At 72.6% G+C, this 114319-nt stretch carries 96 protein-coding genes and 5 pseudogenes (1 of these 101 running past the window's edge); 46 read left to right on the top strand and 55 right to left on the bottom strand.

Annotation, left to right across the window (positions count from 1 at the left end; all coding sequences use genetic code 11):
* Window positions 1-704: 704 nt before the first annotated feature.
* Window positions 705-2783 carry a hypothetical protein gene (locus QA802_RS18750; RefSeq protein WP_334524011.1) on the top strand — a complete coding sequence of 693 codons (2079 nt, stop codon included), beginning with the start codon at window positions 705-707 and terminating at the stop codon, window positions 2781-2783.
* On the opposite strand, the gene QA802_RS18755 is transcribed toward QA802_RS18750, so the two are convergent.
* Complete coding sequence (locus QA802_RS18755) at window positions 2768-4063, bottom strand: ISAs1-like element IS1629 family transposase (RefSeq protein WP_006378747.1); 1296 nt, start codon at window positions 4061-4063, stop codon at window positions 2768-2770. The two genes, QA802_RS18750 and QA802_RS18755, sit on opposite strands and share 16 nt — an antisense overlap.
* A 216-nt stretch (window positions 4064-4279) precedes the next feature.
* Here QA802_RS18755 and QA802_RS41905 point away from each other — a divergent pair, with 216 nt between their 5' ends.
* Entirely contained in the window at window positions 4280-5185 is a 906-nt protein-coding gene (locus QA802_RS41905) for an FG-GAP repeat domain-containing protein (protein WP_503461618.1), read from the top strand.
* Between the two features lie 458 nt (window positions 5186-5643).
* On the opposite strand, the gene QA802_RS18765 is transcribed toward QA802_RS41905, so the two are convergent.
* Complete coding sequence (locus QA802_RS18765) at window positions 5644-5949, bottom strand: hypothetical protein (protein ID WP_334524016.1); 306 nt, start codon at window positions 5947-5949, stop codon at window positions 5644-5646.
* A gap of 165 nt (window positions 5950-6114) precedes the next feature.
* Here QA802_RS18765 and QA802_RS18770 point away from each other — a divergent pair, with 165 nt between their 5' ends.
* The 5 genes from QA802_RS18770 to QA802_RS18790 all read left to right on the top strand — a co-directional run bounded on the left by QA802_RS18770 (window position 6115) and on the right by QA802_RS18790 (window position 13261).
* Window positions 6115-7305, top strand: coding sequence for a flavin-containing monooxygenase (locus tag QA802_RS18770; protein WP_334524019.1), 1191 nt, complete (start codon window positions 6115-6117; stop codon window positions 7303-7305).
* Between the two features lie 225 nt (window positions 7306-7530).
* A complete protein-coding gene (locus QA802_RS18775) occupies window positions 7531-9036 on the top strand; it encodes a flavin monoamine oxidase family protein (protein ID WP_334534738.1) in 1506 nt (501 codons plus the stop codon).
* 333 nt (window positions 9037-9369) lie between these two features.
* Window positions 9370-11595 (top strand): acetate--CoA ligase family protein, encoded by a 2226-nt coding sequence (locus QA802_RS18780; protein ID WP_334524022.1) that lies wholly within the window; start codon window positions 9370-9372, stop codon window positions 11593-11595.
* A gap of 96 nt (window positions 11596-11691) precedes the next feature.
* Window positions 11692-12534, top strand: coding sequence for an enoyl-CoA hydratase/isomerase family protein (locus tag QA802_RS18785; RefSeq protein ID WP_334524025.1), 843 nt, complete (start codon window positions 11692-11694; stop codon window positions 12532-12534).
* A 91-nt stretch (window positions 12535-12625) separates the two neighbouring features.
* Window positions 12626-13261, top strand: coding sequence for a flavin reductase family protein (locus tag QA802_RS18790; RefSeq protein ID WP_334524028.1), 636 nt, complete (start codon window positions 12626-12628; stop codon window positions 13259-13261).
* Window positions 13262-13277: 16 nt separating this feature from the next.
* On the opposite strand, the gene QA802_RS18795 is transcribed toward QA802_RS18790, so the two are convergent.
* The 5 genes and pseudogenes from QA802_RS18795 to QA802_RS18815 form a co-directional block, all read right to left on the bottom strand.
* Window positions 13278-14852, bottom strand: a complete 1575-nt coding sequence (locus tag QA802_RS18795) for a multicopper oxidase family protein (protein WP_334524031.1) — start codon at window positions 14850-14852, stop codon at window positions 13278-13280.
* Between the two features lie 166 nt (window positions 14853-15018).
* Window positions 15019-15312 carry a hypothetical protein gene (locus QA802_RS18800; protein ID WP_334524034.1) on the bottom strand — a complete coding sequence of 98 codons (294 nt, stop codon included), beginning with the start codon at window positions 15310-15312 and terminating at the stop codon, window positions 15019-15021.
* Window positions 15313-15415: 103 nt separating this feature from the next.
* Window positions 15416-16464, bottom strand: a pseudogene (locus QA802_RS18805) (Zn-dependent alcohol dehydrogenase).
* Between the two features lie 19 nt (window positions 16465-16483).
* A complete protein-coding gene (locus QA802_RS18810) occupies window positions 16484-17632 on the bottom strand; it encodes an acyl-CoA dehydrogenase family protein (protein ID WP_334524037.1) in 1149 nt (382 codons plus the stop codon).
* 109 nt (window positions 17633-17741) lie between these two features.
* Window positions 17742-18659 (bottom strand): SDR family oxidoreductase, encoded by a 918-nt coding sequence (locus QA802_RS18815; RefSeq protein WP_334524039.1) that lies wholly within the window; start codon window positions 18657-18659, stop codon window positions 17742-17744.
* 102 nt (window positions 18660-18761) lie between these two features.
* Here QA802_RS18815 and QA802_RS18820 point away from each other — a divergent pair, with 102 nt between their 5' ends.
* The gene (locus QA802_RS18820) at window positions 18762-19688 is read left to right on the top strand and encodes a cyclase family protein (protein WP_334524040.1); all 927 of its coding nucleotides are present in this window, start codon (window positions 18762-18764) and stop codon (window positions 19686-19688) included.
* A gap of 573 nt (window positions 19689-20261) precedes the next feature.
* Here QA802_RS18820 and QA802_RS18825 read toward each other — a convergent pair.
* The 4 genes from QA802_RS18825 to QA802_RS18840 form a co-directional block, all read right to left on the bottom strand.
* Entirely contained in the window at window positions 20262-20774 is a 513-nt protein-coding gene (locus tag QA802_RS18825) for an ATP-binding protein (protein WP_334534740.1), read from the bottom strand.
* A gap of 551 nt (window positions 20775-21325) precedes the next feature.
* On the bottom strand, window positions 21326-22207 hold the full coding sequence (locus QA802_RS18830) for an acyl-CoA dehydrogenase family protein (RefSeq protein WP_334524042.1): 882 nt from the start codon (window positions 22205-22207) through the stop codon (window positions 21326-21328).
* A gap of 10 nt (window positions 22208-22217) precedes the next feature.
* Window positions 22218-23354, bottom strand: a complete 1137-nt coding sequence (locus QA802_RS18835; protein WP_334524044.1) for an acyl-CoA dehydrogenase family protein — start codon at window positions 23352-23354, stop codon at window positions 22218-22220.
* A 33-nt stretch (window positions 23355-23387) separates the two neighbouring features.
* Window positions 23388-24596: an amidohydrolase family protein gene (locus tag QA802_RS18840; RefSeq protein ID WP_334524047.1), complete on the bottom strand. Its 1209-nt coding sequence runs from the start codon at window positions 24594-24596 to the stop codon at window positions 23388-23390.
* A gap of 186 nt (window positions 24597-24782) precedes the next feature.
* Between QA802_RS18840 and QA802_RS18845 the strand changes: the two genes are divergently transcribed.
* Window positions 24783-26315 (top strand): class I adenylate-forming enzyme family protein, encoded by a 1533-nt coding sequence (locus tag QA802_RS18845; RefSeq protein ID WP_334524050.1) that lies wholly within the window; start codon window positions 24783-24785, stop codon window positions 26313-26315.
* Here QA802_RS18845 and QA802_RS18850 read toward each other — a convergent pair.
* Complete coding sequence (locus tag QA802_RS18850) at window positions 26294-26806, bottom strand: EF-hand domain-containing protein (protein WP_334524053.1); 513 nt, start codon at window positions 26804-26806, stop codon at window positions 26294-26296. The two genes, QA802_RS18845 and QA802_RS18850, sit on opposite strands and share 22 nt — an antisense overlap.
* Window positions 26807-27020: 214 nt before the next feature.
* Complete coding sequence (locus QA802_RS18855; RefSeq protein ID WP_319166466.1) at window positions 27021-27401, bottom strand: STAS domain-containing protein; 381 nt, start codon at window positions 27399-27401, stop codon at window positions 27021-27023.
* Window positions 27402-27774: 373 nt separating this feature from the next.
* Here QA802_RS18855 and QA802_RS18860 point away from each other — a divergent pair, with 373 nt between their 5' ends.
* The gene (locus QA802_RS18860) at window positions 27775-28365 is read left to right on the top strand and encodes an RNA polymerase sigma factor (RefSeq protein ID WP_334524055.1); all 591 of its coding nucleotides are present in this window, start codon (window positions 27775-27777) and stop codon (window positions 28363-28365) included.
* The gene (locus QA802_RS18865; protein ID WP_334524058.1) at window positions 28362-29990 is read left to right on the top strand and encodes an immediate early protein; all 1629 of its coding nucleotides are present in this window, start codon (window positions 28362-28364) and stop codon (window positions 29988-29990) included. Before QA802_RS18860 ends, QA802_RS18865 begins: the two co-directional genes overlap by 4 nt.
* A 31-nt stretch (window positions 29991-30021) precedes the next feature.
* Here QA802_RS18865 and purU read toward each other — a convergent pair whose 3' ends face one another.
* From purU to QA802_RS18885, 4 genes are all read right to left on the bottom strand, one after another.
* A complete protein-coding gene (purU, locus tag QA802_RS18870) occupies window positions 30022-30906 on the bottom strand; it encodes a formyltetrahydrofolate deformylase (RefSeq protein ID WP_334524060.1) in 885 nt (294 codons plus the stop codon).
* Window positions 30907-31036: 130 nt separating this feature from the next.
* Complete coding sequence (locus QA802_RS18875) at window positions 31037-31537, bottom strand: SCO4402 family protein (protein WP_079041271.1); 501 nt, start codon at window positions 31535-31537, stop codon at window positions 31037-31039.
* 124 nt (window positions 31538-31661) lie between these two features.
* Window positions 31662-33608 (bottom strand): hypothetical protein, encoded by a 1947-nt coding sequence (locus QA802_RS18880; RefSeq protein WP_334524062.1) that lies wholly within the window; start codon window positions 33606-33608, stop codon window positions 31662-31664.
* A 212-nt stretch (window positions 33609-33820) separates the two neighbouring features.
* Window positions 33821-35206 (bottom strand): NsdA family TPR-like regulatory protein, encoded by a 1386-nt coding sequence (locus tag QA802_RS18885; RefSeq protein ID WP_334524065.1) that lies wholly within the window; start codon window positions 35204-35206, stop codon window positions 33821-33823.
* Window positions 35207-35539: 333 nt separating this feature from the next.
* Between QA802_RS18885 and QA802_RS18890 the strand changes: the two genes are divergently transcribed.
* The 3 genes from QA802_RS18890 to QA802_RS18900 all read left to right on the top strand — a co-directional run bounded on the left by QA802_RS18890 (window position 35540) and on the right by QA802_RS18900 (window position 38810).
* Window positions 35540-36202: a bifunctional DNA primase/polymerase gene (locus QA802_RS18890; RefSeq protein ID WP_334534741.1), complete on the top strand. Its 663-nt coding sequence runs from the start codon at window positions 35540-35542 to the stop codon at window positions 36200-36202.
* Window positions 36203-36360: 158 nt separating this feature from the next.
* Entirely contained in the window at window positions 36361-37131 is a 771-nt protein-coding gene (locus QA802_RS18895; RefSeq protein ID WP_319166453.1) for an ABC transporter ATP-binding protein, read from the top strand.
* Window positions 37128-38810: a transporter gene (locus QA802_RS18900; protein WP_334524069.1), complete on the top strand. Its 1683-nt coding sequence runs from the start codon at window positions 37128-37130 to the stop codon at window positions 38808-38810. The genes QA802_RS18895 and QA802_RS18900 overlap by 4 nt, the downstream gene beginning before the upstream one ends.
* A gap of 80 nt (window positions 38811-38890) precedes the next feature.
* On the opposite strand, the gene QA802_RS18905 is transcribed toward QA802_RS18900, so the two are convergent.
* On the bottom strand, window positions 38891-39802 hold the full coding sequence (locus tag QA802_RS18905) for an alpha/beta fold hydrolase (protein ID WP_334524070.1): 912 nt from the start codon (window positions 39800-39802) through the stop codon (window positions 38891-38893).
* Between the two features lie 564 nt (window positions 39803-40366).
* Complete coding sequence (locus tag QA802_RS18910) at window positions 40367-41059, bottom strand: iron-dependent transcriptional repressor DtxR (RefSeq protein ID WP_057579021.1); 693 nt, start codon at window positions 41057-41059, stop codon at window positions 40367-40369.
* A gap of 329 nt (window positions 41060-41388) precedes the next feature.
* Between QA802_RS18910 and QA802_RS18915 the strand changes: the two genes are divergently transcribed.
* Window positions 41389-42135, top strand: a complete 747-nt coding sequence (locus QA802_RS18915; RefSeq protein ID WP_334524072.1) for an SIS domain-containing protein — start codon at window positions 41389-41391, stop codon at window positions 42133-42135.
* A 7-nt stretch (window positions 42136-42142) separates the two neighbouring features.
* Here QA802_RS18915 and QA802_RS18920 read toward each other — a convergent pair whose 3' ends face one another.
* Together QA802_RS18920 and QA802_RS18925 are read right to left on the bottom strand one after the other, a co-directional pair.
* Entirely contained in the window at window positions 42143-43681 is a 1539-nt protein-coding gene (locus tag QA802_RS18920) for a PAS domain-containing protein (protein WP_334524074.1), read from the bottom strand.
* 557 nt (window positions 43682-44238) lie between these two features.
* Window positions 44239-45339 carry a citrate synthase 2 gene (locus QA802_RS18925; RefSeq protein ID WP_319166442.1) on the bottom strand — a complete coding sequence of 367 codons (1101 nt, stop codon included), beginning with the start codon at window positions 45337-45339 and terminating at the stop codon, window positions 44239-44241.
* Window positions 45340-45584: 245 nt separating this feature from the next.
* On the opposite strand from QA802_RS18925, the gene pdxH reads away from it, so the two are divergent.
* Window positions 45585-46307 (top strand): pyridoxamine 5'-phosphate oxidase, encoded by a 723-nt coding sequence (pdxH, locus tag QA802_RS18930; protein ID WP_334524077.1) that lies wholly within the window; start codon window positions 45585-45587, stop codon window positions 46305-46307.
* Window positions 46308-46409: 102 nt separating this feature from the next.
* On the opposite strand, the gene QA802_RS18935 is transcribed toward pdxH, so the two are convergent.
* From QA802_RS18935 to QA802_RS18990, 12 genes are all read right to left on the bottom strand, one after another.
* A complete protein-coding gene (locus tag QA802_RS18935; RefSeq protein ID WP_334524079.1) occupies window positions 46410-46958 on the bottom strand; it encodes a hypothetical protein in 549 nt (182 codons plus the stop codon).
* A gap of 58 nt (window positions 46959-47016) precedes the next feature.
* Window positions 47017-47625 carry a TetR/AcrR family transcriptional regulator gene (locus tag QA802_RS18940; RefSeq protein WP_334524082.1) on the bottom strand — a complete coding sequence of 203 codons (609 nt, stop codon included), beginning with the start codon at window positions 47623-47625 and terminating at the stop codon, window positions 47017-47019.
* A complete protein-coding gene (locus tag QA802_RS18945; protein ID WP_334524085.1) occupies window positions 47613-48362 on the bottom strand; it encodes an enoyl-CoA hydratase family protein in 750 nt (249 codons plus the stop codon). Before QA802_RS18945 ends, QA802_RS18940 begins: the two co-directional genes overlap by 13 nt.
* Window positions 48359-49924 (bottom strand): 4-coumarate--CoA ligase family protein, encoded by a 1566-nt coding sequence (locus tag QA802_RS18950; RefSeq protein ID WP_334524088.1) that lies wholly within the window; start codon window positions 49922-49924, stop codon window positions 48359-48361. The genes QA802_RS18945 and QA802_RS18950 overlap by 4 nt, the downstream gene beginning before the upstream one ends.
* A 74-nt stretch (window positions 49925-49998) precedes the next feature.
* Window positions 49999-51168 (bottom strand): acyl-CoA dehydrogenase family protein, encoded by a 1170-nt coding sequence (locus QA802_RS18955; protein WP_334524090.1) that lies wholly within the window; start codon window positions 51166-51168, stop codon window positions 49999-50001.
* An 83-nt stretch (window positions 51169-51251) separates the two neighbouring features.
* Entirely contained in the window at window positions 51252-53099 is a 1848-nt protein-coding gene (locus QA802_RS18960) for an acetyl/propionyl/methylcrotonyl-CoA carboxylase subunit alpha (RefSeq protein ID WP_334524093.1), read from the bottom strand.
* A gap of 5 nt (window positions 53100-53104) precedes the next feature.
* Window positions 53105-54703, bottom strand: a complete 1599-nt coding sequence (locus QA802_RS18965) for an acyl-CoA carboxylase subunit beta (RefSeq protein WP_334524096.1) — start codon at window positions 54701-54703, stop codon at window positions 53105-53107.
* Window positions 54700-56436, bottom strand: coding sequence for an acyclic terpene utilization AtuA family protein (locus QA802_RS18970; protein ID WP_334524099.1), 1737 nt, complete (start codon window positions 56434-56436; stop codon window positions 54700-54702). The genes QA802_RS18965 and QA802_RS18970 overlap by 4 nt, the downstream gene beginning before the upstream one ends.
* The gene (locus tag QA802_RS18975; protein ID WP_334524101.1) at window positions 56433-57227 is read right to left on the bottom strand and encodes a TIGR03084 family metal-binding protein; all 795 of its coding nucleotides are present in this window, start codon (window positions 57225-57227) and stop codon (window positions 56433-56435) included. The genes QA802_RS18970 and QA802_RS18975 overlap by 4 nt, the downstream gene beginning before the upstream one ends.
* Before the next feature lie 136 nt (window positions 57228-57363).
* A complete protein-coding gene (locus tag QA802_RS18980) occupies window positions 57364-58347 on the bottom strand; it encodes an EamA family transporter (protein ID WP_334524103.1) in 984 nt (327 codons plus the stop codon).
* 195 nt (window positions 58348-58542) lie between these two features.
* On the bottom strand, window positions 58543-59667 hold the full coding sequence (locus tag QA802_RS18985; protein WP_334524106.1) for a lipid II:glycine glycyltransferase FemX: 1125 nt from the start codon (window positions 59665-59667) through the stop codon (window positions 58543-58545).
* 150 nt (window positions 59668-59817) lie between these two features.
* Window positions 59818-60081 (bottom strand): GntR family transcriptional regulator, encoded by a 264-nt coding sequence (locus QA802_RS18990; protein ID WP_334524109.1) that lies wholly within the window; start codon window positions 60079-60081, stop codon window positions 59818-59820.
* 409 nt (window positions 60082-60490) lie between these two features.
* Between QA802_RS18990 and QA802_RS18995 the strand changes: the two genes are divergently transcribed.
* Window positions 60491-60748, top strand: a complete 258-nt coding sequence (locus QA802_RS18995) for a hypothetical protein (RefSeq protein ID WP_334524112.1) — start codon at window positions 60491-60493, stop codon at window positions 60746-60748.
* A gap of 121 nt (window positions 60749-60869) precedes the next feature.
* Here QA802_RS18995 and QA802_RS19000 read toward each other — a convergent pair whose 3' ends face one another.
* Entirely contained in the window at window positions 60870-63809 is a 2940-nt protein-coding gene (locus QA802_RS19000; protein WP_334524114.1) for an FAD-binding and (Fe-S)-binding domain-containing protein, read from the bottom strand.
* A 94-nt stretch (window positions 63810-63903) separates the two neighbouring features.
* Here QA802_RS19000 and serC point away from each other — a divergent pair, with 94 nt between their 5' ends.
* Window positions 63904-65022 (top strand): phosphoserine transaminase, encoded by a 1119-nt coding sequence (serC, locus tag QA802_RS19005; protein ID WP_334524117.1) that lies wholly within the window; start codon window positions 63904-63906, stop codon window positions 65020-65022.
* A 102-nt stretch (window positions 65023-65124) separates the two neighbouring features.
* Here the strand turns inward: serC and QA802_RS19010 are convergent, their stop codons facing one another.
* From QA802_RS19010 to QA802_RS19020, 3 genes and pseudogenes are all read right to left on the bottom strand, one after another.
* The gene (locus QA802_RS19010; protein ID WP_334524119.1) at window positions 65125-66744 is read right to left on the bottom strand and encodes an alpha/beta hydrolase; all 1620 of its coding nucleotides are present in this window, start codon (window positions 66742-66744) and stop codon (window positions 65125-65127) included.
* A gap of 268 nt (window positions 66745-67012) precedes the next feature.
* Window positions 67013-68635 carry a cellulase family glycosylhydrolase gene (locus QA802_RS19015; protein ID WP_334524122.1) on the bottom strand — a complete coding sequence of 541 codons (1623 nt, stop codon included), beginning with the start codon at window positions 68633-68635 and terminating at the stop codon, window positions 67013-67015.
* A 334-nt stretch (window positions 68636-68969) separates the two neighbouring features.
* Window positions 68970-69371: pseudogene (locus tag QA802_RS19020) on the bottom strand (ABC transporter permease); the annotation flags it as partial.
* On the opposite strand from QA802_RS19020, the pseudogene QA802_RS19025 reads away from it, so the two are divergent.
* A pseudogene (locus QA802_RS19025) lies at window positions 69368-69613 on the top strand (TetR/AcrR family transcriptional regulator C-terminal domain-containing protein); the annotation flags it as partial. The pseudogenes QA802_RS19020 and QA802_RS19025 sit on opposite strands and share 4 nt — an antisense overlap.
* Window positions 69614-69651: 38 nt before the next feature.
* On the opposite strand, the gene QA802_RS19030 reads toward QA802_RS19025, so the two are convergent.
* The gene (locus QA802_RS19030) at window positions 69652-70668 is read right to left on the bottom strand and encodes a TolB-like translocation protein (RefSeq protein ID WP_334524125.1); all 1017 of its coding nucleotides are present in this window, start codon (window positions 70666-70668) and stop codon (window positions 69652-69654) included.
* 153 nt (window positions 70669-70821) lie between these two features.
* On the opposite strand from QA802_RS19030, the gene QA802_RS19035 reads away from it, so the two are divergent.
* From QA802_RS19035 to QA802_RS19045, 3 genes are all read left to right on the top strand, one after another.
* Window positions 70822-71496 carry an SGNH/GDSL hydrolase family protein gene (locus QA802_RS19035; protein WP_334534743.1) on the top strand — a complete coding sequence of 225 codons (675 nt, stop codon included), beginning with the start codon at window positions 70822-70824 and terminating at the stop codon, window positions 71494-71496.
* Window positions 71497-71610: 114 nt separating this feature from the next.
* Window positions 71611-72198 (top strand): Uma2 family endonuclease, encoded by a 588-nt coding sequence (locus QA802_RS19040; protein ID WP_334524128.1) that lies wholly within the window; start codon window positions 71611-71613, stop codon window positions 72196-72198.
* 59 nt (window positions 72199-72257) lie between these two features.
* Entirely contained in the window at window positions 72258-73250 is a 993-nt protein-coding gene (locus QA802_RS19045) for an aldo/keto reductase (RefSeq protein ID WP_334524131.1), read from the top strand.
* 186 nt (window positions 73251-73436) lie between these two features.
* Here the strand turns inward: QA802_RS19045 and thpR are convergent, their stop codons facing one another.
* The gene (gene thpR / locus QA802_RS19050; RefSeq protein ID WP_334524134.1) at window positions 73437-74009 is read right to left on the bottom strand and encodes an RNA 2',3'-cyclic phosphodiesterase; all 573 of its coding nucleotides are present in this window, start codon (window positions 74007-74009) and stop codon (window positions 73437-73439) included.
* Between the two features lie 51 nt (window positions 74010-74060).
* Between thpR and QA802_RS19055 the strand changes: the two genes are divergently transcribed.
* Window positions 74061-74615 (top strand): GNAT family N-acetyltransferase, encoded by a 555-nt coding sequence (locus QA802_RS19055; RefSeq protein ID WP_334524137.1) that lies wholly within the window; start codon window positions 74061-74063, stop codon window positions 74613-74615.
* 120 nt (window positions 74616-74735) lie between these two features.
* On the opposite strand, the gene QA802_RS19060 is transcribed toward QA802_RS19055, so the two are convergent.
* Together QA802_RS19060 and QA802_RS19065 are read right to left on the bottom strand one after the other, a co-directional pair.
* A complete protein-coding gene (locus QA802_RS19060) occupies window positions 74736-76007 on the bottom strand; it encodes an MFS transporter (protein ID WP_334524140.1) in 1272 nt (423 codons plus the stop codon).
* Window positions 76008-76146: 139 nt separating this feature from the next.
* The gene (locus QA802_RS19065; protein ID WP_306951199.1) at window positions 76147-76584 is read right to left on the bottom strand and encodes a MarR family winged helix-turn-helix transcriptional regulator; all 438 of its coding nucleotides are present in this window, start codon (window positions 76582-76584) and stop codon (window positions 76147-76149) included.
* A 151-nt stretch (window positions 76585-76735) separates the two neighbouring features.
* Between QA802_RS19065 and QA802_RS19070 the strand changes: the two genes are divergently transcribed.
* Complete coding sequence (locus QA802_RS19070) at window positions 76736-76918, top strand: CopG family antitoxin (protein WP_334524147.1); 183 nt, start codon at window positions 76736-76738, stop codon at window positions 76916-76918.
* A 53-nt stretch (window positions 76919-76971) separates the two neighbouring features.
* On the opposite strand, the gene QA802_RS19075 is transcribed toward QA802_RS19070, so the two are convergent.
* Window positions 76972-78429: an NCS2 family permease gene (locus QA802_RS19075; RefSeq protein ID WP_334524150.1), complete on the bottom strand. Its 1458-nt coding sequence runs from the start codon at window positions 78427-78429 to the stop codon at window positions 76972-76974.
* 117 nt (window positions 78430-78546) lie between these two features.
* Between QA802_RS19075 and QA802_RS19080 the strand changes: the two genes are divergently transcribed.
* On the top strand, window positions 78547-78819 hold the full coding sequence (locus QA802_RS19080) for a DUF2530 domain-containing protein (RefSeq protein ID WP_334524153.1): 273 nt from the start codon (window positions 78547-78549) through the stop codon (window positions 78817-78819).
* 228 nt (window positions 78820-79047) lie between these two features.
* Complete coding sequence (locus QA802_RS19085; RefSeq protein ID WP_334524156.1) at window positions 79048-81441, top strand: HAD-IC family P-type ATPase; 2394 nt, start codon at window positions 79048-79050, stop codon at window positions 81439-81441.
* Between the two features lie 67 nt (window positions 81442-81508).
* Here the strand turns inward: QA802_RS19085 and QA802_RS19090 are convergent, their stop codons facing one another.
* The 3 genes from QA802_RS19090 to QA802_RS19100 form a co-directional block, all read right to left on the bottom strand.
* The gene (locus QA802_RS19090) at window positions 81509-82435 is read right to left on the bottom strand and encodes a hypothetical protein (protein ID WP_334524159.1); all 927 of its coding nucleotides are present in this window, start codon (window positions 82433-82435) and stop codon (window positions 81509-81511) included.
* Window positions 82436-82648: 213 nt separating this feature from the next.
* Entirely contained in the window at window positions 82649-85876 is a 3228-nt protein-coding gene (locus QA802_RS19095) for a sacsin N-terminal ATP-binding-like domain-containing protein (protein ID WP_334524162.1), read from the bottom strand.
* A 187-nt stretch (window positions 85877-86063) separates the two neighbouring features.
* Window positions 86064-86990, bottom strand: coding sequence for a DUF3027 domain-containing protein (locus tag QA802_RS19100; protein WP_334524165.1), 927 nt, complete (start codon window positions 86988-86990; stop codon window positions 86064-86066).
* Between the two features lie 503 nt (window positions 86991-87493).
* On the opposite strand from QA802_RS19100, the gene QA802_RS19105 reads away from it, so the two are divergent.
* The 4 genes from QA802_RS19105 to QA802_RS19120 all read left to right on the top strand — a co-directional run bounded on the left by QA802_RS19105 (window position 87494) and on the right by QA802_RS19120 (window position 91149).
* Window positions 87494-88927: an MFS transporter gene (locus QA802_RS19105; protein WP_334524168.1), complete on the top strand. Its 1434-nt coding sequence runs from the start codon at window positions 87494-87496 to the stop codon at window positions 88925-88927.
* 74 nt (window positions 88928-89001) lie between these two features.
* Window positions 89002-89514 carry a DUF2771 domain-containing protein gene (locus QA802_RS19110; protein ID WP_334524171.1) on the top strand — a complete coding sequence of 171 codons (513 nt, stop codon included), beginning with the start codon at window positions 89002-89004 and terminating at the stop codon, window positions 89512-89514.
* Entirely contained in the window at window positions 89484-90266 is a 783-nt protein-coding gene (locus QA802_RS19115; protein ID WP_334524174.1) for a futalosine hydrolase, read from the top strand. Before QA802_RS19110 ends, QA802_RS19115 begins: the two co-directional genes overlap by 31 nt.
* Complete coding sequence (locus tag QA802_RS19120; RefSeq protein WP_334524177.1) at window positions 90253-91149, top strand: 1,4-dihydroxy-6-naphtoate synthase; 897 nt, start codon at window positions 90253-90255, stop codon at window positions 91147-91149. The genes QA802_RS19115 and QA802_RS19120 overlap by 14 nt, the downstream gene beginning before the upstream one ends.
* A 22-nt stretch (window positions 91150-91171) precedes the next feature.
* Here QA802_RS19120 and QA802_RS19125 read toward each other — a convergent pair whose 3' ends face one another.
* Window positions 91172-91555: a cold-shock protein gene (locus QA802_RS19125; protein ID WP_319170436.1), complete on the bottom strand. Its 384-nt coding sequence runs from the start codon at window positions 91553-91555 to the stop codon at window positions 91172-91174.
* Between the two features lie 437 nt (window positions 91556-91992).
* Between QA802_RS19125 and QA802_RS19130 the strand changes: the two genes are divergently transcribed.
* Together QA802_RS19130 and QA802_RS19135 are read left to right on the top strand one after the other, a co-directional pair.
* Entirely contained in the window at window positions 91993-92286 is a 294-nt protein-coding gene (locus tag QA802_RS19130) for a hypothetical protein (RefSeq protein ID WP_334524184.1), read from the top strand.
* A 204-nt stretch (window positions 92287-92490) separates the two neighbouring features.
* Window positions 92491-92742, top strand: a complete 252-nt coding sequence (locus QA802_RS19135) for a hypothetical protein (RefSeq protein ID WP_319170438.1) — start codon at window positions 92491-92493, stop codon at window positions 92740-92742.
* Here the strand turns inward: QA802_RS19135 and QA802_RS19140 are convergent.
* Window positions 92739-93398 (bottom strand): HAD family hydrolase, encoded by a 660-nt coding sequence (locus tag QA802_RS19140; protein WP_443042143.1) that lies wholly within the window; start codon window positions 93396-93398, stop codon window positions 92739-92741. The genes QA802_RS19135 and QA802_RS19140 overlap by 4 nt on opposite strands.
* 71 nt (window positions 93399-93469) lie before the next feature.
* Window positions 93470-94627, bottom strand: a complete 1158-nt coding sequence (locus QA802_RS19145) for a hypothetical protein (protein WP_334524188.1) — start codon at window positions 94625-94627, stop codon at window positions 93470-93472.
* A 79-nt stretch (window positions 94628-94706) separates the two neighbouring features.
* Here QA802_RS19145 and QA802_RS19150 point away from each other — a divergent pair, with 79 nt between their 5' ends.
* The gene (locus QA802_RS19150; RefSeq protein WP_334524190.1) at window positions 94707-97418 is read left to right on the top strand and encodes a helicase-associated domain-containing protein; all 2712 of its coding nucleotides are present in this window, start codon (window positions 94707-94709) and stop codon (window positions 97416-97418) included.
* A 48-nt stretch (window positions 97419-97466) separates the two neighbouring features.
* Here QA802_RS19150 and QA802_RS19155 read toward each other — a convergent pair whose 3' ends face one another.
* Window positions 97467-98021 (bottom strand): hypothetical protein, encoded by a 555-nt coding sequence (locus QA802_RS19155; protein ID WP_319170442.1) that lies wholly within the window; start codon window positions 98019-98021, stop codon window positions 97467-97469.
* A 208-nt stretch (window positions 98022-98229) separates the two neighbouring features.
* On the opposite strand from QA802_RS19155, the gene QA802_RS19160 reads away from it, so the two are divergent.
* Together QA802_RS19160 and QA802_RS19165 are read left to right on the top strand one after the other, a co-directional pair.
* Entirely contained in the window at window positions 98230-99873 is a 1644-nt protein-coding gene (locus QA802_RS19160; RefSeq protein ID WP_319170443.1) for a DNA repair helicase XPB, read from the top strand.
* Window positions 99874-100001: 128 nt separating this feature from the next.
* Entirely contained in the window at window positions 100002-100283 is a 282-nt protein-coding gene (locus QA802_RS19165; protein ID WP_334524194.1) for a hypothetical protein, read from the top strand.
* A 40-nt stretch (window positions 100284-100323) separates the two neighbouring features.
* Here the strand turns inward: QA802_RS19165 and QA802_RS19170 are convergent, their stop codons facing one another.
* Window positions 100324-100509 (bottom strand): hypothetical protein, encoded by a 186-nt coding sequence (locus QA802_RS19170; RefSeq protein ID WP_334524196.1) that lies wholly within the window; start codon window positions 100507-100509, stop codon window positions 100324-100326.
* 269 nt (window positions 100510-100778) lie between these two features.
* On the opposite strand from QA802_RS19170, the gene QA802_RS19175 reads away from it, so the two are divergent.
* The gene (locus QA802_RS19175) at window positions 100779-102839 is read left to right on the top strand and encodes a HelD family protein (RefSeq protein WP_334524198.1); all 2061 of its coding nucleotides are present in this window, start codon (window positions 100779-100781) and stop codon (window positions 102837-102839) included.
* A gap of 182 nt (window positions 102840-103021) precedes the next feature.
* On the opposite strand, the pseudogene QA802_RS19180 reads toward QA802_RS19175, so the two are convergent.
* Window positions 103022-103708 (bottom strand): annotated as a pseudogene (locus tag QA802_RS19180) (copper homeostasis protein CutC); the annotation flags it as partial.
* Window positions 103709-103809: 101 nt separating this feature from the next.
* Here QA802_RS19180 and QA802_RS19185 point away from each other — a divergent pair.
* From QA802_RS19185 to QA802_RS19195, 3 genes and pseudogenes are all read left to right on the top strand, one after another.
* Window positions 103810-104454 (top strand): HD domain-containing protein, encoded by a 645-nt coding sequence (locus QA802_RS19185; protein ID WP_334524201.1) that lies wholly within the window; start codon window positions 103810-103812, stop codon window positions 104452-104454.
* 32 nt (window positions 104455-104486) lie between these two features.
* Window positions 104487-104981, top strand: a pseudogene (locus QA802_RS19190) (GNAT family N-acetyltransferase); the annotation flags it as partial.
* Between the two features lie 112 nt (window positions 104982-105093).
* The gene (locus QA802_RS19195) at window positions 105094-105960 is read left to right on the top strand and encodes a hypothetical protein (protein WP_334524204.1); all 867 of its coding nucleotides are present in this window, start codon (window positions 105094-105096) and stop codon (window positions 105958-105960) included.
* Here QA802_RS19195 and QA802_RS19200 read toward each other — a convergent pair.
* A complete protein-coding gene (locus QA802_RS19200) occupies window positions 105950-106291 on the bottom strand; it encodes a DUF4031 domain-containing protein (protein ID WP_334524207.1) in 342 nt (113 codons plus the stop codon). The genes QA802_RS19195 and QA802_RS19200 overlap by 11 nt on opposite strands.
* A gap of 7 nt (window positions 106292-106298) precedes the next feature.
* Window positions 106299-106682: a DUF8819 family protein gene (locus QA802_RS19205; protein ID WP_319170447.1), complete on the bottom strand. Its 384-nt coding sequence runs from the start codon at window positions 106680-106682 to the stop codon at window positions 106299-106301.
* A gap of 162 nt (window positions 106683-106844) precedes the next feature.
* Here QA802_RS19205 and murQ point away from each other — a divergent pair, with 162 nt between their 5' ends.
* From murQ to QA802_RS19220, 3 genes are all read left to right on the top strand, one after another.
* Window positions 106845-107780 (top strand): N-acetylmuramic acid 6-phosphate etherase, encoded by a 936-nt coding sequence (murQ, locus tag QA802_RS19210; RefSeq protein WP_334524209.1) that lies wholly within the window; start codon window positions 106845-106847, stop codon window positions 107778-107780.
* Between the two features lie 16 nt (window positions 107781-107796).
* Window positions 107797-109305 (top strand): PTS transporter subunit EIIC, encoded by a 1509-nt coding sequence (locus tag QA802_RS19215; RefSeq protein WP_334524211.1) that lies wholly within the window; start codon window positions 107797-107799, stop codon window positions 109303-109305.
* Window positions 109306-109526: 221 nt separating this feature from the next.
* The gene (locus QA802_RS19220; protein WP_334524214.1) at window positions 109527-110096 is read left to right on the top strand and encodes a hypothetical protein; all 570 of its coding nucleotides are present in this window, start codon (window positions 109527-109529) and stop codon (window positions 110094-110096) included.
* A 55-nt stretch (window positions 110097-110151) separates the two neighbouring features.
* Here QA802_RS19220 and QA802_RS19225 read toward each other — a convergent pair whose 3' ends face one another.
* Window positions 110152-111279, bottom strand: coding sequence for an NADH:flavin oxidoreductase (locus QA802_RS19225; RefSeq protein WP_334524217.1), 1128 nt, complete (start codon window positions 111277-111279; stop codon window positions 110152-110154).
* A gap of 435 nt (window positions 111280-111714) precedes the next feature.
* Window positions 111715-111942, bottom strand: a complete 228-nt coding sequence (locus QA802_RS19235) for a hypothetical protein (RefSeq protein ID WP_334524220.1) — start codon at window positions 111940-111942, stop codon at window positions 111715-111717.
* A 113-nt stretch (window positions 111943-112055) separates the two neighbouring features.
* Here QA802_RS19235 and QA802_RS19240 point away from each other — a divergent pair, with 113 nt between their 5' ends.
* The 4 genes from QA802_RS19240 to QA802_RS19255 form a co-directional block, all read left to right on the top strand.
* Window positions 112056-112898, top strand: a complete 843-nt coding sequence (locus tag QA802_RS19240) for a helix-turn-helix domain-containing protein (RefSeq protein WP_334524223.1) — start codon at window positions 112056-112058, stop codon at window positions 112896-112898.
* Window positions 112879-113088 carry a DUF397 domain-containing protein gene (locus tag QA802_RS19245; protein WP_334524225.1) on the top strand — a complete coding sequence of 70 codons (210 nt, stop codon included), beginning with the start codon at window positions 112879-112881 and terminating at the stop codon, window positions 113086-113088. Before QA802_RS19240 ends, QA802_RS19245 begins: the two co-directional genes overlap by 20 nt.
* 278 nt (window positions 113089-113366) lie before the next feature.
* Window positions 113367-114197 carry a hypothetical protein gene (locus QA802_RS19250; protein ID WP_334534745.1) on the top strand — a complete coding sequence of 277 codons (831 nt, stop codon included), beginning with the start codon at window positions 113367-113369 and terminating at the stop codon, window positions 114195-114197.
* A gap of 59 nt (window positions 114198-114256) precedes the next feature.
* Window positions 114257-114319: the beginning of a Uma2 family endonuclease gene (locus QA802_RS19255; protein WP_334524227.1), read on the top strand. Its footprint extends 609 nt past the window's final position; 63 of the gene's 672 nt are visible here — the first part of the coding sequence; it begins with the start codon at window positions 114257-114259; its stop codon lies beyond the right edge, outside the window.

Raw genomic sequence — 114319 nt, forward strand, 5'->3', positions numbered from 1 at the left:
GTGGGGACTGATACGCAGCGGAAGAGTCCCCGCCTTGGTATGGGTATTTCCACGTGCAGGGACAGTGACCACGGCAGTACCCGGCTTCGGCCAGGACGGCTTCAGTACGCCCTTCCAGCGCTGGGCAGTCGTCTCATCTGGGTGGGAAATCCGATTCTGCTTCGCCGATGAGACAGGAACCGGGCGCGGGTTCGTCAGCTTGGCCAGTGACAGCTCCGCCGCCTCGGCCACCGGTCCGCCCAGCAGGCCGGCTGCCAGATAGACGACCAAGGATACGGCGATCCGGCGGACCCATTTCGCATGTCTCGTCACCATACGGCGGGGACGTCTCGTCCCCTTCACTCGTAAAGCAGACACATTTCCCCCACCGGAAGCCGCCTACATGAAGATCGAACGGAAGGTATCAACGTCTGGGGGTCGAGAAAAAAGATCCGATCGATGTTTGGCTGATTATCAATCATGCGCGAACCGCGACGCCGTGAAGCGGAATGCATTCCTCCAGAAATTCAACATTGCGGGCGCTCCGTGATTCACGTAGAACCATTGCGCCCCAGAAGGGCATGCAATAACCGAACGGCAGACGTCCAGTTCGCGAGAGGAAAGAAATGCCGACCTTGCATCAGAGGCGTCGCAGACGCCGGACCGCCGGGCAACGGCCCGCAACCGCGGCCGTCGCCGCCGCACTGGCGCTCACTGCCTCGCTGATGGCTGCCCAGACCACGGCCCACGCGACCACCGCGCCACTCGGCACGGCTGCGCGGGCCCAAACCACTGCGGATTCCCGCGCGCTGGCGAAGGCAATGACGTCGGGCGAGCCGGTGGAGGTGATGGCCCACCGGACCGAAACAGTGCAGGTATTCGCCAATCCGGACGGCTCCTTCACCCAGGACGCCTATGCCCTGCCCCAGTTCGTGCACAAAAATCAGAAACTGGTGCCGATCGACACCACACTCAAGGCGAACGCGGACGGAACTCTCTCCCCCGCCGCCACCGAGGTCGGGGTCAGGTTCTCCGGCGGGGGCGAGGGCCCGCTGGCGACCGTCACCCGGAACGGCCGGAGCCTGTCGATCGGCTGGCCCAAACCACTGCCCAAGCCGGTGGTCAACGGAGACACGATCACATACGCGAACGTGCTGAACGATGTCGACCTCAAACTGAAAGCGGGTTCGGCTGGATTCAGTGAGCTTCTGGTGGTCAAAAGCGCGGCGGCCGCCGCCGACCCGGCGCTCGCCACGATCAGCCTGCCGTTGAGCACCAAGGGGCTGACAGCAGCCGCAGACGAGCACGGCAACCTGCGAGCGACCAATCCGGCGGGGCAGGAGGTCTTCACCGCGCCCACCCCCCGTATGTGGGACAGCTCCACCACCCAAGCAGGCGCGCAGAAACTGGCCAGGTCCGCGCAGGAATCATCGACCCGACCGCAAGCGAGCGACGAGTTCGAGCCCCGCCCCGGCGCCCAGCAGGCGGCCGTACCGGTCGCCGTCAGCGACCGTGAGCTCAAGCTCACGCCCAACACTGACGTCCTGACCGGCCAGGACACCACCTACCCGGTTTACATCGACCCCTATGTCGAAGGTTCACGCTACTCCTGGGCCATCGCCTACAAGAAGTACCCCACCACCGCCTACTACAACGGCGCGGGCTTCAACGGCGGTACCACCACAGCCCGCGTGGGTTACGAGAACGAAACCAACGGTCTGGCCCGTTCGTACTTCCGCATGAACACCAAGAATCTGTGGAATACGAACAAGCAGGTCATCAAATCTACGTTCCGGATCAAGAACACCTGGTCCTGGTCCTGTACCGCCAAGCCCGTCGAGCTTTGGCGCACCGCCGCCGTCACCACCTCCACCACGTGGAAAAACCGCCCGGCCCGGCAGGAGAAGTTGGCCACCGTCACCGATGCCAAGGGCTGGAGTTCCAGCTGCCCGGCCGGCAACCTCGCCTTCAACGCGACCGGGGGCGCCCAGGATGCCGCAGCAGGCAAATGGGGTTCTATCAATTTCGAACTCGCGGCCTCCAACGAGTCCGACGTCTACGGATGGAAGAAGTTCGACGCCAAGTCAGCCGTGCTCTCCACCCAGTACAACACCATCCCCAATGCCCCCACCGGCCTGGACACCTCTCCCAGCGTCGGCGGCTGTGACACTGCCGCGCCATACTCCGCGATCGGTAACACCGACGTCTACCTGACCGCCAAGGTCTCAGACGCCGACGGCGGCACCATCAAAGCGGAATTCCGCTTGTGGGGCAGCAACAACCTCTCCGGCAGCTCCCAGATCTACGACCAGACCGTATCCGTCACCTCCGGCACCGTCGCCAGAGCCCGCATCCCCAAAGCCACGCTGGCAGCTAAGGAGACCGTCGCGCACGGTAACTTCGTCTGGAAGGTCCGTGCCTACGACGGCGCCGCCTACTCGGCCTGGGTGCCCACCTCCACCTGCGGGTTCAGCTTCGACTCCACGCGTCCCTCCAGCCCGCCGGGGGTGGCCTCCGCAGAGTTTCCCGACGGAAGCGACGGCTGGCCCGCCGTGACCGGCAGCGTGCGTACCAAGGGGACCTTCGCTCTGTCCGGCGGAGGCATTACCGACGTCACCAAGTACGAGTACTGGACGGATACAGACCCCACTGTGCGCTCCGCCACACCCGACACCGCGGGCGGCAGCGTCAACGTCACGTTCACTCCGACCACTGCCGGGAGCAACCACCTTTACGCCCGCAGCCTGGACAGCAGGGCCCCGGCGTTTGCCCGGGTCGTCCGGTTTGATCATGTGATGCCGTAGAGGCTGAGGACGAGGGTGCGTTCGGTGTGGGCTCGGCGGCCGGCGGCGGTGTTGACGTACCCGGCAAGCTTGAGCGCACCGCGGATCAGGTCGCGGACGGCGGCGAGGACTGAGGGCGTGTTGTGGGTCCTGACCTGGGACTTGTCCTCGTTGAAGGTCACATCCCGACACCAGTGGACGGTGTTCTCCACGGTCCAGTGCCCGCGAGCCCATGAAGCGATCTCGGCGGCACTCGCTTCCTCGGCGGGCAGGTCGGTGATGGCGTAGACGGTCTCGCTGGACCACTTCTTCGCTCCGTAGAGACGGCGTCTGCGCTGGATGCGCAGGACCTGGGCCGCGTGGGGAAAGAGCAGGCCGTTGACGGTGACGACCTGGACGAGACGCTGTTCGTGGCGGCCGTGGCCGCGGGCGTCGTCACGGTGGATGACGGGGATCTCCTTCCAGGGCAGGGCGTGGAGCTGACGGGCTTGGCCGCGCTGGTTGTTCTTGATGGTCAGCAGGTAGTGGGCGCCGCGTTCGTGCAGGTAGGTGGCGTGGTCGCGTTGGGCGTGGAGGGCGTCGGCGGTGACGACGGCCCCCTTGAGATCGGCGTCGTCGAGCTGGTCGAGCAGGGGTTGGAACTCGGGGATTTCGTTGGTCTTCGCGCCGATCTCGCGGGAGGCGAGGGTGATGCCGTCGCCGTGCCGGACGGCGGAGAGCACGAAGACGCGGCTGCCGTCCGGGCGCTTCGCACTGCGCAGGCACTTGCCGTCCACCGCGATGGCCCGGCGCCGGGAGCGCACCGGTTCGGCGCGGGCGGCCGCCCGGTGGGCGCGGCGCTGTTCGCGTTCGATGCCGCCGTCGGGCATGAGCGGCTCGGGAGAGTGGGACACCGTGGACAGCAGGGGCCGCAGGTGGTCGTAGCCGGCCGCGCTGACCTCACCGGGATCGAGCCGCCCCAGAACGGTGCGCAAGGTCTTCTCGCTCGGGATCCGGTAGCGGCCGCGCAACGGATGGTAGGGCAGACCGAAAGCGGCCAGTTCCTCAGGCGTCGCACGTCGGCACCACTCCGCCGCCGCGGTGATGGAGTCATGGCCCGCCGGGGTCATCGCACAGACCACCAGGGCCAGCAGCGAGGAGACCCGGTAGCGCACCCCGCACGCCCCGCGAGGATCGGTGACCGACTCGAACTCGGCAACCAGGCCGCGGACTTGGTCTCGCGCGGCATCCGAGCCGAGGGCCTCCAGGCGGGGCGCCGGAGAGACGGGAACGACGGCAGGGGATGATGGAGGAACGAACACGGCACCTTCGTGGATCTTGCAGCGTAGAGAACTCCATGATCCACAGGTGCCGTGTTCATCTGCTTCCGGGGCCCGCCAGCATGATCAACCGGCCCAGGCCGGGGCGATCCGGGCAAACGCCGGGGCCCTGGCCTGGACAGGGCCGGCAACAAGTCGGACACCACCGACTACCCGTTCTACGTCAACGGCCTCAAGGCAGCCGACAAGGCCGGAGACATCAACGGCGACGGCAACACCGATGTATACGGAATCAGCAAGGACGGCACCCTCAACCGCTTCTACGGAGCTGGAAACGGAGCTCTGACACAAGGCGCCGAGACCGCCGCCATCGGAAACTGGACAGGCACCAACATCACCCGGCGCGGCGACTGGACCGGCGACGGCTACGAAGACCTCATCGCCCTCGAGCACGATGCCACCGCCAACACCAACCGTCTACGGATCCACCCCAACGACGGCTCTGGCTTCGTCTGCACCGACTGCCCCGGCACCGACAACGACGAACGTGAACTCACCGTCTACGACAGCGCCAACAACCACTGGAGCAACGGCGTCAAGCAGATCCTCGCCGTAGGCGACGTCGACGGCCCTCTGGATGTCGATGCCGACGGCACCGCGGACACCCCCGGATACCCCGACCTCGTAGTCAACGACGGCACCTTCGTCTGGCTCTACTACGGCAACACCGACGACCGCCTCGACAGCGACCGCGATCCGGTCCTCTTGGGCGGCCCCGACGACCCCCTCGCCAATGGAGACTCAAAGATCAACGAGATCACCCTGGCTGCCCCCGGTGACTGGAACAACGACGGCCGAGCCGACCTCGTCGTCCGCTACGACCGCCCTGACGTCGGAGGACTCTGGGTCTTCCACGGCGGGCAAGACGACAACGGCTATGACATCGGCGTCACCAACCGCACGGAAATCGGCTTCAACTGGAGCACGAGCACTGTGCCCACGCTCACCGCAGCACCCGACGCCGACAACGACGGCAAACTCGACCTGTGGGCAACTACACCAAACTCCGGCCGAGTCCGTGCTTTTCGTGGCATAACCGCTAGCGGCACACAACAGGTCACCGTGGCATCCGAAGCCTTCACCGGCTACCAGACCATCAGTTAGCCGACATAGGACCAGCACCATCAGCGGGATGGCAGGGCCTTCCCCGCACCTTCACAGGTGAGGAAGGCCCTGTCTGGCGCTGGTGTGGCAGCGAAAGAGGCGTCGGGCGCCGAGCAGCCCCAGGTATGTTGGTGGGTTCGGACTTGAGGTCGACTACGTCCGCACCACTCACCCTGAGAGCCTCACCCTCGGCCCTGTGCGGGCCTGGCAAGTCGCCGTCTACGCGGTGCTGTTCCTGCTCAAGGCCGTGAGCACGTGGTCCAACTCGTTCGGCATCACCGAGACCAGAACGGCGCCTTCGGAGGAGGTGCACTCGATGATCCTGGAGCCTGGGTTCACCTTCCAAGCCGCTTCGCGCAGCGAAGGGGAACGTACGCCGACCTGGCGCAACCGTGCCGGAAGCGACACTGCCGCGCCGCCCCTGCCGCGGTTCTCCCAGGCCGTCGAGGTGGGACCGATCACCATCCGGCCGCGAAACCACCGGCCTTCGAACGCGGGGTGCCGGAGCAGACGGGAACCTTGATCACATCGTCCCGAGCAGCAGCCTCCTCACGTTGCCTGACCTTCCTCCAGAACAACCGGCCTATCAGTCCGGCCACGATCAGCATCGCCGCGAATTCGATCACCGTTGCATTCAAGCAGCCCGAAACGCGAGCGCACCAGACCCGGACGCGGCGCCCGCGCAGGGTGCCGCGTCCGCGCTGCATCTCATGCGCGAGCTGGTTCTCAGCGCACCGCAGCACTTCGGTCGGCTCGAAGAGCACGGGGGATCGGGCTCCTGATGTCGCGCCGTCTTCTTTGCCGTTCGCGCACAAGCGAGTGGTCTACGTCACCAGCCGCACCCACATCTCCCCGCACGTGATCGATCCGCAACCGATTCCCATCTTGACTGAGACCCATCAACGGCATGCGTGATTACGCTCGCGCTCATGGAAGACTCCGCACCGCGCCCGGCCCGCCAGGCGATCACTGCCGCGAACCCGGCCGACCGTCCCGTCTACGTCATCGGCGGCGGTCCCGGCGGACTGGCCACCGCGTACGCGCTGCGTGCCCAGGGCATACGGGCCGTCGTCGTGGAGAAGGCCGACGGGGTGGGCGCGTCCTGGCGGCGCCACTACGACCGGCTGCATCTGCACACCACCCGGCGTCTGTCGGCCCTGCCCGGGCTGGCGATACCGCGGCGTTTCGGGCGGTGGGTGGCCCGCGACGACCTGGTGCGCTACCTCGAGAAGTACGCCGAGTTCCATGAGCTGGAGATCGTCACCGGCGTCGAGGTCTCCCGCGTCGAGCGGACCCCCGACGGCAACGGCTGGCTGCTGCGCGCCACTGGCGGGCGTGAGCTCGTCGGGTCGGCGGTCGTCGTCGCGACCGGCTACAACCACACCCCGCGTCTGCCCCGGTGGCCCGGCCGTGAGGACTTCACGGGCGACCTGACGCACGCCGCCGACTACCGCAGCGGCAAGGAGTACGCCGGACGGGACGTCCTCGTCGTCGGCGTGGGCAACACCGGCGCGGAGATCGCCGTCGACCTGGTGGAGAACGGCGCGGGGCGGGTGCGGCTGGCGGTGCGCACGGTCCCGCACATCGTGCGCCGTTCGACCGCCGGCTGGGCCGCCCAGTACAGCGGCATCATGATCCGCCGGCTCCCGGTCGGCCTCGTCGACCGGATCTCCCGGGTGATGGCGAAGGCGAGCGTCCCCGACCTGTCCGCGCACGGACTGCCGCGCCCCGACACCGGCCTCTACACCCGGGCCCGGCAGGGCGCGATCCCAGTGCAGGACGTCGGTCTGATCGACGCCGTGCGCAGGGGCCGGGTGGAGATCGTCGCCGCCGTGGAGAGCTTCGGGGACGGCGGCGAGGTCGTCCTCGCCGACGGCTCCCGGATCTCCCCGGACGCCGTCGTCGCGGCCACCGGATACGTCCGCGCACTGGAGGGCCTGGTCGGCCACCTCGGCGTGCTCGACGACGAGGGCAGACCCGTGGCGCACGGCCCCCGAACCCCGAAGGACGCCCCCGGGCTGTACTTCACCGGCTACACCACCCCCATCAGCGGGACGCTCCGCGAGCTGGCGATGGACGCGGAGAAGATCGCCAAGGCGGTGCGCCGCCGGAGCCGGTGACTCCGCGCAATCGCTGCAACCGCCGGCGTAACCGCCGGTAACTCCCTTGAATCACCTGCTCGTTACACCTGTGCAAGATGTGGCGAGAACGTTGTCGCGCGCCCTCTCGCGGAGCCAGAATGTGAGACCTGTTCATCTTTCAGGTTCCACCCTCTTCCAGCCTCTCTCGCTCCCCAAGCTCGTCGGAGGACGCACGTGGCAAGTGAAAGCCAGCCGACCGCCAGAATGTCCCGCCGCTCCCTGCTCGGCCGCACCGCCGCCGTAGCCGCGGGCGCGACCGCCCTCACCGCGACCACCGGCGGCCCGGCCGCGGCCGCCACCACGGCCACCACGGCGACCGCGGCCACCCGGGACGTCGACGTCGCGATCGTCGGCGCCGGACTGGCCGGTCTCACCGCGGCCCGCGACCTGGTGGCCGCCGGCCGCACGGTCGTCGTCCTGGAGGCCCGCGACCGCGTGGGCGGCCGGGTGGTCAACCTGCCCCTGGCGAACGGCGGGGTGACCGAGGGCGGCGGCGAGTTCATCGGCCCGACCCAGGACCGCGTCAAGGCGCTCGCCGACTCCCTGGGCGTGGCCACCTTCCCCACCTACAACACCGGCAAGAACCTGCTCTACAAGGACGGCAAGAAGACCCCGTACGCCACGGACGGCCCGCTCGGCTCGGTCCCGCCGGTCGACGTCGCGGGCCTCGCCAACGCGGCGATCGTGCAGGCCTCGCTGGACGACATGGCCAAGACCGTCCCGGTCGACGCGCCCTGGACCGCGGCCAAGGCCGAGGAGTGGGACCGGCAGACCTTCGAGAGCTGGCTGCGCGCCAACGCCGTCGTGCCGTCCGCCAAGTTCCTGCTGGACGTGGCCTGCACGTCGATCTTCTCGGCCGAGCCCCGTGAACTCTCGCTGCTCTTCGTGCTGTTCTACATCGCCGCCGCCGGCAACGAGTCGACCCCCGGCACCCTCGAGCGCCTCACCGAGACCGCGAACGGCGCCCAGGAACTGCGCTTCGTCGGCGGCTCCCAGCTCGTGCCGGTCAAGCTCGCGGCGACGCTCGGCGACCGGGTGGTGCTGAACGCGCCGGTACGCACGATCAGCCGGTCCGGCGGGAACGGCAAGTACGTCGTCACGGCCGACGGCCTCACCGTCACCGCCAAGCGGGTCGTCGTCGCCGTGCCGCCGCCGCTCGCCGCGCGCATCACGTACGACCCGCTGCTGCCCGCCGACCGCGACCAGCTCACCCAGCGCCTCCCGATGGCCTCGGTGGGCAAGGCCATCGCGATCTACGACACCCCCTTCTGGCGGGCCGACGGCCTCAACGGCCAGGTGGTCAGCGACACCGGCGTGATCAGCTCGACCTTCGACAACTCCCCGCCGGACGCCTCGTACGGCGCGCTGATGGGCTTCATCGAGGCCGACGAGGCCCGCAAGCTGGACGCGGCGAGCGAGGCCGAGGTGAAGGCCGCGGTTCTGAAGGACTACGTGACGTACTTCGGCGCGAAAGCGGCCTCCCCCACGTCGTTCGTCCTGCAACGCTGGAACAACGAGGCGTACACACGCGGTGGTCCCGTCTCCATCGGCGCGCCCGGGGTGCTGACCCAGTACGGTCCGGCCCTGCGCCGGCCCGTCGGCGGCATCCACTGGGCCGGCACGGAGACCTCCGTCCACTGGATGGGCTTCATGGACGGAGCGGTGCGGTCGGGCGAGCGGGTGGCCAAGGAAGTGCTGGCCGTGCTGTAGGGGTGCCGTCGTGGCCACGCGGTACGGGGAGTGGCCACGGCACTGCACGACACGACGGAGGCGGCCCGGTCCGATCCCGGTCCGATCCCGGTCCGGCCGTCTCCGGCCGTCTCCGTTCGTTCCGGTGCGGACGACTGTGTGAACGACTGTTCCGGCAACAGTTCCGGCGACTGCTGCGGCAACGGTTCCCGCGACAGTTTCGGCAACAGTTCCGGCGCCTGTTTCGGCGACTGTGTGCACGACCGTTCCTGACGGTCCGTCAGGTATGTAACCTGACAGAGCGTCAGTTACTCGACAGTCACCCATGGCAGTCACACAGGAGCGGGCGGACCGATGCTTGGATCAACCCACGGCACCCTCACCACCGACTCCCGCCGGGCCCGGGTCCTCGCGTGCGGCGAGCAACCCGGACCGGCCGTCCACGGCCGGCCGGCCCAGCCGGACGACCTCGACGTCAGCGGCCGTCCGCTCTACGCGGACGTCCCCGACCTGGACCGGTTCTTCCGGCCGGAGTCGGTCGCGGTCGTCGGCGCCTCGGACGCCGAAGGCCGCCCGAACACCGGTGTCACCCGGCAACTGGTCGACTGGGCCGAGCGGGTGGGGGCGCGGCTGCATCCCGTGCACCCCACCCGTGCGACCGTCTTCGGCATCCCCTGCGTGCCCTCCGTCGCCGAGCTGCCCGAACAGGTCGACCTGGCCGTCCTGCTGGTCGCCGACCCGGTGCCGGTGATCGAGCAACTCGCCGGGACGAAGGTGAGGTTCGCCGTCGTCTTCGCCTCCGGCTTCGCGGAGACGGGCGAGGCGGGGGCCGCCGAGCAGGAGCGTCTGGCGGCGGCCGTGGAACGCTCGGGGGTCCGGCTCCTCGGCCCGAACACCAACCTCAACGCCTTCGAGCGGTTCCGCGACGATCTCACCGGGCCGTCGATCGCGCTCATCACCCAGTCCGGCCACCAGGGCCGCCCGGTCTTCGCGCTGCAGGAGCTCGGCGTCCGCCTCTCCCACTGGGCGCCGACCGGCAACGAGGCCGACCTGGAGACCGCGGACTTCCTGTCCTACTTCGCCGAACGCCCCGAGGTCGGCGCGATCGCCTGCTACGTGGAGGGCCTGAAGGACGGCCGCGCCTTCCTCCTCGCCGCCGACCGCGCGGCCCGGCGCGGGGTGCCGGTCGTCGCGGTCAAGGTGGGCCGCACCGAGTCCGGCGCCCGCACCGCCGCCACCCACACCGGCAAGCTGACCGGCGCGGACGAGGTCGTCGACGCGGCGATGCGGCAGTTCGGCGTGATCCGCGTCGACGGCCTGGACGAACTGCAGGACACGGCGGCCCTGTTGGCGCGCGCCCGGCCGCCGCGGGCGTCCGGCGTGGTGATCTACTCCATCTCGGGCGGCACCGGCGCCCACGCCGCCGACCTGGCCACCGCGGCCGGCCTCGAACTGCCGGCCCTGTCGGCCGCGAAGCAGGCCGAGCTGCACCAGTGGATCCCCGAGTACCTGAACGTCGCCAACCCGGTCGACAACGGCGGCCATCCGGTCGGTGACGCCCGTGGCCGGAAGATCATCGACGCGATCCTCGCCGACCCCGGGGTGGGCGTCCTGATCTGTCCGATCACCGGCCCGTTCCCGCCGCTGAGCGACCGTCTCGTACGCGACCTGGTGGACGCGGCCGAGCAGACCGACAAGCTGGTGTGCGTGGTCTGGGGGTCCCCGGTGGGCACCGAACCGGCCTACCGCGACGTGCTGTTGGGCTCCTCCCGGGTGGCGACCTTCCGCACCCTCGCCAACTGCGTCACGGCGGTCCGCGCCCATCTGCGGCACCACCGCTTCGTCAGCGACTACCGCTCGCCCTTCGACGAGGCCCCGCGCACCCTGTCCCCGTCCTACCGCAAGGCGCAGCTGCTGATGCGGCCCGGGCAGCAGCTGAGCGAGCACGCGGCGAAGCAGCTGCTGCGCGCGTACGGCATCCGCGTCCCGCGCGAGCAGCTGGTGACCAGCGCGGCGGCGGCGGTGCGGGCAGCGGGTCTGGTCGGCTACCCGGTGGTGATGAAGGCGTCCGGCGCGCAGATCGCCCACAAGACGGAGCTGGGCCTGGTGAAGATCGGCCTGACCTCGGCGAGCCAGGTCCGCGACGCCTACCGCGAGCTGACCGACATCGCCCGCTACGAGGGCGTCGCGCTGGACGGCGTCCTGGTGTGCCAGATGGTCGAGCGGGGCGTGGAGACGGTGGTCGGCGTGACCCACGACGAGCTGTTCGGGCCGACGGTGACGGTCGGCCTGGGCGGGGTGCTGGTGGAGGTCCTGCGGGACGCCGCCGTGCGGGTGCCGCCGTTCGGCGAGGACCAGGCCCGCGCGATGCTCGACGACCTGCGCGGACGGGCCCTGCTGGACGGCGTCCGCGGCCGTCCCCCGGCGGATGTGGACGCGCTGGTCGAGGTCGTGCTGCGGGTCCAGCGCATGGCCCTGGAGCTGGGCGGCGACCTCGCGGAGCTCGACATCAACCCGCTGGTGGTGCTGCCGTGCGGGCAGGGCGCGGTGGCGCTGGACGCGCTGGCGGTATGCCGGTGAGATCCGCAGCGCGGCCGATGCCGGGCGGTGGACGAGACGAGGGGCGGGGCCGTCCCCGATAGCCCTGGCCCACCCCTGCCGAAACGGAGGACACGCATGCCCGCCCCCTCGATCCTTACCACGACGGACGACCACGTCACCCGCCTCACCCTCAACCGCCCCGAGGCGCTCAACGCCCTCACCCCCGACCAGCGCGACCACCTGATCGCCCTCCTCGCGGAAGCGTCCGCCGACCCACAGGTGCGGGCGGTCGTCCTCACCGGCACCGGCCGCGGCTTCTGCGCGGGCGCGGACCTGCGGGGCGGGACGGCGGCGGCAACGGCGACGGCTGCGACGGCTGCGACGGCACCGGCGGCGACGACGGCGGGCGAGCGGATCGCCGGGGACGTGGCCCGCACCCTCCGAGTCGGCGCCCAACGCCTGATCGCCGCCGTCCTCGACTGCGAGAAGCCGGTCGTCGCCGCCGTGAACGGCACGGCGGCCGGCCTCGGCGCGCACCTCGCGCTCGCCTGCGATCTGGTGCTGGCGGCCGAGTCGGCCCGCTTCATCGAGGTGTTCGTCCGCCGCGGCCTGGTCCCCGACGGCGGCGGCGCGTATCTGCTCCCCCGCCTGGTGGGCCCCCAGCGCGCCAAGGAGCTGATGTTCTTCGGCGACACGCTGGGCGCGGCCGACGCGGCCCGCCTCGGCCTGGTCAACCGGGTCGTCCCGGACGGCGACCTGGACAAGACGGCCCGCGAGTGGGCGGCCCGGCTGGCGGCCGGCCCGACCCGCGCCCTGGCCCTCACCAAGCAGCTCGTCAACGCCTCCCTCGACGCCGACCGCACGACCGCCTTCGCCGCCGAGGCCGCCGCCCAGGAGATCAACATGACGACGGCGGACGCCCAGGAGGGCGTGCGGAGCTTCACGGAACGCCGCGCGGCGGCCTTCCGGGGCCGCTGACGCCACTGACCGCAGGGGGAGGAGAGACCGGGCACCGGGGACCCGCACACCCCTTCCTATCTGACGATCCGTCAGCTTCAATGGGGATGTGATGGGACATGCGGGAATGGCGGCCGCGGCCGTGCGGTATCTGCGGGCGGAGGGCCGACCGGTCGAGCCCCTGCCGCGCCCCGAGCTGCGCTGCGTCCGGGAGGACGAGCGGGCGCCGGTGGACGCGGGCGAGTTCCGCCGGGTGCTCGGGAGCTTCGCCTCGGGAGTGACGGTCGTGACCGCGCCCGCCGCCGACGGCGCCGACGCGGACGGCGCTCCCGCCGGCTTCGCCTGCCAGTCGTTCTCCTCGCTCTCCCTCGACCCGCCCCTGGTCGTCTTCATGGTCGGCCGGACGTCCACGACCTGGCCGCGGATCGCCCGCGCGGGCGTCTTCTGCGTCAACGTCCTCGGCGCGGGCCAGCAGGCGCTGTGCCGGGCCTTCGCGGCGAGCGGCACCGACAAGTTCGCCGGCGTCGACCACGACCCGGCGCCGGTCTCCGGCGCCCCGCGCCTCGCCGGCGCCCTCGCGTGGATCGACTGCACGATCCACGCGGTCCACACGGGCGGCGACCACCTCATCGTCGTCGGCCGGGTGAACGCCCTGGGCACGGACGGCGGCGGAGACGGCAACGCAGACGGCGACGGGGACGAGCCGCCGCCCCTGCTGTTCCACCGGGGCCGGTTCCTGTCGGATTGACGCGACGGACGGCCGCTCAGCGCACGTACTCGACGACCTGCATCATGCCCTCGTCGCCGTGCTGGAGCTGATGGCAGTGCAGCATCGAGCGTCCGGTGAAGTCCTCGGCGCGCAGCCGGAAGGTGATCGAACCGTTCGGCGGGACGGCGACGGTGTCGTGCCAGACCGGTGTGGCCAACTTCCGGTTGTCGACGGCGGTGAGGAGGAAGTGGTTGGTGTGCAGGTGGAAGGGGTGATGGCTGTGGGCGTGGGAGTCGTTGACGATCGTCCACTCCTCGACCTCGCCCAGCCGGACGCGCTGGTTGACGTAGTCGGCGGAGAGGCGGCCCCAGGCGAGGTCGCCGAGGCCGGCCCGGGGGTCGGCGGGCGGCGTCTCACCGTCGCCGAGGATCTGGTAGGCGTTCGGGAAGGCGCCTGAGAAGACGTTCTCGCTGCTGCGGAAGATCAGCCTCCGGGTGCGGGTCGGCTCGGGCAGTCCGGTGGGCCGGCCGGGCAGGGCGGCGGGCAGCGCCATCTCGCGGGCGGCACCGGTGACGACGAGCGTCAGCAGGTGCCGGGAGGGCCCCCCGCCGGTCAGCGTGTAGGTGCCGGGCCTGCCGCCGCGGACCAGCAGGTCCACCCGTCCGCCCATGGGCAGCGTCACGCCGGTGGTGGCGACGGGTTTCATGAAGGTGATGCCGTCACAGGCGATCTGGTGCATCTCCAGGCCGCTCAGGCTCAGGAAGTGAGCGCTGAGGGCTCCGGCGTTGACGACCCGCCAGCGCTGGATCTCCCCCGGGGCGATGGTCAGGACGGGGTTCTTCGCCCCGTTGACCAGGAACGTCGAGGTGATGCCGTCCCAGATGCCGTGCGAGGTCAGGTCCGGCACCCGCTCGCCGGACAGCTTGAGCTCGCTGACGCACAGGACGACCTCCCGGGCCGCCGCGATCTCCGGCACCTCGTCGACGTCGCCCTCGACGACGAGCACGCCCGCCATGCCGTTCAGCACCTGGGTGGAGGTGGACCCGTGGTGGTGGGGGTGGTACCAGAAGGTTCCGGCGGGATGCCCCTCGGGGATGTCGACGGTGCTGCGGTACGTGGTCGTCTCCCCCGGCGCGCCGGCGGGCTCGAAGGCGCGGAAGACGTTGTCCGACTCGCCCTCGGGATCGACGTGCAGCCCGTGCGTGTGCAGGTTGAAGGTGTTGAAGTGGTGCGGGACGTTGACGTCCTCATGATGCGTCGTCGCCGTGTCCGGCGGCAGCGCGTTGACCTGCGTGATCTCCAGGGTCTCCCCCGGCCGCACCCGCAGCGTCGGCCCCGGGACCGACCCCTCGTAGGTGCGGGTGAGCACACGGCCCACACCGGGCACCGCCAACTCGGTGAACGCGACGGTCAACCGGGTGACCAGCCGCCCCGTGTCCGGATCCGCCCGCCGCGTCTCCGCCTGCGGAAACCCGGCATCGCGCGCAGGCGCAGCCACCGCCCCGGTCACGGCCGCCCCGTTCCCGGTCCCCCCGGCCACGGCCTCCCCACTCCCGACCGCCCCGCTCACGGCCGCGCCGGCCACGACCGGCAGGCACTTCAGCACGTCACGACGGGCCAACGACGTCATCAATCGCCTCCACGGACAGCGAACGGCGGGACATCTCGGCAGCCCGGCCGCCCGTCACTGAATGTAGTCACACAGTACGCGGAGTAGCCACCCGTGCCAGGTCGTATCGCCCGTGGCGTTCATGGTCCGGCGCGGCCTGCCCGCGACCGCGTCCCGGTCCCAGACTTCAGTCGATGACATGCGGTGATCTGAGGATCGGGCCTGCCGCTTCGGTGAGGGTCGCGGCGTGGGCGGTGTGGCGTGGCGGGCGGGCGGCGCGACGGGTCTCGCCCCACCAGCCGATCGTGGTGAGCGTCAGGGTCAGACCCACTCCGGCGAGTATCGCCGTGGACGGCGCGACCTCCCGGAGCAGCGGGCCCGCCAGCGAGCCCGTCGCCGCGTAACCCGCGCCGGCGGCCGCGTACACGACGGAGTAGCCGGCGGCCAGCAGGTCGGGGTTGTCGACCGTAGTGGGCGGCACCCGATGCCGCCCCGAAAAGTTTTCCGCAGCCTGTGGACAACCTGGACCTGCCGAAACCGCCGGACCAGCAGGAACCGCCAAACCGGTCGGCACCGCCGGGCCGCTAGAACGTCAGTACGGCGCGGGCCACGCGGCCCGCCTCCGCGTCCGCCATCGCCTTCTCGAAGTCCTCGACCGGGTAGGTCCGGGTGACGAGTTCGTCGAGCAGCAGCCGGCCCTCGCCGTACAGACCGGCGTACAGGGCGATGTCCCGCTGCGGGCGCGACGAGCCGTACCGGCAGCCCAGGATCGACTTGTCCAGGTACATCGAGGAGACCAGGAAGGACGCCTCGGCGGTGGCCGGCGGGACCCCCAGGAGCACTGCCTGGCCGTGCCGGTCGAGCAGGTCGATCGCCTGCCGGATCAGCTCGACCCGGCCCACGCACTCGAAGACGTGGTCCGCGCCCGTCGGCAGCACCTCGCGCACCGCGTCCGTCGAAGTGAGGAAGTCGGTCGCGCCGAACTGCCGGGCCATCGCCCCCTTCGCCGGGTTCGCGTCCACCGCGACGATCCGCGACGCGCCCGCGATCCGCGCCCCCTGCACCACGTTCAGCCCGATCCCGCCGGTCCCGATGACGACGACGCTCTCGCCGTACCCGACCCGCGCGCGGTTGAGCACCGCCCCGACGCCGGTCAGCACCCCGCACCCGATCAGCGCGGCCGACGTCAGCGGGATGTCCCGGGGATCCGGACCGCCTGCACGGCCTTCACCACCGTCCGCTCGGCGAAGGCGGAGTTGGCCGCGAACTGGAACAGGGGCCGCCCCGCGCGCGTGAACGGTCTCCCGGGACGCCCGATGGCCTTCCGGCACATCGTGGGCCTGCCCCGGTCGCACTCCGCGCAGGCTCCGCAGTTGGCGAGCGTGGACAGCGCGACATGATCCCCGGGCTCGACGTGCGTGACCCCCGCGCCGACCGCCGCCACCACCCCCGCGCCCTCGTGCCCGAGGACGACCGGCGCGGGAAAGGGGATCGTCCCGTCGACGACCGACAGGTCGCTGTGGCACAGCCCGGCCGCCGAGACGGCGACGAGCACCTCGCCCGCTCCCGGATCGCGCACCTGAAGGTCGTCGACGACCTCGGCCCGTTTCCCGTCGAACACCACGCCTCGCATCACGCTGCTCCCCTCCGCCTCATCCCTTGGGCTGCCTGGGCAGGCCGAGCACGCGCTCGGCGATGATCGTGCGCTGGATCTGGTCCGAGCCGCCGTAGATCGTGTCGGCCCGGGAAAACAGGAACAGATGCTGCGCGTCGTCGAGTTCGTACGGCGCGGCAGGCGTCCAGTCGGCCGGTCCGATGCTCGCCGCCGCTCCCCGCACCTGCACGGCGACCTCGCCCAGCCGCTGGTGCCAGCCCGCCCACAGCAGCTTGGCCACGCTCGGCGCGCCCTGCCCGCCGTTGCCGCCCAGCGTGCGCAGCGCGTTCCACCGCATGGTCCGCAGCTCCGCCCACAGCCGCACCAGCCGTTCGCGCACGACGGGATCGTCGGCCGCGCCCGTCTCCACGGCGGCGCGCACGACCCGCTCCAACTCCTGGGCGAAGCCGATCTGCTGGGCGAGGGTCGACACCCCGCGCTCGAAGCCGAGCAGGCTCATCGCGACCCGCCAGCCGTCTCCGGGCGCGCCGACGACGTGCTCCGCGCGCGCGTGCGCCCCGTCGAAGAAGACCTCGTTGAAGTCGCTGGTGCCGGTCAGCTGCCGGATCGGCCGCACCTCGATCCCGCCCGGCTGGTCCATAGGCACGAGGAGGAACGTCAGACCGCGGTGCCGCCGTGAGTGCGGGTCGGTGCGCGCGAGGACGAAGCACCAATCGGCCTCGTGGGCGAGGGACGTCCAGATCTTCTGGCCGGTGACGCGGTACGACCGTCCGTCGGGGGCGAGTTCGGCACGCGTGCGGACGCCGGCGAGGTCGGACCCGGCACCGGGCTCGCTGTATCCCTGGCACCACAGTTCGTCGCCGGCGGCGACCGGCGGCAGGAAGCGCGCCTTCTGCTCGTCCGTGCCGTGCGCGAGCAGGGTGGGCGCGAGCAGGTTCTCGCCGATGTGCCCGGAGCGCGGCGGCGCGCCCGACCGGGCGTACTCCTCGGCCCAGGCGACCTGTTGGGTGAGGCTCCCGGTGCGGTTCCCGTACCCGCTCTCCGGCCAGCCGAGCCCGATCCACCCGGCCGCTCCGAGGGCCCGTTCCCAGGACCGCCGGTCGGCGGCCTGCGGCGCGTGTGCGGCCAGCCAGTCGCGTACTTCGACGCGGAAAGAGTCGTCCGCCGAGGTGAAACCGAAATCCATGCTGACCTCCTCGAGAAGGGGCGACCGCGACCGCGTGTACCTCAGGGCGCGAGAATCCGCGCGACCAACCAGGACGCCCCCCGGGCAGACGGGACTTTCGAAACACGCCCTACCGGGCGTTGGGGCGGCTCCCCTGCCGCGCGGCCCGCGCCATCTCCTCCAGCCGCGCCAGCATCGGCATCGGATCGACCCCCACCGAGGCCGGAAGGGACTCCGCGATCCGTTCCGGCGTCCAGGAACCCCCCTCCGCGTAGACGGACCTCAGTTCCCTCGGCTGCGCCCACACCGCGATCTTCGGCCCGGCGACGGTGTACACCTGCCCGGTGATCCCGGCCTCGCGCGCCTTGTCCGACAGCAGGTAGACGACGAACGCGGCCACGTCCTCCGGCTCGCCGATCTCCGACAGCTCCGTCGGCACCCCGGCCGACATGCGCGTACGCGCCACGGGGGCCACCGCGTTGGCGGTCACCCCGTACTTGTGCAGGCCGAGCGCGGCGCTGCGCACCAGGGAGATGATCCCGCCCTTGGCCGCGCTGTAGTTGGCCTGCGAGACGGATCCCTGGTGGTTGCCGCTGGTGAAGCCGATCAGGGTGCCGCCGCGCTGTGCGCGCATCACCTCCGAGGCGGCCCGGAACACGGTGAACGTGCCCTTCAGATGGGTGGCGACGACCGGGTCCCACTCCTCCTCGGACATGTTGAACAGCATCCGCTCGCGGAGGATGCCGGCCACGCACACGACCCCGTCGAGCCGCCCGTACGACTCCACCGCCACGTCGACCAGCCGTCGGCCGCCGGCCATCGTGGAGATGTCGTCGGCGACGGCGACGGCCTCCCCGCCGGCCGCCTCGATCTCCTTGACGACGGCCTCGGCGACCTCGCTCGTGGGCGCGGCCCCGTCCACCGCCACGCCGTAGTCGTTGACGACGACCCGCGCGCCCTGCGCGGCGGCGGCGAGCGCGACCGCCCGCCCGATGCCCCGCCCCGCGCCGGTGACGGCGATGCTCCTGCCGGCCAGGAAGTTCCCCATGCCGAGCCCCCTCCCGCAGTTTCTGACGGACCGTTAGATTTTGGATGTGAGGACCAGATTGACCTGTCGGACAGTCGGGGACAAGCCCCGGGGAGGCACGGAATGACACTGCCGGCCGAGTTCCACGACATCGCGAAGCGCGTCAACAACTGGGGACGCTGGGGGGCGGGCGACGAGATCGGCACGCTGAACCTCGTCACGGACGAGGTGGTCCGCGGGGCGGCTGCCGAGATCCGCTCCGGGCGTCGCGTCCCGCTCGCCCTCCCGCTGCGGGAGGACGGGGTGCAGACCGGTCTGATCCCGGGACGGATCAACCCCCTGCACACCATGGTGCAGATCAACCAGGAGATCTTCGGCCCGGGGACGGTGGCGTGCAGCGACGACGCCGTGACGATGGGCCTGCAGGCGGGCACCCACTGGGACGCCCTGACCCACGTCTCGCACTCGGGCAAGCTCTACAACGGCCGTCCGGCGTCCAGTGTCACCGCGCACGGCGGAGCCGAGTTCAGCGGCATCGACAAGGTGCGGCACGTGGTCTCGCGCGGGGTGCTGCTCGACGTGGCACGCGCGCGTGGCGTCGACCGGCTGGCGGGCGGCCACGCGGTGACGCCGGAGGACCTGGAGGCGGCCGAGGAGCTCGCCGGCACGCGCGTGCGTGCCGGCGACATCGTGCTCGTCCGGACAGGGCAGGTCCAGGTCTGTCTGGCGGGCGACCGGCAGGGGTACGGGTTCCCGTCGCCGGGGTTGTCGGTGCGCACGCCGGAGTGGTTCCACGCGCGCGATGTGGCGGCCGTCGCCAACGACACCCTCACGTTCGAGATCTTCCCGCCGGAGATCGACGATCTGTGGCTGCCCGTACACGCGCTCGATCTCGTGGAGATGGGGATGCTGCAGGGCCAGAACTGGAATCTCGAAGAGTTGTCCACAGCCTGTGGAGAAGTCGGCCGCTATGCGTTCCTGCTGTCGGCGATGCCCGAGCCGTTCGTCGGCGGGACGGGGACGCCGGTGGCTCCGGTGGCGGTTCTCTGACCCGAAAGCGTGAGGGAGCGAGGATCTGGGATGAGGGCGCGCACGGCTTGGCGGCGCGCGCCGGTCGGCGGCGCGCGGCTGCCCGCCCCGAGCACGGCACCGCGCACCGCCATCCGACTCCGGCGTGTCCCCCGCCCTCGGTTACGCCCGAGCGGAGGACCCCCGTCGACTCCTCTCGGCCCTGAGGGAACCGACGCCGAATCACGATCCGCACCCGGCAAGGACCTCCGTCACCGAGGCCCTCGCCGTCCCCTCACGGCGGATCGCTGACCACAAGCGTGATCAAACGGACAACGGACGTCAACACCCGGAAGGGGATTTATTACTTACGCCCCATTCACAATGGGCGCGCACGGAAGCACGGACGGGCGCACCGAACCGGAACCGGCCCGGAGCCGACAGCGCTTCTGCACCCGCGCCCCACGACTGCCGGACTGCCGGGCGCCGCCCGCAACAATCCGCACCCGTGCGCCGTGCGACATGCGCCGCGCACCATGCGGCATGCGCCGCCGTCGCCCCGCCGAACCGACCCCGTCAGGCCGACCCGCCGGACCGCCCCGCCAGGCCGCCCCGTCAGACCGCCCCGTAGGCCAGCCCGCCGTACGCCGGTTGGGGTTCCTTGCGGAGACCGCCCGCGCACTCGGGAACGCCCGCGCACTCGGCCGCGCCGCCACGGTCCACCGCCGACTCGGCCGGGGCCGCACAGCGGTCCAGTTCGCACCAGATGCGCTTGCCCGCACCCTCGACGCTCCAGCCCCAGCGGTCCGCGAGGCCGTCGACGAGGGCCAGGCCGCGCCCGCCGGTCGCCTCGTCGCCCGCGCAGCGGGGCACCGGGGCCCGGTCGCTGGAGTCGGCCACCTCCAGCCGGACGATGGACGGCTCGGCCGCCCCGCCCGGCAGGGAGAGCCGCAGCACGGCCGGACAGCCGGTGTGCACCACGGCGTTGGTGACCAGCTCGGAGACGAGCAGGATCAACGTCTCGGCGAGCGGCTCCTCGTCCCCTATCCCGGACCCGACCAGGCGCGAACGGGCCCACCTGCGGGCGCGCCCCACCTCAGCGGGGTCGGGCCGGATCTCCAGCTGCACTTGAAGCACCTGCACCGCTCACACCATCCGAACCGGCGGACACATGGCCGTACGCCACGCCAGCCACGCTAGCCGCGTGTGCACCATGACGACGGGGGCCACGATCGTAGCCATTTTCTGCATGGCCAGAACAACGGCCAGAGGCAGGGTGACGGAACGTGAATCCCTTACGAGACAGCTTGGTTGACGTACAGTCACCTCAACAAGCGCTTCGGGCATATTCCAGCGCGAAGGAGTACCCGTGCGGCATACTGTGCGACGCTCGTTGCGGGGAGTCGAACAGGCGGGGGTCATACGCCCGTCCGCCCAGCGAGCGGCGGCGCGCACCGCCGGATCCGGCATCACCCCAGGGGCACCGCCGGCATGGCTCATGCTCGGAACCACTCGCATCCCACAGAAGGTACCGGAGCGGCCCGCCGACTCCGGGCCGTGACGGGTCACGCATCGGACACAACCCGATATCAACGCTCCGTGATTTACGGTATGCCACGATCCGCGACACGCGTACGGCCGTCCGTCCGCCGCGTCGGCCGTACGCGCAGGCAGGACCGCTAACGGTCCGCGCCGGCCAGCAGATCGGCCGCGAGCAGCTCCTCACCCTCCGTGTTCCCACCTGCACGCCGTGTGCGCACCCATGCCCGTTTCAGCAGCAGGTGGACGTCCGCCTCCCAGGTGAACCCCATGCCGCCGTGCACCTGGAGGCAGTCGCGCGCGCCGCGCACGGCGGCGTCGTCGGCGAGCAGCCGGGCCGCCGCGATGTCGGCCGGGTCGGCGGTGACGGCGGCCGCGTAGACCGCCGCGCGGGCCGTCTCGACCCGCACGAGCAGTTCCGCGCAGAGATGCTTGACGGCCTGGAAGGCTCCGATCGGCCGACCGAACTGCTCACGCGCCCGGGCGTGTTGCACGGCCAGCTCGCACGCGCGCGTGGCGGTGCCGAGCTGCTCCGCCGCGGTGAGGAGGACGGCGACGGGATCGGCCGTCCCGCGCGCGGGGACGGCGTGCAGCGGCGTCAGCGGGTCCACCGACCGCAGCGGGACGGCCCCGTCGGCGTCCCCGCGCACGACGTCCGCCTGCGCCAGCCACTCCACCAGCCCGCCGCCGTCGACGGCCGCCACGACCGTCTCACCCTCGGCCGCGCCCGGCACGTGCCCGGCGGCGAGGTGGGTGGCCACCAGGGGGCCCGGCAGCAGCACCCGGCCCGCCTCCTCGAAGACCAGCACCGCCTCGGGCAGCCCGAGTCCGACGCCGCCGTCCGCCTCCGGCAGCCGCAGCGCGAAGAATCCGGCCGCGCCCAGCTCCCGCCACAGCGCCCGGTCCAGCTCCCCCGGCCGGTCCACGGCGGCCCGCAGCGCCACCCGGTCGAACCGGCGCGCCAGCAGCTCCCGCACCCCGTCGCGGAGCGCCCGCTGGTCCTCCGTCAGAAGAAATCGCATGACGGACCGTTCACCTCCCCTTCGGCAGACCCAGGATCCGTTCGGCCACGATGTCGCGCTGGATCTGCGACGTGCCGGCCGCGATGGTGTACGAGAGCGAGGAGAGCCGGTCGGCCGTCCACGGCCGGTCGGCGTCGAGGGCCGCGTCGCCCAGGACCTCGGCGGCGGCGTCGTACAGCTCCTGGCGCGCCTGCGAGTAGCGGAGCTTGAAGACCGAGCCGCCGACGCCGGGCACCCCGCCGTGCGCGGCCTCCGCCGCGCTCACGTTCCACTGCGTCAGCCGCCACAGCGCCCGGAACTCGGCGTTCAGGGACCCCAGCCGACGCCGCAGGACGGGATCGTCCCAGCGTCCGGTGCGCCGCGCCTGGCGGGCGAGTTCGCCCAGCACGCGCCGACAGGCGACGACCTCGCCGACGAAGGCGGTGCCGCGTTCGAAGGACAGCGTCACCATCGTCACGCGCCAGCCGTCGTTCTCCGCCCCCACCCGGTTGGCGACCGGCACCCGCACCTCGTCGAGGAACACCTCGGCGAACTCGGCGGACCCGGCGAGCGTGCGCAGCGGGCGGACCGTGACGCCCGGCGCGTCCATGGGCATGGCCAGCCAGCTGATGCCGCGGTGCTTCGGCGCGTCCGGGTCGGTGCGGACCAGCAGTTCGCACCAGTCGGCGACTTCCGCGTGCGAGGTCCAGATCTTGGACCCGCTCACCACATAGGCGTCGCCGTCACGCCACGCGCGCGTGCGCAGTGCCGCGAGGTCGGACCCGGCGTCGGGCTCGCTGAAGCCCTGGCACCACACCTCCTCGCCGCGCAGGATGGGCGGCAGCCAGCGGGCCCGCTGCTCGGGCGTCCCCTCTGCGGCGATCGTCGGGCCGGCGTGCAGCAGCCCGACGAAGCCCGCGCCGACGTAGGGCGCGCCCGCCTTCTCGGTCTCCTCGAGGAAGATCAGGCGGACGCCCGGCGAGGCCTGCCAGTGCACGTCGGCGTATCCGGCGTCGTGCAGCGCCCGCTGCCAGCCGAGGTCGTAGGCGCGGCGGGCCGGCCAGTCGTCCGGCGACGGCTTCGGCGGGAGCGTGGGCAGCGCCTTGACCAGCCACTCCCGCAGCCGGGCCCGGAACTCCGCGTCCTCGGGGCTGTCCGAGAGGTCCATGGTCCTCGTCCCCTCCTTCGGCCGTCGCGCCGACTACTTGTCGAGGTCCAGGTCGAGGTCCAGGTCCAGCATGCGGATCGCGTTGCCGCGCATCAGCTTGTAGACCGTCTCGTCGTCGAGGCCCTTGACGTGGTCGAGGGCGACCTCCTTGGTGTGCGGGAAGGTGGAGTCGACGTGCGGGTAGTCGGTCTCGAAGGTCGCGTTGTCGCGCCCCACCGCGTCGAGGGAGGCCACTCCGTGTTTGTCGCGGAAGAAGCAGCAGAAGATCTGCCGGTAGTAGTAGGTCGACGGCGGCTCGGGGATCAGGTCGCGGACGCCGCCCCACGCGCGGTGCTCCTCCCAGACGTCGTCGGCGCGCTCCAGGGCGTACGGGATCCAGCCCATCTGCCCCTCGGAGTAGGCCAGCTTGAGGCGCGGGAACCGCACCAGGACGCCGCTGAAGAGGTAGTCCATCATCGACGCCATCGCGTTGTTGAACGAAAGGGACGCCTGGACGGCCGGGGGCGCGTCGGGTGAGGCGGCCGGCATCTGCGACGACGAGCCGATGTGCATGTTGACGACCGTGCCCGTCTCCTCGCACACCGCGAAGAAGGGGTCCCAGTAGCCCGAGTGGATCGACGGCAGCCCGAGGTGGCTGGGGATCTCGGAGAAGGTCACCGCGCGCACCCCGCGGGCGGCGTTGCGCCGGATCTCGGCGACCGCCAGGCCGATGTCCCACAGGGGGATCAGGCACAGCGGGATCAGCCGGCCGCCGCTGCCGCCGCACCACTCCTCGACCATCCAGTCGTTGTAGGCGCGCACGCAGGCCAGCGCGACCTCCTTGTCGTGCGCCTCGGCGAAGGTCTGCCCGCAGAAGCGCGGGAAGGACGGGAAGCACAGCGAGGCCTCGACGTGGTTGAGGTCCATGTCCGCCAGCCGGGCCTTCGGGTCCCAGCAGCCGCGCCGCATCTCCTCGCGGGTGATGCCCTCGAGGGTCATCTCGTCGCGGTCGAAGCCGACGGCGGCGATGTTGCGCTTGTACGGGAACTTCAGGTCCTCGTAGATCCACCAGTCGGTGGGCGGGCCGTCCGGGTCCATCGTGATCTGGTACTTCCCGGCGACGTAGGCGAGCTCGCCGATGCCGGCGGTGAGGGGCTGCGGTCCCCGGTCCCGGTACTTCTTCGGCAGCCAGGTCGAGAAGAGGTGTGCGGGCTCGATCACATGGTCGTCCACGCTGACGATGCGCGGCAGTTCGGTGCTCATGGTTCCCCTCCGCCTGGCGGAACGCCGGTGGTCCGGTGGTGGACGGCCCGACGTGTTATCTGATGGATCGTCAGATCTGTGCTCTCTGCAGGCTAGCCCGCACCCCCTGGACCGACAAGGCGACCGGCCCTACGCTCTGCCCAGATCTGACTGTCCGTCAGCTACGCCAGGAAGCCGGGAGCCGACGTGAACGACACCGACACCGCCGCCACCGCCACCGCCCACGAGCTGAGCGACTCCCGCACCCTCTGGGAGCTGCTCGCCCGCCGCGCCGACCTCACCCCCGGCCGCCGGGTCCTCCTCCAGGGCGACCGCGCCCTCACCTTCGGCGAGCTGCGCGAGCGCGCCGAGCGGACGGCGGCCGGGCTGTACGACATGGGCGTACGCCCCGGCACCGTCGTCGCCTGGCAGCTGCCGACCCGCCTCGAGACGGCCGTGCTGTCCTTCGCCCTGGCCCGCCTGGGGGCCGTGCAGACCCCCGTCATCCCCTTCTACCGCGACCGCGAGGTCGGCTTCGCGCTGCGCGAGTCGAAGGCGGAGTTCTTCGCGACGCCGGGCACCTGGCGCGGTTTCGACCACACCGAGATGGCCCGGCGGCTCGGCGCGAAGGGCGTCTTCGAGGCCTACGACGACCTGCCCCAGGGCGATCCCGCGGTCCTCCCCGCCCCGCCCGCCGAGGGCGGCTCGGTCCGCTGGATCTACTGGACCTCGGGCACCACGTCCGACCCCAAGGGCGTCCTGCACACCGACCGTTCACTGATCGCGGGCGGCTCCTGCCTCGCCCACGCGCTGCGCCTCACGGCGGACGACGTCGGCTCCATGGCCTTCCCCTACGCCCACATCGCCGGCCCCGACTACACCGTCATGCTGCTGCTCTACGGCTTCCCGGCGGTGATGTTCGAGCACTTCGCGCTGCCGGACGCACTGGCGGAGTACCGGCGGCACGGCGTGACGGTGGCGGGCGGGTCGACGGCGTTCTACTCGATGTTCCTCGCCGAGCAGCGCAAGCAGCCGGGCGTCCCCGTGATCCCCACGCTGCGGCTGCTCGCGGGCGGCGGCGCGCCCAAGCCGCCGGAGGTCTACCACGCCGTCGTGCGCGAGATGGGCGTGCAGCTCACCCACGGCTACGGGATGACCGAGGTGCCGATGATCACCATGGGCGCGCCGGACGACACGGCGGAGAACCTCGCGACGACGGAGGGACGGCCGCCCGAGGGCATGGAGATACGCATCGCCGGGGACGGCGAGGTGCGGCTGCGCGGCGAGGCCGTGTGCCGGGGCTACCTGGACCCCGGCCAGACCGCCGAGGCGTTCGACGCGGACGGCTTCCTGCGCACCGGCGACCTCGGGCGGCTGACCGCCGGCGGGCACCTGGTGCTCACCGGGCGGCTGAAGGACGTCATCATCCGCAAGGGGGAGAACGTCTCCGCCAAGGAGATCGAGGACCTGCTGGCCGCCCACCCCGGCGTCGGGGACGTCGCCGTGATCGGCCTGCCCGACGCCGAGCGCGGGGAGCGGGTGTGCGCGGTCGTCGAGCAGCCGCCGGGGGCACGGGCGCTGACCCTGGAGGCGGTCACGTCGTATCTGCGCGCGGCGGGACTGTCCGTGCACAAGCTGCCCGAGCAGCTGGAGCTGGTGGACGCCCTGCCGCGCAACGACACACTCCGCAAGGTCCTCAAGTACAAGCTGCGCGAACGCTACTGGGGCACGGTGAAGTAGCGGGCGAACGCCGGGACGATCTCGGCCTCGCCGACCTTGTCGTCGGCGTCGGCGTCCAGCACGCCGGCGGCTCCCCGGGCGACCTCCTCGGGCGCGCCGAGGGCGCGGAGCACCCGCACGGTGTCCTCCACCGTCGCCCGGCCGTCGCCGTCGGCGTCGGCCACGTCGAGGGCCGCGTGCAGGAAGGGGCGGGCGATCTCGGCGAACCGCTCCGGGTTGTCGCGCAGGCGCTTGACCGCGCCGGTCACGAACTCCTCGCGGGTGATGCGCTGGTCGCCGTCGCGGTCGGCGATGCCGGCCATGCCCTGCCAGAACGCCTCGGCCCCCACGTAGACGGCCTGCCCCTTGTCGGAGCGGGCGGCGACGCCGAACTCGGCGAGAACCGCCTTGGCCGCCGCGGCGAAGTCCGCGCGGTCGATGTAGCCGTTGCCGTCCTGGTCGAAGGTGGCGAACCGGGCGGCGATCCTGCGTTCGTACTCACTGTTGACCATGTCTTCTCCGGCCGCCTTACGTCGTCGGTGGGCGCGCTGTGGGCAGTGCGGTGGGCAGTGGGTTGGCACTGCGGTTGGCACTGCGGTGGAAGGCGCTGCGAAGAGTGCTTCCGGCAGGGAGCGTACGACGCGGACGGCGTCCGGGCAGCGGGAAGGGGCCGCCTGTGCCCGGACCGTGGGCGATTCGGGACGAGCGGGTGGCGAAACGACGGCTTCACGCCGACAGCGGTTCCGTCCCGTCGTCCACGGCGTCCGCGAGATCGGCGTAGACGTCGAAGAGGCGGCGCACGCCGAGCGCGCCCAGCACCCGGTTGACGTGGGAGCCCTCGGCCGCACCGCGCGCGGGGAGGATCAGGCGCAGCCGTCCCCGGCAGGAGCGCATGAGGCGGCGGGCGGCGATGAGCACGCCGACTCCGCTGGAATCGCAGAAGTACACCTCGGAGAGGTCCAGGACGAGACTGTGCCGGCCCTCGGCCACCTCGTCGTGCACCCTCTGCCGCAGCACCGGCGACGTCACCAGGTCCAGCTCGCCCGACACCTGCAGCACGGCCCATCCACCCTGCTCGCCGACGGTCACTTTGAAGGCCACCCTCACGCCTTTCGCTCGCTGTAGCCAGCCGTAGCTCGCAGTAAACGGAAGCGGTCCCTTCGCTTCCTTGCAGCGCGGCTGCCCAGCGGCCGTGCCCCGAAACGCCCAAGCAAAAACAGAAACTGAGAGAAAGAGGCTTGTTTCTGTCATATGCAGTCCGGTTCGATCCATGTCTGTCGGGTAGGCGCGGCCCCATACCACCCTCCGGCGGACAGGGGGCGCACATTGAAACAAAGGGGCGTGCATCGTCGTACGTGCCGACTACATTCGAGGCGACGGAACGCGAGCACGGACACCGACACGACGCCGGCACGGCCACGAGCACGACGTCGGCACGGACACAAGCGCAGGTACGGGACGCACACGGTGAGGGGGACGCATGGCGAAAAGGGACGCACCGCCCCGCTGGGACCGCAAGATGCAGCAGCGGCTCGCACGCGGTGAGGCGGCCGCCCTCGGCGAGCTCTACGACCGGTTCGCTTCGCTCGTGCACGGTCTTGCCCACCGCGTGCTCGGAAACGAGCAAGCCGCGGACGTCGTCACCCGCGAGGTCTTCGCCCACGTCTGGGAACACCCGGACGACTACGAGCCCGGGCAGGGCCCGCTGCGCACCTGGGTCGCCGCGGTGACCCACCGTCTCGCCGTGCAGCGCCTGCGCGCCACCGAGACCGCCGCGCTGGCCGAGACCGGCCACGGCTGCGCCGAGGCGACCGAGGAACTCGAGCGCAGGGTGCGGCACGCGTCCGTCGCCGCCCGCGCCGACTACATCGTCCAGGCCATGCCGGCCCCGCTGCGCGCCGCCCTGGAACTGGCCTATTTCCAGCGCCGCGACTACCGCCAGACCGCGGCCGACCTCGGCGTCACCGAGGACGAGGCCCGACGACGGCTCCGTCTCGGCCTGCAACTGCTCTCCACCGCCCACGACACCGCGGCCCCCGGAGCACCCCCCGGCTACGGAGGCGCGGCGTGAACGACCCGAACGACTTCGAGCGAGACGACTTCGAGCCGCACGCCTTCGAGCCGTACGGCGGCGAGAACGCGAAGGACACGGACGAGAACAGGGAGAGCACGGAGAGCAGGGACAGGGGCACGGGGAGCAAGGGGAGCACGCGGAACGTGGGGAGCACACCGGACGCGGAAGCCGCGGGCGGCAAAGGCAGGACCGGCGGCGCGGAGAACGCGGGCGATGCGGAGAACGCGTGCGACGCGGCCGGGGATCCGCGCGCCGAGGACGCGCCCGCACCCACGCCCACGCCCGCCCCTCGCATCCCCCTCCCCCGCGTCTCCGTGGAGGACAGCGGGCTGCCGCTGCCTGCACTGGCGGAGCCGGCCGGACCGGAACCGGTCAGGCTCGAGCATCCGATCCTCAAGTCCCTGCTCGGCGCGTGGGCCCTGGCGGCCTGCTCGTCCGAGGAGACGGACGCCGTCGAGGTGCATCTCGGCGACTGCGGCGCGTGCGCGGACGAGGCACGGCGACTGCGCGAAGCCGTCGGACTGCTCCATCGCTCGGAGTCCCTCGACCTCGACCCCGCGCTGCGCACCCGCGTCCTCGACGGCTGCCTGGAACGACGTCCGCCGCGCATCCCGGTGCCCGCCTGGGCGGCGTCGTACGACGCCGAGACCGCGCGACTGGACGCCCTGCTCCAGGACTTCGGGGACGCCGAGTGGCACGCGCCCGTGCGGCTGCGCTGGTTCCGCGGCGAGAGCGCGACGAGCCGCCGGACCACCGTCGCCGGGGTCATCGCCCATCTCCTCGCGGTGGACGGCCTGATCGCCGTCGCCCTGGGCCTGGACGACCCGCTGGACCTGGGCCTGGACCCGGACCGGGAGCCGGCGGCGGGCGGCCCTCCGGATCAGCCGGACGGTCCCGACGGGCCGGACTGGCCGGACGGGCCGGGCCGGACGAAGAGCCGGACGCGGACGCCGTCGCAGCGCACCGAGGCGCTCTGGGCGGGCGCGCGCTTCCCGCCCAACCGCTCGGTGCGCGGCCCGTGGCGCGAGCAGACCCACGCCCTGGTCCGCACGGTGTCCTCCTCCGGAGGAGACCCCGCCGGCCTGCCGGTGTCGTACGGCGGCTTCGAACTCCCCCTGCGGGACGCGATGCTGGACCGGGCCTTCGAGTGCTGGGTGCACGCCGAGGACATCGCGGAAGCGGTCGACTACCCCTATGCGCCGCCCGCGCCGCGCCATCTCCACGGCATGATCGACCTCGCCGCGCGGATGCTGCCGGAGACGCTCGCCGCCCGCCGTCGCGCCGGACTCGCCTCGCCCGCACGCACCCGGCACCTGAGGTCCGCCGGCCGGCCCAAGCTGCCCGGCCGCAGCCTGCGGCTGGAGATCGAGGGCTCTGGCGGCGGCCAGTGGCTGATCCCACTGGACTCGCCCGCGTTCCCGGTCCCGTCCGGACCGGAGGACCCGCGCGGCGCGGCGGGCCCCGCCGACGACGAGGTGGCCCATGTGGCCATGGACGACGTGGAGTTCTGCCGCCTGGCCGCCGGCCACGTGTCCCCGGAGGAGGCTGCGGCGGGCCAGGTCGGCGACCGGGACGCGATCAGGGACGTACTGTTCGCGGCGGCCGCCCTCAGCCGGATGTAGCGAGGACGGTGCGGGCCCTGGGAAACACGCCTCAGGGGAAGACGACCGTCCGGCGTCCGTTGAGCAGGATCCGGCGCTCCGCGTGCCACTTGACGGCCCGCGCCAGGGCCTGGCACTCCACGTCCCGACCGATCGCGACCAGCTGGTCCGGCGTGACGCCGTGCCCGACCCGCTCGACCTCCTGCTCGATGATCGGCCCCTCGTCGAGATCGGCGGTCACATAGTGCGCCGTCGCCCCGATCAGCTTCACGCCCCGCGCGTGCGCCTGGTGGTACGGCTTCGCGCCCTTGAAGCTCGGCAGGAACGAGTGGTGGATGTTGATGATCCGGCCGCTGAGCTGCTTGCACAGGTCGTCGGAGAGAACCTGCATGTAGCGCGCCAGGACGACCAGTTCGACGTCCCGTTCCCGGACCAGCTCCAGCAGCTGCGCCTCGGCCTGCTGCTTGTTGTCCTTCGTCACCGGAATGTGCTGGAAGGGAATGTTGTACGAGCCCACAAGCTCGGCGAAGTCGGTGTGGTTGGACACCACGGCCGCGATCTCCACCGGTAGCGCGCCGATGCTGGCGCGGAACAGCAGGTCGTTCAGACAGTGCCCGAACTTGCTGACCATGAGGACGATGCGCATCTTCTCGTCGGCCCGGTTGATCTGCCAGTCCATGTGGAACGAGTCGCCGATCGCCGCGAAGCTGGCCCGCAGCTTGTCCACCGTCACCGGCGGCTCGGCCGAGAAGTGGACGCGCAGGAAGAACAGACCCGTGTCGTGGTCGCCGAACTGCTGACTGTCCTCGATGTTGCAGCCGGTCATGAAGAGGTAACTCGACACGGCGTGCACGATGCCCTGCTTGTCGGGGCACGAAAGGGTGAGGACGTACTGGTCGGCGGGGGTCGCCGCGGCTCGGGCGGACTGCGCGTTCATGCCCGACAGGGTCGCACACCCCCCGCCGCCGCCGGCAATCGTCCCGCAGGACGGAACACGACGCCCGCGGTCCCACCGGCCGACGCCACGCCAGGGGCGGCCGCACCGGCCGTGGCCACGCCGCCCGTGGCTACGCCGCCCGCGTCATGATCCGCAGGACCTCGAGGGTGCGGGGCGGCGCGTCCGGGTCGTCCCCGTCGCTCGCCGCCATCCGCACGTGCGCGTCCCGCGCCGCCCGCACCGCGTCCGGCCAGCCCTGGTTGTCGACGTACGCGGAGACCGGGGCGTCCGGCCCGACCTGGTGCATGATCCGCAGCACCCGGAGCACGGCGGTGTCGACGAGCGCCGCCTCCTGCGAGTCGCGGAAGATCGTGCCGACGTACTTCTCGGCGGACCAGTTGTCGAGCCAGGTGTCCTCGACGAGGCGGTACACGGCGTCGGTGACGTCCCCGTATCCCTCGACGCCGGCCAGCCAGACGTTCTGCTGGAACGCCGGATCGGAGAGCATGTGCAGCGCGGAGCGCACATTGCTGCGCCAGCGCCACCACGGCATGTCGTTGAGTGGCATGCCGCCCATGGTGGGGGAGCGACGGCCGCGACGGGAAGAGTTCTCCGAACCTTGCACGGTCACCGATCGTACGTTTCCGCGCCCCGCGAGCGGCACGGACCCCCACGATCCACCTTTCGGTCACGCAACGTACGACGAGGGTCACTCCACGGCAGGCCGCCGGGGGCCGTCACAGCTGGGTGGGCCGTCACAGCTGGGTGGGCTGGCGCTCGGTCAGCCCGTACTTCCGGGCGATCGCGTTCCACAGCTTCGCGGCCTGCGCCTTCTGGGCGCTCGCGGTGCCGCTCGCGCGATTGCCGGCCTGCGTCTCGCCGGTGGTGCGGGCCGAGCCCTTCTTGCAGTTCTTCTTCTTGTCGTTGGCGATCTGGTCGGCCCAGGCCGCGTAGTGGTCGTCGGCGGACGCGGACGCCTGCCACGCCTTGGTGAGCGCGGCGGTCAGCGCGGTGTGGTCCGGGAGCCGGTCGACCTTCAGTCCGGACAGCCGGGTGACCAGACCGGCGCGCTGCTTCGACGCGTCCCGCAGATCCGTGGCCGCCCGGGCGAGATCGCCGCACGCCTTGACGTCGGCGACGGCGCTGATCACGCTGGCCCGGCTGCTGCCGCTGTCCGCCAGCAGCTTGTCCAGTTCGGCGGCCTGTTCCCCCGCCCCGTCCGAGGACGCCGACCCGGATTGCCCGGTCGCCGGTCCCGACGCGGCCACCGTCTTGTTGTCGTCGCCGCCGTCCGAGCCGCCGCCGAGCATCGCGCCCGCGCCGACCCCGACGACCACGAGAGCCACGCCGATCGCCGCGAACAACGGCACCCGTGAGCCGGTGCGGTCCCCCCGGCCACGGCCGCCGTCATCGTCGTTCCGCGTCCCGCGGCGACCGCCCGCCGACGGGTCGCCGGGCGGGGTGTAGGCCGGCGGGGTGTAGGCGGGCGGCGCGTAGCCGGACTGGGCGGAGCGGGCGGCGGGAGCACCACGGCCCGGCCGGCCGGCGGGTGCGGGTGCGGGGGCGTCCGGGTCGGTGAAGAGCGGCAGCAACTGGGTCGAGCCGGCCGGGCCGTCGCCGGCCGGCTCGTCGCGGAAGAGGCTCTCGAAGCCGGCGGGCGGCTGCTGCCGGTCGCCGGCGCCCTGTGCGGCGACCGGCGGGATGTACTGGGTGGCCTCGGCGTCGGGGTGCCCGCCCGGCATCGAGCCGGGGGCGCCCTGCGTGTGCGGGGGAGCCGGGTGCTGCGGCGTGCGGCCCAGGTAGTGGGTCGACTCGGCAGGAGCCTCGGGCGGCAGCGCGCCCGGCACGACGGGCGGTATGTACTGCGTCGCCCCCTCGTCGGCGGGCGCGGCCGGTATCGGCGGAAGGTACTGGGTGGCGCCCTCGTCGGCGGGCGCGGCCGGGACCGGCGGTATGTACTGCGTCGCACCCTCGTCGCCGGGGGCGGTCGCGGCCGCGACCGGCGGCAGGGGCGCGCCCGGTCTGCCCTGGCCGTACGCCGGGGCTGCCGGGGCCGGTGCGCCCTCGGGCGGGAGCGGCCCGGCCCCCGCCCGGCGGCCGTCGTCCCACGGATCCTGCTGCGGAACGCCCCACTGGTTCCGCTGCTCGGGCTGGTGGGGGTTCTGCTGCTCGGGCTGCTGCTGGGGCTGGTGCTGCGGGTGGGCCTGGTCCGGGGGGAGCGGCCAGCTCCCGTCCGGCTGCTGCGGGACCGGCGACTGCTGGTCCGGACCCCAGGACTGCTGCCCCCAGGTCTGTCCGCCGGCGGTCTGTCCGCCGGCCTGCGCCGGCTGCCCGTACTCCGGCTGCCGCCCGTACCCCGGCTGCCGTCCGTACTGTGACTCCGGCCCGTGCTCCGGCTGCTGTCCGTACCCCGGCTGCTGCCGGCCGTACGGCTGCTGCCCGTCGCCCTGTGTGTACGGCTGCTGCCCGTACGGCTGCGGCGCCTCCGCCTGCCCGTACGGCTGCTGTCCGTAGGGCCCGCCGTCGTACCCGCCGGGGTGGGGCTCCGACGGGGCGTCCGGCTGCGGTTGCGGCCGGGCCGCCGGGCGCCGCACGTCCGGCGTCGTTCCCGGCAGCAGGGGCGCCCCGCCGTCGGAGGGCAGCACGATGCCTTCGCGCGCGGGCTGCGCCGAGGGCTCCTCGCCCTGTCCACTCTGCGTCACCGGGACTCCTGCTGATGGGGGACCTTCGGAATCGTCGGTTCACGCTACCGGTTCCCCGGAACCCCGTGCCACGCAGCTCAGACCGTGATCTCCCTCCTGACCGGGCCGCCGGTGACGTGCGCGACAGATCCGGAGCGCCGCGCGCCGTGTTCGTCGCCTCCCGTGCGGGACCTCGTCGTTTCCCGCACGGTCACGCGGCGGCGCCCCCGTGTTCACGCCGCCGTCGCCAGCTCCAGGTGTGTTCCGAACTCCCTTACCACCGACTCGTCGCGGAACGGCTCCAGCCGCTGCTGGAGGTCGTCGAGGTACTCCGCGCCCCGGTTGGAACGGAGCGTCTCCAGCAACTCGACCGCTTTCATGCCGGTGTTGCAGGCCTGTTCGATCTCACGTTGCTGCACCTGCGCGGTGGCGAGGAGCACATAGCCGATCGCACGCCGACGCGCACGGCCCGGTGGATGCCCGGCCAGGGACTCCTGGGCGCAGCGCGCCGCCGCCTCGGCCTGGCCCAGGTCGCGGTGGCAGTGCGCCAACTCGTCGGCGAGATAGGCCTCGTCGAAGTGCGTGATCCACACCGGGTCGTCCCCGGCGGACGGGGCGGCGGCGTCCAGCGCGGACACCGCCCTTCCGGCCGCCGCCTGTGTGCTCCGGACGTCGCCCATCAGGGCGTGTCCGCGGGCCTCCGCGGCGAGGAACATCGCCTCCGCGCGCGGTGTCACCCGCCCCCGCGCACCCTCCTGCGCCGCCCGCGCCAACTGCGCGATCTCGCGCGGGTTTCCGAGCTGCGCCGCGAGATGGCTCATGGACGCGGCCAGCACGTATCCGCCGTATCCGCGGTCGCCCGCCGCCTGGGCCAGCCGCAGGGCCTGGATGTAGTAGCGCTGGGCGAGGCCGGGTTGGCCCGTGTCGACGGCCATGTACCCGGCGAGCTCCGTCAGTCTCGCGACGGCGGCGAAGAGTTCACGGCCCACGGCCTCCCGGTAGGAGCCGGCGAGGAGGCCCGAGACGACGCTGTTGAGGTAGTGCACGACGACCGGACGCACATGTCCGCTGCCGTACTGGTGGTCGAGGTCGACCAGCGCCCGCGTCATGGCCTTCACGGCCGCCACGTCGGACAGTCCCACCCGGGGCCCCGCGGACCGTGCGACCTGCGCGTCGGGTGAGGAGATCAGCCAGTCACGGCTCGGCTCGACGAGCGCCGAGGCGGCCACGGACGAGCCGGACAGGAAGTCCCGCCGGCCCACGTCGCTGCGCCACAGCTCGCAGACCTGCTCGATGGCCCCCAGCACCGTCGGCGAGAACTGGAGACCCACGCCCGAGGCGAGGTTCTTGCCGTTGGCCATGCCGATCTCGTCGATCGTGACCGTACGGCCGAGCTTGCGGCCCAGCGCCTCCGCGATGATCGCCGGGGCGCGCCCGCGCGGCTGCTGTCCGCGCAGCCAGCGCGCCACGGACGTCTTGTCGTAGCGCAGGTCGAGGCCGTGTTCGGCGCCGCACATGTTGACGCGGCGGGCGAGCCCGGCGTTCGAGCACCCCGCCTCCTGGATGAGCGCCTGCAGCCGTTCGTTCGGCTGCCGCGCGACTAGCGGCCTTGCGGCCATGGGCACTACCCCCTGTGGCTGCGGTGACCGGGGCGGCGGGTGCCTGCCCACACACCGGGTTGACGTGTCTTCCACCGAAAAGTTCCGGCCGAGAAGATCAATGCCCCACGGTCGCACCGAAAATGCGAGGCATGAGCGGATTGCTGATGTTTGCCGGGCAAGACGGGAAATGCCGGGTTACAGGCGGAAGCCGCCCCCCTCACCCTGGTTACCCGCTCCCGCGCCCGTTCCTCCCGCGCGCCCCCGCCCATGCACCCATGCGCCCCGGACGCGGAATCGATGCTCCTCCCCCGCGCATTCGGGCAGGCGTAACCCCTGGTGACCGCTAGAGTTGTGTTCATCGTGGAAGAGACCATCGCGGGCGCCGACGCCGCTCAAATCCCGAGGCAGCGCGGGGAATCGCTGCTCGAGACCGCTGTTCGCTACGCCGAGGAACGTCATTGGGACGTGTTCCCGGGTGCCTGGCTGGAAGCCGTCGACGGGATGCAGCGCTGCTCCTGCGGCGAAGCGGCCTGCGAGGTTCCCGGCGCGCACCCCACTCGGCCCGACTGGGCGACACAGGCCACCGGCAGCGCGACCGTCGCGCGCCGGATGTGGCAGAAACAGCCGACCGCCTCGATCCTGCTGCCGACCGGGCGTACGTTCGACGCGATCTCCGTGCCGGAGACGGCCGGGTTCCTCGCGCTGGCGCGGATGGAGCGGATGGAACTGACCCTCGGTCCGGTCACGTTGACGCCGGATCGCCGGATGCAGTTCTTCGTGCTGCCGGGCGCCTCGGCGAAGGTGCCTGACCTGGTGCGCAAGCTGGGCTGGTCGCCGGCCGCCCTCGATCTCGTGACGCTCGGCGAGGGCACGTACGTGGCCGCGCCGCCCACCCGGTTCGGGTCCCGCGGGGCCGTGCAGTGGGCCTGCCGGCCGACCGCCGCGAACCGCTGGCTGCCGGACGCCGAGGAGTTGATCTCACCGCTCGCCTACGCCTGCGGACGGGACCGTTAGCCCACGGCCTCAGACGGCCCACGGCCTCAGCCGGCCACAGCCTCAGACGGCCCACGGCCTCCGTCAGACAACCTCCGTCAGCCGGCCCCGGCTGCTGATGGCCGACGGCTGCCTGCGGCCCACGGCCGCCCGGCCGGGCGGGCCGTAGGGTTCGGGGCATGACGTCCGTACGCGTGCGTAACCTCTGGAAGCGGTTCGGCCAGCAAGTCGCCGTCGCCGGGATCGATCTCGACCTGCCCTCGGGGAAGTTCATCGGCCTCGTCGGCCCCAACGGGGCGGGGAAGACGACGACGCTGTCCATGGTGACCGGGCTGCTGCGGCCCGACCAGGGGTCCGTCGAGATCGTCGGGCACGACGTGTGGCGGGACCCGGTCGAGGTGAAGGCCCGGATCGGGGTGCTGCCGGAGGGCCTGCGGCTGTTCGAGCGGCTGTCGGGACGTGAACTGCTCGGTTACAGCGGGCGGTTGCGGGGGCTGCCTGGCGCCGAGGTCGACAAGCGGGCCACCCAGCTGCTGGACGTCCTCGATCTGGCCGGAGCCCAGCACAAGCTCGTGGTCGACTACTCGACCGGCATGCGCAAGAAGATCGGGCTCGCGGCCGCTTTGCTCCACAACCCTGAAGTGCTCTTCCTCGACGAGCCGTTCGAGGGCGTCGATCCGGTCTCCGCGCAGATCATCAGGGGCGTGCTGGAGCGGTACACGGCGTCCGGGGCGACGGTCGTGTTCTCCTCGCACGTCATGGAGCTCGTGGAGTCGCTGTGCGACTGGGTGGCGGTGATGGCGGCGGGACGGATCCGGGCGCACGGGACGTTGGAGGAGGTGCGCGGGTCGGCGCCCTCGCTGCAGCAGGCGTTCCTCGAACTCGTCGGGGCGCAGGGCCGGGACACCGGCTCCCACCTCGACTGGCTGGGCGGCGGGGCGGGCCGATGAGCGACCCGACCTCCGCACCGAGCGCCTGCGCACCGGGCGCCTCCGCTCCCGGCGCCTCCGCACCGGGCGCCTCCACGCCGGGCGCCTCCGCTCCGGGCCTCGTCGCCACCGTCGTACGGCTGAAGTTGTCGCTGCTGCGCAACGGGCTGCGGCAGTCGGGCGGGCGGCGCGCCGCGTACGTCGCCTCCGCCGTCGTCACCCTGCTCTTCGCCGCGTTGCAGCTGCTCGGGTTGATCGCGCTCAGGGGGCACGGCCACGCCGTCGCCCTGGTCGTGCTGCTGGTGGCGGTGCTGGGACTGGGGTGGGCGGTGATGCCGCTGTTCTTCCCCAGCGGCGACGAGACCCTGGACCCGACCCGGCTGGTGATGCTGCCGCTACGGCCCCGGCCGCTGGTACGGGCGCTGCTGGCGGCCTCGCTGGTGGGCATCGGGCCGCTGTTCACGCTGCTGCTGCTGGTGGGGTCGGTGATCTCGCTGGCGCACGGCGCGGCCGCCTGGGCGGTGGGGGTGCTCGCCGTCGCCCTGGCGCTGCTGGTGTGCGTGGCGTTCGCGCGGGCCGTGGCCGCCGCCAACATCCGGCTGCTGAGCAGCCGCAAGGGGCGCGACCTGGCGGTGCTGAGCGGTCTCGTGATCGCGATCGGGGCGCAGGTGGTGAACTTCGGGGCGCAGCGCCTCGGCACGTCCGGGCTGGCGCAGCTCGAACCGGTCGGGGACGTGCTGCGCTGGCTGCCGCCGGCTTCGGCGCTCGGCGCGGTCGACTCGGTGAGCGAGGGCGCGTACGGGGTCGCCGTCGCGCAGCTCGCCGTCAGCGGCGCGGCGCTGGTGCTGCTGGTGGCGGCCTGGTCGGGCAGCCTGACGCGGCTGATGACCGCGCCCGACGGCTCCACCCTGCAGGCCGCCGAGCCGGCTGCGCGCGAACGGCGGAACTCGGCGGGCCTGGCGCGGCTGCTGCCGGGCGGGCGCACCGGCACGGTGATGGAACGCACCCTGCGCTACATCTGGCGCGACCCGAAGACGAAGGCCGCCTGGGTGACCTCGCTGGCGATCGGGCTGATCGTGCCCGTCTTCAACGCGCTGCAGGGCACCGGCTCGATCTACTTCGCCTGCTTCGCCGCGGGGATGCTCGGCATCCAGATGTACAACCAGTTCGGGCAGGACACCTCCGCGTTCTGGATCGTCGCGATGACCATCTCCTCGCGCCGGGACGCCTACGACGAGCTGCGCGCACGGGCGCTGGCCCTGCTGGTGATCACCCTTCCCTACGCGACGCTGGTGACCGTGCTGACCACGGCGATGCTCGGTGACTGGCCGAAACTCCCCGAGGTGCTCGGACTGTCCTTCGCGCTGCTCGGCGCGATGCTCGCGACGGGCGCCTGGACCTCGGCGCGCTTCCCCTACTCGATCCCCCAGGAGGGCCACAAGAACGTCGCCCCCGGCCAGGCCGGTCTCGCCTGGATCGCGATCTTCGGCGGGATGGTCGCGGCCGCCCTGCTGTGCGCGCCGGTCATCGCGGTGACGATCTGGCTGCACGTCACCGAGGGCGGCGAGGCGTGGACCTGGCTGCTGCTGCCGGGCGGCACGGCCTACGGCGCGGCCGTCACCCTGCTGGGTCTGCGGCTGGCGGCGCCGCGCACCGCGTCCCGGCTGCCGGAGATCCTGACGGCGGTGAGCAAGGGCTGACGACGGCCCACCGAGCACCGGCACCGGCGGCGGTACTCGGGGGCGCGTGGGCTCGGCGGCCGCGGGTGCGCGGGGTGCGGTCAGCTCGATTCGGTGAGGACGGCGTCCAGGAACGGCTCGATGGCCGCGCGCCAGCCCTCCGGCTGGTCGTAGTGGACCAGGTGCCCGGCGTCGGGCACCTCCGCGTACTCGCCGCGGGGCAGCACCCGGACCATCTCCTGGGCCTCGGCGCGGCCGAGCTCGCCGTCGAGGCCGCGGACGACGAGCACCGGGCAGCGGACCTGCGTCAGCTCCTCCCAGTGCGCGTCGTAGACCCAGGTCTCGCGGGACTTGAGCATCTGCTCGGGTTCGAAGACGGGACGCCAGCCGTCGGACGACTCCTGCATCACCTCGGCGTAGAACTCGCCCCGGGAGGGGTTCGGGCGCTCCACCCAGGGGTCGTCCTCGCCGAACCACTTGCGGACGTCGGCGAGTGTGGCGAAGGGGACGGGCCAGGAGGTGAACCAGTCGCCCCACTCGCGCTGCGAGGCCGCGCCGAGCGCGGAGGCCCGCATGTCGCAGACGACCAGGCCGCGCACCAGGTCGGGTCGCTTGGCGGCGAGCTGCCACCCGGTGAGCGCTCCCATGGCGTGGCCGACGAGGACGGCCGGGGCGAGTCCGAGCTGCTCGAGGGCCGCCTCCGCGTCCTCGACGTAGGCCTCGCGGGTGAAGGCGGCCTGCGACGGCTTCTCGCTCTGCCCGTGGCCACGCTGGTCAAGGGCGACCGCGCGGTGCCGCTCGGAGAGCCAGCGGGCGGTGGACGCCCAGTGCGACGCCCGGCCCATCAGGCCGTGCAGTAACAGCACGCCGGAGGCCCGCTCGGGCTCCTGCCGCTCCTGCCGCTCCTCCCGCCCGCCGGTGGACTGCGTAGGGATCCCCTTCGGCGGGTCGCCGAACTCCCAGGCCGCCAGACGTACGCCGCCCGCCCCGGTCACGTCGATGCGTCGCGCCATAGGTCCTGGCACCCCCTAGCCGTCGTCCGCTGCGCTGCCGATGCCTTCGTACTGCCTTCAATCACCTCAGGCTATCGAATGCCCTTTCGAGAATTGCACTCTCCGCGCACAACACCGCTCGTTCGAGTGACCATCCTCAGGGAATGATCCCCGCCGCCGAGGGGAGATTCCCATCGGGAGGCGGACCGCTCGGGGAAAGCGGTCCGAGGGGAATGACCCTGGGAGCTCGGGGCTCCGGGTCAGCACAGGGGAGGACAGGCCCCGGCGCCGTACGGCGCCGGGGCCCTCCGCTGCTCCGCGGCACATCATCCCGCCCCCTCAGGTCATATGCCTCTCGCGACAGCCTGGCACGGGATGCGTCGCGGCGCTGCGATTCGACACAGGCAGTCTCCGATTCGACGAGATCGACGCCATGCCACAACTGCCCCACGCATCTCGGGAGTTGGCCAAAGCTCACCGTTCCGCGACGATCGCCGCCGGCGGCCCGGCAACCGCGGCGCTCGGCTCACCGCAGTGGTCGGCCTCGGCTCACCGCTCCGGTCAGCGCTCGGCCCACCGCTCCGGTCAGCGCTTGGCGACGAACACGTGGGACGCGACCTCCGCCTGCAGCTCGGCCGCCTCGCCGCCGCTGCCGACCAGCACGCCGCCCGCCGACTCCGTCACGCTCACCACCGAGCCGGGCTGCACGCCCGCGCGGCGCAGCGTGTACATAAGCTGCGCGTCCGTCTGGATCGGCTCGCCGATGCGGCGGACGACGACCGTCTTGCCCTCCGCGCCCGGGTCGAGGTCGGCCAGCGAGACCATGCCCGCGTCCAGGAAGGGGTCGGCGCCGTCCTTCTCGCCCAGCTCCTCCAGGCCCGGGATCGGGTTGCCGTAGGGCGACTCGGTCGGATGCCGCAGCAGCTCGAGAACGCGCCGCTCGACGGCCTCGCTCATCACGTGCTCCCAGCGGCAGGCCTCCGCGTGCACCTGCTCCCACTCCAGGCCGATCACGTCGACGAGCAGACACTCGGCGAGGCGGTGCTTGCGCATCACGCGCGTGGCGAGCCGCCGGCCCTCGTCCGTGAGCTCCAGGTGCCGGTCGCTGGCGACCGAGACCAGGCCGTCGCGCTCCATGCGCGCCACCGTCTGGCTGACCGTCGGCCCGCTCTGGTCGAGGCGCTCGGCGATCCGGGCACGCATGGGGACCACACCTTCCTCTTCCAGCTCGAGGATGGTGCGGAGATACATCTCCGTGGTGTCGATCAGTCCGGACATTGATGCCCCTCGATTAGCTCTGCCGAAGGCTCGACGGCACGTCGGCGTGTGCGCTGGCCCTGCACCCAATTCTGCCGGATACCACCGACAAGCGTGCCGTGCCGTCGAAACCGGACGGTAGCCGCGCGGCGCGCGGCACCGGAAAGAGCCGGGCAACCGCCCCCGCCGAACGCCGACACCCGCCGTCACCCGCCGTATTGACACCGCACTGGTCCAGACCGCACGGTGATCCGCGGCACGGACACCCGCCCGGGGATCCACCCGGACATCCACCCGGGGATCCACCCGGACGTCCACTCGGACACCGACATGGCAAAGGGGCCTCTCGGATGAGCGACCGCAAGCTCGCCGCCCAGTTCTTCGACGCCGCGATCACCCTGCTGCAGCGGGCCCGCGACGAGGAGGCGGAGACCGTCGAGGCGGCCGGCGTGCTGCTCGCCGACACCGTGGCCGACGGCGGCCGGCTCTTCGCGTTCGGCGCCGGCCACTCCGCGCTGGCCGCCCAGGACGTCGTCTACCGCGCCGGCGGCCTCGCCCTGATGAACCTCCTCGCCGTGCCCGGCGTCGAGGTCGCGTCCGGCACGCTCGGCTCCACCCTGGAGCGCGTCGACGGCCTCGCGAGCGCCGTCCTGGACACCTCGCCCCTGCGCGCGGGCGACGCCCTCGTCGTCGTCTCGCTGTCCGGCCGCAACGCGCTGCCGGTGGAGACGGCCCGAACGGCGCGCGCCCTCGGGGCGAAGGTCATCGGCGTGACGTCGGTGGCCTACGCCTCGCAGACGGGGTCCCGGAACGCCTCCGGCACGTTCCTGAAGGACCACTGCGACGTCGTCCTGGACTCGAAGATCGCGGTCGGCGACTCCGAGCTCACCCTGGACACCGTCCCCGCGCCGTTCGCCCCCGCCTCCACGGTCGTCGCCTCGGCGCTCCTCCAGGCCGTCATGGCGACCGCGGCCGGCGTGCTCGCCGAGCGCGGCATCGAGCCGCCGCTGCTGCGCTCCGGCAACGTCGACGGCGGCCTCGACTGGAACGCCCGGATCCTGGAGGAGTACCGGGACCGGATCTTCTACCCGCACTGAGCGCGGGTCAGCCGGCTGCCGTACCGTCCCCGCCCGCCCCGCCCGCCCCGCCCGCCGCGTCGGTGGCGTCGGTGGTGTCGGCCGCGTGGTCGTGCGCGGCCAGGTCCGCCAGGTCCAGGGCCGCCGCGATCCGGCCGGCGACGTCCTCGGCGTACATCACGTCGAAGCGCTCGAACGCGGAGCGGCGGGCGGCGCGCAGGAACGTCACGACGCCGAGGGTGCGGCCGCGGCTGCGCAGCACCGCGCACAGGGCGTGCACCGTGCCCTCCGGCCACTGGCGGGCCCGGGCCCACTCCCGCGCCTCGTCGGCCGACGCCGAACCCGCGCCGGCCCGCACGGAACCGGCCCGGGCGACGCACTGCAGCGCCGGGTGGTCCTCGGCGTAGCGCAGGGGGAGGCCCGCGTGCCCGGTGAGCACGCTGGGGCCGGGACCGCCCGTCGGGGTGGCCGCGACCCGCATCAGGCGCATCCGCCCGGCGGCCTCCGGCTCGGCGGACGCGCCGCCCATCGGCCGGTCCACCAGCGCGTGGTCGGCGAACCCGGCCAGCGCGAAGTCGAGATGGACGGTGGCCGCCTCGGACGGGTCCTCGCACTCGGCGGCCGCGCGCGCCGCCCGGTGCAGCTGGTTGGCGCGGAAGCGCAGCAGGGCGGCCTCCTGCTCACCCTGCTTGGCCTCGGTGACGTCCTGGAAGATCCAGCCCACCCCGAGCGGCACCGGCTCCTCGGCGAGCGGCGAGGCCAGCCGGAGGAAGCCGCTGCGCCAGCAGCGCCGCCGTTCGCCCTCCGCGGTGCGCACGCCGACCCACAGCTCCGCGGGAGCGGGCGGGGCGCCCTCGGCGAGGACGTGGGTCAGCGCGCCCTCCAGCTCCTCCACGCCCCGGCTGAGCAGTTCGCCCAGCGGGCGGCCCAGGACCGCCGTGCGGCCGACGCCGAGCGCGCGGGCGGCGTGCGCGTTGACGACGGCGGGACGCAGGTCGGCGTCGACGAGGACGACGCCCCAGGTGGCGTCGTCGAAGAGGGCCTCGCTCAGCGCGATGGAGCGTTCCAGGTCGATCTGGGCGTGCACCTCGCTGAAGGCGCAGTACAGTCCGGCGGCCTTGCCGTCGGGTCCGGGCACGGCGGCGGACTGGGTGCGCACGAGGACCCGGCCGCCGTCCTTGGTCACCAGCGCGAACTCGTGCACCTGGCGGCCGGGCGCGTGCATGGCGGACATCAGCCGGCCCTCGATGTCGGCGGCGTCGGCCTCGCGGACGGCCCAGCCGGCGAAGCCGTGCCGGCCGACGGCCTCGGCGGCGCTCCAGCCGAGGATGCGTTCGGCCTCGCGGTTCCAGTGGGTGACGACGCCGTCGCCGTCGAAGGCGCACAGTGCCGCGTCCATGCCGTCCAGCAGTGCGGCGAGCAGGTCGGCGCCGTCGGGGCCGACCGGAGCGGCCTCGGCCGGTGTGCCGTCCGGGGTCGGCGGGCCGTCGTCGCCCGTCCGCCCGGGCTGCTCGGGCTCGTCCGGCCCCAGCTCGTCGGTGGTCCCACTACGCCGGGAAGCACTCACCTGGACCCCCTGCAGGTTCGCTCACTTGCCCTCATTCAACTGGAACGTGACGCAGCCCACATATGATTCCCGCAAGATGGCAGGGAATGGCAGGGGAACCGTCGCGCCGCCGCCGGGTCACCTCGGGGCAGGAGCCGCAGGTCCGCCCATTCCGCCCGCGGGACAGACCGCGGGGTCGTGTCGTCGTCTCCGTCCCGGAAAAACGCTTGAGACCGGCGGGCGAGCTTCTTAGAGTGGCTGCACTTCGGAAAGGAGGTGGTTCGGCAGATGTATGGATACCGGACGGAAGAGGTGACTGCGGGCTAGCAGCCCGTCGTCGTACTCGGTTCGGCGCCGGACCAGCGTGTGCGTGATGCACGCAGCCGGCCAGACCAACGCAGTCACCCGACCCGCGAGTCGCCGGTACGTCCGGCCGGCCCCTCCTCGGAGAGGACCAGACTCGCGGGTCGCCTGCGTTCTCGGTCGCCCGCCTTTCACGGTCGCCTGCGTTCTCGGTCCGTTCGCAGCGGGGCGGGGCGGCGGCTCGGCCATCCCGACAGGCTCGGCTGCGGCTCGGCTCAGTTCGCGATGTCGCCGTAGCCCTCGATCTCCCGCGGGTTGCGGGTACCGGGGCCGATGTAGCGGGCCGACGGGCGGACCAGGCGGCCGGTGCGCTTCTGCTCCAGGATGTGCGCCGACCAGCCGGCCGTGCGGGCGCAGGTGAACATGGACGTGAACATGTGCGCCGGGACCTCGGCGAAGTCCAGCACGATGGCCGCCCAGAACTCGACGTTCGTCGCGAGGACCCGGTCCGGGCGGCGGGCGTGCAGCTCGGCGAGAGCGGCCTTCTCCAGCGCTTCGGCGATCTCGAAGCGGGGCGCGCCGAGCTCGCGGGCGGTGCGGCGCAGCACGCGCGCGCGGGGGTCCTCGGCGCGGTAGACGCGGTGGCCGAAGCCCATCAGGCGTTCGCCCCTGTCGAGGGCCTGCTTGACGTAGGCGTCGGCGTCCCCGGTGCGTTCGATCTCCTCGATCATGCCGAGGACGCGGGAGGGGGCGCCGCCGTGCAGCGGGCCGGACATGGCGCCCACGGCGCCGGAGAGCGCGGCGGCGACGTCGGCGCCGGTGGAGGCGATCACCCGGGCGGTGAAGGTGGACGCGTTCATGCCGTGCTCGGCCGCGGACGTCCAGTAGGCGTCGACCGCCTTGACGTGCTTGGGGTCGGGCTCGCCGCGCCAGCGGATCATGAACCGTTCGACGACGGAGCGGGCCTTGTCGATCTCCCGCTGGGGAACCATGGGCGTGCCCTGGCCGCGCGCCGACTGGGCGACGTAGGAGAGGGCCATGACGGCGGCGCGGGCGAGGTCCTCGCGGGCCTGCTCGGCGTCGATGTCGAGGAGGGGCTTGAGGCCCCAGACGGGCGCGAGCATGGCGAGCGCGGACTGGACGTCGACGCGGATGTCACCGGAGTGGACGGGGATCGGGAACGGTTCGGCGGGCGGCAGGCCGGGGTTGAAGGCGCCGTCCACCAGCAGGCCCCAGACGTTGCCGAAGGAGACGTGGCCGACCAGGTCCTCGATGTCGACGCCCCGGTACCGCAGGGCGCCGCCCTCCTTGTCGGGTTCGGCGATCTCCGTCTCGAACGCGACGACTCCTTCGAGTCCGGGTACGAAGTCGGACATCAGGCGGCTCCTCGTGAGTGTGCGACGGATGGCGCCGGCGGATCCGCGGTCCGGGACGCGTCGAGCCGGGTCGACGTGCGGGGACTCGCGGTCCTGGCGCTCTCCCCAGTGATGCCCCGTAGGGCCGGCGGTCACCCGACCGGGGTGGCATCTCACCCTATCCGCGAGTGCCACCTTTGGGGAGTGGCAGCGGCACTCAGTGCCATTCGGGGCCGGCCCGGGTGGGTCGTCCGCGTCGGCGGGCCATGCGGCAGGATGGCCGTGTGACCGACGCAGACGCCGCCTCCCCCGGACCGGGCCTCAGTGCCGGTCCCGGTCCCGCGCTCGACCCCGCCGCCATGCGCAAGCAGTACCGGGTCGAGGGAATCGCCGAGGCCGAGCTGGCCGCGACGCCCGTGGAGCAGTTCGCCCGCTGGTTCAAGGACGCGGCCGTGGAGGCCCACCTCTTCGAGCCGAACGCCATGGTCGTCTCCACCGCGGACGCCGAGGGCCGGCCCAGCTCCCGCACGGTGCTGCTGAAGCAGTTCGACGAGCGGGGCTTCGTCTTCTACACCAACTACGACTCCCGCAAGGCGCGCGACCTGGCCGCGAACCCGCACGTCTCGCTGCTCTTCCCGTGGCATCCGATGGCCCGGCAGGTCATCGTGCGTGGCGTGGCGCGGCGCACCGGGCGCGACGAGACGGCGGCGTACTTCCGCACCCGGCCGCACGGCTCCCAGCTCGGCGCGTGGGCCAGCGCCCAGTCCTCGGTGATCGCCTCACGCGACGGTCTGGACGCCGCGTACGCCGAGCTGGCGGCCCGCTACCCGGAAGGCGAGCAGGTGCCGGTGCCGCCGCACTGGGGCGGTTTCCGGGTGGCGCCGCGGTCGGTGGAGTTCTGGCAGGGCCGGCTGAACCGCCTGCACGACCGCCTGCGGTACGCGGCGGAGCCGGACGGCAGCTGGCGAGTGGAGCGACTCAGCCCCTGAGGGGGCGCGGCCCTTGAGGCGGCGCGGCCGTCGGCCGGTGGGACGGGCTGTTCGGACGGCCCCTCGGACCGGCCCCTCTCAGCGACTGCCCGGGCCGGCCGCTCAGATCTTGCCGGCGAGGAACGCGGTGCGGTGCCCGGGCAGGAGCTCCGCCGTCTTGGCGCGGAACTCCTCGCTGAGCGAGGGCCAGTTCCAGAACTCGAAGCCGAGGTGGGCGAGGGCCAGGTGGTCGTCCGACCAGTGCCAGGCGGGCGCCGGGGCGGTCTCGCCGCAGGCGTGGCAGGGGATGTCGGCCTCGCCGGTCCGGTGCCACTGTTCGACCGCCTCCGACAGGAGCAGCGAGTCGTCGGCGACCGTCGTGCAGCGCGGGCAGCTCGTCGACGGGTCGCGCGCGTCGAGCATGCTGAAGAAGACGTGGCGCTCGGTGTACGCGACGACGCCTTCCGGGGCGCCCCAGCGGGCGTCGTCGACGGCCTTGTGCCAGTGCGGTCCGGGAGGATGGGCCGGCAGGTCGCTGAGGCCCCAGCCGGGTTTCGCCTCGGCGAGCACGATGCCCTCGGCCACCCACAGGTCCACCACGGACCGCGCGAGTCGCGGTGCGTCGTGCGGTGTGGCGTCGCGGTCGACGATGGTCTGGAACGTGTCACCCATGCCGACACCGTAGGGCCCGGCACCGACGCCGGTACCGACAGCGGCCTGGGCCCCCTCGTCAGCCGAGCGCCTCGTCCAGCAGTGCCGCCCACTGCGCCACGACCCGTTCGCGGCGGGGTGCGTCGTCGGTGAGGAGGTTGGCGAGGCCGAGGCCGCGGGCCATGTCGAGGAGGCCTTGGACCTTCTCGCGGACCCCCGGCACGGACTCGTCGGCGTCGAGGAGCTCCACGGCCGTGCGGTGGGCTTCGCGGCCCACGCGGGCCTCCAGCTCGGTGACCCGCGGGCGCAGCTGTTCCTCGTTGGAGGCGGCCACCCACAGGTGCAGCGCGGCCCGGAAGAGGGGGCCGGTGTAGAGGTCGACGAGGGCGGCGACGACTGCGCGCCGGTCGCCGTGCGCGCCCTGCGGGAACAGGGCGCGCAAAGCGGTCGAGCGTTCCTCGGCGACGTGCTCGACGGCGGCGGTGAACAGGTCCTCGCGGGTGGGGAAGTGGTGCTGGGCGGCGCCGCGGGAGACGCCGGCGCGTTCGGCGACGACGGAGACCGTGGAGCCCGCCCAGCCGTGTTCGCCGAGGCAGGCCACGGCGGCCTCCAGCAGCCGCTGCCGGGTGGCCCGGCTGCGGTCCTGCTTGGGGACACGGTCGCGGTCCACCGCGCTCACAGCGCCCATGCGGGATCCCGTCGTTCGAGGAAGGCCGTCATCCCCTCGCGGGCCTCGGCGGTGGCGAAAAGCCGGGCCGAGAGCGCGGTGAGATCGGCGGCATTCCGGTCGAATGCCTCCAGCACCCTAGCCGTGAGCAGCCGTTTCGTCTCGGTGAGCGCCTGCGGGGCGGATCTGCGGAGCCCCTCCAGGACGGGGGCGAGGACGGCGTCGACGTCGTCGCCGGCCGCGGTCAGCAGGCCGATCCGGGCGGCCTCGGGGGCGTCGAAGCGCTCGCCGGTGAGGTAGTAGCGGGCGAGGGCCCGCGGGTCGGTGCGCGGGAGCAGCGGCAGGGAGATCACCGCGGGCGCGACGCCGATGCGCACCTCCGTGAAGGCGAAGGTGGACGCGGTGGAGGCGGCGGTGACGTCGCAGGCGGCGAGCAGGCCGAGTCCGCCGGCCCGGACGTGTCCGGTGAGGCGGGCGACGACCGGTTTGGGCAGGGCGACGATCCGGCGCAGCAGGCCGACGAACGCGTCCGGGTGGGGCGGGTCGCGCAGGTCGGCGCCGGCGCAGAAGGTGCCGCCGGTGTGGGTGAGGACGACCGCGCGGACGCCGGAGTCCTCGGCGCAGTCCGCGAGGGCGTCGGCGAGCGCGCCGACGAGCGCCGCGGAGAGGGCGTTGCGGGTGGCGTGCGCGTCGAGGCTGAGCGTCTCGACGCCGCGCGCGCGGGTGCGTCCGATCAGGGGCGCCGTGGCCGTCGTCATGCGCGCTCCCGCAGCTTTCGGCGGAGGATCTTGCCCGAGGCGGCTCTGGGGACGGCGTCGACGAAGGTGACGTGGCGGACGCGCTTGTAGGGGGCGACCCGTTCGGCGACGTACATCGCGACCTCGCCCGCGGCGAGTTCGGGGGCGGTGGGCCTGCGGACCACGAAGGCGTGCGGGACCTCGTTGCCGTCGTCGTAGACGCCGATGACGGCCGCGTCCGCGATCTGCGGGTGGGTGAGCAGCAGCGCCTCGAGTTCGGCGGGGGCCACCTGGAAGCCCTTGTACTTGATGAGTTCCTTGACGCGGTCGACGACGAACAGCCAGCCGTCGTCGTCGACGCGCCCGACGTCGCCGGTGTGCAGCCAGCCGGCGTCGTCGATCATGCCGGCGGTGGCGTCGGGGCGGCCGAGGTAACCCTTCATGACCTGCGGGCCGCGGATGAGGATCTCGCCGGCCTCGCCGACGCCGAGGTCCTTGCCGGGATCGTCGAGGGAGACGATCCGCATCTCGGTGCCGGCGATGAGCCGGCCGACGGTGCCGCCGGGCGCCTCGCGCATGGCGGACAGGGGGACGACGTGGGTGCCCGGCGACAGTTCCGTCATGCCGTAGGCCTGGCCGACGGGCGGGAGGTTCAGGCGCTCGGCGCAGGCGGCGGCGAGGTCGGCGTCCAGTGGTGCGGCGGCGCTGATCACGTACTTCAGTGACGTCAGGTCGTAGGCGGCGACCGCCGGGTGCTTGGCGAGGGCGAGGACGATGGGCGGCGCCACGTACAGGCCGGTGATCCGGTGCTTCTCGATGGCGGCGAGGAACGTCTCGAGGTCGAAGCGGGGCAGGACGACGACGGTGGCGCCGTGCCGCAGCGGGGCGTTCATCAGGGCGGTGAGGCCGTAGATGTGGAAGAAGGGCAGCACGGCGAGGATGCGGTCGCCGGGGCCCGCGGAGATCGCCGGTTCGAGCTGGGCCAGGTTGGTGGCGATCTGCCGGTGGGTGAGCATGACGCCCTTGGGGACGCCGGTGGTGCCGGAGGAGTACGGCAGGGCCGCGACGTCGGCCACCGGATCGATGGCGACCTGCGGTTCGGGGGCCGTCGAGCCGAGCATGTCGACCAGCGAGCGGTGTCCGGGGGCGGTGTCGCAGACGAAGATCTCCTCGACGCCGCCCGCGAGTTCGGCGGCCCGCCGGGCCGTCTGCAGCAGGGGTGAGACGGTGACGATCCAGCGCGCGGCCGAGTCGCCGAGCTGTTTGGCGAGCTCCTCGGGGGTAGCCAGCGGATGCACCGTGGTGACGGTGGCGCCCGCGCGGGTGGCCGCGTAGAAGGCGATCGGGAACGCGACGGTGTTGGGGCTGTGCAGGGCCAGTACGTCGCCCTTGGCGACCCCGGCCTCGGCGAGGGCCGCGGCGACCCGCCGGTGGAAGCGGTCCAGCTGGTCGTACGTGAGGGTGGTGCCGTCCGTGCCGTCGACGAGGGCGGGCAGTTCGCCGAACTCGGCGGCGCGGCCCAGCACGGCGTCGTGGATGGGGAGTTCTATGGGCGGGACGTCTGCGTACGCGCTGCGGAACATGGTTCCTCCTCGGGCGCCGGGCACGTCGGTGTGCCGGTTCGGGCGCTACGGGCCGGTGCGGCCGCCTGGCCGGTTCAGTACGACTTGGGCAGGCCCAGGGTCTGGTGGGAGACGTAGTTCAGAATCATCTCCCGGCTCACCGGGGCGATACGAGCCACGCGGGAGGCCGTTATCAACCGGGCGAGGCCGAACTCGCGCGTGAGGCCGTTGCCGCCGAGCGTGTGCACGGCCTGGTCGACCGCTTTCACGCAGGCCTCGCCCGCCGCGTACTTGGCCATGTTGGCGGCCTCGCCCGCGCCGACGTCGTCGCCCGCGTCGTACAGGAGGGCCGCCTTCTGCATCATCAGGCGGGCCAGTTCGAGGTCGATGTGGGCCTGGGCGAGGGGGTGCGCGATGGCCTGGTGGGCGCCGATGGGGGTGTCCCAGACGGTGCGTTCGCGCGCGTACTCGATCGCGCGGGAGAGCGCGTGGCGGCCCATGCCGATCGCGAACGCGGCCGTCATGATGCGTTCGGGGTTGAGTCCGGCGAAGAGCTGGAGCAGGCCGGCGTCCTCCTCGCCGACGAGGGCGTGCGCCGGGAGCCGCACATCGTCCAGGACGAGTTCGAACTGCTTCTCCACACTGTCCAGTTCCATGTCGATCCGGCGGCGGGTGAAGCCGGGCGTGTCACGCGGGACGATGAACAGGCAGGGCTTGAGGCGGCCCGTGCGGGCGTCCTCGGTGCGGCCGACGATCAGGGTGGCGTCGGCGATGTCGACGCCGGAGACGAAGACCTTGCGGCCGGTCAGCAGCCAGTCGCCGCTCGCCGGGTCGCGGCGGGCGGTGGTGGTGATGCGGTGGCTGTTGGAGCCGGCGTCGGGTTCGGTGATGCCGAACGCCATGAGGCGGCTGCCGTCGGCGAGCGCGGGGAGCCACGCCTGCTTCTGTTCCTCGGTGCCGAAGCGGGCGATGACCGTGCCGCAGATCGCCGGGGAGACGATCATCATGAGGAGCGGGTTGCCGGCGGCGCCCATCTCTTCGAGGACGAGGGAGAGTTCGGTGATGCCGCCGCCTCCGCCTCCGTAGGCCTCGGGGAGGTTGACGCCGATGTAGCCGAGCTTGGCGGCGGCCTGCCAGAGCCCGTCGTCCTCGGTGGCGTGGGCATGGGCGTGGGCGTGGGCTTGGGCATGGGCGTGGCTCCTGGCGAAGGACGAGACCGCCTTGCGCAGTGCCTTGTGCTCGTCGGACTCGATCAGGGTCGTCACTGTGGCTCCTTCGGCTGCGGGTTCGTCCGTGGTCGGTCGCGCTCACGCTGCGGAGCCGCATGTCGATGCGGCCCCGCGCACCCCTACGTGTCCTGCACTACGGCCAGCAGGGTGCCGACCTGGACCTGCTGTCCTTCCGTCACCCGGACCGCCGTCACCGTGCCCGTCGCCGGGGCGGGGATGACGTGTTGCATCTTCATCGCTTCGAGCCACACCAGCGGTTCACCCGCTTCGACACTCGATCCGGTGACGAGACCGGGCGCGAGCTTGACGACCGTGCCCGGCATCGGGGCCAGGAGGGAGCCGGGGGCGTGCTGGGCCTGCGGGGCCGGGAAGCGCGGGAGGGCCGTGAGGGTCTCGCCGTTGACGTGGACCTGGTCGCCGTAGCGGGCGATCTCGTAGCGGTGGCGTACGCCGTCCGACTCCAGGACGACCAGGGACGGGGTCGCGCGGACGACCTGGACGCCCTCCGCCATGAGTCCGGACCGGCCGTGTGTGTACGCCGCCTCGATCTCCTCGCCGCCCACCGCGTACCGCTTCGTCTGCGGCTGGGACGGCAGGTTGCGCCAGCCGCCGAACGGTGAGCGGGTGCGGGCGTCGGCGAGGGCGGCGGCCAGCGGGGCGTGCGGATCGGGCGCCGGTACGGTCAGCTCGCCGAGGTGCCGGTCGTAGAAGCCGGTGTCCATGCGCGCGGACGTGAACTCCGGGTGCCGCAGGGAGCGGACCAGCAGGTCCCGGTTGGTGACGGGGCCGTGCAGGACCGTGCGTTCCAGGGCGCCCGCGAGCCTGCGGACGGCCTCCGCGCGCGTGGGGGCGTGGGCGACGACCTTGGCGAGCATCGGGTCGTAGTGGACGCCGACGGCGTCGCCGTCGCCGTAGCCGGTGTCCAGCCGGACTCCCCCGGGGACGGACAGGCGGTGCAGGACGCCGGTCTGCGGGGTCCAGCCGTCCGCCGGGTCCTCGGCGTAGAGGCGGGCCTCGACGGCGTGGCCACGCGCGCGTGGCGGCTCGGCGTCCAGGGCGGCGCCCTCGGCGATCCGGATCTGCTCGGCGACCAGGTCGAGCCCGAAGACGGCCTCCGTGACGGGGTGCTCGACCTGGAGGCGGGTGTTCATCTCCAGGAAGTGCGGGCGGCCGTCCGCGACGAGGAACTCCACGGTGCCGGCGCCGACGTAGGAGACCGCCCGTGCGGCGCGCACGGCCAGCGCGCGCAGTTCCTCCGCCAGGGGCCCGGCGAGGCCCGCCGCCGGCGCCTCCTCGATCACCTTCTGGTGGCGTCGCTGCAGCGAGCAGTCGCGGGTGCCGAGCGCCCACACCGTGCCATGGCTGTCGGCGAGGATCTGCACCTCGACATGGCGGCCGTGCTCCACGTACGGCTCGACGAACACCTCGCCGTCGCCGAAGGCGCTCGCGGCCTCGGCGCGCGCGCTCTCCAGCGCGGGGCCCAGCTCCGTCAGGCGGCGCACCACGCGCATGCCGCGCCCGCCGCCGCCCGCCGCCGCCTTCACCAGCACGGGCAGGTCGGCCTCCGTCACCTCGTCCGCGGCGAGCGGGGCGAGCCCCATGAGCTGTTTGGCGCGCGTCTTGGACGCCATCGCCTCGATCGCCTCGGGCGGCGGCCCGATCCAGACGAGGCCCGCGTCCAGGACGGCGCGCGCGAAGTCGGCGTTCTCGGACAGGAAGCCGTAGCCGGGGTGCACGGCGTCCGCGCCCGCGGCGACGGCGGCCTTCACCACGAGGTCGCCGCGCAGATAGGTGTCCGCGGGCGAGCTGCCGGGCAGCCGTACGGCCGTGTCGGCCACGCGCGTGTGGAGCGCGCCGGCGTCGGCGTCCGAGTGGACGGCGACGGTGCGCACGCCCGCCTCGCGGCAGGTGCGGAAGACGCGGCAGGCGATCTCGCCGCGGTTGGCCACCAGAACGGAAGTAATCATGAGCCTCACATCCGGAAGACGCCGAAGCCGCCGCGGGCGCCCTCGTACGGGGCCGTGTGCACGGCCGACAGGCACAGGCCGAGGACGGTGCGGGTGTCGCGCGGGTCGATGACGCCGTCGTCGTACAGCCGCCCCGACAGGAACATGGGCAGCGACTCGGACTCGATCTGCTGCTCCACCATGGCGCGCAGGGCGGCGTCGGCGTCCTCGTCGTAGGGGTGGCCCTTCGCGGCCGCCGACTGCCGGGCGACGATCGACAGGACGCCGGCGAGCTGCTGCGGGCCCATCACCGCCGACTTCGCGCTCGGCCAGGCGAACAGGAAACGGGGGTCGTAGGCGCGTCCGCACATGCCGTAGTGACCGGCCCCGTACGACGCACCCATGAGGACGGACAGGTGCGGGACCCTCGAGTTCGACACCGCGTTGATCATCATCGCGCCGTGCTTGATGATGCCGCCCTGCTCGTACTCCCGGCCGACCATGTAGCCGGTGGTGTTGTGCAGGAAGAGCAGTGGGACGTCGCGCTGATTGGCGAGCTGGATGAACTGGGCGGCCTTCTGCGACTCGGCGCTGAAGAGCACCCCCTGGGCGTTGGCCAGGATGCCGACCGGGTAGCCGTGCAGGGTCGCCCAGCCGGTGACGAGGCTCGTCCCGTAGAGGGGCTTGAACTCGTCGAAGTCGGAGGCGTCGACGATCCGGGCGATCACCTCGCGCGGGTCGAAGGGGGTGCGCAGATCCCCGGGGACGATGCCCAGGAGCTCGTCCTCGTCATACCTGGGAGGGACGGCCGGGCCCGGGTCCGGGTACGCCTTGCGGTGGTTGAGGCGGGCCACCACGCGGCGCGCCTGGCGCAGCGCGTCCCGCTCGTCGACGGCGAAGTGGTCGGCGAGGCCGGACACGCGCGCGTGCATCTCCGCGCCGCCCAGGGACTCGTCGTCGCTCTCCTCCCCGGTGGCCATCTTCACCAGCGGCGGCCCGCCGAGGAACACCTTCGCGCGCTCCTTGACCATGATCACGTGGTCGGACATGCCGGGGACGTACGCGCCGCCCGCGGTCGAGTTCCCGAAGACCACGGCGACCGTCGGGACGCCGGCGGCGGAGAGCCGGGTCAGGTCGCGGAAGACGGCCCCGCCCGGAATGAAGATCTCCTTCTGGGACGGCAGGTCGGCGCCGCCCGACTCGACGAGGCTGATGCAGGGCAGCCGGTTGGCGAGCGCGATGTCGTTGGCCCGCAGGGCCTTCTTCAGCGACCAGGGGTTACTGGCCCCGCCCCGCACGGTCGGGTCGTTGGCGGTGATCAGGCACTCCACGCCCTCGACGACGCCGATGCCGGTCACCAGGGACGCGCCCACCGTGTGATCGCTGCCCCAGGCGGCCAGCGGCGACAGCTCCAGGAACGGCGTGTCGGGGTCCAGGAGCAGCTCGACGCGTTCGCGGGCGAGGAGCTTGCCGCGCGCGCGGTGCCGGGCGACGTACTTCTCGCCGCCGCCGGCCAGCGCCTTCGCGTGCTCGGCGTCGAGGCCGGCCAGCTTGCCGAGCATGGCCTCGCGGTGGGCGCGGTAGTCGGGGCCGTGGGTGTCCAGGGCGGACGTGATGACCGTCAAAGGAGGGCCTCCGGGATGTCCAGACAGCGGGAGCGCAGCCATTCGCCGAGCGCCTTGGCCTGCGGATCGAAGCGGTGCTGGGCGGCCACTCCCTCGCCGAGGACGCCCTCGACGACGAAGTTCAGGGCGCGCAGCCGGGGCAGGACGTGCCGGGTGACGGTCAGGGAGCGGCACTCGGGGAGGAGTTCGCGCAGCCGGTCGGCCGTCAGCTCGTGGGCGAGCCAGCGCCAGGCCTCGTCCGTCCGCGCCCAGACGCCGACGTTGGCGTCGCCGCCCTTGTCGCCGCTGCGGGCGCCCGCGACCAGCCCGAGGGGCGCGCGCCGCACGGGGCCGGGCGGCAGCGGCTCCGGCAGGCCGGGTTCCGGCGCCGCCTCGAGCGGGCGGGTGCCGTCGGCGGGCGGCGGGGGGACGGTCAGGCGGCGGCCGTCGTGCAGGACGGCGACGTGTTGGACGTCCCCCTGCGGGACGGACGAGGCCTCGAACACGCCGTACGGGGAGCCCTTGCCAGGGGGCGCGAGGAGATGGAAGCCGGGGTAGCTGGCCAGCGCCAGTTCCACGGCGGCCCCGCTCAGCGCCCGTCCGACGACGGCCTGTTCGGGGTCGCGTACGACGAGTCGCAGCAGCGCGCCGGCGGTCTCCTCGGTGTCGGCGTCGGGTCGGTCGGTGCGGACGAGTTCCCAACGAACCTGTGTCGGGGGCGACTTGGCGAGCGCGTCGGTCATCTGCTCGCGCGCCAGCGCCGCCTTGGCCTCGATGTCGAGGCCGGTGAGCACGAAAACGACCTCGTTGCGGAAGCCGCCCAGGCGGGTGCGACCGACCTTGAGGTGGGGCGGCGGGGCCTCGCCGCGCACGCCGTCGATACGCACCCGGTCCGGGCCGTCCTGGGTGAGCCGGACGGTGTCCAGCCGCGCGGTGACGTCGGGGCCCGCGTACCGGGCGCCTCCCGTCTCGTACAGCAGCTGGGCGGTCACCGTGCCGACGTCGACGAAGCCGCCAGTGCCGGGGTGTTTGGTGATGACACAGCTGCCGTCCTCGTGGATCTCGGCGAGCGGGAAGCCGGGCCGGCGCAGGTCACGGCCGGGGCCGGTGCGGGCGCCTGTGCCGCCGTCGGTGCCTGTGCCTGTGCCGCCGTCGGCGAAGAACGCGTAGTTGCCGCCCGTCGCCTGCGTCCCGCACTCCAGGACGTGTCCGGCGACGACCGCGCCCGCGAGGCGGTCGTACTCCCGCGGCCCCCAGCCGAACCGGGCGGCGGCGGGTCCGGTGACCAGGGCCGCGTCGGTGACCCGCCCGGTGACGACGACATCCGCGCCCTCGCGCAGACAGGCGGCGATACCGAAACCGCCGAGGTAGGCGTGCGCGGTGAGACTGCCGGGAAACCGGTTCCCGAGATCGTCGCCCTCGACGTGCGCGACGCGCGCCGGGATGCCGAGCCGGTCCGCCGATTCGCGTACGGCGTCGGCGAGTCCGGCCGGGTTGAGGCCGCCCGCGTTGGCGACGATCCGCACCCCGCGCTCGTGGGCGAGGCCGAGGCACTCCTCGAGCTGCCGCAGAAAGGTGCGGGCGTACCCGGCGGCCGGATCCTTCAGCCGGTCGCGGCCCAGGATCAGCATGGTCAGCTCGGCGAGGTAGTCGCCGGTGACGACGTCCAGCTCGCCGCCGGTGAGCATCTCGCGCAGGGCGTCGAAACGGTCGCCGTAGAACCCGGACGCGTTGCCCACACGGAGCACGCTCACGAGGCCGATTCCTTCGGCGGACGGCCGCTGCCGGGCGGCCCCGCGAAGGCCTGGGCGACGTCCAGCCAGCGGTCGGCGTCGGTGCCCTCGGCGCGCAGACCGAGGTCCGCGCGGTGGGCGCGCTGGGTCACCAGGAGGCAGAAGTCGAGGGCGGTGCCGGTGACGCGGTCGTCGGCGTCCTCAGGACCGTATGTCCACAACTGTCCTGAGGGGCTGCGCAGTTCGAGGCGGAACTCCTCGAAGGGCGTGGGCAGTCCGTGCACGCCGAACGCGAAGTCACGGGTGCGGACGCCGAGGCGCACGATGTGCCGGAGCCGGTCGGTCGGCGCGGGCTTCTTCCCCAACGCGTCCGCCACGTCCAGGCCGTGGGCCCAGGTCTCCATGAGCCGCGCGGTCGCCATCGAGGCGGCGGCCATCGGCGGGCCGTACCAAGGAAAGCGCGCTCCCGCGGGCGCGGCGCGCAACGCCGCCTGCAGGGCGTCGCGCCCGGTGCGCCAGTTGGCGAGGAGCCGGCCGGGCGGCTGCGCGGCCCCCTCCGCCGCGCCGTTGTCCACGAAGTCGCCGGGCGCGGCCAGCGCCTTCTCGACCTCACGGGCGAAGGCGTCCCGGTCGGTCACGGCCAGCACGGAGGAGCGGTCGGTCCATGCGAGATGCGCGATCTGGTGCGCGACGGTCCAGCCGGGCGCGGGCGTCGGCAACGCCCACTGCTCCGCTCCCGACTCGGCCACCAGGCGGTCGAGTTCGTCGCTTTCGGCACGCAGGTCGTCGAGCACGGGGGTGGGGTCGGCCATGGGGTGGAGCATGGCAGCGGACCCCAAAACAAGCAAGCATGCTTGCATTAATTTCTACCGGGGCCGCCTCCGTCTCAGGAAGAGGAACCGGAACAGGCAGGAACAGGAACAGGAACAGGGACCGGCGCAGTCGCCCTCACGCCTCCGGGACGGCCGCCTTGCCCCGCCCGACCTGGGTCCGCACCGCGCCCATGCTCGCCGCCACGACCAGGGCGATGGCGGCCGCCTGGACCGTGGTCAGCGCCTGGTCGAGGATCAGGAAGCCCGCGGTGGCGGCGATGGCCGGCTCCAGGCTCATCAGGATCGCGAAGGTGGACGCCGGCAGACGGCGCAGCGCGAGCAGTTCGAGGGTGTAGGGCAGGACCGACGACAACAGGGCCACCGCCGCGCCCAGGCCCAGCGTCACCGGGTCGGCGAGTTTCGCGCCCGACTCCGCGAGACCCAGCGGGAGGAAGAGCAGCGCCCCCACCGCCATCGCCAGCGCGAGCCCGTCCGCCTGCGGGAAACGCCGGCCGGTACGGGCGCTGAAGACGATGTACGCCGCCCACATCGCGCCGGCGCCCAGCGCGAACGCGACGCCCACCGGATCCAGCGCGCCGAAGCCGCCACCGCCATCGCCGCCCTCGCCGTGACCGCCACCGCCGCCGCCGCTGAGCAGGAACACGCCGACGAGGGCCAGTGCGGCCCACACCAGGTTCAGCGCACGGCGTGAGGCGACGACCGAGAGGGCCAGCGGGCCGAGGACCTCCAGCGTCACCGCCGGACCCAACGCGATGCGGTCCAGCGACTGGTAGAACAGGCCGTTCATCGCGGCCATCGTGACGCCGAAGGCGACGACCGTGCCCCAGTCGGCGCGCGAGTGGCCGCGCAGCCGTGGCCGGCAGACGACCAGCAGCACCACGGCGGCGACCAGGAGCCGCAGCGCCACCACGCCCAGCGCGCCCGCCCTCGGCATCAACGTCACCGCGAGGGCGCCGCCGAACTGCACCGAGATCCCGCCGGCGAGCACCAGGCCGACGGGACCGAGGGGGCCGAAGGAGCCGAACCGGCCCGGGGTCTCGCCCGGAAGCCGGGGAGCGGCGGTGCTCGCGGTCGCGGGGGCGGTGTCGGGGGTCGTCACGGGCGGTCCTGGTGCTCGGCTCGGGCTCGTTCATCACGATGCACTGTCGAGTTCAGGGTAGTGGACCAGGTCAGGCGTGAAAACCCTTTATGCCACTGTCTCGGGCTCTGAGACGAACGGGCGGGCGGGGAAGCCGTCGAGCGGACGGGGACCCGTCGGGACGGCAGCGAAGCCGTCGGGAAGGCAGCGAAGCCGTCAGCGGCGGGCCAGGTACAGGGTCAGCGCCCGGTGCAGCAGCTTGTTGAGGGGGAAGTCCCACTCGCCCAGGTACTCGACCGCCTCCCCGCCCGTGCCCGCCTTGAAGCGGAGCAGGCCGAGCAGGTGGTTGGACTCGTCCAGCGTGTCGGTGATCCCTCGCAGGTCGTAGACGGCGGCGCCCCCCTCGTGGGCGTCCGCCATCATGCGCCACTGCATGGCGTTGTTGGGCTGGACCTCGCGTCTGCGGCCGGTGGACGCGCCGTAGGAGTACCAGACGTGCTCGCCGACAGTCAGCATGGTGGCCGCGGCGAGGACGTCGCCGTCGTGGTGCGCGAGGTAGAGCCGCATGCGGTCGGGATGCTCGGCGTTCAGCGCGTCCCACATACGCCGGAAGTAGGACAGCGGGCGCGGGACGAAACGGTCGCGCTCGGCGGTCTCGAGGTACAGCCCGTAGAACGCCGGCAGGTCCTCGGCCCCGCCCCGGACCACCTTCACGCCCGCGTTCTCCGCCTTCTTGATGTTGCGCCGCCACTGCTGGTTCAGGCCGCTGCGGACGTCGTCCAGCGACCGTCCCGCCAGCGGCACCTGGAAGACGTGGCGCGGCTGGCCCGCCGCGAAGCCCTCCTCGCCGCCCCGCGCGGCCGGCCGCCAGCCGGCCCGGCACAGCCGGTCGGCGACGTCCTGGGCGGCCGGCTCGTACGACGTCGGCTCGGCGTCCCCCAGCCGGTGGGCGTCCGGGTCGGCGATGGCCGCCTTGACGGCGTCCGCGCTCCAGCGCCGCACGACGACGGGCGGGCCCATCTTCACCGAGAACGCGCCCCGCGCCTTCAGGTGCGCCAGCATCGGCGTCAGCCAGCGTTCGACGAGATCCGGCGCGTGCCAGTCGACGAGCGGCCCCTCGGGCAGATACGCCAGACACCTGCGCAGCCTCGGCACCGGCCGCAGCAGCACCAGCCCGGCCCCCACGAGCGCCCCCGTCCCGTCGAACCAGCCCAGGCTCTCCGCCTGCCAGTCCGGCTTCACATCCCCCCACGAGGGGACCTGCATATGGCTCGCGGAGGGGCGGCCCGCGACGAACGCCAGGTGCTCGTCACGGCTGATGGACTGGACACGCAGACTCATGGCGGGGCCCCTTCGAACGGCCGTTTTCGGCCACCCTAGGAGGCCAACAGCCCAGGCCCGAGGCCCAAGGCCGCCAACCGCCCGCGTGTCCGCCACACGGGTACGCAGATGGGCGTCCGTCGGCTGGGTGATCTCGGTACTCGAAATCTCTTACGCGGGCGTTTCGGGGGCTTCGGGAAACGGCGGCAGGGAATCGGCTACGAACGTCCCCAGCCCGACCTCGCCCCGCGTCCAGCCCTGTACGCGCACGTGCTGCATGGCCTTCGCCGCCGTCGCGTTCACCACGCCGAACTCCTGGGCGATGTCCAACGTGGAAGGCACACGGCTGCCCGGAGGATACGTGCCGTCCTTGATGCGCCGGATGATCTCCGCTGCGATCTGCCGCCACAGGGGCCGCGTACGGTCAAGCTCCATGATGTCAGCGTGGGTGACTACGGCATTCTGCGCATCCGTGGTTGTCTACAGTTATCCACGGTATGGTGAACTCCGAAACACAGAACGGCCCCGGCGGGAAGCGGCTACTTCCTCACCGGGGCCTGAGCCGACTGAATAGGAGTCGACCTATGCGCAGCCTACTGGCCGCGACCCTGAGCCTCTTTCTGCCGCCTCGCGGAGCTCACCGCGCCGCCGACGTGTCACCGTTGCTCGGCGTCCGTCCGCACGTTCTCACGCTTCGGCCATCGCACGGCGACGACGTCATCGCCGCTGACGGTCTTCCCCTGGTCCGGCCGTACGTCGTCCTGTGGGAACGCGAGCGGGATGCACGCCGGGCAGCCGTCCTCGCCCCCTTGGGACAGGACCATGCGTGGTCGGAGGGCGCTGCATGAGCGGGAGGCGTTTCCGCAGCATCGGCGTCGACCCTGCGACCGGCAAGGAGGGGTTCGTGCTCGGCCGCCCCGGCGGTTTCCTTGAGGAACTGGCCGACGTGCACGCCCTCAGGGCAGCCGCCGTCCTGGCGACGGCCGTCGGCGCCGTACTGGACGGAGGCAGGTCGTCGGACGCCGAACTCGCCGCCTTCGTACCGTCGTTGCACGCGGCGCGCGAAGAATGCGTCGGCATCATGGCGGCGGACAGGGAGTGACGGCGTAGAGGGCGGCATGCGGCCGTAGGGCGTCAGCCGCGTTGCAAGTGCCCGGGATCGCCCCCCCCGGACGCCTGCCACGGCCGACCGCATGGGCCCGTCAGGGACGCCCCCGCACGCGTCAGTCTTCCCCCTCCAGCCCCTCCGCCAGCACTTCCGCCAGGTGCCTCCCGCGTACCCCCGCCAGCTGCTCCAGCTGGGTGCGGCAGGAGTAGCCGTCGGCCAGGATCACCGCCGCCTCCGGGGCGTCGCGGACGGACGGCAGGAGCTGTTCCTCCGCGCAGGCCGCCGACACCTCGAAGTGGCCGGCCGTGAAGCCGAAGTCGCCCGCCAGGCCGCAGCAGCCGCCGCTCAGGTCGCCGGTGAGACCCGCGGCCGCGCGCAGCCGCCGTTCGGCCGCGTCGCCGAGGACCGCGTGCTGGTGGCAATGGGTCTGGCCGACCGCCGGACGGTCCAGGCGGGGCGGGGTCCACTCGGGGGCGTGCCGTTCCAGTGCCTCGGCGAACGTGAGGACGCGGGCGGCGAGGCGACCCGCGCGCGGGTCGTCGTGCAGCAGCTCGGGCAGGTCGGTGCGCAGGGCGGCCGCACAGCTCGGCTCCAGGACGACGACCGGGGCGGCCGTCTCCAGCACCGGTTCCATCAGGTCGAGCGTGCGGCGCAGCACCACGCGCGCGTGGTCGAGCTGACCGGTCGAGACGTACGTCAGCCCGCAGCAGACCCGGCCCCGGCGGGCGGTCAGCAGCGTGGCCGCGCTCCTCGACCGGCCGTCGCCCACCGGCCGCCCCCGCATCAGCAGCGTCGGCGGCAGCGCCACCCGCAGCCCCGCGGCCTCCAGCACCCGGACGGCCGCCCGGCCCACGGACGGGGAGAGGTGCTCGGTGAAGGTGTCGGGCCACAACACGACCAGATCGCCCGCATCGCCGGACTTCCCGCGCCCGGGGGCGGATCCGGTCCCGGACCCGGTCCCCCGCCACCACGCGCTGAACGTCTCGCGCGGCAGCCGCGGGAGCGCCCGCTCCGGCGCGATCCCGGCCGCCCGCTTCGCGAGCCGCGCCAGCGGTCCCACGGACGCCAGCGCGTTCACGGCCGCCGCGGCCCGCAGCCGCGCCGTCCACCGCAGCCACACCGGCAGCCGGCCCATGCTGTAGTGCGCGGCCGGGCGTCGGCGGCCCGCGTAGTGGTGGTGCAGGAACTCCGCCTTGTAGGTGGCCATATCGACCTCGACCGGGCAGTCCGAGCGGCAGCCCTTGCAGGACAGGCACAGGTCCAGCGCGTCCCGGACCTCCGTGGAGCGCCAGCCGGCCGTCACCAGCTCGCCGGCCAGCATCTCGTGCAGCAGCCGGGCCCGGCCACGCGTGGAATGCTCCTCGCGGCCCGTGACCCGGAACGACGGGCACATCACCCCCGCCGCGTCCGCCGCACCCGCAGCCCCCGCAGGTCCCGTCGCCCCCGCCGTCGTACGGCACTTCGCGACCCCCACGCACCGGCGCACCGCCGCGGCGAAGTCGCCGCCGTCGGACGGGTACCCGAACGCCACGTCAACCGGTTCGCGGGGCAGCACGGCGAACCGCAGGTCGGCGTCGAGGGGCGCGGGGCGCACCAGCATCCCCGGGTTGAGCAGGTCGTCCGGGTCCCATACGCCCTTCGCACGCTCGAACAGCGCGACCAGCTCCGCCCCGTACATGCGGGGCAGCAGTTCGGCCCGCGCCTGCCCGTCCCCGTGCTCGCCGGAGAGGGAGCCGCCGTGCGACACGACCAGCTCGGCCAGCTCCTCCGAGAAACGCCGGAAACGCGCTACCCCTGCCTCCGACAACAGATCGAAGTCGATGCGGACATGGATGCAGCCGTCCCCGAAGTGCCCGTAGGGCGTGCCGCGCAGGCCGTGGCGCGCGAGCAGCCCGCGGAAGTCGCGCAGATAGCCGCCGAGCCGGGCGGGCGGCACCGCGCAGTCCTCCCAGCCGGGCCACGCCTCGCCGCCGCCGGGCATCCGGGTCGCGGTGCCGGCGGCGTCCTCCCGCACCCGCCACAGCAGCCGCTGCCCGGCCGGGTCCGTCACCACGCGCGCGTCCAGGGCGTCCGCCGCGCGCACGATCGTCCGCGCACGCGCGTGTGCCTCGTCCGCCGAACCGCCGCCGGTCTCCACGAACAGCCAGGCGCCGCCGCGCGGCAGGGCGACCGCCGTGGACGGCGGCACCAGGTCGACCGCCATCCCTTCCACCGTCAGCGGCCCGTACGGCAGCAGCCCGGCCGCGGCCTCGGCGGCGGCGCCCTCGTCGGCGTACCCGAGCACCGCGAGCGCACGCGCGCGTGGCGCCTCGACGAGCGCGACGACCGCCTCCGTCAGCACGCCCAGGGTGCCTTCGGAACCGCAGAACGAGCGGGCGACGTCCGCGCCCTTCTCCGGCAGCAGCGCGTCCAGGGCGTACCCGGAGATACGGCGGGGCAGGTCGGGGTAACCGGTCCGCAGCCGCGCGAGTTCCCCGTCCACCAGCGCCCGCAGCCCGTCCGGCGCCCCGGCCCACCCCCGCCCGAGCCGCAGCCGGTCCCCGCGCGCGGTGAGCACCGTCAGTTCGCGCACGTTGTCCGCCGTCGTGCCCCAGGCCACCGAATGCGACCCGCACGCGTTGTTGCCGATCATCCCGCCGAGCGTGCAGCGGCTGTGCGTGGACGGGTCGGGGCCGAAACGCAGCCCGTGCGGGGCCGCGGCCTCCTGCAACCGGTCGAGCACCAGCCCCGGCTGCACGACGGCCGTCCGCGCGTCCGGGTCCAGCGACACCAGCCGGTTCAGGTGCCGGGTGAAGTCCAGCACCACGCCCGTCCCCGTCGCCTGCCCCGCGATGGACGTGCCCCCGCCGCGCGCGACGACCGGCGTCCCGTGCGACCGGCACGCCTCCAGGACGGCCGCCACGTCGTCGGCGTCCCGCGGTGCGACGACGCCGAGCGGGACACGCCGGTAGTTGGACGCGTCCATGGTGACCAGCGCCCGCGCCGTCACCCCGAAATCCACGTCCCCCCGAACGACCCGCCGCAGCTCACTCTCGAGGTCCCGGACATCCGTCATGCGTCCAGGAAACCAAAGTGAGACGCCGGAAACGCCGTCTCATCCGACGGACGAGGTTTCGCCCAGGTTTCCCGCACCGGCTAACCTCCCTTCCGTGGCTGAGATCCAGATTCCTGCTGACATCAAGCCCGCCGACGGTCGATTCGGCGCGGGCCCCTCCAAGGTGCGGGTGGAGGCGCTGGACGCCCTGGCCGCCACCGGCACGTCCCTCCTCGGCACCTCCCACCGCCAGGCCCCGGTGAAGAACCTGGTCGGCGAGGTGCGCGCGGGCATCACCGAGCTGTTCCAGCTCCCGGACGGGTACGAGGTGATCCTGGGCAACGGCGGCTCGACCGCTTTCTGGGACGTCGCGACCCACGGACTGATCGAGAACAAGTCGCAGCACCTCACGTTCGGCGAGTTCAGCTCGAAGTTCGCGAAGGCCGCGAAGCTCGCCCCCTGGCTGGCCGACCCCACCGTGATCTCCTCCGACCCGGGCACGCACCCCGAGCCGGTCGCCGAGGCGGGCGTCGACGTGTACGCGTTCACGCACAACGAGACGTCCACCGGTGTCGCCGCCCCGCTGCGGCGCGTCCAGGGCGCCGACGAGGGCTCCCTCGTCCTGGTGGACGCCACCTCCGGCGCCGGCGGCCTGCCGGTCGACATCGCCGAGACGGACGTCTACTACTTCGCCCCGCAGAAGTCCTTCGCCTCCGACGGCGGCCTGTGGATCGGTGTGTTCTCGCCGGCCGCGATCGAGCGCGCCGAGCGGATCCACGCCTCCGGCCGCCACATCCCGGAGTTCTTCAGCCTGCCGACGGCGATCGACAACTCCCGCAAGAACCAGACGTACAACACCCCGGCGCTGGCCACCCTCTTCCTGCTCGACCAGCAGCTGAAGTGGATCAACGGCCAGGGCGGCCTCGCGTGGTCCACGGCCCGCACCAAGGACTCCTCCAGCCGCCTCTACGGCTGGGCCGAGGAGTCGAAGCACGCCACCCCGTTCGTCACCGATCCGGCCAAGCGCTCCCAGGTCATCGGCACGATCGACTTCGCGGACGAGATCGACGCCGCCGCGATCGCCAAGGTGCTGCGCGCCAACGGCATCGTCGACACCGAGCCCTACCGCAAGCTCGGCCGCAACCAGCTGCGCGTGGCGATGTTCCCGGCGATCGACCCGGCGGACGTCGAGGCCCTGACGAAGTGCGTCGACTACGTGATCGAGAAGCTCTAGCCGTTCCTGGCGGCTCGTAGCGGCCCGTAGCCGCTCCGGCAGACGGAGGAAGGGCGCCCGGTGACCGGGCGCCCTTCGTGTTTCCGTTCAGCGGCAGATCTCTCAGCCGCGGAGGCCGACCAGCCGGTGCAGGGTGTCGGCGGGGGTCGCCGCCGTGGCCGGCTGTCCGGTGGCCAGGGTGGACCGCGCGGCGGCCGACGCGGCAGCCGGCGGCACGGGGTCGGCGGTCTTCTTGCAGACCGCGTCGGCCACGCCCCTGCCGCGCGGCACGGTGCCGTCGGTGAGGTACTTGGCCAGGTACTTGTCCAGGCAGGCGTTGCCGCTCAGCGAGATGCCGTGGTTGCCGCCGCCCTGCTCCACCACCAGGCTGGAGTGCTTGAGCAGACGGTGGGTCGCGACGCCGCCCTGGTAGGGGGTGGCCGCGTCGTTCGTCGCCTGGAACAGCAGCACCGGCGGGAGCTTGCTGTTGGCGACGTTCACCGGCTTCATCGGCTTCGTCGGCCAGTACGCGCAGGGCGCGTTGTACCAGGCGTTGTTCCAGGCCATGAACGGGGCCTTCTTGTGCACGGCCCAGTTGTCCTTGCGCCACTGGTTCCAGTCGCGCGGCCAGGAAGCGTCACGGCACTGCACGGACGTGTACACGCTGTAGCCGTTGTCGCCGGAGGCGTCGATCGCCGCGATGCCCTCGTACGCCTTGACGAGCGGGGCGGCGTTCTTGCCGTTCACGTAGGCGGCGAACGCCGAGGCGAGGGTGGGCCAGTAACCGTTGTAGTAACCGCCGGGGATGAAGGTGTCCTCCAGCTCGGAGGCGCCCACCTTGCCGCCGGCCGGCCGCTTGGCGAGCTCCGCCCGCATCGCGTACCACTTGGCCTCGATCTTGGCCGGGTTCGTGCCGAGCTTGTACGTGCTGTCGTACTTGGCGATCCACGCCATCAGCGCCTTCTGGCGGGCGTCGAAGGCGTAGTCCTGCGAGATGTTGGCCTTGTACCAGACCCCGCCGGGGTCGACGATCGAGTCCAGCACCATGCGGCGCACCCGGGTCGGGTAGAGCTTGGCGTAGACCTGGCCCAGGTACGTGCCGTACGAGTAGCCGAAGTAGTTGATCTTCTGGGCGCCGAGCGCCTTGCGGATCGCGTCCATGTCCTTCACGGCGTTGACCGTGTTGATGTGCGGCAGGACGGACGCGTACTTCGTCCCGCAGGCCTTGGCGAAGGCCTTCACGCGCGCGAGGTTGGCCTTCTCGATCGCGGCGGTGCTCGGCACGGAGTCCGGGCGGACCGGGTTGAAGTAGCCCGGCTTGCAGTCCAGGGCGGGCTGGCTCTTGCCCACGCCACGCGGGTCGAAGCCGATGACGTCGTACTGAGACGCGACCGCCTTCGGCAGCGAGGACGCCACGAACGGGGCGAGGGACAGACCGCTGCCGCCGGGGCCACCGGGGTTGACCAGCAGCGGGCCCTGGTACTTCCGCGCGGTGTGCGGGACACGGGACAGGGCCAGGGTTATCGTCCGGCCCTGCGGCTTGGCGTAGTCGAGCGGCACCTTCACCGACGCGCACTGCAGGGTCGGGGCGTCTTCCGTGGCGCACTTCTTCCAGGTCACCCTGGTCGCCTGTGCGGCGGTCCGGGTGGCGGTCTGCGACGTCGTGGCCTCGGCCGGGACGGCCGTGAGGCTTCCGGCCAGCACGACGGTCGCACCGCACAGTACGGCTGTGCTTCGTCTCATGAAGTTCCTTCACGCCATGGGGAGTTCAGCTGGACCGGATGGTTCGCGGTCCCCGCTGGATCTTTCCGAAGAAGGCCCGTCACAAGAAGCACTTCGGCCGACAATTTTGAACTCGTTTGCTTCACAGACCCTTCACCGGCCGCCGACAGCCGGGACGACGACGGCACACAGCTCACCGTGAGTCGCGGCCGGCACGACGAACGGGGCGCCCGGCGAACACTCCACCGGGCACCCCGCTCTCACGCCGCCTGTGTCACGCCGCCGTGACTCACGACGCCGTGCAGGTCACGCTCGGCACACCTCCGCCGCCCGGCGCTCCGCCGAAGCCGAAGCTCGTCGAACCGCCCGCCGCCACCGTGCCGTTGTGCGCGGCGTTGGACGCGGTCACCGTGCCGCCGCTCTGGGTGTACGAGGCGTTCCACATGCTCGTCACCCGCTGCGCGCCGCTCCAGGACCAGGTGACCCTCCAGGACGACAGCGCCGTGGTCCCGGTGTTGGTGACCTTCACCTCGGCGTTGAAGCCGCCGCCCCAGTCGCTGCTGACGGTGTAGGCGGCGCTGCACGCGGCCGTACCGCCGCCGCCTCCCCCGCCCCCGCCACCGCCCGTGCCGGGGAAGCCGGGCGCCTTGACGCTCGTCAGGTATCCGTCCTTCACGGTGTCCACGGACTGCCAGTCGTCCTTCAGGATGCCGCCCGTGTCACCGGAGTTGGGGTTCCACGACCAGAACGTCCAGTGGAAGGAGTCGCTGCCGTACGTCGAGGTCGGACGCAGGTAACTCACCAGCGCGGCCAGCCACTTCTGGTCCACCGTGGCCTGGAGCGTGGTGCCGAACTCGCCCACCCACACCGGTGCGATGTTCTGCTTGAAGATGTAGCCCCAGTACTTGTCCCAGATCCCGGGCATGTTCGCCGGGAACGCCGGATCGCTGAACCAGCTCTGCTGGGCGACGCTCGTCGCGTAGTCGTGGGCCGAGTACACGACCCGGTTCGCCACGTCGAGCTGCACCGGGTACTGGCCGACGCCCATCAGGTTGCCGCCCCACCAGCCGGAGACGCCGTTGAAGGTCTGCACACCCTCGACGAAGATCAGCAGGGCGGGGTTGACCGACAGGACCGCGTTCCCGGCCCGCTGCGCGGCCAGCCGCCAGTCCGTCGCCATGTCCCCGCAGCCCCAACAGGCGGGATCGTGCGGCTCGTTGTGCAGATCGATGCCGACGACCGCGTCCTGGCCCTTGTAACGGGCGGCGAGGGACTTGAGGTTGGCGATCCACGTCGACTCGGGAACGGCCGCCGTGTACCAGAGAGCCGACTGCCCGCCGGCGTCCGGCCGGTGCCGGTCGAGGATGACCTTCAGGCCGTCCTGACCGGCGTACGAGACTAGCTTGTCCAGGATCTGGAGCGAGTTGAGGCCCTGGAGGTCGGCGTTCTTGCCGCTGCTGAAGTCGATGCTGTTGGGGACGGTCGAGCTCTTGAACATGTCGTCGCTGTACGGGATGCGGATCGTGTTGTAGCCCAGCGACTTCATCTGGTCGATCATGCTCTTGTAGTCACGGGACCAGAGGCCGTGCACAACGTAGTTGCCGGTCTCGAAACCGAACCAGTTGATCCCGGCGATCCGAACCGGCTGCCCGGCGGCGTCGAGGATCTGGCGGCCACTGGTGTGCCAGTAACCGGCCCCGGCATCGGCAGCGGCCGCACGGACACCGGCCGCGTCGGAAACACCGGAAACACCGGAGACGCCGGAAGCGGTCACTGCACCGAAATCGGTTACCGAACGGGAAGCGGTTACCGCACCGGATTCGGTCGCCGCCCCGGCGAAACCGGCGCCCAGCGGAATCAGGAGCGCGGCGGCAACGCCGCACAGCACTCTTCGCAAGCTGTTGCGGAACATCTCGCTGCATCCTCTCGGGAGGCGCGGGCCCGGAACGAATGGGAGCGCTCCCACCGACCACGCCCTCCCAGGAAACCGACACACCATGACCACGTCAAGAAGTAAGGCGAGCCGTTCGCGGAGGACGGCGGTTCTCCGGCCCCCGTCACACTCCGCGCGCCGCGCCCACCGTGACGGCGGCCCGACCGCCAGGCCGCGCCGCGCCACCGGTTACCCCGCGACCCGACCGCCAGGCCGCGCCCCACCACCGATGCCCGCGACCCGACCGCCAGGCCGCGCCGCGTGACCGCGGCTGCGGCCCGACTGCCGGCCCGACTGCCGGCCCGACTGCCGTTCAGCGGCCGAGCTTCTGGAACCTCCGCACGGCCAGCGGCAGGAAGACCAGCGTCAGCACCAGCGGCCACACACCCGCCATCAGCAGCGCGTGCTGCTCGACCCACGAGTCACCGCCCCCGACCGGCGTCCCGAACAGGTCGCGCGCGGCGGCGGCCGTGGACGAAATGGGATTCCAGGCGGCCACGAAGCCCAGCCAGTCCGGCATCAGCTGCGGCGCGACGAAGATGCTGGAGATCATCGTCAGCGGAAACGCCACGGCGAAGAGCCCGCCCGCGGCCTCCGGGTTGGGCACCAGCAGCCCCAGCCACACCCCGACCCAGATCAGCGCGAACCGCAGCCACAGCAGCAGTCCGAAGGCGGCGAAAAAGCCCCAGCCGCCGTCCGGCCGCCAGCCCGGCGCGCACCCAGGTCTACGAGGAGGCGGCCGAGCGCGTGACGGGCATGACCACCGCCGACTTCTACGCCGCCCAGGCCCCGTTCATCGAGAAGGTCATGGCCACCGGCCGATACCCGGTACTCGGCTCACTCGCCGCCGACACCTGGAGCCCCGCGTTCGACCACTTCGAGTTCGGCTTGCAGCGAGTCCTGGACGGACTGGAAGTGCTGGTCGAGCGGCGGGCGGCGGGCGGCGGCGGAGTAGCACTCAGCCGCCCGCCGCTCGACGGGCGGCCACCTGGGACTCAGCCGCGGCGCCGCAGCCGGCGCAGTCCGAAGGCGACGACGCAGAGCGCGGCGACGGCGATCGCGCCGGCCTTGACGCCGCCCGCGGCCGAGGACCCGCCGCCGTCGCCGGACGCGTTCGAACCTCCGCCCCCGGAAGGCGACTTGGAGCTCGACGAAGCCCCCGCGGGCGCGTCCTCCGCCACCACCGAACTCCCGGCGCCCTCGCTCCCGTACATCAGCTTGGATCCGTCCGCGGAGTAGCTCACGGACTCCCCCTGCCGTTGCAGCGGCACGTCCAGCCGCCCCTCGCGCTTGAGCTTCCCACCGTTCCAGGCGTAGGAGATGCCGCCCAAGTAGCCGCGGACGGCGACTTGGGAGCCGTCCGGGGAGAACGCGGCGTCGGTGGCCCACAGGTCGACGGGGGCGACGGGCTTGAAGATGTTCGCCCCGGAGGTGGAGAGCTTCGCCGGTCCCTCGTAGAGGTGCCCGCCGTCCTCCTTCTTGTCGATGATGTAGACCCGCCCGGTCTTTGGGTGCACGAGCAGCGACTCGGCGTCGCGGGCGCCGTCGGAGTACTTCACGACGTACTGCGTGGCCTTGACTCTCTGGTCGACCAGCTTCTTCGGCTCGGGCAGCCGGTAGACCCACACGTACTTCCAGGTGCCGCCGAGGTTGTCGCCGATGTCGCCGACCCAGATCTCGTTGCCCGGACCGATGGAGATCGCCTCGACGTCACGGGGCGTGCCGACGCCGGACAGGGTGATCCGGGCGACGGTCTTCCCGGTCGCGCTGTCGACGGCGTAGAGGTAGGGGCCGTCGTCGCTGTCGTTGTGGGTCCAGTAGACGCCGGGGTGCTGACGGGAGGCGGCGAGCCCGCTGGACTCGGTGATGCGCGGATCCTCGACGGTGAAGCCCTTGTCGCCGTCGGCCGCGGACGCGGCGGGCGCGGCGGACACGGCGAGCACGGTGAAGGCACCCGAGAGAAGGACTCCGGTGAGCAGGGCTCCGGCCCGGACGGCGAAAGATCGGCGCATGTCCACAAGCCTGCCATCCCGCACCGCCGTTCGACGCTCCGTGGCAGGCCTCACACCCGGGGGCCGGACCTCGCGCGGCTCCGTGGCAGGCCTCACACCCCGGGGCCGGGCTTCGCGCCCCCGCTCACCGCCGTGATCCAGCATCATGAGCGGATGCTCAGGTTCATGCCCGTAGGCGACTCGATGACGATCGGCAGCACGGGCGACCACACCTGGCGCTACCGCGTGTGGCGGCACCTGTGCGCTGCGTACGGCGGCCCGTTCACCCTGGTCGGCCCGCGCGAGACGCTCTACGACAAGGCCGCGGAGGCGCCCACGTCGTACGCCTACGCCGACCCCGACTTCCCCCGGGGTCATCTGGCGGGCTGGGGCGAGGGCTGGCAGCAGATGGCCCCGCTGATCCGCGAGGCGGTGCGCACGACCCGGGCGGACGTCCTGCTGGTCTCGCTCGGCCTGATCGACCTGGGCTTCTACACGAACGCCGAGCAGACGGCGGCGAACGCGCGCGCCTTCGTGGCCGAGGCCCGCGCCGCGAACCCCCGGATCGCCATGGTGTGGCTGCCGGTCATCCCCAACGTACGCGCCGCGAACGACGAGCCCTTCGCCGCCCAGGTCGACCTCTTCAACGAACTCCTGGCGAAGACGGCCTCCGACCTGGACGAACGCAACTCCCCGATCCTGCTGGCCTCGATCCCGCCGGCCTGGGACATCGACACCGACACCTACGACGGCACCCACCCGAACGCGAGCGGCGAGCACCGCCTGGCGGAGGCCTTCGCCGAGGCGATGCACCAGGGGTGGGAGCTCGGCGGGGAGTACGCGGGCTGAGGAGCCCAGCACTTGCCTTCGACATATGCACCCTACGCCGTGTCCCCTTCGCCGTCCGTATCGTTGTACTGCGCGGCGGCATTCGAGCGGGTGCGGCCGGGGAGGAGCGCCAAGATGACCGTCCTCGAAGACAGGATCACGATGGCCGAGAGCGACAACACGATCACGCTCGACGAGATGTTCGAGCGGCTCGAGACGATGCCCGTCCCCGAGGGATACAAGGTCGAAATCGTCGAGGGGACCGTCTACATGTCACCGCAGCGGGACACCCACTGGGAGATCATCCTGGACATCGTCGAGCAATTGCGGCCCAAGTACGCTCGCAAGCGCGTGAAGTCCGACGTGCGCATCGACTACCCGGGGCATCTGAACGGATTCGCGACCGACGTGACGGTGATGGCCGAGAGTGCCGTCAAGTCGGAGGACGACCGCTGGAGCCACGAGGACGTCGAGTTCGTCGCCGAGGTGATCTCCAAGGGGACCGCCGCCAACGACTACGGCCCCAAGATGACGGCCTACGCAACCGCCGAGGTTCCCGTCTACCTGATCGCCGACCCCTACCAGCGCCGCTGCCACGTCTACACCCAGCCTAAGAACGGCGAGTACGTCACCGAGACGAAGATCGACTTCGGCGACGAGATCGATCTCACCGGAACTGTGGTCGGCCTCACCCTCAAGACCGACGAGTTCCCCCGCGACTGACCCGTGCCCGGCCGATCCCCCTTGCATCGAGCGCACTCCAAGACGTTGGCTTGAGTGCCATGAAGTACACGCAGCTCGGACGTACCGGACTCAAGGTCAGCCGCCTCGTCCTCGGCACCATGAACTTCGGCCCGCAGACCGACGAAGCCGACAGCCACGCCATCATGGACGCGGCACTCGGCGCCGGCATCAACCTTTTCGACACCGCGAATGTGTACGGCTGGGGCGAGAACAAGGGCCGTACGGAAACGATCATCGGCAACTGGTTCGCGAAGGGCGGCGACCGGCGCGACAAGGTCGTCCTCGCCACCAAGGTGTACGCGAACATGGCCGCCGACGGCGACGCCTGGCCCAACCACGACAAGCTCTCCGCGCTGAACATCCGGCGGGCCGTGGACGCCAGCCTCAAGCGACTGCAGACCGACCACATCGACCTCTACCAGTTCCACCACATCGACCGCGACACTCCCCTCGAGGAGATCTGGCAGGCGATCGACGTGCTGGTGCAGCAGGGCAAGATCCTGTACGTGGGGTCCAGCAACTTCCCCGGTTACAAGATCGCCCAGGCCAACGAGACCGCCGACCGGCGCGGCGGCACGATCGGGCTCGTCAGCGAGCAGTGCCTGTACAACCTGGCCGAGCGGCGCGCCGAGATGGAGGTGATCCCGGCGGCGCAGGAGTACGGCCTCGGGGTCATCCCCTGGTCGCCGCTGCACGGCGGGCTGCTGGGCGGGGTCATCAAGAAGCAGGCCGAGGGCGGTCGCCGCGCCTCCGGGCGGGCCGCCGACGCCCTCGCCGACGCCGGGACCCGCGGGCAGATCCAGGCCTACGAGGACCTGCTCGACAAGCACGGCGTCGAGCCCGGCGAGGCCGCGCTGGCCTGGCTGCTCACCCGGCCCGGCGTGACGGGCCCGATCGTCGGGCCGCGCACCGCGGAGCAGCTCGACTCGGCGCTGCGCGCGGTCGAGCTGGAGCTGAGCGAGGAACTGCTGTCCGGCCTGGACGAGATCTTCCCCGGCCCGGGCCCCTCGCCGGAGGCCTTCGCCTGGTAGCGGGCAGGCGCGCGCCCGCACCGGGCGGGCGCGGAATCCCACGGTGACGACGGCGGCCGTCGGGCGGTCGGCCTGAGATCGCTCAGGTCACTTTCCGACGGCCGCCGCCACCGCCACCACCATGAACAACAGCACGAGCGCACCGGCCATGATCCGGTTCCGGGTCTTCGGGTCCACGCGTCGAGCCTAACCGGCCCCGCCGAGCGGCCAGCGTCCGGCCGGTTCGTAGCGGGGCTGCTCCCCGGGGACGCCGGACTTCGGCAGGTTGCTGCGGACCAGCACCAGCTCCCCCACCGTCCAGGTCCGGCCCGCGAAGGCGTCCAGCGCCTCGACCTGCGCCCGGACGTCCACCGCGTCCCTGCTGCGGGCCAGCGTCAGGTGCGCCTTGTAGCGGCGGTGCTCGCCCATCTCCACGCCCGCCTTGCGCCCCGCCGCCTCCGCCCGGTCGGCCAGCAGCCGCAGCGCGGACACGTCCCCAGCCGCGCCCGCCCACAGCGCCCGCCCGTGCCCGAACCGGCCGCCGCCGCGCACGGCCAGCGGGAAGGGCGCGCTGCGGTGTGCGGCCCGCCGCAGCCGGGCCGACAGCTCCGGGACGACGTCGTCGTCGACCTCTCCGTAGAAGGCGAGGGTGAAGTGCCAGCCCGCCCGGTCCGTCCAGCGCAGCCCGTCCGCACCGGGCAGCGTGCGCAACCGGGCGGCCACGGCGGCGAGTTCGTCGGCGATGTCGTCCGGGGGCAGCACGGCGGCGAAGAGTCTCATGCCCCCGATTTTCCCGGCGGGCCCGACAGCGCGCCCGGCAATATGGACGGCATGCGGATCACGATCAGAGAAGGCGGACCCGAGGACGTCCCGGTGATGCTCGCCATGCTCGACAGCAGCGTGGCGTGGCTGGTCGCCCAGGGTCGGCCCGGGCAGTGGGGGACGAAGCCCCTGTCGGAGAACCCGAAGACGGTCGAGTCCGTCGTCCGGTACCTGGAGCGGGGCTGGTCGTTCGTCGCCGAGGCGGACGGCGAGCCGGCCGCCACCCTCACCCTCACCGACGCGCCCGGAGCGTACCTCGCGCATCTCCCGCCGCCCGGGGAGCCCGAGCGGTACATCCACTGGCTGGCCTCGGACCGGCGCTTCAAGGGGCACGGCGTGGGCGGCGCGCTGCTCGAGCACGCCGCCGAGGCGACCCGGCGGGCGGGCGTCGGACTGCTGCGGGTGGACTGCTACGCCGGCGACGACCGCAGGCTCGTCGCCTATTACGAGGCCAACGGCTTCACCCCGACGCAGGCTTACACGGTCGGCGACCATCAGTGGCCGGGGCAGGTGCTGGCCCGGAGGGTGGGGCCGCCGGCCGCGTCTCCCGAACGAATGACTTGACGCCGGCCGGCCCGGAGGGTGCGCCCCCGCCGCGCCGCCCCCCGGGTGACGTGCCGCCGGGCCACGGCCCCGGGTGACGTGCCGCCGGGCAGCGTCCCCCGGGGTGACGTGCCGGCCGTGTCAGGTGACTGTGGCGAGTTCCCGGTCCGCGCGCGGGACGAAGCGCACGCTCGGGTGGCCGTGGTGCCAGCCGACCGACAGGCGCAGGTCGCCCATCCGGGCCAGGACCAGGCCGACCGTGACGGCGGCGGCGGCCGAGACGGCGCCGCCCGCCGCCATGCCCGCCCGGACGCCGTACGCGTCGGTGATCCAGCCGGCGATCGGCGCGCCGACCGGGGCGCCGCCCATGAACACCATCATGTAGAGGGCCATCACCCGACCCCGCATCGCCGGGTCGGTGCCCAGCTGGACACTGCTGTTGGCGGTGACGTTGACCGTCATGCCGAACATTCCGATCGGGGCCATGAGCAGGGCGAACAGCCACAGGGAGGGGGCCGTGGAGGCCACTGTCTCCATCGCGCCGAAGGCCACCGCCCCGGCGACCAGCACCCGCATCCGGGCCGTGCCGCGCCGGGCCGCGAGCAGGGCGCCCGCGAGCGAGCCGACCGCCATCAGCGTGTTGAAGAGGCTGTAGGCGCCCGCGCCCGCGTGGAAGACGTCGTCCGCGAAGGCCGAGAGGTAGACGGGGAAGTTGAACCCGAAGGTGCTGACGAACCCGACCAGGACGATCGTCCAGATCAGGTCGGGGCGGCCGGCGACGTACCGCAGGCCCTCCCGCAGCTGGCCCTTGCCGCGCGGGGCGCGTTCGACGACGCGCAGGTCGCGCGAGCGCATCAGCAGCAGGCCGGCGAGGGGCGCGACGAAGGACAGGCCGTTGAAGAGGAACGCCCACCCGGTGCCGACGCCGGTGATCATCACGCCGGCCACGGCGGGGCCGATCAGCCGGGCCGACTGGAAGTTCGCGGAGTTGAGGCTGACCGCGTTCTGGAGCTGGTCGGGGCCGACCATCTCGGAGACGAAGGTCTGCCGTGCGGGGTTGTCCAGGACCGTCGCGAGGCCGACGGCGAAGGCGGCGACGTAGACGTGCCAGACCTGGACGTGGCCGGAGAGGCTGAGGACGGCGAGCGCGATGCCGGTGAGGGCCATCGCGGACTGGGTGAACAGCAGCGTGCGGCGTTTGGGCAGCCGGTCGACGAGGACGCCGCCGTAGAGCCCGAAGAGCAGCATGGGCAGGAACTGCAGGGCCGTCGTGACGCCGACGGCGGTGGCGGAGCCGGTGAGGCTGAGCACCAGCCAGTCCTGGGCGATGCGCTGCATCCAGGTGCCGATGTTGGAGACGACCTGGCCCAGGAAGAACAGGCGGTAGTTCCTGATCTTCAGGGAGCTGAACATGGACGACGCGGGTGACCTGGACGACGCGGGCGACGCGGGTGACTTGGCGGGTTTCCCGGCAAGGGTCTCGTGGGTGGTCGGTGCGGGGGCGGAGTCTGCTCCGGGTCCCGAACTCAAGGGTCGCCTCCTCGGCGTGGGATTACAGGTGGGCGAGCTTCTCCAGTACGGGGGCGGCTGCACGCAGTTTCGCCCACTCGTCCTCGTCGAGGCCGTCGACCAGAGTGGCCAGGAAGGCGTTCCGCTTGGCGCGGCTCTCCGCGAGCATGGCTTCGGCCTGCTCGGTCTTGGTGACGACCTTCTGGCGGCGGTCCTCGGGATGCGGCTCCAGCCGGACCAGGCCCTTGGCCTCCAGCAGCGCCACGATGCGGGTCATCGAGGGGGGCTGGACGTGCTCCTTGCGGGCGAGCTCGCCGGGTGTGGCGCTGCCGCAGAGGGAGAGGGTGCCGAGCACCGACATCTCGGTGGGGCTCAGCGACTCGTCGACCCGCTGGTGCTTGAGTCGACGGGACAGCCGCATCACGGCCGATCGCAGGGAGTTCACGGCGGCTACGTCGTCGCCATGGGTGAGGTCAGGCATCTCTTTAGCATAACTCATTACCCTGGCTAAACAAGCTGGCGCGCGGAGGGATTCCCGTGACCCTGGCCACGGAAACCTCGGCGTCACTCGAAGGAGTGAGTGGGCAGCGGAAAGGGGCCGAGATGCGGTAGGTGCCCGCGACCCTCGTCTCATGGGGACCAGTGTGCTCAGCCTGCGGATAGACGAGGAGCTGCTCGAGCGGCTCCGGCAGCATGCCGCGAAAAGGGGAATGAGCGTCCAGGACTATGTCGTCCGGACGCTCATTCGCGATGACTTCGACGAGCGGTTCCAGTCCGCGGTCGACGAGACGGAAGAGTTCTACGGGCGCGCCTGAGCCCGGCAGCCCGCCTCGCGCCGGCCCTCGTCAGGCTCGGATGCCGGCCCTCGTCAGGCTCGGGTGAGGCCGAGCGCCGGCATCAGGTAGTAGAAGACGAACACGGCGGACACCACGTACATCGGCGCCGGGACCTCCCGGCCACGCCCGGCCGCCAGCCGCAGCAGCACGAAGGCGATGAAGCCCATGCCGATGCCATTGGTGATCGAGTAGGTGAACGGCATCATCACCATGGTGATGAAGGCCGGGATCGCGATGGTGTGGTCGGCCCAGTCGATCTCCTTGACCGAGCCCGCCAGGATCAGGTAGCCCACCGCGAGCAGCGCCGGCGTGGCGGCCTGGGACGGCACCATCGTGGCGACGGGCGTGAGGAACAGCGCGACGGCGAAGAGACCGCCGGTGACCAGGTTCGCGAAGCCGGTGCGGGCGCCCTCGCCGACGCCGGCCGTGGACTCCACGAACGCGGTGGTGGCGGAGGAGGAGCTGGCGCCGCCGGCGGCGACCGCGAGGCCGTCGACGAAGAGGACCTTGTTGATGCCGGGCATCTCGCCCTGGGCGTCGGTCAGCTTGGCCTCGTCGCTGACGCCCATGATCGTGCCCATCGCGTCGAAGAAGCACGACAGCAGGACCGTGAAGACGAAGAGGACGCCGGTCAGGACGCCGACCTCGCCGAACCCGCCGAACAGACTGACCTCGCCGATCAGCCCGAAGTCGGGGGTGGCGACGGGGTTGCCGGGCCACTCGGGGGTGGTGAGGCCCCAGGACGGGATCGTCGCCACCGCGTTGATGACCAGCGCGAGGACGGTCATCGCGACGATCGAGATGAGGATCGCGCCGGGCACCTTGCGGGTGATCAGGGCCAGCGTGAGCAGCGCGCCCAGGATGAAGACGAGGACCGGCCAGCCGTTCAGGTGACCGTCGGCGCCGAGCTGGAGCGGGACGGTGGTGTGGGCGGCGTCCGGGATGCGGGAGACGAAGCCGGAGTCGACGAGCCCGATCAGCATGATGAACAGGCCGATGCCGATGCTGATCGCCTTGCGCAGCCCGAAGGGCACCGCGTTCATGACGCGCTCACGCAGCCCGGTGGCGACCAGGAGCATGACCACGAACCCGGCGAGGACGACCATGCCCATGGCGTCGGGCCAGGACATCCGGGGCGCGAGCTGGAGCGCGACCACCGAGTTCACGCCGAGGCCGGCGGCCAGCGCGATGGGCACGTTGCCGATGACGCCCATGAGGAGCGTGGTGAAGGCGGCCGTCACACAGGTGGCGGTGACCAGTTGCCCGTTGTCGAGCTGGTGCCCGTACATGTCCCTGGCGCTGCTGAGGATGATCGGGTTCAGCACGATGATGTACGCCATCGCGAAGAAGGTGGCGAAACCGCCCCGGATCTCCCGGGACAGGGTGCTGCCCCGCTCGGAGATCCGGAAATGGCGGTCGAGAGCGCCGTGGGCGGACCTGGCTCCCGGCTGTTCAGGGGCGGGGACCTTGGCGGGGGCCGGCGTGGGCATCGTTTCGGTGTTTCCTACGAAGAGAAGTGGTCAACGACAAACGGTTTCAGTATGAACATATGAGGTCCGGGTCGGCCATCTCCGCGCGTAGATGTGATCGCCTCGTAAGCTGTCCCCATGGCGAAGTGGACCCCCAAGCACGAGGCGCCGGAGCCCCTGGAGGGCCCCGTGGTCGCCACCATCACCGGCGGCACGATCCTCTGGTTCGTCCTCTTCCTCGCCCAGCTCCCCTTCTACGGCTGGTTCGAGGACCACGACCACGTGTGGTGGGTGTGGACCTGCCTGGCCGGGGCCGGCCTGGGGCTCATCGGCATCTGGTACGTCCGCAAGCGGGACGCGGCGATCAAACGGGACGCGGCGACGAAGCAGGCGGGCGCCTCCGCCGCATGACGCCGGGACCCGCCTGCGCCGTATTCGCCGGGGCGCCTCATAGGGGCAGCTCTTAGGGGCAGGCTCATAGGGGCAAACTCTTAGGGCCTGGCGCGCCCTTCTGTCGGGGAAGGGCCGGGGTAGCCGCTACAACCACGGCATGGGCCGGCACCACCCCGCTCCTCCCCAGGTCGGATCTTCGGCCTCCTCGGGGGGTGAACCCCGAACTCCGCACGTACCGTCGGTTCCATGGCCCACACCGACGCCACCGCCGCCCCGACCTCCGTGCCGACGGCCACCGGTCTGACCGCCGCGGAGGTCGCGGACCGCGTCGCCCGCGGTCAGGTCAACGACGTGCCGGTGCGCAGCAGCCGCTCGGTCGGCGAGATCGTCCGGGCGAACGTCTTCACCCGGTTCAACGCGATCATCGGCGTCCTGTGGCTGGTCATGCTCGTCGTCGCGCCCATCCAGGACGGTCTGTTCGGGTTCGTGATCCTCGCCAACACCGGCATCGGCATCATCCAGGAGTGGCGGGCGAAGCAGACCCTGGACTCGCTCGCCGTCGTCGGCGAGGCGCGTCCCAGCGTCCGCCGCGGCGGGAGCGCCGTCGAGGTCTCCACCTCCGAGCTCGTCCTGGACGACGTCATCGAGATCGGTCCGGGCGACAAGGCCGCCGTGGACGGGGTGTGCGTCGAGGCGGAGGGCCTGGAGATCGACGAGTCGCTGCTCACCGGTGAGGCCGACCCCGTCGTCAAGCGGCCCGGCGACACCGTCATGTCGGGCAGCTTCGTGGTGGCCGGCGTCGGCGCCTTCCGGGCGACCAAGGTCGGCCGGGAGGCCTACGCCGCCCAGCTCGCCGAGGAGGCGTCCCGCTTCACGCTCGTCCACTCCGAACTGCGCACCGGCATCTCCACGATCCTCAAGTACGTGACGTGGATGATGGTGCCGGCCGCGATCGGCCTGATCGTCACCCAGCTGGTGGTCAAGGACAACGACCTCAAGGAGTCCGTCGCCCGTACCGTCGGCGGCATCGTCCCGATGGTCCCGGAAGGGCTGGTGCTGCTCACCTCGGTCGCCTTCGCGATCGGCGTCATCCGGCTCGGCCGCAAACAGTGCCTGGTGCAGGAGCTCCCGGCCATCGAGGGCCTCGCCCGGGTCGACACCGTCTGCCTGGACAAGACCGGCACCCTCACCGAGGGCGGGATGGACGTCACCGAGCTGCGCACCCTGGACGGCGGTGACGAGGCGTACGTACGGCGGGTGCTCGGGGCCCTCGGGGAGTCCGACCCGCGGCCGAACGCCTCCCTGAAGGCGATCATCGACGCCTACCCGGACGCCGAGGAGTGGCGCTGCACCGAGTCCCTGCCCTTTTCCTCCGCGCGCAAGTACAGCGGCGCCAGCTTCAACGAGGGCGACGGGGAGAGCAGCACCTGGCTGCTGGGGGCGCCCGACGTGCTGCTGGCGGTCGACGATCCGGCGCTCGGCGAGACCGAGCGGCTGAACGAGCAGGGGCTGCGCGTGCTGCTGCTGGCCCGCGCCGCCCGCGACCTCGACGATCCCGAGCCCGCGCGCGGGGCCCGCGCCGCCGCCCTGGTCGTGCTGGAGCAGCGGCTGCGGCCGGACGCCGCCGACACGCTGCGCTACTTCGCCGAGCAGGACGTCCACGCCAAGGTCGTCTCCGGTGACAACGCGGTGTCGGTGGGGGCGGTGGCGGCGAAGCTCGGGCTGGACGGCGCGGCGGTGGACGCCCGGCGGCTGCCGTCCGACCCGACCGGCATGGCACGGGCCCTGGACGACGGCACGGTGTTCGGCCGGGTCACCCCGCAACAGAAACGGGACATGGTCGGCGCGCTGCGGACCCGCGGACACACCGTCGCGATGACCGGGGACGGCGTCAACGATGTGCTCGCGCTGAAGGACGCGGACATCGGCGTGGCGATGGGATCGGGCTCCGAGGCCACCCGCGCGGTCGCGCAGATCGTGCTGCTGGACAACAGTTTCTCGACGCTTCCGTCGGTGGTGGCGGAGGGCCGCCGGGTCATCGGCAACATCACCCGGGTGGCGACGCTGTTCCTGGTGAAGACGGTCTACTCGGTGCTGCTGGCCCTGCTGGTGGTGTGCTGGCAGGTCGAGTACCCGTTCCTGCCACGGCACTTGACGCTGCTGTCCACCCTCACGATCGGCGTTCCGGCCTTCTTCCTCGCGCTCGCCCCCAACCGCGAGCGGGCCCGCCCGCACTTCGTGAGGCGGGTGATGCGGTACTCGGTCCCGGGCGGCGCGATCGCCGGGGCGGCGACCTTCCTCACCTACCTGATGGCCCGTCACCACTACACGGGTGCGGGCTCCTTGGAGGCCGAGACGAGCGCGGCGACCCTCACCCTGTTCCTGGTCTCGATGTGGGTGCTGGCGATCATCGCCCGGCCGTACACCTGGTGGCGGGTGCTGCTGGTGGCCTCGATGGGCGCGGCGTTCCTGGTCGTGCTGATCGTCCCCTGGCTGCAGGACTTCTTCGCGCTGCAACTGGTCGGCCCGACGATGCCGTGGATCGCGGTGGGCGTGGCGGCGGTCGCGGCGGCGGCCCTCGAGGTGAGCTGGCGATGGGTCGACCGCGGTCCGTCCGCACGACCCGCACGACCCGCATGACGCGAACGGCCGACTCCGGAGATCCGGAACCGGCCGTCGTCACATGCCCGGCGTCACGTGCCCGCTGTCACTTCACGTCGACGAAGTCGGCCGTGGCAGTGGCCGCCGGGGTCGTCGACGTGCCCGCGAAGACGTAACGGTAGTAACCGTCCACGGTCGCCTTGACCGTGGTCTTCAGGGCGCCGGTGGAGCTGGTCCTGACGGTCTTCACCGTGGTGTAGGCGCTGCTGCCCTTCTTGCGGAACTGCAGCTTCACGGGCTGGGCGGAGTAGCCCGCGTACTTGCCGGTGTCCCAGTTCGCGCGGGACAGCTTGCCGGTGACGGTGAGCGTCTTGCCCTTCTTCACCGGCTCCGGCGCGGCGTTGACGGTGAGCTTGGAGTGGCGCTGGAGCTTGGCGGCGGTCAGGCTCGCGCTCTCGGTGAAGCCGACCTTGCTGTAGTCGATGTCGTCCGCGAAGGGGTCGACGTCGTTCCAGTCGACGATGTAGCCGGTCGCCTTCCAGCCGGTGGCGTCGGCGTTGCCCAGCTCCTCGCCCGGGAGGATGTCGATCGTGCCCTTGCACGTGGCGACCGTGGCCGAGGTGTTGGAGCAGGTCGGGTAGTCGTCACCGAGGAGGATGTTGGCCGGGGCGGTGAACGAGCCGCGGTAGATGAACACGTCCAGCTCGGTGTCGCCCGCGGTGACGTCGACACCGGCGCCGTGCGTGACCTTGAAGGTGACCGCGGCTCGGACCTTGCCGGAGGTTCCCGCCACGATCGGCTTGCCGTTGTTGACGCTGACGCCGGTGAACTTGGCGTCCAGGGCGTACGGGGTGCCCGAGGCGGCGGTCGACCCGGTGAACGCGGTCCGGCCGGAGGCGGCCGCGTGCAGTGCCTTCAGCGTGTCGATCGAGCCGTGCGCCCCGCTGCTGCCGGCGGCGTGTGCGGCCGGCACGGCGAGGGCGGAGAGGGCCACGGCGCCGGTGACGGCGACCACGGTGGCGCGTATGCGCATGTGTGTCCCAAGGGGATCGAGGGGCTCCGCGGCGGGTGCCTCCGGTGAGCCCGAAACGGTCGGCGAGCGAGTACGAAACAGCGCTCACCCGAGAAGACTCCTACCCCAGTCCGACGGTTGCACGTTCGATGGAGAATTCGCGAAGAAACCGTGAGCGCCCCCGCGGGTGTCCGCGGGGGCGCTCGCCGTCGTGTCCGGGCGAGCCCGTCCGTCTCAGTCGAACCAGCGGTCGCGGGCCAGTTCCTGAGTGCGGGTCGGGTCCTCGAGCAGGGCGGCGACCTCGAACCGGCGCGGCCACTGCCCGGCCGCCCAGGCGAGGCCGGCCGCGACGCCTTCCAGGGTGGCGGCGTGCAGGACGCCGCCGTCCGTCAGCCGCCAGTCGATCTCGACGCCGTCGACGACCAGTTCCCCGTGCTCGACATAGGTGGCGGGCGTGCGCGGCCCGAGCAGTACGCGCACCGGCTCCGGGACGTCGCGTTCGGCGCCCTCGGAGTCGACCTCACCGGTCACGGACTCGCTGAGCCGCCGCACCTGGAACAGCTCGGCCAGGTCGGCGGCCCGCGACGGCCGCACGGGCAACAGCGGGACACCCTCCGTGAAGGGCAGCAGATCGGGTGAGTCGACGACCACGGCGTCCGCCGCGTCCACCACCTCGACCCGGCCGTCCACGACGGCCCTCAGCTCGTCCGGCAGGGTGACCTGCTCCGGATCCAGCTCCGCCAACGCCCCGTACAATCCGTGCAGTTGGGCGGAGGTGACGGGGCGCTCCGGATCGGCGAGACGGTCCAGGAGCTCGGCCGCGCCGCCCGGCTCGTCGAGAAGCGCGGCCACCGAGGTGCGCACCCCGAGGGCCCGCAGCACCTGCTCGTCGTCGAAGCCCGTGGCGTCGGCCTCGTCGTACAGGCCGCGCAGCAGCGGGTCACCGCCGGAGGCCAGCAGTCCGGCCGGGCGGCGGCCGTCGAGCACCGGGTTCCCGCGCAGCCACCAGGCCGTGTACGGCCGTACCGTCTCGTGGGTGCCGTCGGGCAGCAGGACGCGCAGCGGCTGTACGAGGGCGTCCCGCAGCGGCGGCCGGGCGAGCAGGGCGAGCGCCTGCGGCCAGCGGTCCTCGTCGACGAGGTCGAGGTCGCGCACGGCGACCAGTTCGGTGGCGACCGGCGGCACCGGGCTGTCGGGGAAGCGGTCGAGGACGTCCTCGCACCACACGTCGACGGCGTCCAGCAGCCCCGCGTCGTCCGGCTCGGCGAAGTCCCCGTCCCGGGGCTCCAGTTCGTCCGGGTCGAGGACGACGTCGGTGGCGCGGACCAGCGCGAAGTCGGCGAGGACACCGCAGGCCGCGAGTGGCTGCTCGCCCCACTTCTCCGCCAACTCCGCGTCCACAAAAGCGACTTCGCCTTCCCGGATGACGGAGGCGAAGGCGCTGCCGGGCAGCACGAGCTCACCGGCGGGCGACAGTTCGCCGTCCTCGTCGGGCAGGGCGAGCGCGCCGAGCCACGGCTCGTCGCCAGGCTCCAGACCCGCGTCCCGCACGAGCGCGAGGACGGCGTCGGCGAGCTCCTCCGCGTCCGGGGCTCCCTGGTCGTCCCAGGCGCCGCCGTCGTCGTCCAGGGACGCGGCGACGGCGGCCCGTACCTGCGGCGTGGTCAGGACGGCGCGCGGCGTGGCGGGCAGCGCGCCCAGCTTCTCCAGCAGGGGGTGCGCGGCGTCCTCGTGGGCGACCTTGAGGCCGAGCCGGCCGAGGACGTCGGCGTCGAGACCGGCCGAGTCCGGGGTGGGCAGCAGCACCTGGCGCGGGCCGATGACCGTCCGCCGTCCCCCGCCGGCGCCGAAGCCGGCTGCCTGGGAAGCGCCTCCGGCGAGCGGCACGGGCAGCCCCGTCAGCCGGTCCGGGTCGACCCCGGCGAGGCTGTCGTACAGCCGGTGCCACCAGCCCGGCTCCTTGTCCAGGCCGGCCAGCCGGTCGACGACGTCCGCGAGCGGGATCCGGGCGACGCCGAGCGTGCGCAGCTCGACGCGCCGCTCGAGACCGGCGGGCAGCAGCGTCGGCAGCACCTCCGCCAGCACCCGCACGGTGTCGGCGCCGGCGCCCTCGACGACCTCGGCGTCCCGGGGGCGCAGCGCCTCCGACAGTGCCTCGGGCAGGGGCTCGGGCAGCCCCACCGCGTCCGCGCCCACGCCCTCGCCGGCTGCCGCCGACTCCGGCGCGGGCGGGGCGGCCGGCGGCAGGAACGCGGTGCGCGGCAGCAGCTCCAGGACGGCCTGGCGCAACGCCCCGTCCAGCGCCCCCTTGCCCAGCGGGCCGGGCACCAGGTCGATGATCCCGACGCCCACCGGCCGCCAGCCGGCGAGGAGTTCGGCGTACGCCTCGGCCGCCCGCCGCACCAGATGGTCGGTCAGCGGACCGGGCGCCGCGTGCCGGCGGGTGGTGTCGAGCGGGAAGGAAGCGATGAGCAGGGCGGGCAGCCCCAGCGGCTCGTCGCTGGGGGTGGGCGCGTGCACGACCGGCGTGGTGCGGGGCGCGACGGGCGCGCCGTCGTCGTCGACGGGCACCGCCCAGGTGACCGACCAGTGGGGCCGCAGCCGCTCCTCCACCGGACGGTCGGCGAGCAGTCCGGCGCCGAGCGGGCCGTGCGCGGCGGCGGTCCGCCACCGGGTGACGCCGCGCTCGCTGTCGGTGACGACGGTGAGCTCTCCGTCGACGGAACGGCGCAGGGTGCGCGCGGCGCCGTCCCCGACCTCGATGACGACCTCCGCCAGCCCCGGCAGGGCGAGCAGGAGGGCGTCGTCGACGGCGGTGAGGAGACGCTCGGCGAGATCGGCCGCCGCGGCGTCGCGCAGCGGGAGGATGACGGCCGTGTCGTACGGGTCGGGGGCCGTGCCCTGGGCCGCGAACGGCAGCCGCAGCAGCGGCACATGTCCGTCGCGCCGCCGGACCTCGTCACCGAGGCCGGGACTGTGCCGGGCGGTCTCGGAGGCGAGCGAGCGGGCCTCGGCGAGGTCCCAGCGGACACCGCCGTGCCGTCCGACCACAGCCGGTTCGTCGGTCACGGCGAGGACGGCGGCGAAGCCGACGCCGAACCGCCCGACGGCCACGGCGGACTGCCGCTCCTCCCGCTTGGCGGACGCCCGCAGCGTCGCGAGGGACTCCACCCCGGCGGCGTCCAGGGGCGCGCCGGTGTTGGCCGCGACGAGAACCCCGTCCCGCAGGGTGAGACGCAGCTGTCCCGGCACCCCGCCCCGGGCCGCGGCGTCGGCGGCGTTCTGCGCCAGCTCTACGACGAGCCGGTCCCGGTAACCGCCGAGGACGAGATCCTCCTCGGCGTTGGCGTCCTCCCGGAAGCGGGCGGGACTGGTGGCCCAGGCGTCCAGCACTCCACGGCGCAGGCGTGCCGTGCCGAACGGATCCGCGCCCTCGGGCGCCGGCCGCACGAACTTGCTCACGTTCACTCTTCTCCTCGGCGTGAGGACGAAGGTACCGCTCACGGAAGCGCCCACGTCCCCGGCTTCGGTTCCGGCTTCGGTTCCGGCTTCGATTCCGGTTCCGGTTCCGGCTCCGGCTCCGGCTCCGGCTCCGGCCGACGCTCTCCCGGCCCGGCCCGGTCCGGCCCGGCGGCGGGAGGTCCAAGCGCTATGAGTGGCCGAGCTCCGCCGCGTCCTCGTCGGCGTCGGTCGGGACCGAACCCGAGTCGGCGGCCGGGCGCAGCGGGAACGGGTCCACCCGGGTCTCGTCGATCACCGGCGGGGCCGGCCGGGGCGGCGTGGGCATCACCGCCGCCTCCGAATGGCCGCCGCAGCCGTACGCCAGGGACACCACGCGGCCGTCGGCCGGGGAGAACTCGTTGGCGCAGACACCGAAGGCCTGCCCCAGCGAGCCGCCGATGCGGGCGAGGAACCCGCAGCTCACACAGGACGCGGGGGCCGCCTGCGCCATGGGCGTCTTGGGTCCGAAGCCGTCCTCCCAGCGGTCGGCGGCGGTGTGCAGTCCGTAGCGGGACAGCACCCGCGCCCGGCGCAGGCCCAGTTCCTCGGCCACTGCGGCGATCGTGCCCCGGACCGGGATCGTGGCCAGCTTCGCCGGCGCGGCCGGCGTCACCTCCGCGTCCTCCGCCTCGGCCAGCAGCGCCATCTCCTCGGAGACGGGCGAGTTCGGCAGCGGCTCGTCCTCCCCGCTGTAGCCCGGCTCCAGACGCAGGTCCTCCGCGTCCGTGGGCAGCAGGTCACCGGGACCCATGTCGCCGGGGCGCAGCCGCTCGCTCCACGGCACCCACTCCGGCGCCAGGACCGCGTCGGGACCCGGCAGCAGCACCACCTCGTCCAGGGTGACGATCTTGGCGCGGGACGCCCGCGCCACCGTCGCCGCCCAGCGCCAGCCCCGGTAGCCCAGCTCCTTGCACTCGAAGTAGTGGGTGACGACGCGGTCGCCCTCCGAGACGACGCCCGCGTGCTCACCGACCACGCCGGGGGCGGCCGCCTCCTCGGCTGCGGCGCGGGCGAGGTCGACGGCCTCGGCGCACAGGCGGTCGGGGGTGCGGCTTCGCGTGGTCGCTGCGCTCACAGGTATCGCTTCTCTCCTACGCCGTCTCTCGGTGCGCCCCTCGAGGCGGCGGGTGCGGACGGAGCGGCTGGGGGTACCTCCCAGGCCTGAGGCACTGGGGGAGCGCCGCGTCGACGTCCGCGCCCGATCGCGCTCGGGCGCGCCTGCTGTCATCCATTCTGCGGGATGGCCGGGAGGCGCGCGGCCGAGAACAATCGCCACGGCGCGCTACGCACGCTACCTTCTCGCGGACGCTCGGCCTACACCGACGGGACGTTTCCCACCCACCGGAAACCCCCGAAGCCCGCCGGAACCCCTCTGAAAGCGTTACCGAAGCCCGCCGGAACCCCTCCGGTAAGCCCACGGGAAGCGTTCCCGAAGCGTTTCCCAAGCCCACGGGAAGCGTTCCTCAGGCACTCCCGAAGCCCACCGGAAGCACTCCGGAAGCCCGACGCGCCGACCGTCACACGGCCATACGCGCGGTAACCGCACTATGCGCGGCTTTCTCGGGGCACTATGACGGGGTGGCAGCCGCACGGACTCCCCAGGGCGCCACCGGGATCGGTGCGACGAAGGGGACCAAGGGGAGGAGCAGAGTGAGCGGTTCGGGCCGGAAGAGCGGTTCCGTCCGCGCGGTCGGACGTGCCCTGCACTTCCCGTTCACCGGCGCCGCCCGCGGGATCAGGAAGGCGACCCACGCGCACGGCGCCGGCGAGTCCGGCCTCGGCAAGCTGATCGAACTGCACGGGGTGAACGGCGCCGGCGACGTCATGATCACCGTCGCGCTCGCCTCCACGGTGTTCTTCTCCGTGCCCACCGACGAGGCACGCGGCCGCGTCGCCCTCTACCTGGCCATCACCATGGCCCCCTTCACCGTGCTCGCCCCGGTGATCGGCCCGCTGCTCGACCGAGTCCCGCACGGCCGGCGCGCCGCGATGGCCGGGGCGATGCTCGCCCGGGCGCTCCTCGCGCTCGTCCTGTCCGGCGCCGTCGCGACCGGCAGCATCGAGCTGTATCCGGCCGCGCTCGGCGTGCTGGTCTCCTCCAAGGCGTACGGGGTCGTCCGCAGCGCCGTGGTGCCCCGGCTGCTGCCTCCCGGGTTCTCCCTGGTCAAAGCGAACTCGCGGGTCACCCTCGGGGGTCTCCTCGCCACCGGCGTCGCCGCGCCCGTCGGCGCCGGGCTGCAGGCGCTCGGCCCGCGCTACCCGCTCTACGGCGCCTTCGTGATCTTCGTGGCGGGGACGTTCCTGTCCTTCTCACTCCCCCGCAAGGTCGACTCCGCCAAGGGCGAGGACGTGGCCCTGCTCGCCGCCGACGAGCAGCACCTGCACGGCCCGCACCGGCAGCAGCAGAAGCGGCCCGGCCTGCGGACGGTCGGCATCGCCGTCACCCACGCCCTCGGCGCCAACGCGTCCCTGCGCTGGCTTTCCGGGTTCCTGACCTTCTTCCTGGCGTTTCTGCTGCGCGAGCACCCGCTCACCGGGCAGAGCGCGGCCGTCTCGCTGGGCATAGTGGCCGTCTCGGCCGGCCTCGGCAACGCGCTCGGCACGGCCGTCGGGGCGTGGCTGCGGTCCAGAGCACCGGAGATGATCATCGTGACCGTCGTCGCCGTCGTGCTCGGCGCGACGATCACGACGGCCGTGTTCTTCGGCGCGTTCCTGGTGGCCTGTCTGGCGGCGGTCGCCGGCTTCTCCCAGGCCCTCGCCAAGCTGTCCCTGGACGCGCTGATCCAGCGGGACGTCCCGGAACTGGTCCGCACCTCGGCCTTCGCCCGCTCCGAGACGATCCTCCAGGTGTGCTGGGTGTTCGGCGGCGCGGTCGGCATCGTCATGCCGCTGAACGGCGCGGTGGGCCTGTCGGTGGCCGCCGCGGTCGTCGCGCTGGGCTGGGCGACCACCGTCCGCGGCCTGCTGTCCTCGGTGCGGCACGGCGGCGGCGCGAAGCCCCGCGTGGCGTAACCGCGCGGCGTGACACACGGCCACGCCGCACCCCACGTAAAGGGACGGCCGGACGCGCCCGATAGCCTTCCGCCATGACCACGATGACCCGCGGCGGAGCCGCTGATGTACCTGGCGCTGTGCGACGCCGCCGTGTCGTCGCCGCCGCCGGCGCCGTTTGTGCCGGACTGCTCGTCCTGTCGGCCTGCGACAAGCCGACCCCGATGTCCACGATCACCGTCGGCCGTGACTCGGTCGCCACCGAGGCCACCTGCGGCGGGGAGGGCACGGCCCTCAAGCCGGACGAGATCACCAAGTGCCTCGCGGACAAGGACATCAAGTCCATCAGCGTCGACCCGGACGAGACCGTCCGCTTCGGCGTCGACCCCGACGTGGCCGACGACCGCTGGACGATCCTGATGAACGGCCAGCCGCTCACCGAGGACAGCGACAAGACGTACCGCACGATCCCGGGCAGCGTGTTCTTCAACGCCCAGTACGGCGCCCAGGGCGACTCCACGCTCGTCACCATCAAGGCGGGCGACGGCAAGAAGCAGAGCCAGGCGGCGACCGGCCTGTGGTCCTTCAAGCTCAAGAAGGACGACTAGTCACGTCCCCCGCGCGCGTAGTCACGTCCTCGCCACGCGTCCTCGTGGCCACCGCGGTGCCCGCCGAGCGGGACGCGGTGGCCCGGGCGTTCCCCGGGCCCGGCCGGGAGGTGCACCTGCCCGGCGTGGCCCTGCACCGCCTGCACGGCCCGGGCGGGACCTGGGACCTGCTCGCCGCCGGGGTGGGCCCCGCGCCAGCCGCCGCGTCCGTCTCGGCCGCGCTGACCGCCGCACGATACGAGGACGCCCCGTACGGCCTGGTCGTCTCGGCCGGCATCGCGGGCGGCTTCCCGCCCGAGGCGCCCGTCGGCTCCCTCGTCGTCGCGGACCGGATCACCGCCGCCGACCTGGGCGCGGAGACCGCGGACGGCTTCCTGCCGGTCACCGAGCTGGGCTTCGGCCAGGTCACCCACGTCCCGCCCCGGTCCCTCCGCCGGGCGGCCGCGGCCGCCACCGGGGCCGCCGTCGGCACCATCCTGACCGTCTCCACGGTCACCGGCACCGCCTCCCGCGCCGCGGCCCTGCGCGCGCGCCATCCCCGGGCCCTCGCCGAGGCCATGGAGGGCTTCGGGGTCGCCGAGGCGGCCGACGCGCACGGCACCGCCGTCATGGAGATCCGCGCGGTGTCCAACCCCGTCGGCCCCCGCGACCGGACCGCCTGGCGCATCGGCGACGCGCTGGCCGCGCTGACGACGGCGTTCGGGAAGCTGGCCCCCGTCCTCGAGAGTTGGAACCGGCATGACGACCAGTGAGCGTGAGCGGCCCCTGCGGATCGCGTACTCCCCCTGCCCGAACGACACCTTCGTCTTCGACGCCCTGGCCCACGGCCGGGTCCCGGACGCGCCCGCGCTCGACGTGACGTTCGCGGACATCGACATCACCAACGGCATGGCCGAGCGCGGCGAGTCGGACGTGCTGAAGGTGTCGTACGCGGTGCTGCCGTACGTCCTCGACAGCTACGCGCTGCTGCCGTGCGGGGGCGCGCTGGGCCGTGGCTGCGGGCCGCTGGTACTGACCCGCGCGGCGGCCGGCACCGACGGCCCGGCCGACGGTCCCGTGGGCGGCGCAGCGCTCGCGGGCCGCACGGTCGCCGTGCCGAGCGAGCGGTCGACGGCGTACCTGCTGTTCCGGCTGTGGGCGGCGGAGCAGGTCCCGGGGGGCGTCGGCGAGATCGTCGTCATGCCGTTCCACGAGATCATGCCGGCCGTGCGCGACGGGAAGGTCGACGCGGGCCTGGTGATCCACGAGGCCCGCTTCACCTACCGGGACTACGGGCTGCACAAGCTCGCCGACATGGGCGAGCACTGGGAGGCCACGACCGGCCTGCCGATCCCGCTGGGCGCGATCATCGCCAAGCGGTCCCTGGGCTCGGGGACCCTCGACCGGCTCGCCGGCTCGATCCGCGCGTCCGTGCGCGCCGCCTGGGACGACCCCGAGGCCTCCCGGCCGTACGTCATGGAACACGCCCAGGAAATGGATCCGTCCGTCGCCGACCAGCACATCGGCCTGTACGTCAACGAGTTCACGGCCGAGCTGGGCGAGGACGGCTACGCGGCGGTACGCGGACTGCTGACCCGCGCCGCGGCCGAGGGACTGCTCCCGCCCCTCGGCCCCGGTGCGCTCGACTTCCCCTGATCGACCACCGGCGCAGGCCGGCTCAGACGTCCAACTGGTCGGCGACGGCTCGCAGCAGACCGGCGATCTTCTTGCCGGACGTCTTCTCCGGGTAGCGGCCCTTCTCGAGCATCGGGGTGATGTTCTCGAGAAGGGTGGTCAGGTCCTGGACGATGGAGGCCAGTTCGTCGGGCTTCTTGCGCTGCGCCGCGGCGACCGAGGGAGTCGGGTCGAGGACGACGACGGAGAGCGCCTGGTCGCCGCGCTGGCCCGCGACGACCCCGAACTCCACACGCTGGCCCGGCTTCAGTGCCTCGACACCGGCGGGGAGGACCGAGGAATGCACGAAGACGTCGCCGCCGTCATCGCGGGAGAGAAAGCCGAAGCCCTTCTCGACGTTGAACCATTTGACCTTGCCAGTCGGCAAAGCACACGCTCCCTCGATCGGTCCCGGACGCTTCCGGACGCCGGTTGAACTGCCGTCATGACAGCCTACCGGGGGTCTCTCCAACCCAACACGCCTTAAAACGAAGCCGGGCCCCCGCTTACCCGGGCGGTGGCCGAAAGTCGTGTGGAAGCCTGGCGTGACCGTCCCGGCAGCCGGCCTGTCGGCCCCTTCCGGCCCCGAATGGGCCGCACGGCGGCGAGCCCGCCGGACGCTCCTGTTCACCGGAGATCAACTTGGCTAGTCTGACGGCGAGTTACCGCAAGAATTTCCTGCACGCGGTACCAGCCGGCTCGTGGTGGCCGTATCGGACACAGCCGGGATACGGCCCCGATACGGCCCGGACGGCCCAATCATCAACGGAGGATTCCTTGCTCGGACCGAGGACGAGGACGTACGCGGCAGGTCTGCGGGTCTTCGTGGTCGCCGCTGTGGCAGCGGGCGCGCTGACCGCTGTCGGCGGTACCGCCCAGGCGGCCGTGGACGGCTGCAGCACATTCATCGGCGACGGCAACCGGGGATACGCCCATTGCAGCAGGGGGTTCGGGACCTATCGCGTCAAGGCCCAATGCGACTCACCCAAGTATCCCTACTCCATAACGGTCTACGGCGCATGGAAGACGCGTAAATCGATCGGGGACACCCCGGTTTCATGGGTGGACGGCGACAAATACGCCTGCCACCTCGTGAAGACTTCGCTGGACGTGCGTTAGTCGAACCGTCCCGAGCCGAGGAGGACCCTGCCATCCGTGGGTGGCGAGGGTCCTCTGTGCTGGGGGGACGGGATTCGTCGACGCCGGGACGCCCACGTCCTGCGCCTCGCCCGCCGCTCACCGGGACATCGGCACACCGGACGACTTCCGGGCGCCCGCCACCGGTCCCTCGTCGTTCTTTGGGCGGGGAACTACCCTGGTCGGGTGCGTGACAGAACCCAAGCGAATTCCGCCGCTCCCGGTGACCGACTGATCCGTGCCGGGGCCATCGTCTTCTTCGTCGGCGCCGTGGCCACACTTGTCACGGTCGCCCCGTTGTTCCTCGGCTCGACACCCTTTCCGACGTACATGTTCGGGCTGAGCATGCTCATGGGCGTCGGATTCCTGATCGCCGGCGCGGGCGTCCTGCGGTCCGTCGCCGCGGGGCGGCGTCAGGCGCGGGGCGCGGCCGGTTAGCGCCTCTCCCCGTCCCAGGAGGTCGCGTTCTCCAGGTGGGCGGTCAGCCAGGCCGGGAACTCGGTGAGGTCGGCGAGCACGACGTCCGCGCCGGCCGTGCGCAGTTCCTCCGCGCTGATGGGGCCGGTCGGCACGGTGACGGACAGGGCTCCGGCGGCGCGCGCGCCGAGGACGTCCCCGAGGTGGTCGCCGACGTAGACGCTCGCCCCGTGCTCGCGCAGCGCCCTGGCCTTCTGCTCGGCCCACAGGTTGCCGATCACCGCGTCGGGCCGCAGGTCCAGGTGGTCCATGTGCAGCCGGGCGTTCGGCTCCCACTTGGCGGTGACGACGATCGCCCGCCCGCCCGCCGCCTGGACCGCCGCGACGGCCTCACGGGCGCCGGGCATCTCGAGGCTGCCGCCGACCGCGAACGCCGGGTAGAGCTCACGGTAGAGAGCGGTTACGGCGGGTATCTCCGGCGCCGGGAACCAGTTCCCGATCTCCTCCTCCAGCGGCGGCCCCAGCCGCGTCACCACCAGGTCGGCGTCGACGTACGTGCCCGTCCTCGCGGACAGCTCCACCCAGCAGGCGCGGATGCCGGGCCGGGAGTCGATCAGGGTCATGTCGAGGTCGAAGCCGACGGTGAGGGCGGGAGGGACGGTCATGGGGGCGGTCATGGGGGCCATTGTGCCGGTGGGCCCGGCCGGCCCTCGACCAGCCCGGCGGCGGTGGCACGGCCCGGACCGGCCTACCGCTGTCGCTGTGAGCGCCAGGCCAGGAACAGGGCCGAGGCGACGGCGGCGCCCCGGACGACCCAGGGCCAGGTGTCGGCGATCGCGTCGCTCATGTGGCCCTCGGCGACGGGGGCGCCCCACCGTCCCTCGGAGCGCCCCCACAGCCAGACGAGACCGGCGGTGAGCGCGAGGCCGGGCAGCCAGAAGACCGCCGCCTTCGTCTCACGCTCGGTCAGCCGGCGTGAGGCGTAGGCGATGAGCCACCCCAGGACCAGCACGAACCAGTTCCCGAGCGCCGCGCCCACGACCAGCGCACCGGCGGCGATCAGGAGGAGGGGGTTGGTCCAGCGGCGCGGCGGTGCGCCTGCGCTCCGGGGCAGGCGCAGCCGACGGCGGCGGGCGGGGGCGGCGGTGTCGTCGTCCCGTCCGGTGCTCTTCGCGACGGCCGCGGACTCTTCGTCGCCCTCGCCGGTCTCGCCGGTCTCGTCGTCCTCCTCGTCTTCGGGCTTTCGGCGCGGCGGCGGTTTGAGCAGGTCGGGGATCTCGACTCCGCCGACGAACCCGGGAATGTCCTCGCCGGGGCCGAACGGGGTCGGCTCGTGCAGCCACCAGTCGGAGGCGGATCCGCCGTCGCCCAGTTCGTGCGCGGGCGCGCTGTGCGGCGGGGACGCCGCGTCGGAGGGGGCGCCGACGGGCGGCGGGGCGCCGGTGCGCGGGCGGGGCACGATCCGCCGGATCCCCTTCGGCCGCTCGGGCCCCTTCGAACCCTCCGGTTGCCGGGACTGTTTCGGCTTCTCCGGGTGCCCCGCTGTTTCCGGCTGTTTCTGCTGCCTCTGCTGTTGCTGTTGCTGTTTCCGTTGCTGTTTCTGTTGCTGTTGTTTCTGCTGGGCCTCGCGGTCCCGCTGGACGGGCACGGAGGGCGTCGGCGTCTGCGGCGCGCCGCCGCCCTCGGCCGCGGCCGTCACGAGGTCGTCGGGGCTGCCGAGGCGGTCGATGATGCGGCGGACGGCGGCGGGCGAGTCGACCGGCGACCTCGCCCGGCGCCGTTCGATCTCGTTGCGCAGCTCGGAGACGAGCCGCATCCGGGTGGCCGACGACAACTGCCGCTGCTGCGCGACGTCGCCGACGCGGCTCAGATACTCGTAGACGACTTGGTCGCTCTCGATCCCCACGCCGAAGACGCTAGTGCATCGGGGCCCACGGGTCCGGGGACGGCGGCTCCCGAAGGCGTCAACCGCTACCGTGGGCAGAATGAGCACCGAGGCCCAGTCGGCCCCCCGGTCCCTCGCGGAAGCGCTCCGCGCCCGGGACGACGCTTCCCTGGCCGCGTTGCTGCGCGCCCGCCCCGACCTCATCACCCCGGTCCCCACCGACCTCACGCAGCTCGCCACCCGCGCCGGCACCCGTGCCTCCGTCGTCCGCGCGCTGGAGCGGCTCGACCGCTTCGTGCTGCAGACCGCGGAGGCGCTGGCCGTGGCCGGCGATCCGGCGACCCGCGAGGAGCTGTTCGGTCTGATGGCGGGGGACGCCGGCGATCCGGCCGTCCTCGCGGCCCTCCCGGCGGCGTTGGCCTCCTTGCGCGAGCAGGCGCTGGTATGGGGCGCGGACGACCGTCTCCGGTTGGTGCGCACCGCCCGTGAGCTGCTGGCGCCGTCCCCGCAGCACCCGTCGCCGACGGGGCTCGGGCCGAGTGTGCGGGAGGCGACGGCGGGCATGTCGCCGGGGCGGATCCAGGAGATCGTGGCGACGGTGGGGCTGCCGTCGACGCACGACTCGGTGTCGGCCGTGGACGCGCTCACCGCTCTGTTCACCCATCGCCGGAAGATGTCCGCCCTGCTGGCGGGGGCGCCCGCCGAGTCCCTCGAAGTGCTGGAGCGGCTGGTGTGGGGGCCGCCCTACGGTCAGGTCACCGCCGATCCGGCGGCGCGGCTGCGCTGGCTGCTCGACCGCGCCCTGCTGCTGCCGACGGCGCCCGGAACGGTCGTCCTGCCGCGTGAGGTCGCCCTGCATCTGCGCAAGGGCCGCGCGCACCGGGCGGCCGAGCCGGTGCCGCCGGCCGTGGAGCCGCGCGCGGTGCACGCGCCGCAGGTGGTGGACGCGACGGCGGCCGGTCAGGCGTACACGGCGCTGGCGACCGTCGAGGAGCTGTTGAAGGACTGGGACGAGGGCGGTCCCGCGGTCCTGCGGGCCGGCGGGATCAGCGTCCGCGACCTCAAGCGGACGGCCGTCGCGCTGGACATGGCCGAGCCGGTGGCCGCGTTCTGGGTCGAGCTGGCTTACGCGGCGGGGCTGCTCGCCTCGGACGGCGAGGCCGACGAGCGGTACGCGGCGACCCCCGAGTACGACGAGTGGGTGGAGCGGCCGCCGGCCGAGCGGTGGGCGGGGCTCGCCGTGGCGTGGCTGGCGGCGACCCGGACCTCGGGGGTGGTCGGCGGCCGGGACGTCAAGGAGCGGGCGCTGTCGGCGCTGGGTCCCGGTCTCGACCGGTCCGCCGCGCCCGAGGTGCGCCATCGGGTGCTGACGCTGCTCGCCGGGCTGCCGGAGGGCGGCGCACCGGACGCTGAGGCGGTACTGGCCCGGCTGCGCTGGGAACGTCCGCTGCGCGGCGCACAGGGCCCGCACGGGACACCGGGCACACCCGGCTCGACGGGAGCCAGAACCGGGACCGGAACCGGGACGGGGACCGGAACAGGTACCGGGACCGGAACAGGTACCGGGACCGGAACGGGAACCGGGCAAGCCGCTGCCGCTCAGGGGGACGAGGACCTGCGTTCCCGGCTCGCGCGCTGGACCCTGGCGGAGGCCGAACTGCTGGGCGTGACCGGCCGGGGCGCACTGTCGGCGCACGGCCGGGTCCTGCTCGGCGCACCGCCCGCCACCCGGCCCGCGCAGGCCGCCGCGGGGGCCGCAGGGACCGCGGACGCCGCTCCGGCCGGTCCGGGCGACAAACTCCCCGCCCATCACCGGGCCGCCACCGCCACCCCCGTCGTGGCGCCGCTCTCGCCGCCCGAGCAGGCCGTGGCCGCCGCGGCCGCCGCACGGCTGCTCGCCCCACTGCTGCCGGAGCCGCTGGACCACGTCCTGCTCCAGGCGGATCTGACGGCGGTCGCCCCGGGCCCGCTGCGGCGGCCGCTGGCCGACGTGCTGAGCGTCCTCGCGGACGTCGAGTCCAAGGGCGGCGCGACCGTCTACCGGTTCACCCCCGGTTCCGTCCGGCGCGCCCTGGACGCCGGGCGCAGCGCCTCCGACCTGCACACCTTCCTCGCCGAGCACTCCCGCACGCCGGTGCCGCAGCCGCTGACCTATCTGATCGACGACGTGGCGCGCCGGCACGGGCACCTGCGGGTGGGCGCGGCCTCGGCGTACGTCCGCTGCGACGACGAGACGATCCTGAACGAGATCCTCGCCGACAAGCGCGCCGCCGGCCTGCGGCTGCGCCGCCTGGCTCCCACGGTGCTCGCGGCGCAGGCCGACCCGGCGGCCCTCCTGGACGGCCTGCGGGCGATGGGTTTCGCGCCCGCCGCCGAGTCCGCCGAGGGGGACGTCCTGATCACCCGCGCGCTCGCCCACCGCACACCGCCCCGCACGGCCCCCGAGCCGGTGCCGGACGGGCCGCCCATTCCCGACGGCACGCTGCTCGGCGCGGCGATCCGGGCCGTCCGGGCGGGTGACGCGGCCGCGACCGCCCCGCGCAAGGCGACGCAGGACGCGGCCCAGCTCGCCCCGGGCGCGCTGCCCCGCACCAGTGCCGCCGAGACCCTGGCCACCATGCAGGCCGCCGTCCTCACCGGTGGGGCGCTGTGGATCGGCTACGTCAACGCGGAGGGCTCGGCCACTCAGCGCGTCATCGCGCCGGTGCGGGTGGAGGGCGGCTTCGTGACGGGGTACGACCACACCGCGGACGAGGTCCGCACGTACCCGCTGCACCGGATCACCGGGGTGGCGGAACTGGCGGACGACTGAGGTTCCCCCGCCAGGTTCCTCACCGCGGCAAAGGCTCCGCCGTACGGCTCAGCAGTACCCGACGGAGGCGTCCGCCGGCAGGCCGAAGTGGGTGCGGGCCGCGGACTCCAGGGCGGCGGACGGCATCGGCTCGTGGAGCGAGGACCGGACGAGGACGCCGAAGTGGGCCCTCGTCCACCGGCCGTACCCCTCGCCGTCCGGCGGCTCCTCGCGGGAGACGACCCGGTAGCCGCCGTCGGCCGCGGCATCCCGCCGGAGCCGTACGACCTGCGGGTACTGTCCGGCGCCGCACTCCACGAGGCTCTGGTCCTGCACCCCGTACTCGACGCACAGCGTGTTGACGCCGGCCCTTATGTCGCCCGCGTGTTCCTCCAGTACGAGGGCCTCCGCACGGCAGAACCAGCGCGCCTTCCACGCGGGCACTGTCTCGCCGGGGCCGTCCCCCCGCGAGTCCGCCGCGACCCGGGCCTCGATCACCGGCCGCACCTCGGCCCACAGCCCCGCGTCGACCCCCGCGGGCCACATCACCCAGGTGCCGGTGGCGGCCAGCACCGCCGCGGCTCCGACGCCCACCGCGCCCCTGCGGAACGACAGGACCGACATACCGTGATTCCCCTCACCGCGTCGCGCCCATCGCGCTGCTCCCCCGATCAGACCCGCAGAAAGCCCCCAGGGTTGCCCGGCTCCCGGACGCCGAAGGTGCACGGGGTTCCCCAGGGCCGGGCAGACGTCCGCGCACGGCTGCGGGCCGTCGTCGCGGCACGTCGTACGGCACACTGGAGGTTTGGCCGGTGCGGAAGGGATGGCGTACGTGAACGGACCGCTGATCGTCCAGTCGGACAAAACTCTGTTGCTGGAGGTCGATCACGAGCAGGCCGACGCGTGCCGTCGGGCCATCGCGCCGTTCGCGGAGCTGGAGCGGGCGCCGGAGCACATCCACACCTACCGGCTGACTCCGCTGGGCCTGTGGAACGCGCGGGCGGCCGGGCACGACGCCGAGCAGGTCGTGGACGCGCTCGTGCAGTACAGCCGCTATCCCGTGCCGCACGCGCTGCTGGTGGACGTCGCGGAGACGATGGACCGGTACGGGAGGCTGACGCTGAGCAAGCATCCGGCGCACGGGCTGGTGCTGACCTCCACGGACCGGCCGGTGCTGGAGGAGATCCTGCGCTCGAAGCGGGTCGCGCCGCTGGTCGGGGCCCGGCTCGATCCGGACACCGTCGTCGTGCACCCTTCCGAGCGCGGGCAGATCAAGCAGACGCTGCTGAAGCTGGGCTGGCCGGCCGAGGACCTCGCGGGGTACGTCGACGGCGAGGCGCATCCGATCGAGCTCGCCGAGGACGGGTGGGCGCTGCGCCCGTACCAGAAGCAGGCGGTGGAGAACTTCTGGCACGGCGGCAGCGGGGTCGTGGTGCTGCCCTGCGGCGCCGGGAAGACGCTGGTCGGGGCCGGGTCGATGGCGCAGGCGAAGTCCACGACGCTGATCCTCGTCACGAACACGGTGTCGGCGCGGCAGTGGAAGCACGAGCTGGTGAAGCGGACCTCGCTGACCGAGGACGAGATCGGCGAGTACAGCGGAACGCGGAAGGAGATCCGCCCGGTCACCATCGCCACCTACCAGGTGCTGACGACCCGGCGGAAGGGCGTCTACCCGCACCTGGAGCTGTTCGACTCGCGGGACTGGGGCCTGATCGTCTACGACGAGGTGCATCTGCTGCCGGCGCCGGTGTTCAAGTTCACCGCCGACCTCCAGGCGCGGCGGCGGCTCGGTCTGACGGCGACGCTGGTCCGTGAGGACGGCCGGGAGTCGGACGTGTTCTCGCTCATCGGGCCGAAGCGGTTCGACGCGCCGTGGAAGGAGATCGAGGCGCAGGGCTACATCGCGCCCGCCGACTGCGTGGAGGTCCGGGTCAACCTCACCGACTCGGAGCGCTTGGCGTACGCGACCGCCGAGGCGGAGGAGAAGTACCGCTTCTGCGCGACGACGGCGACGAAGCGGAAGGTGACGGAGGCGCTGGTGCGGCGGTTCGCCGGGCAGCAGATCCTCGTCATCGGGCAGTACATCGACCAGCTCGACGAGCTCGGCGAGCATCTGAACGCGCCGGTCATCAAGGGCGAGACGTCCAACGCGCAGCGCGAGAAGCTCTTCGACGCGTTCCGGGAGGGCGAGATCAGCGTGCTGGTGGTGTCGAAGGTCGCGAACTTCTCGATCGACCTGCCGGAGGCCACGGTGGCCATCCAGGTGTCGGGCACCTTCGGGTCCCGGCAGGAGGAGGCGCAGCGGCTCGGCCGGGTGCTGCGGCCCAAGGCGGACGGGCACCAGGCGCACTTCTACTCGGTGGTGGCGCGGGACACCATCGACCAGGACTTCGCGGCGCACCGCCAGCGGTTCCTGGCGGAGCAGGGCTACGCCTACCGCATCGTCGACGCCGACGAGCTGCTGGCGGACGATTGAGTGAACAGCTGAGCGGAGGAGTGAGCGGGGCTCAGCGCCGGGCCCGAGCGGACCGCCACGGCGAACGGCCGGGCTCGGTACCCTGAAGGCAACGCAAACCATGACAGGGCAGGGGGAGGGAGGGCTCCATGCCTCACGCCGAGGTCTACGAAGTGCTCTACACCGAGCCCGCTGCCCGTGACCGCGATCGCCTGGACCCGGTGCGCAGGGCTGCTCTCGACAAGGCCGTGGGCATACTGGCCCGCGACCCGTACACCGAGGTGTCACGCTCGATCGGCGTCGGCGATCAGGACCGGGAGATCCGGCTCACCTCACAGATCGTGGCGGAGTACATGGTGTCCCGGGGGCGTCTGCTGCTGGTCATGCTGCGGATCTTCGACGACAAGGACATCCTGCTGCCCGAGGCGTGAGCCGGTCCCACAGGTCTTCACCTGCGGCGGACGCAGGTCTTCACCTGCGGCGGACGCCCGCCTCCTCGCGGTACTCGCCGAGGACGAGCACGTCGAAGGCGGCGCCGACGAAGACCTTGACGGCGCGCAGGGCGTCGCCGAGGCGGTGGCGGTGGGGGTGGACGTCGGACAGGGGGGTCGCGCCGGACGGGCGACCGGGGGCTGGGGTGAGGGTCGCTGCACTCATGTCTCCATGGTGCGCGCCACGGCATAAAGGGGGCATCGGTCCCAGGTCCCCATTCGGCGTACTCCCTGGGTATCCCTGTGGGCGGGGGTGTCCCCTACGGGAAGGGGGTGCGCCCCTCAGGGGTGCCGGGTAATTGCGTTGGCGCGCCTTCGGCCGCTCACCTAGAATCTCCGCTCTTGCCCGCCTCCCCTCGGAGCGCCGCCGTCCGGACGGAAACCGGACGGCAATCGCCGTAGCCACCCACCCCCACCCGGCCCGGAGGCACCCCCTTGTCCACGCCGTCCTCGTCCCGCACGCCCGTCGACGACGACCCGCTCGCCCGCGAACGCGGCCATCTCGCCTCCTCGCGTGCCGCGCTGCGCGCGATGCGGGAGGACGTCGAGTCCCTCGACATCAGAGACGTCACCGCGAACTGGGTCAACGCGCAGATCCTGGAGCGGCAGATCGAGGAGCGGATCAAGGCGCTGGCCGACCTCAGCGACACCCCGCTGTTCTTCGGCCGGCTCGACTACCTGCACGCTCCGGGCGCGGACCGGGCGGAGGGCGCGGAGGGGGAGAGGTTCTACATCGGGCGTCGTCATGTGCACGACGGCGACGGCGACCCGATGGTCATCGACTGGCGCGCTCCGGTGTCGCAGCCGTTCTACCGGGCGTCGAAGAAGGACCCGATGGACGTCGGGCTGCGCCGCCGCTTCGGCTACACGCGCGGGGACATCACGGCGTACGAGGACGAACACCTGTCCGACCCCTCCGAGGCCGCCGCCACCAGCAAGCTGCTCCAGCAGGAGATCGAGCGGCCGCGTGTGGGCCCCATGCGGGACATCGTCGCCACCATCCAGCCCGAGCAGGACGAGATCGTGCGCGGCGGGCTGGGCGGCACGGTGTGCGTGCAGGGCGGGCCGGGGACCGGGAAGACGGCGGTGGGGCTGCACCGGGTGGCGTATCTGCTGTACGCCCACCGTGAGCGGCTGGCGCGCACCGGCACGCTGGTCATCGGGCCGAACAAGTCGTTCCTGCACTACATCGAGCAGGTGCTGCCCGCGCTGGGCGAGCTGACGGTCCGCCAGGGCACGGTGGACGACCTGGTGGCCCATGTGGAGGTGCGGGGCGAGGACGACGCCGCGGCGGCGCTCGTCAAGGGCGACGCGAGGATGGCGCAGGTGCTGCGGCGGGCCGTCTACGCGCAGGTGCGGATGCCGGCCGAGCCGGTCGTCGTGGTGCGCGGGTCGCGGCGCTGGCGGGTTGCGGCGTACGAACTCGAGGAGATGGTGCGGGAGTTGCTCGGCCGGGACATCCGGTACGGGGCCGCCCGCGAGGCCCTGCCGCAGCGCATCGCGCACGCGGTGCTGGTGCAGATGGAGCGCTCGGGCGAGGCCCCGGACGACCGGGTGCAGGACGCCGTGGCCCGCAACAGCGCGGTGAAGGCGGCGGTGAAGGAGGTCTGGCCGGTCGTCGACCCGGCGAAGCTGGTGCTGCGGCTGCTGACGGACGCGGAGTTCCTCGCCGAGCACGCGGAGGGCGTGCTGAGCGAGCAGGAGCAGAAGACGATCCTGGCGGCGAAGCCGGCGCGGTCCGTGAAGACGGCCAGGTGGTCGGCGGCGGACGCGGTGCTGATCGACGAGGCGAGGGATCTGGTGGAGCGCACGCACTCGCTCGGCCATGTGGTCCTCGACGAGGCGCAGGACCTGTCGCCCATGCAGTACCGGGCGGTCGGCCGCCGCTGCACCACGGGCTCGGCGACCGTGCTGGGCGATCTGGCGCAGGGCACCACCCCGTGGGCGACCCGGAGCTGGGAGGAGGCCCTCGGGCACCTCGGCAAGGCGGACGCGGTGGTCGAGGAGCTGACGGCCGGTTTCCGCGTCCCGACGGACGTGATCGTCTACGCCTCCCGGCTGCTGCCGCACATCGCGCCGGGCCTCACACCGGTCGCGTCGGTCCGTGAGAACCCCGGCTTCTTCGACCTCCGGGAGGTCGCGGACGCGGCGGACGTCGTCGCGGCCTGCGAGGAGCTGCTGCGCAACGAGGGCTCGACGGGCCTGATCGCGGCCGACGCCCGGATCCCGGCGCTGACCGAGGCGCTGACGGCGGCGGGCGTCCCGTGGCTGGCCCCGGGCGAGGAGACGACGGCCGAAACCCGCCTCACCCTGGTCCCGGCGTCGCTGGCCAAGGGTCTGGAGTACGACTACGTCGTCCTGGACGAACCGCAGGCCGTGGTCGACGGGGAGCCGGACGAACGGACGGGCCTGCGCCGCCTGTACGTGACCCTGACCCGAGCGGTCTCCGGCCTCATCGTCACCCACGCCTCCCCACTGCCCCGACAACTCACCTGACCGACACCCCGGGCGGGCGGGCCCTCGAACCGGCCCCGCCCGGCCTACCCGACGTGGCCCTGCCCGGTGCACTCCGCCTGCCCCGCACGCGCCGTCGGCTCGGTGTGTGCCGTCGGCTCGGTGTGGCCCGTGGGGTCGGTGTGGCCCGTGGGGTCGGTGTGGCCCGTCGGGTCGGTGTGTTCGGCGTCCACGGCTCGGCGCCACTCGCGGACGGCGGGTGCGGACACCGGGCCGGTCCAGCCGTGCGGGCGGGCCGCGCCGCCGATGTGGAACGCGTCGATCCCGGCGGCCCGCAGCCGCGGGAGGTGGCCGAGGCGCAGGCCGCCGCCGACGAGGAGGCGCTGCTCGTAGCCCTGTTCGCCGTGCCGGGCGGCCTCGGCGAGCAGCGTGGGCAGGCCGGCGTCGACACCGGCCGGGGAGCCGGCGGTGAGGTAGGCGTCCAGTCCGGGCAGGCCGTCCAGCTGCTTGCGCAGGGCGTCGCGGTCGGCGGCGTGGTCGAGGGCGCGGTGGAAGGTCCAGCGGCAGCCGTCCAGCTCGGCGAGGATCCGCTCCACCGCCGCCCGGTCGACCGCGCCCTGCCCGTCGAGGAAGCCGAACACGAACTCCCGCGCGCCGGCCTCCCGCAGATCGGCGGCGGCCCCTGCGAGGCGGTCGACGTCCCCGGCCGCGAAGCCGTCGGACAGCCGCAGCATGACGCGCAGGGAGAGGTCGACGGCGGCCCGGACGCCGGCGAACACCGCGACCGGCGGGGTGAGCCCGTCGGCGGCCATGTCGGTGACCAGCTCGAGGCGGTCCGCGCCTCCGGCCTGGGCGGCGACCGCGTCCTCGGCGTCGAGGGCGATCACCTCCAGAACTGCACGCTTGCTCATGGGTCCCCATTCGTCGGCGGTCCCCGGCGCTCGGCCCGCACCCGGCACGTTACAGGTCTAGTCCAATTTAAGAATACGCCGGACGGCGGGACAATGAGGCCATGGCCGATCTCGACGCGCTGCGCACCCGTTTCAGCCACGCCCTGGAAGGGGTCCGGGGCCCCGGCGGCGGCCCCGACCCCGCGCCCTACGCCGACGCCCTCCTCGCCCGCTGGCAGGAGCCGCAGCGCCGCTACCACACGCTGACCCACCTCACCGACGTCCTCGACCGCGTCGACGTCCTCCAGGCGCACGCCGCCGACCCGGACGTCGTCCGGCTGGCCGCCTGGTTCCACGACGCCGTCTACCTCCCCGACCGCTCCGAGAACGAGGAGCGCTCCGCCCGTCTCGCCGAGCGCGCCCTCGCCGAGGCCGGCGCGCCCGCGGAGAAGACGGCAGAGGTCGCACGGCTCGTCCGGCTCACGGTCACCCACGACCCGGCCGACGACGACCCCGACGGCCGGGTCCTGTGCGACGCCGACCTCGCGGTCCTCGCCTCGCCGCCGTCCGCGTACGCCGCCTACACCGCCGCCGTCCGCGAGGAGTACTCCTTCGTGCCGAACGACGCCTTCCGGGCCGGCCGTTCGGACGTCCTGCGCCAACTCCTCGCCCTGCCACGGCTGTTCAGGACGCCGTACGGGAGCGAGCACTGGGAGGACACGGCCCGCTACAACCTGCGGGGCGAACTGGAACTGCTGGCCTCGTGACCGCCGCCGCGCACCTGCCCGCCGCCCCGCGCATTCCCGCCGGTCGGCTCACCCTCGTGGGCGTCTCCCCCACGGCCGCCGCGGGACTGCGGGCGGGCGGGGGCGGGGGCTTCGACTGGCTCGGGGGCTCCCCGTTCGAGGGCACCCGGGACGCCGCCGGAATGCTGACCACCGCGTACGCGGCCGGCGTGCACCGCCCCGAGTTCGGCCTGTACGTCCTCGTACGGCGGTCGGACGGCCGGGCCGTCGGCAGCATGGGCTTCCACACCGCTCCCGACGAGGACGGCCGCACGGAGATCGGCTACGACCTGGTCGAGGCCGCCCGCGGCCGGGGCTACGCGACCGAGGCGCTGCGCGCGCTCGCCGGATGGGCGCTGGCACGGGACGACGTACGACGCCTGTTCGCGGTCGTCGAACACGCCAACACCCCCTCGCGTGCCGTGCTCGAACGGGCCGGCTTCGTCCGGGTCGGCGAAGGCGAGGGTGAGTACGCGTATGAGCTGCGCGGGCGACCGCAGCTGGCGTAGCCGGGGCCGATCTTCGTCGCTTTGCCTCCCGGCGCACGCCCTCCGCTTCGGATAATTCCGACACGGTCGCGCCGCGCGCGGTCGCGCGCGCCGGGGGAATCGGGGGAACGACATGAGCACGGCCGGCCCGTCCACGCCACCCGACCCTCCCGACCCTCCCGACCCCCACCGGCTGGCCCGGCAGAGCGTGCGGTGGGCCATCATCGGGGTCGTCGTCAGCTCGGTGCTCGCCGTCGTGGGGATCTACCAGTCGTCCCACGGGGGCGGCGGAACCGGCGGCTCGAGCTCCGGTTCCGGCTCCGGTTCCGTTTCCGGATCGGTTTCCGGTTCCGTTTCCGGCGGCGACTCCGGTTCCGGCTCCACTTCGGGCGACGGCGGCACGGACGGCGCGACGGACGGCACCGCGCAGGGGACGTCCGACGGGACCACGGACGGCGGCGCCCCCGGCCCCTCCGACTCCGGTGGGACGTCCGACGGCGGCGCCGACGGCAGCTCCGGCGACGGCGGCGGCACGGACGACGACGTGAGCGACGGACTGACCGCCGACGAGCGCGCCCTGCGCGACACGCTCAACGCCGACCAGTGGTCGCGCGACAGCTGCGCGCACACCGAGTGGCGGGGCGCGGACGCCGCCCTGTACTGCACGGTGACCACGGTCGACCAGTACGGCGTCTCGGGCACCGGCAAGGCGAGCGTCATCATGTACGGGACCAAGTCCGACCGTGACGCCGTCTTCCAGTCCTACGCCGCCCGACTGCAGCCCGGCGACTGCGAGGCGCGGACCGACGCCTACGGCACCTGGCGCGAGAACAACACCGGCGACTCCGCCGGGGACGTCGTCTGCTTCCTGTCGGACACCGGGCAGTACGTCTTCCTCTGCTCGTACTACGACCGCCCCGCGCTGGTCCAGATCAGCGGCCCCGACCACACCAGCCTCGCGGCCTGGTGGCACACCATGGAACCGGTCTTCAGCAGCTGACGACGCCGTCGCCCCGGCCGCCGTCGCCCCGGCCGCCCTCGCCCCGACCACCGTCGCGGGCCTCGTCGCGGCTGGCGCCCTTGCGTCGGCGCAGGCCGGACTCCGTCAGCAGCCGCACCACCTCACGGCTGCTCACCTCGACCGCGCCGGCCGCCACCACCTCGGCGTAGCGGGGGGACGGGATGTCGTAGTGGTCGCGCTCGAAGGCCCGCCGCGGGACGCCCAACCGGTCGGCGAACGCCTGCAGTTCGGCGTACGAGACGTCGCTGACCAGGTGCGACCACATCCGGCCGTGACCCGGCCAGTTCGGCGGGTCGATGTAGACGGTCATGAGCGCCTCACGAGGACGGCCCGCCTCCCAGGGCCGACCCCAGCGAGCCCACCGAGGCGACCTTCACGCCCGCCTTGTGACACACCCAGTGCGGGTCGGGACCCAGTTCGGGCTCGACGTCGAGGGCGTGCGGGTCGCCGGAGCCGCAGACCGGGCACAGCGGCCAGCGCCCGTACCGCTCCAGCAGCGCGTCCTGCACGTCCTGCGCGACCAGACCGGCCACGAACGCCGCGCCGTCCGGCCACTGCTCGACCCACCAGCGGCGCTGCACGACCGAGTCCTCGACCATCGACACCACGTCCGCCGCGGCGACCTCGCCCGAGGCCAGGTCGGCGAGGACCAGGGCACGTGCCGTGTGCAACGTCTGTTCCAGAGGGCTGGTGGGGTCCATGCCCCTATTGTGCGCACTCCCGACCCGCCGCCGGCCAGAGAAACATGTTTCCTGTACCGCCGACGCCTCCCGCGCCATCACGCCGCCCGCGCGGGAACCCGGTAAATGTTGCGGGGCCCCCGACAACCTCGGGCCCCTGCCGACGAGAGAACCGGAATCGCCATGAACCCCAGTGCCGGCTCCCAGGATCTGCGCACCGCGCTCGACACCCTCACCACCGAGGCCTTCCGCCCCGACCTCGCCGAGATCGACCGCCTCCCCACCCTCGACATCGCCCAGCTGATGAACGCGGAGGACGCCGGCGTCGCCGCCGCCGTGGCCACGCAGCTCCCGCGCATCGCCGCCGTCGTCGACGCGACGGCGACACGGATGGCGCGCGGCGGACGGCTGGTCTACGCGGGCGCGGGCACCGCCGGACGGCTCGGCGTGCTCGACGCCTCCGAGTGCCCGCCCACCTTCGGCACCGCCCCCGGCCGGGTCGTCGGGGTGATCGCGGGCGGGCCGCAGGCCATGACCGTCCCCGTCGAGGGCGCCGAGGACTCCCCCGAGCTCGCCGAGGCGGACCTCGCGGCGCTCTCCCTCACCCCCGACGACACCGTGATCGGCGTCTCCGCCTCGGGCCGCACCCCGTACGCCGTCGGCGCGGTGCGCCACGCCCGCGCCCGGGGCGCGCTGACCGTCGCTCTGGCCTGCAACCCGGGCAGCGCGCTGGCCGCCGCCGCCGAGCACGCGATCGAGGTGGTGGTGGGCCCCGAACTGCTCACCGGCTCGACCCGGCTGAAGGCGGGCACCGCGCAGAAACTGGTGCTGAACATGGTTTCGACGATCACGATGATCCGGCTGGGCAAGACGTACGGGAACCTGATGGTCGACGTCCGCGCCACCAACGACAAGCTGCGCGCCCGGTCCCGGCGGATCGTCGCGCTGGCCACGGGCGCGGCGGACGACGAGATCGAGGCGGCGCTCGCGACGACGGACGGCGAGGTGAAGGCCGCGATCCTGGTGGTGCTGGCGGGGGTGGACGGGCCGGCCGCCGCCCGCCTTCTGGAGGAGTCCGGGGGACATCTGCGCGCCGCTCTCGGCGCGGCGGGCGACTGAGCCGCACGCTCGGGGGGTGCGCATCGACTCCTCCTCCACAGCCGCCGCGATCCTGCCCCTCGTGGGCGGCCCCGCGAACGTCGTCTCCGTCGCCCACTGCATGACCCGGCTGCGCCTGGACCTCGCCGACCCGTCCCGGGCGGACGAGGAGGCGCTGCGGGCGGTGCCCGGGGTGCTCGGGGTCGTCGTGGCCGACGGCGCCTTCCAGGTGGTCCTCGGGCCGGGCGTGGTGACGCGGGTGACGGCCGACTTCGAGAAGCTGACGGCCGCACACCGGGTCGCGGCACGCGGCGCCGGGCTGAGGGCGCGGCAGCGCGAGCGCGGCGCGACGCCGTTGAAGCGCGTCCTGCGCCGCCTGGCCGCCGTCTTCGTCCCGCTCGTCCCGGCTCTCGTCGGCTGCGGGATCCTGGCCGGCGTCAACGGCCTGCTCCTCAACGCGGGCCTGCTGCCGGGGCTCACGCCGGCACTGACCGCCGTAGCCTCCGGCTTCATGGCGCTGATCGCCGTCTTCGTGGGCCTCAACACGGCGAAGGAGTTCGGCGGGACACCGGTCCTGGGCGGCGCGGTCGCGGCGATCGTCGTGTATCCGGGGGTCGCGAAGGTGACGGCGTTCGGGGTGACGCTCGCTCCCGGACAGGGCGGCGTCCTCGGCGCGCTGGCGGCCGCGCTGCTGGCGACGTACGTGGAGCGGCAGTGCCGCGGCCGGGTCCCGGAGACGCTGGACGTGCTCCTCACCCCCGCGCTGACGGTCCTGGTCGCCGGCCTCGGCACGCTGTACGGGCTGATGTACGCGGCCGGCGCGGTCTCGGCGGCCATCGGGACGACGGCGAACTGGCTGCTGACGACGACGGGCGCGTTCGCCGGTCTCCTGCTCGGCGGGCTCTTCCTGCCGCTGGTGATGCTGGGCCTGCACCAGGCCCTGATCCCCGTCCACGCCACGCTCATCGAGCAGCAGGGGTACACGGTCCTGCTGCCGGTGCTGGCGATGGCGGGCGCCGGCCAGGTCGGCGCGGCAGCCGCGGTGTACGTCCGGCTGCGCGACCACGCGGTGCTGCGGTCGACGATCAGGTCGGCGCTCCCGGCCGGGCTGCTGGGGGTCGGCGAGCCGCTGATCTACGGGGTGTCGCTGCCGCTGGGCCGCCCCTTCCTCACCGCCTGCGCGGGCGGCGCGGCCGGCGGCGCCTTCATCGGGTTCTTCGCGACGCTCGGCGACCGGGTCGGGGCGACGGCGATCGGTCCGTCCGGCTGGGCCCTGTTCCCGCTGCTGGCGGGCGACCGGGGGCCGGGCGCCACGGCGGCGGTCTACGCGGGCGGCCTGCTGACGGGCTACGCCGTCGGCTTCGCCGCCACCTACCTCTTCGGCGGGGTCCGCGCAGCGGCCGCGGCCCTCTCCCGCACGACCACGGCCACGGCCACGGCCGGGCCCGTCCCGGCCACCCCGCCCGACGTGACGGCCATCTCGACCGACGCGGAACCCGATACCGCCACGACCGCCCCACCCGGCACAGCCACCCCGGCCCCGTGACCGACACAACCGCCCCGGAGACCCCACCCGACACGACCCGGCCACCCCGACCGCACGGCCGCCACGGGCACCCCGCCGGGCACGGCCGCCGGCGGGTTCGAGTCGGGGCGGCGGGGCGAACCGCTGACCCCGCCCACGCCCCGGGGCCGCCGCGGGCTCCGGTCGGTGAGAGCCGTCGTCCGGCGAGGGCCTTCGTCGGCGCGAGCCCTACCCTTGGGGCCATGAACCACGCCCAGCTCACCGCGCTCGGCCGTGCCCTGCGTGTTCTCGGCGAACACGGGGACGCCCTCAGCACCGACACCCCGGACGCCCGGCTGCACGAGGTCAAGGCCGATCTGCGGCGTGCGCTGGAGCTGCTGGACGACAGCGTGGTCGGCGCGGCCCCGACCACCCACTGTGCCGAACACCCGCATGGCCCGGTCGACAAGGCCGCCGCCGACCTGTGCCTGCTGTGCGAGACGCGCCGCCGGGCGGCCCGGCGCGCCGAGTTCAACGGCCCGCCGCCGCAGGCGCCCCCCACCGCCCCCACCCCTTCGCGGTACGGCACCCGCGCCGACCGCCCACAGCCCCAGCAGCGCTGGCTGGCGGAACTGTGGAACGGTCAGGAGTGGCAGCTCTGCGGAACACCGCGGCGGGACCGGCGCGAGGCAGAGCTGTACATCGCCGCCCTGCGCCGCGGGTCCCGCCCCGCAATGGCCTACCGGCTCGTGCACGAGTTCACCGACTACGAGGTCCTGCGGATCTGGGGCACCCCGGTGAAGGTCGACATCGAGCCGCTCGGCAACCTCTGAGCGACCTCGTTCCCCGCGGACGGCACCGCCGGGGGCGTCGAGCGCTCGTCGGCGCTCAGCTCAGGGTGCGCAGCGCCGCCGCGTCGTAGGGCTTCAGCTCGTCGAGACGGCCGCCGAGCACCTTGGCCGCCCACTCCGGGTCCTGAAGCAGCGCACGGCCGACGGCCACCATGTCGAACTCGTCGCGCTCCAGCCGGTCGAGGAGGTCGTCGATCCCCTTGACCGGGGCGCCCTCGCCCGCGAAGCCCCGGAGGAAGTCGCCGTCGAGGCCGACCGAGCCGACCGTGATGGCGGGCTTGCCGGTGAGCTTCTTCGTCCAGCCCGCGAGGTTGAGGTCAAAGCCGTCGAACTCGGGGAGCCAGTAGCGGCGGGTGGAGGCGTGGAAGGCGTCGACGCCGGCGGCGGCGAGCGGGGCGAGGAGGGCCTCCAGCTCCTCGGGGGTCTCGGCGAGACGGGCGTCGTAGGCGTCCGACTTCCACTGCGAGTAGCGGAAGATGACCGGGAACTCGGCGGAGACGGTCGCGCGGACGGCGGCCACGATCTCGGCGGCGAACCTCGTGCGGGCCACCAGGTCGCCGCCGTAGGCGTCGGTCCGGCGGTTGGTGCCGGCCCACAGGAACTGGTCGAGGAGGTAGCCGTGCGCGCCGTGCAGCTCGACGCCGTCGAATCCGATGCGCTCGGCGGCGGCCGCGGCCTCGGCGAACGCGCCGATGACGTCGTCCAGGTCGCGCTGGGTCATCGCCTTGCCGGTGCCCTCGGTGCCGTCCAGCCGGACGCCGGAGGGGCCGACGGCGGGCGCGTCCGCGTACGGCGGCTCACCCTGCTTGCGCACCATGCCGATGTGCCACAGCTGCGGGACGATCTTCCCGCCGCCCGCGTGCACGGCTTCGGCGACCTTCGCCCAGCCCGCGAGCTGCTCCGCCCCGTGGAACCGCGGAACCCGGTCGCTCTGCCCGGCGGAGTCGTGCCCGACGTAGGTGCCCTCGGTGACGATGAGACCGACACCGGCGGCGGCGCGCCGGCCGTAGTACGACACGACGTCGTCGCCGGGAACGCCGTCCGGGGAGAACATGCGCGTCATGGGGGCCATGACGATCCGGTTCGGGACGGTGAGTCCGTTGATGGACACCGGACGGGAAAGGATCTCGGCGGCGCGGGTGGCGGCGGGGGGCGTGATGCTCACGTGGGGGACTCCTCAGGACGACGGTGAACCGGCTGGTATGTGCACACGCATCGAGTGCGCTCCCCACGGAACGCCCCCGACCCCCCGGCCCATTCCACCCCCTGCGAACCCGAGCCTGTGATCCCGGCCACGCGCCTGCTACGGGACAGAGCCGCGCTCCACCACCCATTCCGTGGACTGACCGGTGATCTCGGCAATTCCGTCGTAGTCGGCGTCGTAGTGCAGCACCGTCACGCCATGCCGCGTGCCCTCCCGGAACGGCCGTCACGGTTGCGCCGTCGGACCCGCTCAGCACCTCGTCCGCGGACGCCTCCCCCACGTCCTCCGGCGGGCAGTCCCACTCCCGTCCGCCGCCCACCGGCCGCAGCACCACCGCGCCCTCCGAACGCTCCATGACCTCGCCGATCCGGCCGCTGCGCGTGTCCAGGACGTACCTCACGCCTCGCCCCCCGCCCGGCGCAGGGCTGCCGCGATGCGCGAGGCCACGCCCAGGTTGCAGCGGCCCAGATCGATCAGGGCGTACGGGTCACCGTGCGCGCCCGACACCGGGTCGATCCGCAGCGACGGCAGGACGATCCCCACCTCGCCCAGCGCGGCCCGCAACTGCTCGACGGCCTCCTGGACCGTCCGCGCGGGCCGGTCACCCGTCCTCGTCTCCACCATGCCCATCCCTCCACGCTGAGTGTTCCCGTTCACCACACAGCGTGGCCGACCCGCCTCTAGCCTGGCGAGATACGGCGTCCCAACAACCGCATCTGTAGGACCAGGGGGTATCCGTGTCCGGCCCGAAGGACCTCGACCCGTCATCGTCGCCACGCGCCCTGCTGGGAGCGGAACTGCGGCACGCCCGCGAGCGCGGCGGGCTCAGCCAGTCCGACCTGGGCGAACCCCTCTTCGTCAGCGGCTCGTTCATCGGCCAACTGGAGGCTGGCACACGGCGGATGCAGCTCGAATACGCCGTCCAGATAGACGAGATCCTGGGCACCGGCGGGTTCTTCGAACGCAACTGCCGGGCGCTGGCCAAGTCCAAATACCCGGATCACTTCGCGGAGGCAGCGGAGGCGGAAGCGATCGCTACGGGGATCAAGCAGTACGCGCAGCTTTTGATTCCCGGCCTGCTGCAGACCAGAGCGTACGCGGAGGCCGTCTTCCGCGCGTACAGACCGACAGCCCAGGACGCCGCGATCGACGAGTTGGTGGCCGCCCGCCTCGAACGGACGCACCTCCTCGACGATCCAACAACGCCGTTGTTGTGGGCGATCCTCGACGAGTCGGTGCTCCGCAGGGTGGTCGGCGGCCGGGCGGTGATGGCCGAGGCAATCCGCCATGTGCTGGCCCTCGCCCGGCAGCGGCGGATCATCGTGCAGGTACTGCCGTTCGACGCAGGGGCGCATGCGGCGATGGACGGCCCTTTGAAGCTCATGGAGTTCGAGGAAGCGCCGCCGCTCTCGTTCGTGGAGGCACCCGACATGGGAAAACTGCTCGACGACCCGGCCACCGTCGCCCGACACACCCTGATGTTCAACCTCCTCCAGGCTGCGGCACTTTCGCCGCAGGATTCCCTGGCCCTGCTGGAGTCGGTGGCGCAGGATTACGAGCATGGAGAACAGCACCTGTGAGTACGACTTGACCACCGTCACCTGGCACAAGTCCAGCTACAGCGGCGGCCAGGGCGGTGACTGCCTGGAGGTCGCCCTCGGCCACCCCGCCCTCATCCCCGTCCGGGACTCCAAAACCCCCCTCGGCCCGAAGCTCGCGTTCCGGGCCGAGGCGTGGGCGGCGTTCGTGAAGAACCTCAAGGTCGGCTGACCCGCACCGCCCCCGAGGCTCAAGCGTCCAGCTCCGAGCCCTCTTTGCTCGGATTGGGTGGAGGGTCTCAACCCACCCACCCTCCCCGCGAGTTGACACGGAGCGACCGATTTGCCACGGACGGTCACCACGCTCTAGCGTGCGGACAACGAAACAGCCCCCGCCAGGCGCTACCAACACCTGCGGGGGCTTGACCTACTAGATCGATCGAGACTCGACCTGTGGCTGCTGCCAAGCTTAGTACTGACCTCCCGCCCGCGCACGAACTCCCGCACCCGATGGCCAATCCGGGTTACGGAAAGCGCGCCGCCCCGGGACAACTCCCTCGCACCAAGCACGACTTCGCGCACCTCCCGCCCCGCGAGGCGGCCATCGCCGCGTACCTCGACCGCCTCCCCGACGGCACCGACATCTCCGTGAAGACGCTGGCCAAACAGCTCCCGTACGGACAGTGCGCCCTCCGCACCGCCCTCAACCGCATCCAGCAGGCCGGGCATCTGAGGCGGGGCCGGGAGCGGATGGAGACGGCCTCGGGCGAATTCCGCTGGATCACCCGAACGTGGTTCACCCGTACCGCACGTGACGACGGCTGGTGGGTGACGTTCACGCGAGGGGGCGTACCGGAAGACGCCCCGGAACCCGAGCGGGCCCCGCCCGCCACCCGCTCCCGGGCCCACATCCTCCTGGCCGCCCTCGGCCGTACCGCCCCCGTCCTCTCCCTCTCCGCCGCCGACTGCGCGCAGCTCGCACCGCTGGTGGAGGAGTGGTTCGCGCGAGGAGCGACGGAGGAGACGCTGCGCACCGCCCTCACCGCCGGGCTGCCCACCCCCGTCCACAGCCCGGCGGCCCTGCTCCGCCGCCGTCTGACGGACAAACTCCCACCGGAGCGACCCGCCCCGCGCCCACCCCGCCGGATGCTGGAGTGCGCGGAGTGCCGAGTGCCGGGACAGCCGGAGGCCCTGCCGCAAGGCGTGTGCGGCGGCTGTCGCGGCGAGCGCACACCCACACGCCCGGGCGTGCTCCTGCCCGCCTCCGCGATCCACACCCGTGCGGGGGAGATCCGGGCTGCCATGTCGCTGAAGAAACGACAGGAGAGGACACCCGTATGACCGCTCCTACCGTCCGACATCACCACACCAAGGCACGATGGAGGGGAGGAGGCGACGCCATGACCCCCAGCACCGCCGAACGCCCGCAGATGCCCTTCGAGGACTTCGAGGACCTCGTCGCA

Source organism: Streptomyces sp. B21-105 (assembly GCF_036898465.1).
In the GTDB taxonomy this organism is placed as follows: Bacteria; Actinomycetota; Actinomycetes; order Streptomycetales; family Streptomycetaceae; genus Streptomyces.

Excerpts from the sequence above, each read along its gene's own strand:
- QA802_RS18750 (WP_334524011.1), top strand. The coding sequence starts at position 705 with ATGGCTGCCCAGACCACGGCCCACGCGACCACCGCGCCACTCGGCACG.
- QA802_RS18770 (WP_334524019.1), top strand. The coding sequence starts at position 6,115 with ATGGAAGACTCCGCACCGCGCCCGGCCCGCCAGGCGATCACTGCCGCG.
- QA802_RS18775 (WP_334534738.1), top strand. The coding sequence starts at position 7,531 with ATGTCCCGCCGCTCCCTGCTCGGCCGCACCGCCGCCGTAGCCGCGGGC.
- QA802_RS18780 (WP_334524022.1), top strand. The coding sequence starts at position 9,370 with ATGCTTGGATCAACCCACGGCACCCTCACCACCGACTCCCGCCGGGCC.
- QA802_RS18785 (WP_334524025.1), top strand. The coding sequence starts at position 11,692 with ATGCCCGCCCCCTCGATCCTTACCACGACGGACGACCACGTCACCCGC.
- QA802_RS18790 (WP_334524028.1), top strand. The coding sequence starts at position 12,626 with ATGGGACATGCGGGAATGGCGGCCGCGGCCGTGCGGTATCTGCGGGCG.
- QA802_RS18795 (WP_334524031.1), bottom strand. The coding sequence starts at position 14,852 with ATGACGTCGTTGGCCCGTCGTGACGTGCTGAAGTGCCTGCCGGTCGTG.
- QA802_RS18810 (WP_334524037.1), bottom strand. The coding sequence starts at position 17,632 with ATGGATTTCGGTTTCACCTCGGCGGACGACTCTTTCCGCGTCGAAGTA.
- QA802_RS18815 (WP_334524039.1), bottom strand. The coding sequence starts at position 18,659 with ATGGGGAACTTCCTGGCCGGCAGGAGCATCGCCGTCACCGGCGCGGGG.
- QA802_RS18820 (WP_334524040.1), top strand. The coding sequence starts at position 18,762 with ATGACACTGCCGGCCGAGTTCCACGACATCGCGAAGCGCGTCAACAAC.
- QA802_RS18830 (WP_334524042.1), bottom strand. The coding sequence starts at position 22,207 with ATGCGATTTCTTCTGACGGAGGACCAGCGGGCGCTCCGCGACGGGGTG.
- QA802_RS18835 (WP_334524044.1), bottom strand. The coding sequence starts at position 23,354 with ATGGACCTCTCGGACAGCCCCGAGGACGCGGAGTTCCGGGCCCGGCTG.
- QA802_RS18840 (WP_334524047.1), bottom strand. The coding sequence starts at position 24,596 with ATGAGCACCGAACTGCCGCGCATCGTCAGCGTGGACGACCATGTGATC.
- QA802_RS18850 (WP_334524053.1), bottom strand. The coding sequence starts at position 26,806 with ATGGTCAACAGTGAGTACGAACGCAGGATCGCCGCCCGGTTCGCCACC.
- QA802_RS18860 (WP_334524055.1), top strand. The coding sequence starts at position 27,775 with ATGGCGAAAAGGGACGCACCGCCCCGCTGGGACCGCAAGATGCAGCAG.
- purU (WP_334524060.1), bottom strand. The coding sequence starts at position 30,906 with ATGAACGCGCAGTCCGCCCGAGCCGCGGCGACCCCCGCCGACCAGTAC.
- QA802_RS18885 (WP_334524065.1), bottom strand. The coding sequence starts at position 35,206 with ATGGCCGCAAGGCCGCTAGTCGCGCGGCAGCCGAACGAACGGCTGCAG.
- QA802_RS18895 (WP_319166453.1), top strand. The coding sequence starts at position 36,361 with ATGACGTCCGTACGCGTGCGTAACCTCTGGAAGCGGTTCGGCCAGCAA.
- QA802_RS18900 (WP_334524069.1), top strand. The coding sequence starts at position 37,128 with ATGAGCGACCCGACCTCCGCACCGAGCGCCTGCGCACCGGGCGCCTCC.
- QA802_RS18905 (WP_334524070.1), bottom strand. The coding sequence starts at position 39,802 with ATGGCGCGACGCATCGACGTGACCGGGGCGGGCGGCGTACGTCTGGCG.
- QA802_RS18910 (WP_057579021.1), bottom strand. The coding sequence starts at position 41,059 with ATGTCCGGACTGATCGACACCACGGAGATGTATCTCCGCACCATCCTC.
- QA802_RS18915 (WP_334524072.1), top strand. The coding sequence starts at position 41,389 with ATGAGCGACCGCAAGCTCGCCGCCCAGTTCTTCGACGCCGCGATCACC.
- QA802_RS18925 (WP_319166442.1), bottom strand. The coding sequence starts at position 45,339 with ATGTCCGACTTCGTACCCGGACTCGAAGGAGTCGTCGCGTTCGAGACG.
- pdxH (WP_334524077.1), top strand. The coding sequence starts at position 45,585 with ATGCGGCAGGATGGCCGTGTGACCGACGCAGACGCCGCCTCCCCCGGA.
- QA802_RS18935 (WP_334524079.1), bottom strand. The coding sequence starts at position 46,958 with ATGGGTGACACGTTCCAGACCATCGTCGACCGCGACGCCACACCGCAC.
- QA802_RS18940 (WP_334524082.1), bottom strand. The coding sequence starts at position 47,625 with ATGGGCGCTGTGAGCGCGGTGGACCGCGACCGTGTCCCCAAGCAGGAC.
- QA802_RS18945 (WP_334524085.1), bottom strand. The coding sequence starts at position 48,362 with ATGACGACGGCCACGGCGCCCCTGATCGGACGCACCCGCGCGCGCGGC.
- QA802_RS18950 (WP_334524088.1), bottom strand. The coding sequence starts at position 49,924 with ATGTTCCGCAGCGCGTACGCAGACGTCCCGCCCATAGAACTCCCCATC.
- QA802_RS18960 (WP_334524093.1), bottom strand. The coding sequence starts at position 53,099 with ATGATTACTTCCGTTCTGGTGGCCAACCGCGGCGAGATCGCCTGCCGC.
- QA802_RS18975 (WP_334524101.1), bottom strand. The coding sequence starts at position 57,227 with ATGGCCGACCCCACCCCCGTGCTCGACGACCTGCGTGCCGAAAGCGAC.
- QA802_RS18985 (WP_334524106.1), bottom strand. The coding sequence starts at position 59,667 with ATGAGTCTGCGTGTCCAGTCCATCAGCCGTGACGAGCACCTGGCGTTC.
- QA802_RS18990 (WP_334524109.1), bottom strand. The coding sequence starts at position 60,081 with ATGGAGCTTGACCGTACGCGGCCCCTGTGGCGGCAGATCGCAGCGGAG.
- QA802_RS18995 (WP_334524112.1), top strand. The coding sequence starts at position 60,491 with ATGAGCGGGAGGCGTTTCCGCAGCATCGGCGTCGACCCTGCGACCGGC.
- QA802_RS19000 (WP_334524114.1), bottom strand. The coding sequence starts at position 63,809 with ATGACGGATGTCCGGGACCTCGAGAGTGAGCTGCGGCGGGTCGTTCGG.
- QA802_RS19010 (WP_334524119.1), bottom strand. The coding sequence starts at position 66,744 with ATGAGACGAAGCACAGCCGTACTGTGCGGTGCGACCGTCGTGCTGGCC.
- QA802_RS19015 (WP_334524122.1), bottom strand. The coding sequence starts at position 68,635 with ATGTTCCGCAACAGCTTGCGAAGAGTGCTGTGCGGCGTTGCCGCCGCG.
- QA802_RS19030 (WP_334524125.1), bottom strand. The coding sequence starts at position 70,668 with ATGCGCCGATCTTTCGCCGTCCGGGCCGGAGCCCTGCTCACCGGAGTC.
- QA802_RS19035 (WP_334534743.1), top strand. The coding sequence starts at position 70,822 with ATGCTCAGGTTCATGCCCGTAGGCGACTCGATGACGATCGGCAGCACG.
- QA802_RS19040 (WP_334524128.1), top strand. The coding sequence starts at position 71,611 with ATGACCGTCCTCGAAGACAGGATCACGATGGCCGAGAGCGACAACACG.
- QA802_RS19045 (WP_334524131.1), top strand. The coding sequence starts at position 72,258 with ATGAAGTACACGCAGCTCGGACGTACCGGACTCAAGGTCAGCCGCCTC.
- thpR (WP_334524134.1), bottom strand. The coding sequence starts at position 74,009 with ATGAGACTCTTCGCCGCCGTGCTGCCCCCGGACGACATCGCCGACGAA.
- QA802_RS19055 (WP_334524137.1), top strand. The coding sequence starts at position 74,061 with ATGCGGATCACGATCAGAGAAGGCGGACCCGAGGACGTCCCGGTGATG.
- QA802_RS19060 (WP_334524140.1), bottom strand. The coding sequence starts at position 76,007 with ATGTTCAGCTCCCTGAAGATCAGGAACTACCGCCTGTTCTTCCTGGGC.
- QA802_RS19065 (WP_306951199.1), bottom strand. The coding sequence starts at position 76,584 with ATGCCTGACCTCACCCATGGCGACGACGTAGCCGCCGTGAACTCCCTG.
- QA802_RS19070 (WP_334524147.1), top strand. The coding sequence starts at position 76,736 with ATGGGGACCAGTGTGCTCAGCCTGCGGATAGACGAGGAGCTGCTCGAG.
- QA802_RS19075 (WP_334524150.1), bottom strand. The coding sequence starts at position 78,429 with ATGCCCACGCCGGCCCCCGCCAAGGTCCCCGCCCCTGAACAGCCGGGA.
- QA802_RS19080 (WP_334524153.1), top strand. The coding sequence starts at position 78,547 with ATGGCGAAGTGGACCCCCAAGCACGAGGCGCCGGAGCCCCTGGAGGGC.
- QA802_RS19085 (WP_334524156.1), top strand. The coding sequence starts at position 79,048 with ATGGCCCACACCGACGCCACCGCCGCCCCGACCTCCGTGCCGACGGCC.
- QA802_RS19090 (WP_334524159.1), bottom strand. The coding sequence starts at position 82,435 with ATGCGCATACGCGCCACCGTGGTCGCCGTCACCGGCGCCGTGGCCCTC.
- QA802_RS19110 (WP_334524171.1), top strand. The coding sequence starts at position 89,002 with ATGACCACGATGACCCGCGGCGGAGCCGCTGATGTACCTGGCGCTGTG.
- QA802_RS19120 (WP_334524177.1), top strand. The coding sequence starts at position 90,253 with ATGACGACCAGTGAGCGTGAGCGGCCCCTGCGGATCGCGTACTCCCCC.
- QA802_RS19140 (WP_443042143.1), bottom strand. The coding sequence starts at position 93,398 with ATGACCGCCCCCATGACCGTCCCTCCCGCCCTCACCGTCGGCTTCGAC.
- QA802_RS19150 (WP_334524190.1), top strand. The coding sequence starts at position 94,707 with ATGAGCACCGAGGCCCAGTCGGCCCCCCGGTCCCTCGCGGAAGCGCTC.
- QA802_RS19155 (WP_319170442.1), bottom strand. The coding sequence starts at position 98,021 with ATGTCGGTCCTGTCGTTCCGCAGGGGCGCGGTGGGCGTCGGAGCCGCG.
- QA802_RS19165 (WP_334524194.1), top strand. The coding sequence starts at position 100,002 with ATGCCTCACGCCGAGGTCTACGAAGTGCTCTACACCGAGCCCGCTGCC.
- QA802_RS19170 (WP_334524196.1), bottom strand. The coding sequence starts at position 100,509 with ATGAGTGCAGCGACCCTCACCCCAGCCCCCGGTCGCCCGTCCGGCGCG.
- QA802_RS19185 (WP_334524201.1), top strand. The coding sequence starts at position 103,810 with ATGGCCGATCTCGACGCGCTGCGCACCCGTTTCAGCCACGCCCTGGAA.
- QA802_RS19195 (WP_334524204.1), top strand. The coding sequence starts at position 105,094 with ATGAGCACGGCCGGCCCGTCCACGCCACCCGACCCTCCCGACCCTCCC.
- QA802_RS19200 (WP_334524207.1), bottom strand. The coding sequence starts at position 106,291 with ATGACCGTCTACATCGACCCGCCGAACTGGCCGGGTCACGGCCGGATG.
- QA802_RS19205 (WP_319170447.1), bottom strand. The coding sequence starts at position 106,682 with ATGGACCCCACCAGCCCTCTGGAACAGACGTTGCACACGGCACGTGCC.
- murQ (WP_334524209.1), top strand. The coding sequence starts at position 106,845 with ATGAACCCCAGTGCCGGCTCCCAGGATCTGCGCACCGCGCTCGACACC.
- QA802_RS19220 (WP_334524214.1), top strand. The coding sequence starts at position 109,527 with ATGAACCACGCCCAGCTCACCGCGCTCGGCCGTGCCCTGCGTGTTCTC.
- QA802_RS19235 (WP_334524220.1), bottom strand. The coding sequence starts at position 111,942 with ATGGTGGAGACGAGGACGGGTGACCGGCCCGCGCGGACGGTCCAGGAG.
- QA802_RS19245 (WP_334524225.1), top strand. The coding sequence starts at position 112,879 with ATGGAGAACAGCACCTGTGAGTACGACTTGACCACCGTCACCTGGCAC.
- QA802_RS19250 (WP_334534745.1), top strand. The coding sequence starts at position 113,367 with ATGGCCAATCCGGGTTACGGAAAGCGCGCCGCCCCGGGACAACTCCCT.